Below are 112,005 nucleotides of genomic sequence, written 5' to 3' on the forward strand. Positions count from 1 at the left end.
CCTGCGGCGGCGCTGCCCAGCATCCGCTCGAGGGTCCGGCGCACGAGAGGCCCTTCGTCGTGCGCCGGGACGACGACGCTCATGATCGCCGTCACGCGACCTCCGCAGCGAGTCGGCGGGCGGCGGGCGGACTCGCGGTGAGCAGCCACGCGCCGATCGCGAGAAGCATGCAGAACACGAAGAAGGCCTGGTAGAAGCCGAAGGCGTCGTAGAAGAACAGTGCGGCGACGTAGCCGCTGCAGGCCACGGCGACGGCGAACGCGAAGAACGCGTAGCGCGCATCGGATCGCGACGTCGTGAACGCCCACCGCAGCAGCAGGATCGGCGGCACCAGGACGAGGGCGGCGAGCCCGATGACCCCGACGGCCCCGGCCTCCAGGAGCGTGCCGAGCACCTGATTGTCGAGGATGAACGCGTTCCTGTTCTCGCCGATGACGATTCGGCTGCCGACCCCGGTTCCGAAGAACGGGTGTGCGGCCGCCTGCGCGAACGCGGGCCCGAGATCGGCGATGCGGCCGGCGCCGCCCCATCCGGCCGACGTCTGCTGCGACGCGATGAGCGAGTCGAGGTCGAGGAACGAGCCGAGCAGGGTCTCGAAGACCTTGGGCGCGACGACGGCGCCGACGAGGAGCGCCGGCGCCGCGAGCCCGACGAGCGCGAACCCGAGACGCGGACGCAGGACCAGGGTCATGACGAGCATGACCCCGAGGACGACGACGGCCGTGCGTGAGACGGCGGTGAGCACGCCCAGCAGGAGCACGCCCGTCGCCGCGCCGTAGACGATGCGGCGCGTCCATCCGTTCGAGGGGCGTCGTGCGTACGCGGCGAGGTAGATCGCGAGGGGGATGAGCATGCACAGCACGACGGAGAGGGCGATCGGATGCTGCGCCGAGCCGTACGAGCGATACCCTCCCGCGCGGAAGGCGGCGCCTTCGTCGGCGATGACGTCGAGCGGCAGGACGGTCGCAAGCCGCCAGAAGACGTTGACGCGCGTGACGCGCTCGAAGACGGCGAACACCGCGACGACGACGCCGCACCACACGAGTCCCGTCGCGAGCCCCATGACGATGCGCTCCGTCGTCAAGAGCTGTCGCACGATGTAGAACGTCGAGAGCATCAGGAGCGAGTTGACGAGAGCGCCCACGGCCGTCGAGGCGAGCGCGTCCTCCACGAGCGATGTGCCGTTGGCGATGATCGAGACCACGAGCGTCGCGACGAAGATGCCGATCGGCCATCCGAAGGCGACGGGCTGCCACCGTCGCGCCCGGTCGAGCAGGAGCGCCGCCGCGACCGCGACCAGGAGCAGCACGAGCACGAGCCGGTACGGCTCCAGCTGGAAGGGAAGAGGGATCGGCAGGGCGTACCGCCGCACGGGGACGAACATGATCACCGCGACGAGGATCGCGAGACCCCCGACCCACGAGAGGACGAGTGCCCGCGCGAGATACAGCACCGAGACGGCCAGCAGCACGGCTCCCGCCACCACGGGGGGCAGGAGCACCACCGACGCGAGGGCCACCGCCGCAAGGACGAGTCCGGCGACGAGCTGCGTCGCCGGACTCTGGGCCCTGACCGCGGCAGGCGGAGCGGGCTCCGCCCCGGCGGCCTCCCGAGGGGGGAGCGTCTCGGTCTCCACGAGGGTCAGCCGACGTAGGCGGGCTCGGGCTGGGGCTCGGGGGCGACGGGCTCATCCTCCGGTGCGGGCGTGCGCCGCCGTGACCGGTGCGCTCGGGGACGGTCGCCCGAGTCGCCCGAATCGCTCGAGTCGCTCGAGTCGCTCGACTCGGCGGCCGCCCCGTCCGGCTCGTCGCTCGAGTCGGCTGTCGTCGTGGCAGCGCGACGACGACGCGACGACCGCGCGCCCGCGATCACGTAGGCGGCGGCGACGAAGAGGAGGAACACCCCCAGGAATGTGATCACGAGAGGGATCGCGGGGTTGCTCCCGTCGACCTCCTCCGCCGCTCCCGCGTCGATCGTGGTCACGACGACGCGATCGGCCGACGCGAGCTGCGCGGCATCCTGCTCCGCGAGGACCTGCGCCTCGAAGAGCGAGGCCGCCGTCCGTGAGATCTCCTCGGCCCTGTCGGGATCGAGCGACGTGCCGACGACCGACACGATCGGCAGCGAGTAGCGCCCGGGGAACTCCTCGTTGCCGCTGGGCTGCGTCGTCCGCTGCACGGCGGTGAGCCCGTCGGTGTCGAGCAGCTCGCCGACCTCGGCCTCGACATCCTTGCGCAGCTCGTCGCCGCTGATCACGTAGGCGTACAGGATCGCCTTCGTAGTGAGGTCGAGCTGCTGCGGCTGGGTCTGGCCCTCGACGAGCGTCTGACCCGGCATGACCGCCTGATACGGCCCCGCGCTCGGACTCGAGACGAGCAGCGTCGTCTGGGCCGTGTACTCCTGCTCGGCCCGCGGCTCGAGCTCGCCGTCGACGAAGGTGAACCCTGCGAAGAAGGCGGCGACCGCCGCGACGACAGCTCCTGCGACCAGGAGCCACTTGCTGCTCCACAGGACCTGAAGGTACTTCGGTGTGTCCATGATGCTCTCCCTGCCGCGCCCCGACCGGGGCGAGTCGAACACGCTGCCGCCGGTGGCGAGACGGGAAGAGCGGATGACGCATCCCGCTTCCCTGCTCTCATCCTGAGACGCCGCGGACGCTCTCACGTTGCCGGAGTGTTAAGAGCTCGCGACATTTCGGTGAGAGAGCCCGCCGCCGCTTGCACGGCGGCTCGCGGCCCGCGCACAGTGTCTTTCAGGCGATGGGGCGGGGAGTCGCCTCGCCTCTCTGGCCAGTCGGGGGGTCGGATGCGAGTGCTCCACACTTTTCCGCACGCTCTCGGCGCGCCAGGCATCGGCTGGACCGCCTGGAACCAGGTCGACTCGCTCGTCCGCGCCGGCCATGAGGTCCACGTCGTCGCCGCGAGCATCGCACGACCCGTCATCGGCGCCGCCTCCGTCACGACGTCGCTGTCGCAAGGCGCGCTGCGCGTGCCGCACCGTGCGATCGGCCGTGATCGCGCCTTCGCGTGGCACGACGCGGTCGCCAGGCATCGCCTCGACCGCACGCCCGTCGACGTCGTGCACCTGTGGCCGCTCGCGCCCGGCCTCACGGCCCGCGCGGCGAGGGATGCCGGCATCCCGGCCCTGCGCGAAGCGCCGAACACCCACACGGAGCGCGCGTGGCGCGCTGTCGCGCACGAGGTCGGCTCGCTCGGCATCCGCCCCGATCGCACGGCGCACTCCCCTGACGCCGCGCACCTGCGGATGGAGCAGGAGGAGTGGGATGCCGCGACCGGCATCCTGGCCCCCTCAGCCGCCGTCGCGGACTCGTTCGTCGCGGAGGGGTTCGCGCCGGAGCGCGTCTTCCGCCACCGCTACGGCTACCGGCCGAGCGGCCGCCGCGCCCGCGTCCGCAGCGACCGGCCGGGGCCGCTGCGCGCCGTGTACGTCGGCCTCGGCGAGCCGCGCAAGGGGCTGCATCACGCGCTCGCGGCGTGGCGCGCATCGAGCGCGAGCACCGACGGCTCGTTCACGATCGTCGGCCGGCTGCTGCCCGCGTATTCCGCCGCGATCGCCGACCTGCTCGACCATCCGAGCGTCCGCGTCGTCGGGTTCAGCCGCGAGGTCGAGGCGGCGCTCGCGGCGGCGGACGTCGTCCTGCTGCCGACCGTCGAGGAGGGCAGCGCGCTTGTGACCTACGAGGCGCAGGCCATGGGATGCGTCCCCCTCGTGTCGACGGCCGCGGGAGCCGTCGTCGACGACGGGGTGCACGGGCTCCTGCACGAGCCGGGAGACGTCGCGACGCTCACGAGCCAGCTCGACCTCCTCGCGACCGATCGCGGCGAGCTCGCCCGTCTCAGTGCCGCGGCGCTCGCGCACGCCCCCGAGCTCACGTGGGACGCCGCCGCCGAGCAGCTCGTCGCCGCGTACCGCGCCGCGATCGAGACGGAGGGGGTGCGACATGCCGACCCCCGCTGACGTGACGGTCGTCGTCTGCTCCCGCAACAGGGAGGACATGCTGCGCGCGGCGATCTCGGCGATCGAGTCCGCGACCCCGCCCGAGACCGACGTGCTCGTGGTCGACAGCGCGAGCGACGGCGACGGCACGCGCCGGGTAGCCGCGGAGGCGGGCGTGGCGTGCGTGCGGTCGGGGCGCGGACTGAGCGTCGCCCGCAACGTCGGCATCACGACGGCGTCGCGATCTCTCGTCGTCTTCACCGACGACGACTGCCGCCCGAAGGCCGGCTGGATCGAGCGGCTCTGCGACCGGTTCGACGATCCCGCGGTCCTCGCGGTGACCGGTCGCATGCTCGACCACACGACCGGGCTCGATGCGCCCTATTCGCGCCCCGAGCGATACGAGAGGCCCATCAGCGGCCTCGATGCAGGCCACGGCGCCGTCATGGCGTTCCGCCGCGAGGTCCTGCTGCGCCTGGGCGGCTTCGACGACGTGCTCGGAGCGGGGCAGCGCCACGCCGGCGCGGAGGACCTCGACATCTTCATCCGCGTTCTGCGCGCGGGCGGGGTCGTGGAGCACGAGGGCGACGCCGTCGTGCTCCACGCCAACACGCGCGTCGGCGACGCCTACGTCGAGCTGTATCGCGGATACGGCAGGGGCCTGGGCGCGCTCGTCGGGAAGTGGATGCGGCTCGACCCGTGGCTCGGCATCCGTCTCGGCTGGATCCTCGTGGGCAGGACCACCCGAAGGATCCTCGGCTCCCGCCGCGACTCGTCGCACGATCGGGCCCTGCTCGCCGGGCTCGCCGAGGGCGCGTGGGACACGCGCCGCATCCCGCTGTTCGCCGAGCGCTTCGTTCCCCCGTGGGAGCCGACGCGCATGCCCGTCCTGCTCGCGGAAGGAGCCGTCGCATGAGCACTCCCGTCCACCTCGATCTCGTCCGCACGCTGGACGAGCAGAACATCAGCACGAGCATCGCGTACGAGGCCGCCCATACCGGTGCCGTGCTCGTGCTCGACGGCGAGCCGTTCCGTCTCCCCGACGGACGCCTCGACCGTGCACGACTGCTCGCCCAGGTTCGCACGTCGCTCGCGCGCGTGCCCGAGTTCTCCCTGAGGCTCATGATGTCGCCGCTGGGGATCACGACCCCCGCGTGGGTCCCCGTGGCGGGATTCGACCCCGCGCTGCAGGTGACCTTCGACGACGAGGATGCCGAGCTCACGGACGACACGCTGCGATCGCTCGCCGGCTTCGGCGGGCCCGTGCTGCCGATCGACCGGCCGCTGTGGGACATCCGGTTCACATCTCTGTCCAGCGGCGAGATCGCCCTCGGCTCGCGCATGCACCACGTCGTGGGAGACGGGCAGTGGGGTTTCAGCGTCATCCAGCGCGTCACGAGCGCCGAGCCGTCCGCGCCCGATCCGTCGGTCGGATTCGACGTGCCGGGGCGCGCTCCGCGCACGTCGCTCGCCGTGCCGGTGCACGCTCTGCGCGCGTTCCTGCGCGCCCACCCGATCGGTGCCGATGCGTGGCGGGAGTACTGGCGCAAGCCGTTCCTCAAACGGGTCAAGCGGCTCGCGGGCCGCAACGCGCGGTTCGCGAGGGAGTACTGGATCCGCCGCAGGGGCCTGCGTGCCGTCTTCCTCCCGCCGACACACCTGTCGGTGTTCGAGGTGCCCGCCTCGCCCGCGGCGCGCCAGGCGGCGCGCCTGCGCGGCTCGCTCAACGACCTGCTCGTCGCCGCGGCGATGAGCGCAGTGGACGACGACGATCGCGGCGTCGACGTGCTCGTGCCCGTGTCGCATCGGCGGGGCGGCGCGGGCGGCGACGTCCGCAACCACGTCTCGATGGTCCGCGCGCACGGCGAGCCGGGAGCCGACCTCGCGGCCCGCGTCGCCTCGGTGCGCGCCATCGTGCGCGCCGTCGTGAAGGGCGAGGAGGTGCAGGCGGCGGCCGGGCGTCTCGTCGGATACGCGACGCTCATGCCGCTGGCGGAGCACCCCGTGTGGTTCGGCGACGCGCTCGTCCGGCACGTCGCGATCATTCCCGCGGGCGATCCGCGCAGCGAGATCTCGGTCTTCGCGACGGTCTACGCCGAGACGCTGTCGGTCACGGTCATCAGCCGACTCGAGCTCGACGTCGACCGGATGGCGGCCGCCGTCGCGGCAGGACTGACGGGCGCAGCCCGCACCGCCGGCGAGCGGTCGCAGACGGCGGAGGAGGCCGCGGCATGAAGAAGGCGCTCAAGGCCGCGCTGTCGGTGCTGGACCCCAGGGTGTACCTGCACGGTCTGCGCATCCTGCACTTCTACGGGTACGCGCACGTGCGCCAGGTGCGTCGGCTCACGCGGGGCTCGGCCGTCTCGTTCGCGCCCAACGTCTCGTTCCGCAACGCGGAGCGCATCGAGATCGGCGCGGGCACGCACATCGGCGAGTACTCGATCGTGTGGGCGGGCAACACGAGCGGCCGCATCATCCTGGGCGAGAAGGCGCTGCTCGCGCCGCGCGTCACGCTGACCGCGTCCAACTACGGCATCGCGAGCGGCGTGCCGCCCATGGACCAGCCCAAGCGCGAGCAGGACATCGTCATCGGCGCAGGCACGTGGCTGGGAGCCGGCGTCGTCGTGCTCGCGGGCGTCACGATCGGCGACGGCGCGATCATCGCCGCCGGCGCCGTCGTGACGAAGGACGTCCCGGCCGACGCGATCGCGGGCGGCGTGCCGGCGCGGATCATCGGCTGGCGGCCGGGCGCCACGCCTGCGGCGCTCGCGCGGTCCGCCGGGGAGGCGGCATGACGACGCTCGACGTCGTGATCGTCAACTACAACACGCGCGAACGCACGCTCGAATGCCTCGCCTCGCTGGAGCGGATCGGGATGCCGGGGCTGGGCGTCGTGCTCGTCGACAACGGCTCGACCGACGGCAGCGTCGACGCGATCCGTGCGCGGCATCCCGAGGCGACCGTCGTGGCTGCGGGTGAGAACCTGGGCTTCGCACGCGGCGTCAACCGCGGCGTCGCGAGCTCGGACGCCGAGTGGGTCCTGCTCCTCAACCCCGACGCGTCGGTCTTCCCCGGCTCGATCGAGGCGCTCCTCGCGTTCGCGCAGGCGCACCCCGGGCACGGGCTGTACGGCGGGCGGACCGTGCGCGAGGACGGCAGCGTCGACCCGTCGTCGTGCTGGGGCGCGCCGAGCGTGTGGTCGCTGCTCTGCTTCGCGACGGGTCTGTCGACGGCGTTCCGCCGCTCGCGCGTGTTCGACCCCGAGTCGCTCGGCCGCTGGGAGCGCGACACCGTGCGGGAGGTGCCCGTCGTGACGGGATGCCTCCTGCTCGCGCGCCGCGCCGACTGGGACCGCATCGGGGGTCTCGACGAGACGTTCTTCCTCTACGGCGAGGATGCCGAGTTCTCGGCCCGCGCGCGGCGGCGCGGGTACCGGCCCGTCGTCGTGCCGGACGCGGTCGTGCAGCACGACGTGGGCGGATCGACCGCGTCGAGCGGCCGCAAGATGGCGATGGTCCTCGCGGGGAAGGCGACCTATCTGCGGACCGTGTGGCGGGAGCCGCTCGCGACGGCCGGCATCCTGCTCCTGGAGGCGGGAGTCGCGCTGCGGGCCCTGCTCGAGCGCGCGACCCGCTCCGCGCGCGACACGTGGCGCGTCGCGTGGCGGCAGCGCGCCGGATGGCGGCGGGGCTATCCTGTCGCCGAGCGCGCGCTGTTCGGGCGCGTTCCGCGGCCCGCGCCGCTCGTCGTGCAGGCCGAGCCCGCGTTCCGCACCGAGAAGGCCAACCCCTACAACGGCAACCTCTATCGGGCGATCGAGAAGCGCGGTGCACACGTGAGCGACCTGAGCTACTGGCGCCTCCTCGTGGAACGCACGGACGTCGTGCACCTGCACTGGCCCGACCTGTCGTTCCTCTCCGGCTCGCGCCGCGTCATACACGCCGCGCGTCTCGCCCTCTTCTACGGCGCCCTGCGCGTCACGCGCCCCCGCGGAACGGTGCTGATCTGGACGGTGCACAACGTGTCGGGCCACGAGGAGCGGTCGACGCCCGCGCTGCGGCGGCTCGCGCAGCGCCTGCTGCTGCGCAACGTCGACGGGATCATCGGCCTGACCGAGCAGGGCGTCGCTGCCGCGCGCACGGCCTATCCGGCGCTTCGCGACGTGCCGGCCGCCGTCACGCCGCACGGCCACTACCGCGATGCGTACGACTTCGGCGTCTCGCGGCGCGATGCGCGCCGGCGGCTCGGGCTCGACCCCGAGCGGGCCGTGGTCTCGACTCTCGGGCAGATCCGCCGCTACAAGAACGTGCCGCACCTCATCCGCGTGTTCCGCTCGCTCGACACCGACGCGACCCTGGTCGTCGCGGGGCATCCGTCGCCGCCCGAGCTCGAGGACGAGATCCGCGCGGCGGCGGGCGCCGACCCGAGGATCGTGCTCGACCTGCGCTTCCTGCCCGACGCCGACGTGCCGCTCGTGCTCGCGGCGTCCGATCTCGTCGTGCTCCCGTACACGCAGATCCAGAACTCGGGCTCCGCGATCCTCGCCGCCTCCGCGGATCGGCCCGTCCTCGTGCCCGATCTCGGGGCGCTGCGAGAGCTGCGCGAGCAGCTGGGCGACGAGTGGGTGCGGCTGTACGCGGGCGAGCTGGATGCCGCGGCCCTCCGCGACGCGCTGCACTGGGCCGTCTCGGCGCCCAGGCCCGCGTCGGCGGATCTCTCGGCGCTGGACTGGGACGCGATCGCGGATCGCACCCTCAGCGCCTATCGTGACTTCCGCCGCCAGTCCCGGCGGCGGCGCGACGCGGCGCGGTCCACCGCGGGACGGCTTCCGCGCGAGGCCGCAGGAGGAGGACGAGTGAACGAACCGGCCGGCGAGGCGACGACATCGGTGGTGCAGGCATGAGGATCTCCGTGATCGGATGCGGCTACCTCGGCGCCGTCCATGCCGCGGCGATGGCCGAGCTCGGGCACGACGTGGTCGGGGTCGACATCGACGCCGCCAAGGTCTCGATGCTCGCGGCGGGCAAGGCGCCGTTCTTCGAGCCGCGGCTGCCCGAGGTGCTCGCCTCGGCCCTCGCGTCGGGGCGGCTCACGTTCTCGACCGACCTGGCCGCCGTCCACGGCGCGAGCATCCACTTCGTCGCGGTCGGAACGCCCCAGTCGAAGGACTCGTACGCCGCCGACCTCACGTACGTCGACGCCGCGATCGAGGGCCTCCTGCCCTTCCTCTCGGAGGGCGACCTCGTCGTCGGCAAGAGCACCGTCCCCGTCGGCACGGCTGAGCGGCTCTCGGCCGTGCTCGCGCAGTCGGGGACGGGTGCGAGCCTCGCCTGGAACCCCGAGTTCCTCCGCGAGGGCTTCGCCGTCAAGGACACCGTCGAGCCGGACCGGCTCGTCTACGGCGTCGGAGATGCGGCGGATGTCGCGAAGCTCGACGAGGTGTATGCGCAGGCGCTCGCCGCGGGCACGCCGCGCATCGTCACGGACTATGCGACGGCCGAGCTCGTGAAGGTCGCGGCGAACGCGTTCCTCGCGACGAAGATCTCGTTCATCAACGCGATGGCCGAGATCGCCGAGGTCACAGGCGCCGACGTCACGGCGCTCGCCGATGCGATCGGGCACGATGCCCGCATCGGACGCCGCTTCCTGAACGCCGGCGTCGGGTTCGGCGGCGGCTGCCTCCCCAAGGACATCCGCGCCTTCACCGCGCGCGCGGAGGAGCTCGGCCGAGGCGAGTCCGTCGCCTTCCTCAAGGAGGTGGACGCCATCAACATGCGCCGCAGAGACCGGGTCGCCGAGCTCGCCGTCCAGGCACTCGACGGCGCCGTGCTGGGCAAGAAGGTGGCCGTCCTCGGCGTCACCTTCAAGCCGCACTCCGACGACGTGCGCGACTCGCCCGCCCTCGACGTCGCCGTCAAGCTCAAGGGCTTGGGCGCCGACGTCGTGGTGACCGATCCGGAAGGGCTCGACAACGCACGGACGCGGCATCCTCAGCTGCTGTACACGCAGATGACGGAGGAGGCCCTGCGTCACGCCGACCTCGCGGTGCTCGTCACCGAGTGGCCCGAGTACGTCGAGCTGGACCCCGTCCACGTCGCAGAGATCGTGCGCGGACGCCACATCATCGACGCGCGCAACGTCCTCGACCCGGCGGCGTGGAAGGCCGCGGGCTGGGACTACACGGGTCTCGGCCGGGCCTGACGCGGCGCCGCTCGGTCAGCGTCCGCCGAGGCGCGCGTAGTCCGCGAGCGCCTTCGCGTCCTCGGCATGGCGTATCGCTCGCCGGGCCGCGTCGAGCGCGTCGACGGGATCCTGCGCCTGGCGCGCGATCGCGAGCTCGCGCTGCGCCGAGACGAGGCGTACGCGCGCGTCGGCGCTCGTGCGGGCGTGCGAGACGGATGCCTCGGCCTGCGCGATCGCGCCGCGTGCGGCCGCGAGCGTCCCCGGGAGGGCCGTGCGCGCGCCCCGCAGGCGCTGCTGGGCCGTCCGCGCGTCGCCGAGGGCGAGGTCGAGCCGGTCGCGCAGGCGCGCGATCGCGTCGATCGTGCGGGTCGGGCGGCGCGCGGCATCCTTCTCGAGCGCCGTCAGCTCGCTCTCGACCGCGCGGATCTCGCCGCCGAGCCGTTCGGCGTCGGCGGGCTCGAGATGCTCGCGCGTCGCGAGCGCCTGCCGCAGGGCCGAGCGCGCGGCCGCGAACTCGGTGGGAAGCGCCTGCGCGGCCTGCGACACGAGCCGGTGGGACTCTTCGAGGATGCGCGCGTCGGCCTCGGCTGCGCGCAGGGACCGCTCGGCGGCGGCGAGCTCGCCGAGCGCGTCGCGCGAGGGATCGTCGGCGTGCGCAGCGGCGAGGTCGAGCATCCGCGCGGCATCGCCTGCCTCTGCGAGGGCGGAGGTCGCCGCGCGGGACGCGGTCCGCCACTCGGCCCCGTCGTACGCGGCGGAGAGCTCGGCGACGAGGGCCGCGGGGTCTCCCATCCCCTCGCGCAGGCGTGCGAGCCTCGCGCGCGCCGCACCGACCTGCTGTGCGGCGGAGACGTGCGCGCGCATCCAGTCGCGGTGCTCAGCGCGCGCGCGGTCGATCGCGGTGAGTGCTTCGGACGCGCGCCGCTCGATCCGGCCGGCGACGCGGCTCACGTCGGCGGGAAGGAGGTCGTCGCCCGCGATCGTGCGGTACTCGTCGAAGGACCCGTCGCGCACGTGCTGCGCCGTGAGGCGCGCGCGACGGAGGGATGCCGGGGCCCCGCCGCCGTAGAGCGCGCCGGACAGCCCGACCTCCAGGTCGAGCTCGTCGACGGCGTCGTCGAGGCGCACGAGGGCGGCTCCCGCCCTGCCGCGCTCGGCGGCGGCGGCCGCTCGCGCCCTGGGCGAGCGCCGCGCGCGGCGGGCTGCCCACACCGCGACGGCGACCGCGATCGCCGCGACGCCGAATACCACGACGATGGGGACGGCCCACCCCAGGATCGCGGCGACGGCGTCAGGCATCCGGGCTCTCGCCCTCGCCTTCGGGCCGGTCGTCGACGAGGAGAAGGGCACGGAGCTCGTCGGCCGTCGAGACGACGCCGGATGCGCCGGAGGACTCGTGCGGCCAGCTGAACCCCCACGTCGCGAAGATGACGGGGACGCCCCGCGCCGCACCGCCCTCGACGTCGTGATGCCGGTCGCCGACGAGCACGGGGCGGCTCGTGTCCGCTCCGGCGGCGGTGAGACGCCGCAAGGCCTCGGCGACGATGTCCGACTTCGAGGCGAGCGTCTTCTCGTCGGGGGTCGACCCGACGGTCGCCGTGAGGAACGGCGCGAGCTCGAAGTGGTCCATGAGGGCGACGACCTGGATCTCGGGCTTGGAGCTCGCGGTCGCCTGCGGGATGCCGCATGCGGCGACGTCGGCGATCAGAGCGCCCATGCCCGGGTAGAGCTTCGCGTCTCGCGTGTACCCGTCGGCCTTGCCGAGCGCGCGGTAGAACGCGACCGCCTCTGACGCCTGCTCCGGGGTCATGCCGACGTTCACCTGGAACGACTCGTACATCGGGGGGCCGATCCAGTGCACGAGCTCGGCGCGGGTCGGGGGCGTCCGCCCGAAGTGCTCGAGCGCGACCGTGAGCCGGCGAAGGATGCCGTCGGAGGCATCCACGATCGTGCCGTCGACATCCCACAGGATGCAGGTCCATGGTGATCGACTCGGCATGCCGTCCAGCCTATGCGGCTCGCGTGCGCCATCGCACAGCGGCTCTCGACCGGGCACGCACGATGCCTTCGGCTCAGAAGAGGCGCGGGGCGCCGGACTCGATGCCCTTCATGCCCTCGTAGTCGAGGGTCACGCAGCGGATGCCGCGATCCGCGGCGAGCACCCGCGCCTGCGGCTTGATCTCCTGGGCCGCGAACACGCCCGTGACGGGAGCGAGGTGCGGGTCGCGGCCGAGCAGCTCGAGGTAGCGCGTGAGCTGCTCGACGCCGTCGATGTCGCCTCGGCGCTTGACCTCGACGGCGATCGTTCCGCCCGCCGGGTCGCGCAGGAGAAGATCGACGGGACCGATCGCGGTGGGGAACTCGCGGCGGACGAGCGTCAGGTCGTCACCGATCACCTCGACCTGCTCGGCGAGCAGGCGCTGAAGGTCGGCCTCGACGCCGTCCTTCTGCAGCCCCGGGTCGACGCCGAGCTCGTGCGACGAGTCGTGCAGCACGTCGTGGATGCGCACGAGAAGCGAGTCGCCCGTCTTCGCGTGCGTCACGCGCCAGTGCTCGAGGACTCCCGCGCGGGCGGACTCGGCATCCGGGGCCTCGACCGTGAGCGTGCAGGGAGGCGACATCCAGTTGAGGGGCTTGTACGAGCCGCCGTCGGAGTGCACGAGGAGGCTCCCGTCGCCCTTGTGCACGAGCAGGCGCACGGCCAGCGGCAGGTGCGCGTTGAGGCGTCCCGTGTAGTCCACGGAGCAGCGGGCGATGACGAGGCGCACCCGACGAGCCTACCCGCGGGGCCGTCCTCCGCCGCCCGCGCCGACGTGCGATCCCGCGATGGGCCGGGCGGCGGGCGACGCGAGGCCGGACGCGACGATGAGCGCCACGAGGATGTACAGCGTGTTGAGCAGGCCGATGTGCTCGCTGATGAGTCCGAGCAGCGGCGGGCCCGCGAGGAACGCGATGTAGCCGATCGTCGCGGCCGCGCTGACGCGCGCGGCGGCCTTCGCGGGGTCGTCGGCGGCGGCCGACATGCCGAGGGGGAATCCGAGCGAGACGCCGGCGCCCCACAGCGCCGCCCCCGCGAAGACGAGCGGCAGACTCGGTGCGAGGATGAACAGCAGCAGTCCCGCCGTCGCCGTCACGGCGAGCACGCGGAGGGTCGCGACGCGGCCGAAGCGGTCGACGAGGGGCCCTCCCAGCACGCGGACGACCGTCATGCTGACCGAGAACACGGCGAGTCCCGCAGCGCCGAACTCCTCTCCCGCGCCGTGGCCCTGCACGACGCCGAGCGCGAGCCAGTCGTTGGCGCCGCCCTCCGCGAACGCCATGCCGAGCATCACGATCCCGAGGGCGTACGTGCGCGGCTCGCGCCACGCCGAGAGCGCGAGATGGAGCCGCTCGCGCCATCCCGCCTTCGCAGGCTCGTCGACGGCGTCCATCGCCGCCTCGCGCGCAGGCACGTTCGCGATGCTGACGAACGCGACGACGAGGAGGACGACGGCGATCGCGGTCAGGTGCGTGAAGACGTCGAGGCCCCAGCCGATCGCGAGGATGCCGAGACCCGCGCCGATCACCGTGCCGAAGCTGAAGAAGGCGTGGAACAGCGGCAGGATCGTCTTCTCGACCTGCTTCTCGATCGCGGCGCCCTCGACGTTCATGATGACGTCGAGGGCCCCGTTCCCGAATCCCCACAGGACGAGCCCCGCGACGACGACGCCGGGCGAGTGCAGGAGGTCGGTGCCGACGCCGATGACCGCGATGCCGATCGCGAAGAGGATCATCATGACGAGCATCCCGCGCTTCGCGCCGAACCTCGCGAGCACGATCGAGCTGATCGACAGGCCGGTCACGGCCGCGAGGCCGCCGACGAAGAGCATGAGGCCCAGCTGGGCGCGATCCACGCCGACCCCCGAGATGATCGCGGGCACGCGGGCTGCCCAGGTCGCGACGCTCAGACCGCTCGCGAGGAAGATCGCGAAGATCGCCGTGCGCCAGCGCACGAGCTGCGACCGCGTGAGGGTCTGGTCCATGGCCGCCACTGTAGCGAGTCCGCGGCATCCTGTCGAATCGATTCGACGCCTGTCCTTCCGGGGAGGTACGATCGACACACCATGAGCACGCGCCGGGCCACGATCGCCGACGTCGCGCGCGAGGCCCGCGTCTCGCCGTCGACGGCGTCCGTCGTGTTCAGCGGCAAGACGCCCGTGTCCGATGCGACCCGCCGGCGTGTGCTCGACGCGGCGGAGGCGCTCGGCTACACGGGTCCCGACCCGCGTGCGGCATCCCTGCGCCGCGGACGATCGGGGATCGTCGGCGTCGTGTTCGAGGAGCACCTCGGCCGCACCTTCCAGGACCCCGTCAAGATCCTCATGATGGACGGCCTGACGGCCGGGGTCGCGGCGCAGGGAGCCGGCCTGCTCCTCCTGCGCGATCACACCGACGCCGACGGCGAGCCCACGCTCATGTCCGCCCCGCTCGACGCCGCCGTGCTCGTGGGGTGCAGCGGCCACCTGCGCGAGTCGCTCGCGGCCGTGCGGGGACGCGGCATCCCCGTCGTCGTCGTCGAGGGCGACGCGGGCGAGGGCGTCCCGCGCATCGACCTCGACAATCGCGAAGCACAGGCGCGGGCGCTCCGCCACCTCGCGGGCCTCGGGCACGAGCACGTCGCGATCGTGACGCTGCCGCCCCGCGCGGGCTGGCGCCGCGGATGGCTCGCCGACGACGACACGATCGACATCGACGTCACCCGAGACCGCCTCGACGGCGCCCGCGACGTGTATCCGGATGCCGCCGCCTACGCCGCCGCCGCCAGCTCGATCGACGAAGGCCTGCTCGCGGGTCGAGCCGTCCTGGCCGACTCCGCCGTGCGTCCCACCGCGATCGCGGTGCAGAGCGACCTGCTGGCCGCCGGGGTGATCCGGGCCGCCGAGGAGGCGGGTCTGCGCGTGCCCGAAGACCTCAGCGTGACCGGGTTCGACGGCATCGTCGTCGACGGACTCGCGCCCTACGAGCTCACGACGCTCGTGCAGCCGGCGGTCGACAAGGGCCGCGCGGCGGGCCTCGCGGTCGCCGCGATGCTCGCGGGCGAGGAGGCGGCATCCATCCTCTTCACGTGCGTGTTCCGCGAAGGGAATACGACGGCGCGCGCGCGCTGACGGTCGTCACGACCGCTGCGGCCCCAGGGGCAGACCGGGCTCGCCGAAGTCGGCGATCGTGTACCGGCCGCAGGAGACGAGGTCGGCGTCGTCGAGCGTCGTCGCGCCGGGCAGGTCGAAGGCGGGCGACTGCGCGTCGAGCACGAGGAAGGTGACGCGGCCGACGGAGAAGTCGTCCCGGTCGACGAGCCACGCGTAGCCGTCGAGCCGATGGTCGACCTGGACGAGCGTGCGCGGATCGGAGACGCGCGCCTTGGGGAGACGCACGGTCCAGAACTGCCCCGCTCCCGTGCGCCCCGACGCGTCGACCCAGTCGACGACGCACGCGAGGTCGGGATCGGGATGCGAGACGGCGTGCGCGAGACGCGGAACGCTCGCGAGCGCGCCGACGACCACGAGGGCCGAGGCGATCCCCGCGACGAGGGGGGCGGCGCGCACGGCGCGGCCTGCGGGCTGCGGCAGGAGCTCCGGCAGCACCGCCAGGGCGAGCACCGTCCCGAACGCGAGGGGCTGCACGTAGCGGGCCGCGTGCGTTCCGAGGGCGATCGCGCCGCCGACGACGAGCAGCGGCATCGCCCACGACACGGCCGCGACGACGAGCACGCCCGCCGCGGCACGCCGGCGAGCCAGCACGACGGTGCACGCGACGCCCAGCGAGAGGAGACCGAGCGTCAGCGCCGTCGCCGCCGGGCCGCCGGACGAGCCCCATCGCTCGGCCGCGAGCTGCCCGTAGTACGCGAGGGACTCGGCCCAGCGCGCAGGGTCTGCGTAGCCCGCGCCGGTGTTGGCGATGAGCGGGGCGAGCGGGATCCTTCCGAGGAACCCCGCGGCGCATCCGGCGGCGAGCGCGACGATCGCCCAGCCCGCCCGCGGCTCGCGCCGGCGCAGGCCGATGACGCCGAGCACGCCGACGAGGGGCACGCCCGCCCACGCGGCGAACAGCGGATTCGAGAGGACGGATGCCGCGGCCACCCCCGCGACTCCCCACAGCGGCCACGACCTGCGGGCGTCGTCGTCGAGCACGCGACGGACGAGCCCGACGGAGGCCACCGCCGCGATCACGGTCGCGCTGTAGTACGTCGTCGTCGCGACGAGCGACGCGAGCTCGAGGGCGTCGCGGCTCGGCGAGCTCTCGAGGACGGCGAGCAGGGCGAACGCGCCGAAGGCGGCCAGGGCCCCCGCGATCGGCGCGCGGGCGCGGGCGTGCGACCCGGAGACGACACGGAACGCGCCGTAGAGCGCGAGGAGGTTCAGGACGCCGTTGAGCGCGAGCGTGCCCGCGACCCCCGTCCCGAGCAGCGACAGGATGCCGAACACGGCGAGCTCCGGCAGGAACAGCACGGTCGACATGGCCCAGTCCTGGGGCTGCCCGACCGCGACCGACCGGGCGACGAGCGCCGTCAGCAGCGAGTCGCCGTCGCGGAAGAGCAGCTCCGCGCGCGCCGACCCCGCGACGAGGGAGACGACCACGAGCGACACTCCGAGCGCGACGACGGCGGCGGTCAGCTCGCGCGCCCAGCGCGGCATCCCACGGCTCTCCACCGGTTCACTCTCGCACGCGACGACCGCGCATGCTCGTCTCCGGCGCACGAGTGACCCTGCGCGGTCAGTAGACTGACCCTCGACACCCCGATCGCCCGAGCCGCGCCTTCCCGATGCCCGCCCGACGACCCCGAGGAGGCCGACGATGCTCCTCCTCCTCGGCGCGTTCGCACTCGTCCCGATCGTGCTTCCGTGGCTCGTCGGACGCATCGGCGCGCGGGCCTTCTACGTGTCGGCGCTCCTGCCGATCGCGGCGTTCACGCACGCGGCGCTGCAGGGCGCCGCCGTCATGCGCGGCGACATACCGGCCGAGGCATACGACTGGATCCCGGCCCTCGGGATCCAGCTGTCCATGCGCATGGACACCCTCGGATGGGTCATGGCGCTCATCGTCACGGGCGTCGGCGCGCTCGTCATGATCTACTGCCGGTGGTACTTCCGCGGCAAGACCGAGGGAGTCGGGCAGTTCTGCGCCGTCCTGCTGGGGTTCGCGGGCGCGATGTACGGGCTCGTGCTCACCGACGACATCGTCGTGCTCGTCATGATGTGGGAGATCACGAGTGTTCTCTCCTACCTCCTGATCGGGTTCTACAACCGCCGCGCTGCGAGCCGCCGGGCGGCTCTGCAGGCGCTCATGGTCACGACCCTGGGCGGCCTCGTCATGCTCATCGGGGTCGTGCTGCTGGTCGTCGACGCCGGAACGTCGAGCCTCTCGACGATCCTCGCCGAGGCGCCGACGGGACCCGTCGTCGACGCCGCGCTCGTCCTCATCCTCGTCGGAGCGCTCAGCAAGTCCGCGATCTTCCCGTTCCACTTCTGGCTCCCCGGCGCGATGGCGGCCCCGACGCCCGTGAGCGCCTACCTGCACGCCGCCGCGATGGTGAAGGCGGGCATCTATCTCATCGCCCGCCTCGCGCCGGTCTACGCGCTCGCCCCGACCTGGCGGCCCATCGTGCTCTCGCTCGGCGTGTTCACGATGCTCCTGGGCGGCTTCCAGGCGCTGCGCGAGCACGACCTCAAGCGCATCCTCGCGTTCGGCACAGTGAGCCAGCTCGGATTCCTCGCGGTCGTGCTCGGGTACGGCACGCGCGACGCCGCGCTCGCGGGTCTCGCGCTGCTGATCGGCCACGCCCTGTTCAAGTCGTCGCTGTTCCTGGTCGTGGGCGTCATCGACCGCCAGCTCTCGACCCGCGACATCCGCGAGCTCAGCGGCGTGGGGCGGCAGGCGCCCGTCATGGCGATCTTCTCGATCGTCGCGGTGGGCTCCATGGCGGGCGTCTTCCCGACGATCGGGTTCGTCGCGAAGGAGGCGGCGCTGACGGCGTTCATCCACGAGGCCGAGGGCGGGTCCCCGTGGGGGTTCGTCGTCCTCGCCGGAGTCGTGCTCGGGTCGGTCCTGACGGCCGCGTACGGCATCCGGTTCGTGTGGGGAGCGTTCTGGACGAAGAAGGATGCCGCGGGCCTCCCGCTGCCGAGGACGGAGTGGCCCGATCCGCCGATCGGCTTCCTCGGCGCCCCCGTGCTGCTCGCGGCCCTGACGCTCGTCGCGGGGATCGCGGCACCGATCGTCGACGCCTCCGTCACCCCGTACGCCGACACCGCCCCGGCCTCGTCGCCCGGCGTCCCGGCCCCCGAGCACGCCTATCACCTCGCGCTGTGGCACGGGTTCGAGCCCGCGCTGTGGATCTCCCTCGGCGCGATCGCGCTCGGCGCGCTCGTCTTCGTCGTCTCGCGCGATCGGCCCGCCCGTCGCGCGCTGCCGTTCACGGCGCCCGACGTGTACAACGCGGCCCTGCGCGGGATCGCGCGGCTCTCGGTCGTCACGACGAGCTTCACGCAGCGCGGATCGCTCCCGCTGTACGTCGGCACGATCTTCGTCGTGTTCGTCGCGGCGGAGGGGACGGCGCTCGTCTCCGGCCCCGTGATGCGCGCACAGCTCGACGCGTTCCAGACGCCCATGCAGCTCGTCGTCGCGCCGATCATGATCGCGGCGGGGCTCATCGCCGTGCGCGCGCGCAAGCGCTACACGGGCGTCGTGCTCGTCTCGGTGACGGGGCTCGGCATGGTGCTGCTGTTCGCGACGAGCGGCGCGCCCGATCTCGCGCTCACGCAGATCCTCGTCGAGACCGTCACCCTCGTCGCGTTCGCGCTCGTGCTGCGGCGCATCCCGGCGCGGATGGGCGAGCACAACGCCTCCGTGCAGCCCGTCGCCCGCGCGGTCCTCGCCGCCGCCGTCGGCATCACGATGGCGATCATCGCCGTGCTCGCGACCTCGGCGCGGGTCGCCGAGCCGATCTCCGAGCGGTTCCCCGACCTCGCCTACCTGCTCGGCCACGGCCGCAACGTCGTCAACGTCGCCCTCGTCGACCTGCGCGGGTGGGACACGATGGGGGAGCTGTCGGTCCTGATCCTCGCGGCGACGGGCGTGGCATCCCTCGTCTTCGTGACGCACCGCGCCGACGAGCTGTCGTCGCTCGACTCGCTCCCGGCCGCAGCCGCCCGCGCGCGGCGCCCTCTCGTCGAGACCGACGAGGGCCTGCGCCCACAGACCGCGGCGAACCGCGGCAACCGCCGCGCGTGGCTCGTCGGAGGCCAGCGCGTGCTGCCCGAGAACCGGTCGATCATGCTCGAGGTGATCGTGCGGATCCTCTTCCACACGATCATCGTCGTGTCGCTGTACCTCCTGTTCGCGGGGCACAACCTGCCGGGCGGCGGATTCGCGGGCGGACTCGTCGCGGGCATGGCGCTCGTCATGCGGTACATCGCAGGCGGACGGTACGAGCTCGGGGCGGCGGCGCCGACCGATGCGGGGCGGCTCCTCGGCACGGGCATGGCGATCGCCGTCGCGTGCGCCATCATCCCGCTGCTGTTCGGTCTCTCCCCGCTCACGAGCGCGTTCTGGGAGGCCGAGCTGCCCGTTGTCGGCCATCTCGAGTTCGTCACGTCGACGGTGTTCGACATCGGCGTGTACCTCGTCGTGATCGGTCTCGTGCTCGACGTGCTGCGCAGCCTCGGGGCAGAGGTCGATCGCCAGACGCAGGAGCTCCGCGTCCGCTCGCGCGGACGGCGGGGGGTGAGCGCCTGATGGACGTCTCGCTCGTGCTCATCGTCGTCATGGCGGTCCTGTTCGCGTGCGGCGTGTACGCGATGCTCGAGCGCAGCCTCACGCGCGTGCTCATCGGGTTCCTGCTGCTCGGAAACGCGGCGAACCTGCTGCTGCTCATCGTCATGGGACAGCCTGGGCTCGCTCCGTTCTTCGGCGCGGCCGAGACGGATGAGATGTCCGATCCGCTGCCGCAGGCGCTGACGCTGACGGCCATCGTCATCACGTTCGCCGTCTCGGCGTTCCTGCTCGCCCTCATCTACCGCTCGTGGCAGCTCGGCCAGGCCGACACGGTGGGCGACGACGAGGCCGACGCCGAGGTGCGCGGGCGCGCCCTCGCGACCGAGGAGACGATGGACGACGACGCAGCGATCGGTCCGGACGATGCGACGACCGATTTCGTCGGCGTCGACACGTCGCCCATCATGATCCTCGGCACGCGCGACTTCGCGGGGCTCCTCGACGACGCGCCGACCGATCGTCCCGACCCGACGCGCGACAGCGGAGGCGATGAGGCATGAGCGCGCTCGTCCCCCTCCTGGTCACGCTTCCGCTCCTCGGCGCGGCGATCGCCCTCATCGCCGGCCGCCATCGGCGCACGCAGGTCGTGGTGTCGATCGCGACGCTCGCGATCGTGCTCGTCATCGCGGCCGTCCTGCTGTACGCCGTCGACACGGGCGGCCGCCCCATCGCCGTGTCGGTCGGCGGCTGGCCGGTCCCCTTCGGGATCGTGCTCTACGTCGACAGGCTCTCCGCCCTGCTCGTCGTCGTCTCGAGCATCGTGCTGCTCGCGGTCCTGCTCTTCTCGGTCGGCCAGGGCGCCGCCGACGGCGACGACGAGACGCCCGTCTCGATCTTCCACCCGTCGTACCTGATCCTGGCCGCGGGCATCTTCAACGCCTTCATCGCGGGCGATCTGTTCAATCTCTACGTCGGATTCGAGATCCTGCTCGTCGCGTCGTACGTGCTCATCACGCTCGGCAGCACGGAGTCCCGCATCCGCACGGGGGTCGTCTACATCGTCGTGTCGCTCGTGTCGTCGATCCTGTTCCTCGCGGCGATCGCGATGATCTACGGCGCGCTCGGCACCGTCAACATGGTCCAGATCGCCGAGCGCATGACCGAGCTCCCGCAGGAGACGCAGCTCGTGCTGCACCTGCTGCTGCTGCTCGCGTTCAGCATCAAGGCTGCCGTCTTCCCGCTGTCGTTCTGGCTGCCGGACTCGTATCCGACAGCCCCTGCGCCCGTCACGGCGGTCTTCGCGGGCCTGCTGACCAAGGTCGGCGTCTACGCCATGATCCGCACCGAGACGCAGCTGTTCGCCGACAGCGACGTGAACCTCCTGCTCGCGATCGTGGCGCTCGCGACGATGATCGTGGGCGTTCTCGGCGCCGTCGCGCAGGCGGAGCTCAAGCGCATCCTCTCGTTCACGCTCGTGAGCCACGTCGGGTACATGGTGTTCGGGCTCGCGATCGCGACGCCGGCCGCCATCGGCGCGACGATCTACTACATGGTCCACCACATCGTCGTGCAGACGACGCTGTTCCTCGCGGTGGGCCTCGTCGAGCGCCGTGCGGGGTCGACCTCGATCCTGCGCGTCAAGGGGCTCATGCGCGCCGCCCCGGTCATCGCGGTGCTGTACTTCATCCCGGCCGTCAACCTCGGGGGCCTCCCGCCGTTCTCCGGCTTCATCGGCAAGTTCGCGCTCTTCGACGCCGCGGCGAACGTCGGGAGCCCGATCATGATCGTGCTGATCGTCGCCGGCATCCTGACGTCGCTGCTCACGCTGTACGCGCTCATGCGGGCGTGGAATCTGTCGTTCTGGCGCGAGGAGGACGACTCGGCCGAGACGGAGGCCCGCATCTCGTACCTCGGCGCGTCGCCGGCTGCGACGGTCGAGACGGAGCAGCGCGTCATCCCGAAGATCATGACCGCCGCGACGGCGGGGATGGTCGCGGTCACGGTCGCGCTGACGGTGTTCGCGGGTCCGCTCTACGCCGCGTGCACGCGCATCGGGTCGGCGCTCCTGGAGCCCGTGAGTCTCGTCCAGCTGGAAGAGGAGGTCGGCCGATGAGCCCGGACGAACCCCTCACCCCCACGCGCAGAGTCCTGCGGATCGTGTGGCGCCAGCTGCCGTTCTTCGTGTGGCTGGTCGCGCTGTGGATGCTGCTGTGGGGCCAGCTGACGGTCGTCTCGTTCGTGACGGGCGTCATCGCGGCGGTGGCCGTGACGCGCGTGTTCCGGCTGCCCCCCGTCGAGCTGTCCGGGCGCGTCAACCTGTGGTGGGGCCTCGTCTTCGTGCTCGAGTTCCTCGTGGCCCTCGTGCACGGATCGCTCACGGTCACGTGGCAGGTGCTCGACTGGCGCCGCCAGCCCGGCGCGGCGATCATCGCCGTGCATCTGCGCACCGACGACGACCTCATCATGACCCATACGGCGGTCACGGCATCCCTCATCCCGGGCTCGCTCATCGTCGACGCCGACCGCGACAGGCGCATCCTGTACCTCCACGTCATCGGCGTGCGATCGGATCAGGATGTCGAGCGCCAGCGCGCGAGCATCCTGCACTGGGAGGAGCGCATCGTGCGCGCGGTCGGCTCGCGCGCGCAGCTCGAGACCGTGCGGGATGCCATCGGCGCCGCGAGGGCGGGGGGTGCCGCGTGAACGTCCTGCTCGTGGTCGTCTCGATCGTCTTCGCGCTCGCCGCCGTGCTCACGCTCATCCGCATCGTGATCGGGCCGTCGATCCTCGACCGCGCCGTCGCCGCCGACGTCCTGCTGACGGAGGTCATGTGCGTGCTCGGCGCCGAGATGGCGATCAACCACCACACCCGCACGCTGCCGGTGCTGCTCATCATCGCTGCAGTCGGCGTGTTCGGATCGATCTCGATCGCGCGCTTCGTCGCGAGGAAGGACCAGTGATGGATGCCGCGCTCGACGTCGCCGCGCTCGTGCTCGTCCTGCTCGGGGCGCTCCTGTGCCTGTCGGCCGCGATCGGCCTGCTGCGCTTCCGCGACGTGCCGACGCGCCTGCACGCGGCGACCAAGCCGCAGGTGCTGGGGCTGATCGTGATCTGCCTCGCGATCGCCCTGTCGCTGCGGTCGTGGCCCGTCGTCGCGTTCCTCGTGCCGGTCGTGCTCATCCAGCTCGCGACGGCGCCGCTCTCGGCGCACATGGTGGGGCGCCAGGCGTACCGCAACGGCACGATCGCCGATCGCAACCTCTATGTCGACGAACTGGCCGAGTCCCGCCAGACGCCGCCCGCGGCCGGCGGGTGACACCTCAGGTGTCACCGGTGACACACTCCCCTCCATGGGAACGGTGAGGTCGTGCCGTTCGACGCCGGCGCGGCTCGGGCATTCGGGGGCGTGTCCGCGTCGCTGCGCACCTCGGGCCGGAAGACGTACGCACGGGCGCACGATGCCCTGATCCCCGCCACAGCGCTCTCGCTCGGTGTGCCGGTCTACACCCTGCAATCCGGCTGACTTCGACGGGATCGCGGGACTCGAGGCCGGGGTGGTGCCGGTCTCGGGTGCGGCATGATCCGGTGCCCTGTGCACGGGGCCCGGGCATCCGTCCCGGACTGTGATGTCATGAATGCGCCCGTGCCGACATCTCACTGATGACGGCGCTTCCCCGACGCAGAGGGCACATGTACGACACCGACTCCGACGGCGAGCTCATCCGGCTCGCGCAGCGCGGCGACCGCGGCGCGTTCGGCGCTCTCTACGCGCGGCATGGAAAAGCCGTCTACCTCTACGCGTGGGCGATGACGCGCGACGATCGGGATGCCGAGGACGTGACGCAGGAGGTGTTCATCGTCGCGTGGCGCAAGCTCCGCGGCATCCGGATCGTGGAGCGCTCGGCGCTGCCGTGGTTGCTCGTGACGTGCCGCAACCTCTCGCGCAATGCGCTGCGCGCCCGCCGCGACGCGCTCGAGCTCGACGAATCGCTGCTGCCGGGCGACCGAACGCGGCACGAGCGCATCGAGGAGCTCAGTTGGGTGCGGCAGGCGGTCGAGCGGCTGGGCGGCCTGGACCAGCGGGTCATCCACCTGTGCCTCGTCGAGGGGTACTCGTACGCCGTGGCCGCCGACCACCTCGGCCTGTCGACCTCGGCCGTCGCGAAGCGCGTCGAGCGCGCCCGCGCGGCCGTGCGCCTCGCGGTGAGGGGGGAGTCGTGAGCGAGCGGATGCTGCGCCCCGGCGCACCCGAACGCCCCAAGGAGGGCGTCTACCTCGCGGCGACGCTCGCGGTCATGGGAGAGCAGCTCGACGAGCGGATCGACGAGCTCGCGCGCCGGCGGCGGCTGCGGGCGCGGGTCGGGGTGACGGCGCTTGCCGTGTGCGCGGTGGCCAGCGGCGGTGTCGCGGCGGTCGCGCTCTCGGCGGCCGCTCCCGAGCTCCCCGCGCCGGCTGCGCTGACTGCCGAGCACGAGCTCCGCTGCGTCGACGGCGACGCCGTGGGCGACGACGCGTACTTCACGGTGCGCTACCGCCTGGGCGAGGACGAGCCGCCGGCTGAGGCCGTGCGGCTGTGCGCGCTTGCACGGTCGGCCGTCGAAGCGCGCTTCGACGAGTTCGGGTCGGCGACGCCCGCACAGCTGATCGAGATCGCGGAAGATCTCGTAGCGCAGGCGCTGACCAGGACGGGGACGGATGCCGTGCCCGCCGTCGCCGTGGACGACGCCGCCTTCCGGCCACTCGCGCATCCCGACCCGGCGACGCCGATCGTGTGCGAGCGGGAGGGCTCGACGGTCGTGCTGGCGGTGCCCGGCGGCGCAGCGAGCGCCGTCGGGCGATCGCTCCTGTGTGCGCGAGCCGGTTCGTGAACCGCCCGCGCGGCGCGGTTGGCGCGCCTGTGTCTCCGGGAAGAGCAGCCGAATGACCGATCACACTGCTCCGCGCCGTCGCGGAGAGCGACGCGGGCGACTGCCCGGGCCCGTCCGGCGGCTGTTCCGTCAGCCGCTGCGCGTGGGTGCCGTCGGCCTGCTCGCGCTGACCGCCCTCGCCGCGTCGGGGGTGCAGTCCGCCGCCGCGATCGCCCTGCAGTCGACGCTCGACGAGAACTGGCGGGGACTGTACGACATCCTGGTGACTCCTGCGGGAGCCATGCACCCCGTCGACGGCATGCTGCCGCCCAACGGCCTCGCGTCGGGCGAGGAGGGACTGTCGCTCGACGATCTCGCCCACGTGCGCGGCGTCGACGGCGTGCAGATCGCGGCACCCGTCGGAGAGATCGTCGTGCCCGGGCTGAGGTTCAGCTCCCCGCAGGTCGTCATCCCACCCCGGTTCGTGGGCGGGTCGGGCGAGGCGCCTCAGGCGTTCCGCGTGACTGCGACCTACACGACGAACGACGGGCTCGGCGACCGCATGGTCGCGCGCCTCGAGTTCACGATCATCGTCGACGAGACGTCCGGATCGCGGGCGGACGAGTGCACGCCCACGGCTCTCACGTTCTCCGGCCGCAACGGCGAGTACCTGGCCGATCCCTCGCTGTACCCGCATCTCGTGGGCGGTTCGTGCATGGTGTCACAGGTCGGCGACGGCGTGACCATGCTCCACGATTCCGGGTACATGGCATGGGCCACCGACCCGGCGGGCGCGCTCACCTTCAACCTGCCGAGCGCGCCGCAGACGATGACCCGCATCACCCTCATCGACCCGGTGGCCGAGCGGGCGCTGCTCGGCGACGCGGGTGCGTTCCTCGACCCGCTCGTCGGAGTGAAGCCGAGCGGCGAGCTCACGACGGACGACGTCACGGAGTGGGCACAGGCTCAGGCCACGCCGGACGACTTCGTGCGCCGCATCCGCGACGACGCCGCGGCGCGCGCGGAGGCGAGCGCCCCGGACGAGGCATGGCTCGCCGAGGTGCGGGCGCTCTACGCCGCGCACGGCGACGACTACGACACATGGGTCGCGCAGGAGCAGGCCAGGCTCGCGTACCAGCCTGCGATCCCGCTGCTCGCGACGGCGGAGTCCGCGGCCCAGCTGTCGGTGAAGCTCGACGTCACGGCCCTCGGCGCGGCATCCGTCGCCGCAGGGGTCGCGGGGAGCGCCGGCCTCGGCGAGTACGTGCTGCCCACCGCGACCGCAGGCGTCGCCGCCGGCAGCACGGTGACCGACGTGTCCGACCTGCTCAACCCGTTCGCCGCTCGCGCCCCCGGCGTCGTCTGGCCGGGCGCCGACCTCGGCATCGCCGACCAGGCGCCCGACTGGACGACGCTCGACATCGGCAGGCTCTTCGCGCCCGGGGCAGCGGTGTTCCGCGAACGTGGTGGCGACGGCATCTCGCTCGGCGCGAACGGCTTCACCGCGCCGCAGCGCGAGTGGAGCGACGTCGTCGGCGCATCCGCGTCGCAGCTGCTGGCCGCCGATCCCGCGGTCGTCGGCGCCGAGTCGGCGTACGCAGGCCTCCGCGACCAGTGGCAGGGAGCCATGGACGGTTCCTCGATCACGGCCGTTCCCGTCGGCGCGTTCGACCCCGACACCCTCGATCTCGACGCCGAGGCGGCGAACTACGTGCCGCTGGGCGCCTACGCGCCCGTCGGTTCGACGCTCGCCGACGGCCCGCACGCGGGTGCGAGAGTGCAGCCGAGCCTGTCGGGGCTCGGGCTCGTCTCGCCGCGGACCGTCGCGATCGGATCCATCGAGTCCGCCCCGATCTGGGGCGCCGAGACCCCGATCGGCGCCATCCGAGTGCGTGTCGGCGGCATCGACGGCTACGGCCCCGACGCCCAGCGCCGTGTCATCGAGGTCGCACAGGCGATCGAGGACCTCGGGTTCGCGGCATCCATCGTCGCCGGCTCGTCGCCGGTCGACGCCGGCGTGCACGTCGACGGCTACGCGTTCGGCACGACCGACCCCGACGGCAGCCAGTCCGTCGGGGAGCTCGGCACGATCACGCAGCGCTGGTCGGAGCTCGGCGCCGCGGCCCGCGTCGAGCTCTCGGTCTCCGCGGCGACGCTCTCGATCCTGGGCATCGCGCTCGCCGCGGGAGTCCTGCTCCTCGGCGCCGTGCAGCTCGCGGGCGTGCCCGCCCGACGCCGGCAGGCCGTCGTCATGCGCGAGGTCGGATTCACGCGGGTCCGCATCGCGCGCTGGTTCGCGCTCGAGGAGCTCCCCGGCCTTGCGATCGTCGCCGCCGTCGGAGCGGCAGCGTGGTGGATCTCGGGCGGCACCGGCATCACCGCGATCGCCGGGGCGTCGGCCGCGGGAGCGACACTCGTCGTGGCCGTCGGCGCCGTCATCGCCTCATCCCGCGTGATGGGACCGCGGATGCCGCGAGACGTCCGCTCCCGCCGGCTCGGCGCCCGCTCGGTCGCCGCGTTCGGCAGCCGGCAGGCGCTCGTTCATCCGCTCTCGAGCGTCATCCACGTCGTCGCGATCGCCATCGTGGGAGTCGCCGCGGCGGCCCTGGCGTCGGCCGTGCTCGCGGGACGCGACGCGGCCGGCCAGTCGAGCCTGGCCCTGCTCGTGACGGGACGCCAGCTGCTGCCGCAGCTCGCGCTCGGCAGCGCGGGAGCCGCGGGCGGCATCCTGCTCGCCGTGCTCACGCGCCGCATCGGTCTCGCCGATCGAGCCGACCAGTGGTCGGCCCTTCGTGCCGCGGGCTGGACCCGCAGGCAGCTCGCCCTCGCTCAGCGCACCGAGGGCGTCGCGATCGGGGTTCCCGGGCTGCTCGTCTCGGCAGCCGCAGTGTGGTTGGGCGCCGCGCGCGTCGGGCTCGGCCACCCGATCCTGCTCACCGCGATCGCGGTGCTGGGCGGCCTCGTCACAGTCGGCTTCGCGTTCTCCACCCGCAGAGAGGGCACCTCATGACCAGCATCTCCGTCGACCCCGCGGCCGCGGGCCCTGCCGGCCTCGGCGGCGCCGCCGTCGAGCTCCGCGGCGTCACGATCCAGTACGAGCGCCCCGGGAGCGAGCCGCTGCGCATCACCTCGGACTACGACCTCACGCTCGAGCGCGGGCGCATGCACTGCCTCGCGGGGCGCAGCGGCTCGGGCAAGACGTCGATCCTCCGCGTCGCGGCAGGACTCGTCCCCCCGGCATCCGGGCACGTGCTGTGGGAGGGCCTGGAGATCACGGGGCTCGCCGACGACGTCGTCACGACCCGGCGACGGACGCACGTGGGATACCTCGATCAGCGCGGCAGCCTCGTCTCGGGGCTCACGGCGCTCGAGAACGTGCTGCTGCCCGCCGTGCCCGATCGACGCACCCGCGAGCTGTCACGTCCGGCCCGCGACATCCTGCATCGTCTCGGGGTCGGGCCGCGCGCGACCCACTATCCCGACCGGCTCTCGGGCGGTGAGCGGCAGCGCGTCGCGTTCGCCCGCGCCCTGCTGCTCGGACCCGCCGTCGTCATGGCCGACGAGCCCACCGCGAGTCTCGACCGCGCGACGGCGGATCAGCTCATCGAGCTGCTGCGCGACCTGGCGGCAGACGGCATCGCCGTGCTCGTCGCGTCGCACGACGAGCACCTCATCGCCGCCGCCGACTCGCGCACGACGCTCGCGTGACGGCGTCGCGGGATGCCGGGCACCATGCGCTCCCTCAGCCTGCCGGCGTCAGCACCAGCGTGTTCGTCGTCGCCGCGTCGACGGCCCTCTTCGAGAAGGGCCACGGCGTGAGCTCGACCCTCTGCCAGGCCCCGGTCTGGTCGATGTAGTTCGGATGGAACGCGTGGCCGCTCGCGCCGGTCAGGTGGTTCCACCGCGAGGCGTCGAGGTCGGACAGGTCGACGATCATGCGCATCGACGGAACCGTGATCGTGTCGAAGCCGCCCGATCCGAGATCCCAGCCGGTCGCGTCGACGACGGACGACCCGCCGCCCACGGCGAACGGCCCACGGTTGAAGAGCCACTCGATGGGCGCGATGCCCGACGACCCGAACGTGTCGCTCGTGAGGGTGATGGCGTGCAGCTCGCCCCAGCTCCAGCGGGCGGGGTTCTCGCCCTGGATCGCGGCGAGGCGGGCATAGGCATCCTTCGCCGACTTCTCGAGCATCTCGTGACGGCTGTCGATGCCGAGCTCGCGGTTCGTCCACCACGGCGACTCGGGCTCGCCGAGGAGCTCGTCGACCACGAGGAAGAGCCGGCCCTGACCCGTCAGGGGAGCCGGGTGCTCGCGCCCGCGCACGAAGAGGTTCTGGACGAGCTCGTCCCACACGACGTTCGCGTAGGCGGCCGCGGCCGACTCGGCGTCGTTCCTGGCGTCCCACTGCGCGAGCAGGTCGAGGGCGCGCTTCTCGCCGCCCGTCGCGTCGAGGCCGGCGACCGCCGCGATGAGGCGCTTGCCGAACCAGAACTCCGTGTCGGCCTGGATGTCGCGCAGGTCGGAGGCGGTCAGCTTGCCGGCGGCGGACTTGCGCTGGATGAGATCCGTGATGCGCGCCGCGCGCCATCCGTAGTCCCAGTCGTCCGTGAGGAGGTACGGATACGACGTGTCGACGATCGCGTTGTTGGCGGTCACGATGTAGCCCTCGGGCGGGTTGTACGAGACGGGCAGCTCGTCGAAGGGGATGTAGCCGCGCCAGTCGTAGGCCGAGTCCCATCCCGGCTGCGGCAGCGAGCCGTCGCCCGCACCGCGGATCGGGAGCCTGCCGGGCGCCTGGTAGCCGATGTTGCCCGCCACGTCGGCGTAGACGAGGTTCTGCGCGGGCACGTCGAACTTCCTCGCGGCCTCGCGGAAGCCCGCGAAGTCCTGTGCGACGTTGAGCGCGAAGATCGCCGAGGGCGTCGTGCCGGGCGCGAGCGCGGTCCACTGCAGGCTCACGGCGTACTCGCCCTCGAGCGCGTCGGAAGGGGGTGCCGAGACGCCGCGCGACCCCGCGTACGGGTCGTCCGCGATCGCCGTGAAGTCGTCTGTCAGGCCGGAGATGATGGGCCCGTGCACGGTCGAGCGGATCTCGAGTGCGACGTCTTCGCCTCCTGCGACCTCGATCGTCTCGGTGCGCTGCTCGAGGGGGACGAGCGAGCCGTCGCGCCAGTACGCGTCGCCGTCGACCTTCTCGAGGTACAGGTCGGTCACGTCCGTCGTGAGGTTCGTGAGACCCCACGCGATGCTCGCGTTGTGGCCGATCACGACGCCGGGGACGCCGGAGAAGCCGAAGCCCGCCACGTCGAACGGGCACGTCTCCGAGACGACTCGGCAGTGCAGGCCGATCTGGTGCCACACGCTCGGCAGAGAGGCGCCGAGGTGCGGATCGTTCGCGAGCAGAGGGAGGCCCGTGTCGGTGAGGTCGCCCGAGACGACCCACGAGTTCGAGCCGATGCCCTCGCCCGCGTCGCCCACGAGCGCGCTCACGGCCTCGATGACGCCGTCGACCTGCGTCCACTCGACGGCGGCCGTCTCGACGCCCTGCTCGGCGCCGGAAGCCGCGCCGGCGGGCTGGACCGCCGTGATCTTCGGCACGATGACAGGATTGCGGTCGAACGGGTACGAGGGATAGAGCTCCGCGAGCTGCGCGGCCGTGTAGTCGGGCGCGAGCAGGGCGCGCTCCGTCTCGCTCTCGACGTTGGAGCGGAGGTCCCACGCCATCGCCTTGAGCCACGCGACCGAGTCGGCGGGCGTCCACTTCTCGATCTCGTAGTCGCTGTTCTGCAGACCGAGCACCGCGTACTCGAGCGAGACGGCCGCGCCGTCGTGGTCGGAGAGGTAGGCGTTGACCCCGTCCGTGTATGCGTCGTAGTACGACCGCTCGGTCTCGCCGAGCGCCTCGACCTCCTGCGCGGCGATCTCGTGCCAGCCGAGCGTCCGCAGGAACATGTCGGTGCCCAGCTGCGACTGGCCGAACAGCTCCGAGACGCGGCCGCTGGTCACGTGACGGCGGAAGTCCATCTCCCAGAACCGGTCCTGCGCGTGCACGTACCCCTGCGCATAGAAGAGGTCGTGCGTCGTGTCGGCCGTGATGCTCGGGATGCCGAGCACGTCTCGCTGCACGGTCACCGTGTCGTCGAGGCCGGCCGCCGTCACCTCGCCGTCGAGCTGCGGGAAGGAGCGCTGCACGGTCCACACGAGCACGCCCGCCGCGACGAGGGCCATCACGGTGACGCCGGCGACGAGGCTGAACAGCCCGATGCCGATGATCCGGCCGACGGACGGCCGTCGGCGCTGCTCGAGATCGACCGGACCGGTCGGGGGCTTCGACATTGAGAGCTCTCTCTGGCTGAGGAGGCGGACCCGGTGCCGCGCACGCCGGGTCCGAGTGCCGGACGTCGGGTCGCCCGGCACGTCCTGGAATGCTAGCGCCGAGTCGCGGCGGATCCCGAATCACGCCGCCGTGCGCGTCAGCCGATGAGGCTCGGCTGCAGGTCGCGCAGCGTGCGGCGGTGCGTCATGCGCGTCACGCCGACCATGGACGCGACGAGCGCGAGGCCCGTCCACAGTGCCAGGGTCAGGATGTCGACGCCTGCCCGCGCGAGATCTCCGCCGTACATGAGCTGGCGCATGGCGTCGACGACGTACCCCATCGGCAGCACGTGGTGCAGTGCCGCCAGCGGAGCGGGAAGCGTCTGCCAGGGGAACGTGCCGCCGGCCGTCACGAGCTGCAGCACCATGAGCACGAGGCCGAGGAACTGGCCGACGGATCCGAGCCACACGTTCAGGGCAAGGATGATCGCGGCGTACGTGAACGACGCGAGCACCATGACGCCGAGCGTGCCGAGGGGGTTCGCGAAGCCGAAGCCGAGGGCGAGCGAGAGGACGCCGAACAGCGCGATCATGCCGACTCCGCCGAGGATCGCCGGGGTGAGCCAGCCGGCCAGCGTGATCCGCACGGGCGAGTGCAGAGCCGTGACGGCGCGGCGAGAGACGGGCTTGACGATGAGGAACAGGGCGTAGATGCCGATCCACCCCGCGAGCGATGCGAAGAAGGGCGCGAGGCCCGCACCGTAGTCCTGCGCCGAGGTGAGCGCGCCGGACTCGACCGAGACGGGGTCGGCGATCGTCGCGGCCTGCCGCGCCCGTTCGTCGGCCGTCGAGTCGGGGATCGCCGCGACGCCCGAGGCGAGGCCGTCGCGCAGCTGTGCCGTGCCGTCGCTCAGCGTGCCGAGGCCCGATGCGAGGGCCGCCGCGCCGTCGTGGAGCGCTCCGGCGCCGGAGGATGCGGCATCCGCCCCCGTCGCGACCTGCCCCGCACCCGCCGCGACGTCCGCGGCTCCTGCGGCGAGCCTGTCGACCTCGCCGACGGCCTCCTGGACGCGGTCTCCGCCGCTGCGCACGGCGTCGGCGAGCGGATCGAGGCGTGCGAGCACCTCGTCGATGCGGGCCTGGTCGAGGCCCTGCTCGGCGAGGGCCGCCGCGAGGTCGGACCGTGCACGCGGGAGCAGCTCGACGGCCGAGCTCACGGCCGAGCCGGCGCGGTCGGCGTAGCCCGCGAGCGTCTTCGTGCCGTCGGCGACCTGGGCGGCGCCGTCGGCGACCTGATGCGCGCCGGACGCGAGAGACGCCGCTCCGGCTGCGAGATCGGACGATCCCGCCGTCAGCTGCTGCGCCCCCGACGACGCCTGGGCGGCGCCGTCGGCGAGCTGCGCGGCGCCGTCGGCCGCCGTCGAGAGCTCGGAGCGGATGTCGGAGATCGCGGTCAGCATGCGCGACGCGGCCTCGCGGCCGACGAGCTCGGCGACCGAGCGGCGGATCTTCTCGACCGCCTGCGCGCCGATCGTCGAGGCGAGGTAGTTGTTCGCGTCGTTCGTCTCGAGCTCGATGCGGGCTCGGCGGGGCTCGGGGTCCGCCGCGCTCGTGAGCGCCGCGGAGAAGTCGGCGGGAAGCGTCACGGTGAAGTCGACGTCGCCGTCGTGCAGCGCGCGCTTCGCCTGCGCCGCCGTCATGGGGCGCCAGTCGAACGCGCCGCCGTCGAGCAGCTCCTGGGTCACGTCGTCGCCGTACGCGACCGCCGCGTCGTCGCCGGATGCCGCGACCCCCGCGTCGTCGTTGACGAGCGCGACCGGCACGTCGCCGAACTTCGCGTACGGGTCCTGGTTCGCCCACAGGTAGAGCCCGCCGTACAGGACGGGCACGATCATGAGGGCGGCGAGGGCGACGACGGACATCCGGGTCGCGGTAAGCCGGCGCAGCTCGGCGGCGATCATGGCGGGGATCTTCATCGGCGTGCTCCGCGGGCGAGGGGCGCTCCTGCGCGCAGCCGCAGGCGGTCGGGGCGCGGTCTCGAGGTCTTCGGGGTGGCGGCGAGCAGCGCGGCCGACGCCTCGCCGGAGATGACCAGCACGGCGAGGCCGCGTGCGGCGAACTCTCCCGCGAGCGCCCACCACGATCGGGGGTCGCCGCCGTGCCGGTCGGGCGAGACGAGCACGATCGCGTCGACGCCGGGCCGCAGGACCGCGAGCTCGAGGAGGAGCCGCAGGCGGACGGCGGGCACGACGTCGGCGATGGGAACGCGAGAGAGCCCGCGGACGCCGTGCTGGTGCAGCCAGCGTCGCGCCGAGATCGGGTCGGAGCGCAGTCCTGCGAACATGAGCTCCTCCGCGATGACGCCCGCGAGCGCGACGTTCGGCGCGGGGTCTGAGACGTCGGGGGCGTCGATGAGCGCGACGCGGCGGCGGAGGGCCCCGGCATCCGCCTCTCCGTCGATCGTGACGGACCCCGAGTCGGGGCGCATGCGCCCGGACGCGATGAGGCCGAGCACCGTGGGGCGCTGCTCCGTCTCGGCGACGACGAGCGATGCGCGTCCCGATGCGAAGGCGGCCGTCGTCTCGGGGAGGGCCACGCCGCGGCGGCCCTTCGACACCCCCGACAGCTCGACCCTCATCGGTGCTCCTCGAGGAGCTCGGGATGCCGGGCGAGGAGGGCGACGGCTTCGCGCCACGACAGGCCCGCGATGCTCAGCACGGCACGGACGGCGAGCGAGCGGGCCTCGGGGGAGGACGCGTCCATGCGCGTGATGACGGCACGGGCCGCCTCTTCGACGAGGCGCGCGAGCGTCGGGGCGGCGACATCCGTCCGCAGCACGTCGGCGTCCTGCCCGCGGCGCACGATCGCGACGACGGTGCGGCGCAGGGGCGCGAGCGCGTCGGCCGTCTCGAGCACGTGCGCGTCGTCGAGGGCGATGGATGCCGCGACCTGCACGTGCGAGGCTTCGGTCCACAGCTGCGACGCGAGGCGGGCGAGGGCGATGCGCGGATCGTCGTCGTGGATGCTCAGGGCGATCGCGTTGAAGCGCTGGGCCCCCGCTGCGACGACCTCGCGGATGAGGGCGTCGCGGTCTTCGAAGTGACCGTAGAGCGCGCGCCGCGTGAGGCCCGCAGACCGCGCGATCGTGTCGATCGAGGCGTGCGGGTCGTGCGCGATCGTCGCCGTCGCGGCGGCGAGGATGCCTGCGCGGTTCTCGAGGGCGTCGCGGCGGGGGCGTCGCGCAGCAGGGGTGTCGGTCACCCGTTAATTGTACTAACTTGCACAATATTGTGCAAGTTATGTCACGCTGATCGGGATCAGTCGGCTCCGAAGTCGAACGACGCCGACTCGGACGCCTCGTCGACGGCTTCGGCGAGCTCTTCGCGGGCGGTGTCGTACGGCACGGCGTGCTCGGTGATCCCGTCCGCCGCGCCCTGCTCGAGGCGCCCCACGAGCGCGCCCGTCGGGCCCCCGATGAGCCCGAGCACCGCGTACTGCTCCAGGCGCGTGCGCGAGTCGGCGATGTCGAGATTGCGCATCGTGAGCTGTCCGATGCGGTCGGTCGGGCCGAAGGCGGCATCGCCCACGCGCTCCATGGAGAGCTTCTCGGGGCCGTACGACATGTGCGGCGCGGTCGTGTCGAGGATCGTGTAGTCCTCGCCGCGGCGCAGGCGCAGCGCGACCTCCCCCGTGATCGTCGAGCCGACCCACTTCTGGATCGACTCGCGCAGCATGAGCGACTGCGGCTCGAGCCAGCGTCCCTCGTACATGAGCCGCCCGAGGCGGCGGCCCTGCTCGTGGTACGTCGCGAGGGTGTCTTCGTTCAGGATGCTGTTGACGAGGCGCTCGTACGCGATGAACAGCAGTGCCATGCCCGGGGCCTCGTAGATGCCGCGCGACTTCGCCTCGATGATGCGGTTCTCGATCTGGTCGCTCATGCCCAGGCCGTGCCGGCCGCCGATGCGGTTCGCTTCGAGGACGAGCTCGACAGGGTCGTCGAACCAGGCGCCGTTGAGCGCGACGGGCCGTCCGCGCTCGAACGAGACCGTGACGTCCTCCGTCTCGATCTCGACCGCCGGGTCCCAGAACCGCACGCCCATGATCGGCTCGACCGTCTCGAGCGACACGTCGAGGTGCTCGAGCGTCTTGGCCTCGTGCGTCGCCCCCCAGATGTTCGCGTCGGTCGAGTACGCCTTCTCGGCCGAGTCGCGATACGGGAAGCCGTGCTCCACGAGCCACTGGCTCATCTCGGCACGGCCGCCCAGCTGCGTCACGAACTCGGCGTCCAGCCACGGCTTGTAGATGCGCAGCGCGGGGTTGGCGAGCAGTCCGTAGCGGTAGAACCGCTCGATGTCGTTGCCCTTGTAGGTCGAGCCGTCGCCCCAGATGTCGACGCCGTCCTCCTTCATCGCGCGCACGAGGAGCGTGCCCGTCACGGCGCGCCCGAGCGGCGTCGTGTTGAAGTACGTGCGTCCGCCCGAGCGGATGTGGAAGGCGCCGCAGGAGAGGGCGACGAACCCCTCCTCGACGAGCGCCGTCCTGCAGTCGACCAGGCGCGACACCTCGGCGCCGTACTCGAGCGCGCGGCCGGGGATCGCCTCGATGTCGTCCTCGTCGGGCTGACCGAGATCCGCCGTGTACGTGCAGGGCACAGCCCCGGAGTCGCGCATCCAGGCGACCGCGACGGAGGTGTCGAGACCTCCGGAGAATGCGATGCCGACGCGCTCGCCGACGGGCAGGGACTGGAGGACGTTCGACATGCCTCAAGTCTAGTTGCGGGCCCCTCAGCGACTTGCGAGCCGGACGCCGCTGTGCCGACAGACTTGGAAAAGACGTAGCGCGCACGGCTCCGAGCCGATAGATTCGGCCCGATTGAGCCGTTCAGACGATTCAGCCGAGTGCGAGTAGGGAGTGGCCGTGCCACGAGACCGCCGTTCGCGTCGTCAGCCCCGGCGCATCAGTGCTCTGCTCGCGATCGGACTGCTCGCGGCGGCCCTCACGGCGCTTCCGCAGACCGCGCCGCAGGCGGAGGCCGCCCTTCCGGCTCAGTGCGGCCCTCCCGTGGCCGCCGGCATCGCGTGCGTGCAGATCTATGCGGGCGACTACCGCAGCGGCGCGACGAGCATCGCCCCTCTGGCGGGCGCCCGGTTCGGCCTGTTCGTGCAGAACCCTGAGGCCTCGATCGACGCCTTCGACGGCTTCGTCCATCCCGATGTCGCCGCGGCGGCCGGGAACCCCGCGCTGTTCATCTGCACGTCCGACCCTCAAGGCGACTGCGTGTTCACGGTTCCCATCCGGCCGGGCGCGACCGACAGCACGGGCGTGCCGCAGACCACCCGGCTGTGGACGGCTCCGCTGAGCCCGCTCGACGCGAGCTTCGAGTACTTCGCGAACCCGTTCTGGCAGACCGGCCCGCTCACGCCGTCGGCCACGGCCACGCTCGAGGTCAGGCACGTCTTCCAGACGCCTCCGCTCTACGGGCAGGGTCCCGGCCGCACAGGGCTCTACCTCGCCGGTCAGCAGTGGATCACCGACCCCGGACTGCAGACGAACCCGACGAACAACGGCATGACGGGTACGGTCTCCGAGTTCCAGCGGCGCATCGCGTCCGGCGGCGTCTGGCCGATGTCGCGGTTCAACCTGGACATGCCCACCCAGTGCGGTCTCAACGTCGCGTTCATCGTCGACGTGTCGAGCTCCGTCGCGTCGCCGCAGGACTTCAGAGTGGGCCTCGTCAACGCGATGAACGTCTTCGTCGACGCCCTGCGGGGCACGCCGTCGCAGGTCGCGCTGTTCACGTTCGGCACGGACTCGCCGGGGAACGATCCCTCCGGGACACGGAACTTCGCCAACACGGGCCTGCTGCCGGTGGGCACCCAGACGGAGGCGACGACCTTCAAGAACCGCTATGCGAACTGGCCGACGGGATCGTGGCCGACCAACTACACTAACTGGGACCGCGGTCTGGCGGCCGCGGCGGCCGTGAACGCCGACCTCCTCGACCCGACGCAGTTCGACCTCGCGGTGTTCCTCACGGACGGCAACCCGACCGTCTACGGGCCCGGCGCGACAGGTGCCAGCCCGAGCGGCTTCACGCGGTTCCGCGAGATCGGCAACGGCGTCGCGTCGTCCAACCTCCTGAAGCTGCAGGGGACCCGCGTCCTCAGCGTCGGCGTCGGCGCGGGCGTCTCGTTCCCCGGCGCCGAGTTCAACCTGCGCAGCGTCTCGGGTCGCGACGAGTACACGGGGGGAAACATCCTCGAGGCCGACTACCTCATCGCGGACGACTACGCGGAGGCGGGCGCCGCCCTGCGCAACCTCGTGCTCTCGAGCTGCGCACCCTCCGTCTCGGTGATCAAGCGCATCCTGCCGTTCGGCTCGGTCGATCCCGCTCAGGCGACGATCCCGAGCTCGCAATGGCAGTTCACGCCGTCGAACCTCACGGCGGGAACCGTGACGCCCAATCCCGGCCTCACCGACCTCCAGACCGGCGGCGTCGCGTTCGACCTCTCGTTCACGGTGGATGAGGGCGCCGTGGGCCTCACGATCAGCGAGACCGACCAGCCCGGCTTCACTCCCGTTCCCGACCTCATACGCTGTCGCAACATCACGGCAGACGGCCCGGAGTTCGTGCCGGCGCACGACGAGGACACGAACACGTTCGACGTCACGGGGATCGGCCTGCAGGACGCCATCTCCTGCGTCGTCTACAACCAGGGCCCGCCCGACGTCGTCGACGCGTCGGTGCAGGTCCACAAGCAGTGGGACGTCGAAGGCGTCGTCTACCAGAACGGCACGCAGCCGGACGGGCTGAGCGCTCAGCTCCTGCTCTCGGGGCCCCAGTCGATCACGCTGTCGAACCAGCCGTGGTCCCAGGTCCGCAGCGGGTACAACGTCGGCGCGGGCGCAAGCCCCGCATCCGCCAATGTGACGATCGCGGAGAACATCGCGGTCGGGCAGCAGTTCCCCGGCATCGACTGCTCGCTCGCGGAGCGGCGCATCCGCCCCGGACCTGTCAACCTCACAGACACCGGCGCCACGGCCCCTGCGACGGGAAACCTCCTCACCGGCGCACCCCTCGCAGCGGGGACGAACGAGTGGACCGTCACGAATGTCGTGGACTGCACGACCACGCTCACGCTCATGAAGAGCGTCGCGAACGGGCCGCTCGTCGGCAGCCCTCAGTTCTGGCAGCTCGACGCCACACCATCCCCCGCCGACGGCGCGCTCGCGGGCCCGACAGGCCCGAGCGGCGCCACGGCCGAGGTGACGCCTCGGACGGTCTATCAGCTCGTGGAGAGCATCCCCTCTCCGGCACCCGACGACCGGATGTTCCACTACGTGCAGACCGACATCCGAGATCCGCTCCTGCGCGACTTCCCCGGCGCCAGCGGGTCGTGGAACTGTCACCCGGTGGCGGGCCTGCGCGGAAACGACATCTCGATCGGCGGCAGCGGGGCGGTCGTCGTCCCGCCCGGCGAGCACTACGAGTGCACCGCCGTGAACGCGACGTCTCTGCTCACCGTCGACAAGACGGTGCTGCCCGAGGGCGCCGCGGAGCCGGGATCCTTCGAGTTCGAGTTGACCGCGATCCCGCCGATCGTCGTCGACGATCCCAACGAGCTCCGGTTCCCCGCGGGCCAGGAGCAGACCGTCGTGCCCAACCAGCAGTACAGCCTGGCCGAGATCGCGCAGCCCGACTTCCAGCTCACTCAGCTCGAGTGCGTGTCCGACGCGGGCGACGCCGTGCCCATCGCGGACCTGGTGCTCGCGCCGGGCGACACGGCGACCTGCGCCGCCGTCAATCAGCTCGGCAGCTGGACCGCGGTGAAGTCGAGCGATCCGCCCTCGGGCACGAGCGTCGCGCCGGGCGACGTCATCCGGTACACCGTCACGGCGATCCAGCTGTTCGAGGGAGGCGTCTCGACCGACGTCGTCATCACCGACGACCTCGTCGACGTGCTCGACGACGCGACGGTCGTGGAAGGATCCGTCTCCGCCACGTCGGGCACGGTCGAACAGGTCGGCGACACCCGCGTCTGGACGATCCCCTCGCTCACCGGCACGGAGGAGCTGACGTTCGAGGTGCGCGTGAACGACGACGCATGGGACGCGACCCTCGACAACGTCGTGACCATCGCCGGCGACGGCGGGGTCGACTGCGCAGACGCCTCCTTCGAGGAGGATTGCGACGAGACGCACCATACGACGCCGGATCCCCCACCGACGCCGACGCCGACGCCGACGCCGCCCGTCCCGTCGCTGCCGGCGACGGGAGCGAACTCGCCCGACGCGCTGCTCCTGAGCGCTCTGGCGGCGCTGCTGATCGGTGCGGCCCTGCTCCGCGTCAGCCGGCGGGAGCGAGCGCGGAGGTCTCGGGCGCAGACCTGACGCGGCGGACCCCGCGCCACCGTCCGACCCACACGACGATCGCCGCGATCGCCGCGATCGCCAGCGCGATGCCGACGACATACGCCGCGACGCCGAGATAGTCCAGCACGAAGCGGTGTGGATCGAGGAAGGGATACGGGTACCACCACGCCTCGCCCGTCACGGGGTTCGTGATGCGCGGCGCGCGGGCGAGCGTGTAGACGACCCACGCGACCGGGAAGACGAGGACGCCCCACAGCGCCGCCCACGGCAGCGCCCGCCGCTTCGGCCCGAGCAGCAGATCCGCGAGCATGAAGGCGGGTCCGACGACGTGCAGCACCTCGTTCGACCACGGCACGGTCGCGCCGGGCTCGAGCGGGATGCCGCGCAGCAGCGCGTTGTAGACGACGCCCGTCACGAGCATGTACGTCGTCACGCAGACGAGTGCGAACGCCAGAAGGCGAGGCTCGGATGCCGATCCCCGCCCGCGGGTCCAGAACCACACGGCTGCCCACACCAGCACGAGGGCCATGAGGATGTTCGACTCGATCGTGAAGAAGCTCACGAAGTTCGCCGCGACGGTCGCGGCATCCCGGCCCCTCGCCGCCGCGCCGCCGATCGTCTCGGCCGCCTGCGCGACGACAGCGGCTCCCGCCGCGCCGGCCATCGCGACGCGCAGAAAGCTCCAGACGTGCCCCCACCACCGCGTCCGGGTCATGGCGAAACCCTATCCGCGCGCTGCGCGGCTGCACAGGAGGGCTGCGTGCGGCGCCCCCGATAGGATGGAGTCGTCCGTCGGCCACCACAGGGGGAGCGCCCATGCCAGGCATCGTGATCGTGGGAGTCCAGTGGGGCGACGAGGGCAAGGGCAAGGCCACCGACCTGCTCGGCGACCGCACCGATTGGGTCGTCAAGTTCAACGGCGGCAACAACGCGGGTCACACGGTCGTGATCGGCGACGAGAAGTACGCGCTGCACCTGCTGCCGAGCGGCATCCTCTCTCCCGGGGTCAACCCCGTCATCGGAAACGGCGTCGTGGTCGACCTCGAGGTGCTCTTCGCCGAGCTCGAGGCGCTCCACGCGCGGGGCGTCGACGCGTCTCGGCTGCGTGTCAGCGCCAACGCCCACATCATCACGCAGTACCACCGCACGCTCGACAAGGTCACCGAGCGCTTCCTCGGCAAGCGCATGATCGGCACGACGGGCCGTGGCATCGGCCCCGCCTACGCCGACAAGATCAACCGCGTCGGCATCCGCGTGCAGGACCTCTTCGACGAGAACATCCTCCGCCAGAAGGTCGAGGGCGCGCTCGACCAGAAGAACCACCTGCTGCTCAAGGTCTACAACCGCCGCGCGATCGCCGTCGAGGAGATCGTCGACGATCTGCTCTCGTACGTCGAGAGGCTCCGGCCCATGGTCGCCGACACGGGGCTGCTGCTCAATCAGGCGCTCGACCGCGGCGACGTCGTCGTGTTCGAGGGCGGTCAGGCCACGATGCTCGACGTCGATCACGGCACGTATCCCTTCGTGACGTCGTCGTCGGCGACGGCGGGCGGCGCATCCACCGGCTCGGGCGTCGGCCCGAATCGCCTGGACCGCATCGTCGGCATCGTGAAGGCCTACACGACGCGCGTCGGCTCGGGTCCCTTCCCGACCGAGCTGCACGACGAGCAGGGGGAGTGGCTGCGCTCGCGCGGGTTCGAGTTCGGCACGACGACGGGCCGTCCGCGGCGCGTCGGCTGGTACGACGCGCCCATCACGCGGTACGCGACGCGCATCAACGGCATCACCGACCTCGTCCTTACCAAGCTCGACATCCTGACGGGGCTCGACGAGATCCCGGTGTGCGTCGCCTACGAGGTCGACGGCGAGCGGGTCGAGGAGATCCCCGTGAGCCAGTCGGACTTCCACCACGCGATCCCGATCCTCGAGTACTTCCCCGGCTGGAAGGAAGACATCTCGGCGGCCCGCACGTTCGACGACCTGCCGGCCGCGGCGCAGGACTACGTCCTCGCGCTCGAGGCGATGAGCGGCACGCGCATCTCGGTGATCGGCGTCGGCGCCGCGCGCGACGCCGTCATCGTGCGCACCGATCTCGTCGACTGATGCCTTCGACACGGCGGCTCGCGGCATGAGGTTCCTCCTCGGCGCCTACACGGCTGACATGGGGGGCGCCGCGACCGGCATCGGCGTGCTCCTCGCGGGGGCGGTCGACGACGCCCTCGCCGGGGGATCGCTCGGCTTCGCGGGGGATGCCGTCGCGACGGCCGGGTCGCCGTCGTGGATCGCGCGGCATCCGACGCTCGACGTGATGTACGCGGCGCTGGAGAGCTCCGGCACCGTGCAGGCATTCCGTCGCACGGGCGAGGCGTCCTACGCGAGGCTCGGCAGCCCCGTCGAGGCGGGCGAGGCCGTCTGCCACGTCGCGGTCGCGCCCGACGGCGGGTCGCTCGTCGCGTCGTGCTGGGGCGACGGGCGGGTCGTGCGGATGGCGCTGGATGCCGCGGGCCGGCCGTCATCGCCCGTCGTCGCGCCCGCGGCCGTCGACCCCTACGGGCCGGACGCCGAGCCCGCCGAGCTCGACGGGATCGATCTCGCCGCCGCCGCGCGGGCGCTTCGCGCCGCCGCGGGGGACGAGTACGCGCACCTCGTGCCCGGCCACGACGAGCCGCTGCCGCCGACTCCGGATGCCGCTGCCCGCCCCTCGCGTGCGCACGAGGCCGTGTTCCTTCCCGGCGGCCTCGTCGCGACGACCGACCTGGGACTCGACCTCGTGCGGTTCTGGCGCGCGACCGAGCGGGGCCTGCGGCCCGTGCAGCAGGTCGCCCTGCCTGCGGGGAGCGGTCCGCGGCACATGGTGCGGCATCCGAGCGGACATCTCTACGTCGTGACGGAGCTCACGTGCGAGGTCTTCGCACTCGCACCGGATGCCGCGGGCACCTGGCGCCTCGTCGCGGGAGCCCGGCTCTCGCCCGCCACGACGGCAGGAGTCGACGTCGCGGCCGAGCTCGCGGCATCCCGCGACGGCACGGTCCTGTACGCGGGCATCCGCGGCAGCAACGCGATCGCCGCGCTGAGGGTGCGCGGCGACGGCGCGACGATCGAGCCGCTCGCCCTCGTCGACGCGGGCGTGGACTGGCCGCGCCACCACATCGTCGAGCGGGACACCCTCCTGGTCGCCGGTCAGCGCTCCGACGAGGTCGCGTCGCTGGGCCTGGACCTGCGCACGGGAGTCCCGGGACGCGTGCGGCACCGCACGGCGGCGCCGTCGCCGACGTGCCTGCTGCGGGATCGCTGACATGGCCGGGTACCGGCGGCCCGGGATCGCCTCCGTCACGCCCCTCGATGCGGGCGGGCATCCGATCCCCTACGGCGATCGCTGGGGTCAGGACGGCCCGCCCGAGGAGTCCTACTCGCGGACCTCCAACCTCGACCGCTTCGCCCCCCCGCACACCGTCGCCGACGCGCTCATCGCATGGCTGGCGGACGAGTTCGTCGTCACCGTGACCCGCGACGCACGCCTGGGCGCCGATCTCATGCGCGCGCGCGACGACATCGTCGACGCGGTCCGGATCGTGCCGGACGCGCAGGATGCCGCATCTCTCACGGTCGTCTTCACCTCGTTCCCCTCGGTGATCGTGCACGCGGGAGTGCTGCACGACTTCCTCTTCCCCGTGTGCGGCTGCGACGCGTGCGACGAGACGTGGGATCGCCGCGCCGACGAGCTGGAGTGGACGGTCCGGACGGTCGCGTCGGGAGGCTACTCCGAGTGGATCCGCCACGACCGCGAACTGGGCGCCGGCTTCCGCCTCGACGAGCCCGGTGTCGGCGGTCGGTCGGGGGAGGGTCGTGTCGTGGACATCTCGCTCGAGCGGCTCTCTGCCGCGGAGCCGAAGCTCGCCGCTCTGGCGGGCGCGTGGAGGGCGTGGCCGCGCCGCGCGACCGATGGGTGAGCCCGCGCGGCGGCCGAGCTAGACCTTGGCGTCCTGCCGCGGGATCACGACCTGCTTGATGATGAGCAGGATCGAGGCCGTGACCGGGATCGCGACGAGGGCGCCGAGAAGACCGAGGAGCGTGCCGCCGACGAGCGCGCCGATCACGACGAGGGCTCCGGGCACCGAGATCGTGCGGTTCATCACGCGGGGCGTGAGCACGTATGCCTCCAGCTGCATGTAGATCAGATAGAGGATCGCGAAGATGAGCGCCGACAGCGGGTTGGCGAACAGCGCGACGACGCTCGCGACGATCCAGAACAGCACCGAGCCGACCAGGGGGATGAGCGTGAGGCTGAATGCCACGACCGCCATGAGAGGCGGGAACGGCAGCCGCAGCGCGAGGAAGAGGATGAGGGTGACGATCGAGTTGCAGAACGCCAGGATCACCATCCCCATGAGATACCCGCCGATCGAGTCGGTGATCTGATCGGTCATCCCGGCGACCTTGGCACGAGTGCGGGCGGGCGCGAGGCGGTTGAACGACTGCTTCATGATCGGCAGCGAGGCGAGGAAGTACAGGCTCAGGACCAGGATGATGATGAGCCCTGAGATGGTCGTCGCGATCGTGGCCCCGACCTGGAGGAACCCTCCGCCGATCGCCGCGATGTTGGCGGGGTTGCTGAAGAACTGCTGGATCTCGTGCAGCAGCAGCTCGATCGGATCGCCGAGCATGCCCTCGAGCCACCCGTAGAACGCCGTCTGCTCGAAGTCCGCGATCATCTGCGGAAGATCCGTGATGAACTGCGCGATCTGTCGCACGACGGTCGGGATGATGAGCCACAGCACCGCCACGAGCACGACGGCGAACGCCGTGTACACGATGACGATGCCCCACGCCCTCTTGACGCCGCGGGCCTCGAGCCACCGCACGACGGGGTCGAGCCCGAGGGCCGCGAACAGGGCGAAGACGATGTAGATGACGACCGTCGAGAGGTTCGTGAACGCGACGCCGAGGGCGAACGCGACGAGCCCTCCGAGCGTGAGGAACAGCCCCAGGGCGAACGGGTGGTTGACGTTGGCCCACATCGTGTGCGACGCAGGCGCTTCGCCGGCGGGTGCGGCGACCTCGTCGGGGGCGGGGTCGACGTGCCACGCGTCACCGGTCGCGGCATCCGTCCCCGCGGTCGCATCCGCCGCGAGCGCGGCGCGTGCGTCGCGGCGCAGCGGGTCTGGACTCTCGTTCGAGGTCGTCATGTGGCCACTCTAGGGTTCGCGCCGGTTCGGCGGCAGGAGCCGACCTCCGCGGATGACTCCCCGCGATAGGGTCGAGGTCGAGGAGGAGCCCATGAGCGACGACGACCCGACCCGCAGCCTGGCGCGGCTGCGAGGCAGCATCGACAACATCGACGCGGCGCTCATCCACCTGCTCGCCGAGCGCTTCAAGGCCACGCAGCAGGTGGGCGTGCTCAAGGCGGAGCACGGGATGCCCGCGTCGGATCCCGCGCGCGAGGATCAGCAGATCGCGCGCCTGCGCCGTCTCGCGGAAGAGGCCGACCTCGACCCCGAGTTCGCGGAGAAGTGGTTCAACTTCGTCGTGGCCGAGGTCATCCGCCACCACACCGCGGCAGCCGACGCGCGCTGACGCGCGAGCCCGCGTTCACTGCTGCACGCCCGACTGGCTGTCGAGCGGGTGCAGCTTGAGGCGGAGACACGAGATGCGGCCGGGGATGACCGCGGCCGTCCCATCGCTCATGACGCAGGTGGTGAAGGCGTCGGGGACGACGCCGGGCGGGAGGTCCGTGGCCAGCGGGTCGTGGGACGGATCCAGGGCGCCGGATGCCCACACATCGGCGCAGGTCTGCTGAGCGTTGTCGATCGCTTCGGCTGCGTTGCCATCGCTCATAGCGACGGCGACGCCCTCGTAGGTGCCGTCGGCGTGGATGGCGGCCTGTGCGAAGCAGTGCACGACCATCGGCTGGGTGACCGGCTCGTCGCTGAGCCAGATCGTGCCCGCGACGGCGAGTCCGCCGACGGCGAAGACGGACGTGACGATGGCGACGCGGCCCCAGACTGTGTGCCACCACCTGGGTCGGGTGAGGTCTGCGCGCATCCGGCTGAGGACGGCATGTTCGATCTCGACGCTGTGGGGCATTGCGCGCTGCTCGCTCACGATGACACCTCCGCGATCAGATGCTGGTGGGGGCCGAGGCGGTCACGCAGTTTCGCCTTCGCGCGGGACAGACGGGACTTCACCGTCCCCTCGGGGATGCCGAGAACGGCCGCGGCGTCTCGGATGCTCATCTCTTCCACGATGCAGAGCACGATGACGCTGGCGTCCTGCGCGGACGCTTCCGCGAGCGCCTTCCTCACAGCCTGCGTGATGGCCTTGCCGTCGACGACGCGGGCGACTTCGTCGGCGTGGTCGGGGAAGGCGTCGGCGCTCGGGATGTGGTTCAGGAGCCTCTTGTATCGGCGCTGCCCGCGGAGCTTGTTCTTGGCCGCGTATGCGACGACGGTGAGAAGCCACGGCAGGACCGACTGGTCGACGATCCGCACGTGCTCGCGTCTGCGCCACAGCTCGAGGAAGGCAGCGCCGACGACCTCCTCCGCGTCCCAGCTGGTCTGCGTCATCCGCAGTGCTGCGGCGTAGAGCCGCCGCTCGTGCCGGGCGATGAGCTGCCGCAGCGCCGACTCGTCGCCGTGAACGACGCGGAAGAGCAGGTCTGAGTCCGGGATCGGGTGTGGGTGTGGCTCGTGCACGGCGACCTATCGACAGCGGCTGCTCTCACGCGTGTGGAGCGACCTGAACACGATATGTGCTCGGGATGCGGGGCAGACGCGCCCTGTGGAGAGCTGCCCCGGGTCTACGGGGTCGCGCGACGCAGCGTGAGGTACGACACCCCCGCCAGCACGACGCCGAGCACGAGGCCCCATCCGGCGAGGCCCACAGCGCCCGCCGTCGCGAACCACGTTCCCAGCTGCGCCCAGGCGTTCGTCCGGATGACGAGCCACAGGAGCCCGACGAGCGCGAGCCCGATGCCCACGAGCGTGACGACGAGCCGCAGCGTGCCGAAACGCTTGTAGATCGTCGCCGCCCAGAAGCCGAAGACGAAGAAGAGCATCGCGATGACGAAGTAGAAGAAGGCGGCCGCGAGGGGTCCTCCTTCCCACACCCAGGCGAGGTAGAAGAAGTACCCGTTGACGCCCCATCCGGTTGTCGCCTGCTCGATCAGCCCGCCGACGACGAAGACGATTGCGAGGAGCACCGCCGTCATGCCGGCCGTCAGCAGCGTGCCGAGGAAGAACTCCCGGCGCGTGACGCTCATCGCCTGCGAGAACGGGAACGTGAATGTCAGCGCCTGGATGCCGATCGCGAGGAAGTACCACAGCGGCGCCTGCGACCCGCCGCTCCATTTGACGCCGTCGTACGGGATCATCGACCAGATCACGATCGAGAGCAGGAGCGACCCCGAAAGGATGATGAGCGGGATCCAGACGAACGTCTGACGGTTGACGAGCTGCATGCGCACGACGTTGACCGTGCGCGGCCACAGCGAGTCGCGGGTCTGCGCGGGGGTGATGGCGGTCACCGGTGGACTCCTTCGTCGATGGCATCGGGGAGATCGGCGGATGCCTCACTCCCCGTCGTGTGCTGGGTGAGTCGGACGATCAGCTGCTGCAGCGAGACGGGCCCGACCTCGAGCCCCGCGGCGGCGAGGCGTCGGCGCTCGTCCGGAGTGAGGCCGCCGAGCACCGTGACGGAGGTCACGCGCCCGAGGCTCTCGCGGTGGAGCACCTCGCGGCCGGCGACGAACGCCTCGACGGCGGCGGTGTCGCCGACGATCGACGCGGCGCGGTCGCGCACGGCATCCGTCTCCTCGTCGAGGATGATCCGCCCGCGGTCGATCACGAGCACACGCTCGAGAAGGTTCGCGACCTCGTCGATGAGGTGGCTCGACAGGATGACCGTGCGCGGATGCTCCGCGTAGTCCTCGAGGAGCCGGTCGTAGAAGATCTGGCGCGCGACGGCGTCCAGGCCGAGGTACGGCTCGTCGAAGAACGTGATCTCGGCGCGCGACGCGATGCCGATGATGACGCCGACCGCGGACAGCTGGCCGCGGGAGAGCTTCTTGATGGTCTTGCTCATGGGAAGCTGGAACTCGTCGACGAGCCTGTCGGCGAGCTCCTGGTTCCAGTGGGGGAAGAAGAGCCGCGCCGTGCGGAACGCGTGGCGGGGCTTCGCATCCTCCGGGTACTTCTGGCTCTCGCGCACGAAGCACATGCGGCTGAGCACGCGCGCGTTCTCGTACGGATGCTCTCCGAAGACCTTGACGTCGCCGCCCGTGGCGAAGTTCTGCGCCGTCAGGATCGACATGACTGTCGTCTTGCCGGCTCCGTTGCGTCCGAGCAGCCCGTAGATGCGGTCCTTCTCGATCGCGAAGCTCACGTCGTCGACGGCGACCGTCTCGCGGTAGCGCTTGGTGAGGTGCTGAACCTCGACGACAGCGGTCATCGTGGGGTCCTCTCGATGGTGGCGGATGCCGAGCCTTCTGCGCGTGCGCGCACGAGGTCGACGAGGTCGGCGGGCCCGAGCCCCAGCTTGCGGGCTTCGGCGAGGAGCGGGTCGACGTAGCGGTCCGCGAACGCCGCGAGCCGTTCGGTGCGCAGCAGGTCCCGCGCGCCGGGCGAGACGAACATCCCGATCCCGCGGCGCTTGTACAGCACGCCCTTGTCGGCGAGCATCGCGATCCCCTTCGCTGCCGTCGCGGGATTGACGCGATAGAAGACGGCGAGCTCGTTCGTCGATGGGGCCTGTCCCTCTGCGGGAAGGCTCCCGTCGATGATCGAGTCCTCGACGCTCTCCGCGATCTGGAGGAAGAGCGCCCGTCCTTCTTCGATCACGTGTGCTCCGCTTGCTCGGTTACTTACTTGACTAACTAACCATGCAACAAGTCCGCACGACTGTCAACCCTCGGCGGATGCCGTTGACCGCGGTCACGGGCGGCAATAGGTTCGCACCATGTCCGCGCCCGCCGTCATCCCTCACGCGGAGGACCCCGTCGTGACGATGCGCCCGGACGACGTGCGCGCGCTCGGTTCGGCCCACCGCGCCGGCTTCGACGTCGAGACGATGCCCGACGTCGTCCAGCTCGACAAGCCGTACCCGGGCGGCCAGGAGATCATCGACTCCGGCGCCGTGTTCGACGCCCTCCGCGACCGCGCGGATGCCGCTCGCATCCGCCTCGGGGCCTTGCCGGCGGAGTTCCTGCGCGAGTTCCTGCTCAGGCCCGTCGCGACCGCCGTGCTGCACGAGGCCTGCGCGGACCGGCCGCCGCTCGGCGAAGACCACACCGATGCGATCGCGCGTGCCTGCCGCACGTCGTGGGATCTCCCCTGCCACGCATGATCTCCTCACCCGTCGCGTTCGTCCTGGGGGGCGGCGGCGTCCGGGGCGCCGTCGAGGTCGGGATGCTGCACGCCCTGCTCGAGCGCGGCATCCGTCCCCAGCTCGTCGTGGGCACCTCGATCGGCGCGATCAACGGCGCACAGGTCGCGGCCGATCCGAGCCTCGCGGTGATCGACAGGCTCATCGACTCATGGGCATCGCCCGAGGCGGCCGCCGTATACGGCGACGGCTTCCTCACGCAGACGCGGCGGCTCGTGAGGACGCGCACGCACCTCAACTCGCCGCAGCCCCTGCGGGAGCTGCTCGAGCGAAGGCTCGGGGCCGACGCGACGTTCGAGGGCCTCGCCGTGCCGCTCAAGGTCGTCGCGGCGTCGATCGAGCGCGCGGCCGAGCGCGTGTTCGAGTCGGGTCCGCTCATCGACGCGATCATGGCGTCCGCGGCCGTGCCAGGTCTGTTCCCCGCCGCGGTGATCGACGGCGAGCACTTCATCGACGGCGGGGTCGTGAACTCCATCCCGATCGGCCCAGCCGTCGCGGCGGGGGCACGGACGATCTTCGTGCTGCAGGTGGGGCGCGTCGAAGAGCCGCTGGAGCCTCCGCGCACGGCCATGGAGACGGCGCGGGTCGCCTTCGAGATCGCGCGCCGGCACCGCTACGCGTGGGACGTGTCGCACCTGCCCGCCGACGTGCGGCTGCACGTCCTGCCCAGCGGAGGGTCGCTCGACGGCGACGACTCGCTCATGGCGTACCGGCGCACCTCGACCGTCCGCGCCCGCATCGACCGCGCCTACGCGGCGGCCCATGCGTATCTCGAGGAGATCGCATGAGGATCCCGCCGCGGTGGCTGCGGCGCGTCGTCTTCGCGCCGCTCCTCGTGGTCGCGACGGCGTTCGTGATCGGCCTCGAGCCGCTCTGGCTCATCGTCGCGCTCGCCCTGACCTCGCTCGTTCCCGGGCGCTTCCGGCTTCCGCGCGTCGTCCTCCTCGCGACGGTCTACCTCCTGTGGGACACGGCGCTCGTCGTCGTGCTCTTCGTGCTGTGGATCGCCTCGGGCTTCGGCTGGAAGCTGCGCTCGCCGGCGTTCCTGCGCGCGCACTATCGCGTGGGCGCGTGGGCGCTGCGGGCGCTGTTCTGGGTGTTCGGCGGAGTTCTGCGGCTCGACATCGTCACGACGGGATCGGATGATCCGGATGCCGCCGCCGCCCACGCCGACTTCCAGGCGCTCCTCTCGCCCGGCGCGCCGCTCGTCCTCGCCGCCCGGCACGGCGGTCCGGGCGACTCGTTCATCCTCGTCCACACGCTCCTGAACGCGGTCGACCGCGAGCCGCGCATCGTCCTCAAGGACACGCTGCAGTGGGACCCCGGCATCGACATCCTGCTCAATCGCCTGCCGACACGGTTCATCACCCCCTCGGGGTTCGGCGCGAAGCGCGCGGGCGGCGGCGTGGGAGTCGAGGAGCGCATCGCCGACCTCGCGACAGGCCTCGACGACGACGACGCGCTCGTGATCTTCCCCGAGGGCGGCCAGGTGTCGGCGAAGCGCAGGCGCAGCCGCATCGAACGGCTGCGCACTTCGGGGCGCATCGAGCTCGCCCAGCGCGCGCGGGCCCTTCGCCACGTCATGCCGCCGCAGCCGGGTGGAGTGCATGCGGCGCTGGATGCCGCGCCCGACGCCGACATGGTCTTCATCGGCCACACGGGCCTCGATCGGCTCCTCACCCTCGGCGACATCTGGCGCGAGCTGCCGATGGACAAGCGCATCACGATGCACGCGTGGCGCGTGCCGCACGCGGAGATCCCGCAGGGCCGCGACGCACAGGCCGAGTGGCTGTTCGCGTGGTTCGAGCGCATCGACGCGTGGATCGAGGAGCACAATCCCCTCGACGCATGAGCGCGAGGCTCCGGGCGGGCGGGGTCAGCCGGCCGCGGGCGGGCTGTCGCGGCGCGGTGCGCGCGACGGCACGGGCCACGGCCCCGCGGGGTCGGGTCGCGGCGTCGGAGCCGGGGAGGCCGCGGCATCCGCCTGTCCCGCCTCGGGGTCCTGCGCCGCCTCGGCGTCGTGCGCCGCCTCGGGCGCCTGCGCGACCGAGCCCGTCGTGAGCTCGAGCGCGACCTTCTCCTCGAGCACGACGATCGCCTCGTCCGAGAGCGAGATGAGCCCGTCGAGCTCCTGCCGCACGCGCCGATACGCGAGCTGGCGCTCGGCCGGCGTCGCGGCCTTGTCGATCGCGACGGTGAGCAGCTGCTTGGCGGTGTCGAGGCGCTTGCGCTCGACCTCCGAGAACGACGAGTCCTTGATGCGGCGCGCGTCGCGCTCGGCGAGATCGAACGCGACCTCGTAGTCGGTCACGGCCGTGCGGTACTCCGCGAGCTGCTCGCTCGTGAGCTTCGCCTTGACGGAGGCCGGGCGCAGTCCGTCGGCGACGCGCTTCGCGCGCAGGAACGATGCCGTGAGCGGCTGGCGTCCGTCGCTCATGGCGGGGAACGCGATGAGCTTCGCGACGTCGAGCTCGTAGTCGAGCCAGCGCGCCGTCACGGCGTCGTGGGCCTTGAACAGGCGCTCGAGCTGGCTGCGCTGCGGGTCGGGGGCGGGCTCGGCGGCGGGGATCGCAGCAGTCGGGAACCCGGCCGAGGCGGGGAGCGGTGCGCGCCCGCGCGCGGCCGCCTCTGCCGCCTTCAGCTCGGCCTTCGCGTGCAGGACCTCGAGGCGCTGCTTGTGCCTGCGGCGCGACCGGCGCTCCCAGGCGCTGCCGACCGACGCCATCACGCCGAACAGCGGAAAGGCGAGCCACCAGAAGTTGCCGAGGAACTCGAAGACCGGACCCACCCTGTCATGGTAGCCGCGCGTTCGACGCGGCGGCCGGGCTCAAGGCGAGCCCGAAGGCTTCGACGTGCGCGAGGGGACGGGCCACACCCCCTCCGCGGGGCGCTCGGACGGGCTCGGTGCTGCCGTGGGAGGCGGGGCCGAGCCGAGCACCTCGCGCCAGCGGATCGTGCGGAGCCGGTCGGTCGCCGCTTCGCTGAACGCGACGGCGGCCTCGACGAACGCCGAGCCGGTCGTCCGCGCAGGCTCGGGCAGCTCGCCGCGCGCCGCCGCGATCGCCGCGCGCTCGGCCGCGTCGAACGCGAGCTCGGCCGCCCGCACGGCGGCGCTGTAGCGCGCGAACTCGACGGGCATCACACGGGTCTGCTCCGCCGCAGGCCGAAGGCGGCGCGCCTCGCGGTGCGCACGGAGGAAGGCGAGGGTCGCGGGATGCCGCGCGTCGAGCAGCTGCGGGAACGCGAGCGCACGCGCGGCATCCGTCTCGTACTCCATCCACCGCGCCGTGACGGCGTCGTCGGCGGCCATGAGGCGCTGCAGGGGAAGAGGATCAGCCTTCGACGCCGAGTGGTATCGCTGCAGCGCGGCCTTCGTGCGGGCATGGGTCGCGCGCACCAGCAGCGACGCGGCCCGCTGCGCGTCCTTCGCGGCCTGGTGCGCGCGGCGTGCGGCTGCCGCGTCCGGCGCCCCCGCGACGGGAGGATACGTCTGCGCGCGCGCGGCGAGCACCTCGGCCTGTGCCGAGCGCGTCTGTGCCCGCGCTGCGACGAGGGCCGCTCGGGCCGCGCGCTCATGGTGCCGTGCCGCGTCGACCTCGAGTCTGCGTGCACGGCGCCGGCTCGTCGTGAGGGCGCCGTAACTCACGGCTCCGGCACCCACGACCGCCGGAGCGATCCACCACCAGTCGGCGGCAACCGCGAGGATCTGCTCCACGCTGTCATGCTAACCGGCAGCCCGCCCGCCATGGTCGGGTTCGGGGCGGATGCACACCGTGACGCCCGCACGGCCGCTGTTCGCCCGATGTCAGCCGAAGAGCAGGGCGAAGACCGTCGCGCCGCCGCCGACGAGGATGAGCGAGACGATCACGACCCACGCGACGATCTTGGTGCGGCGCCCGCGGACGTCTGCGAAGCCGGCGTACTCGTCGTCGTTCTCAGGCATGGGTCCAGTTTAGGGTGCGGGCTCGGACACCGTCGGGCCGAAGACGCCGGGAAGCGTCGACGTCGACAGGTCGCGCAGCTCGGCGAGCGGCACCGTGAACAGGCCCTGCACCTCGAGCGCGGCGGGGTCGCCGTCGGCCGCGGAGTCGGTCACGCCGATCCGCAGCACGGGGTAGCCGCGGCCCTCGCAGAGCCCGCGGAACTTGACGTCGTCTTCGCGGGGCACCGTCACGATGACGCGGCCCGTCGACTCCGAGAACAGCGCGGTCGCGGCATCCACCCCGTCGCGCTCCATGATCTCGGAGAGCCACACACGCGCGCCCACGCCGAAGCGCATGACGGCCTCGGCGAGCGCCTGCGCGAGACCCCCGGACGAGAGGTCGTGCGCCGAGGAGACGAGCGACTGCTGGGATGCCGCGTGCAGCAGCTCCGCGAGCCGCTTCTCGTGCGCCAGATCGACGGCCGGCGGGCGGCCGCCGAGGTGGTCGTGGATCGTTCCGGCCCACTGCGAGCCGCTCAGCTCGGTCGCCGTGACGCCGAGGAGGTAGACGTTCTCGCCCTGGTCCTGCCATCCCGACGGGATGCGCCGCGCGACGTCGTCGATGATGCCGAGCACGCCGACGACGGGTGTCGGGAAGATCGGGACGTCGCCTGTCTGGTTGTAGAACGACACGTTTCCGCCCGTGACGGGGATGCCGAGCTCGAGGCATCCGTCCGACAGACCGTCGACGGCCTGCGAGAACTGCCACATGACCTCGGGGTTCTCGGGGCTGCCGAAGTTGAGGCAGTCGGTGACCGCCGTGGGCTCGGCGCCCGTCACCGCGACGTTGCGATACGCCTCGGCGAGCGCGAGCTTGGCACCCTGGTACGGGTCGAGCTGGCAGTAGCGGCCGTTGCAGTCCGTCGCGATCGCGAAGCCGAGACCCGAGTGCTCGTCGACGCGCACCATGCCGGCGTCGTCGGGGAACGACAGGGCGGTGTTGCCCATGACGTAGTAGTCGTACTGGTTCGTGATCCAGGAGGTGTCGGCGAGGTTGGGGCTCGCGACGAGCCGCGTGAACTGGTCGCGCAGCGTCTGGGGGTCGTCGGTGCGGGGGAGGGCCGATGCCGAGTCGTCCTGCAGCGCGTCGATCCACGCCGGGTAGGCCACGGGGCGCTCGTAGACGGGGCCGTCGACGGCGACGGTCGACGGATCGACGTTCACGATCTCCTCGCCGTGCCAGAAGATCTGGAGGCGCCCGTCGCCCGTGACCTCGCCGAGGACGCTCGTCTCGACATCCCACTTCGTCGTCACGGCGAGGAACGCGTCGAGCTTCTCGGGTGCGACGATGGCCATCATGCGCTCCTGGCTCTCGCTCATGAGGATCTCCTCGGGCGTGAGCGTCGGGTCGCGCAGCAGCACCTTCTCGAGGTCGACGCGCATGCCCGACCCGCCGTTCGCGGCGAGCTCGCTGGTCGCGCACGAGATGCCGGCGGCGCCCAGGTCCTGGATCGCCTCGACGAGGTCGCCCTTGTACAGCTCGAGGCAGCACTCGATGAGCACCTTCTCGGCGAAGGGGTCGCCGACCTGCACGGCGGGGCGCTTCGTGGGGCCGCCGGAGGCGAACGTGTCGGACGCGAGGATGGATGCCCCGCCGATGCCGTCGCCGCCCGTGCGGGCGCCGAAGAGCACGACCTGGTTTCCGGCGCCGCTCGCGTTGGCGAGCTTCAGATCTTCGTGGCGGAGGACGCCCACCGCGAGGGCGTTGACCAGCGGATTGCCCTGATACACGGCGTCGAACACGGTCTCGCCGCCGATGTTGGGCAGGCCCAGGCAGTTGCCGTAGAACGAGATTCCGCTGACGACGCCGTGCACGACGCGCGCCGTGTCGGGGTCGTCGATCGCGCCGAAGCGCAGCTGGTCCATGACGGCGACGGGCCGCGCGCCCATCGAGATGATGTCGCGGACGATGCCTCCGACGCCGGTCGCGGCGCCCTGGAACGGCTCGATGTAGCTCGGGTGGTTGTGCGACTCGACCTTGAAGGTCACGGCCCAGCCCTCGCCGATGTCGACGACGCCGGCATTCTGGCCCATGCCCACCATGAGACGCTCGCGCATCTCGTCCGAGACCTTCTCGCCGAACTTGCGCAGGTAGATCTTGCTCGACTTGTACGAGCAGTGCTCGCTCCACATGACGGAGTACATCGCGAGCTCTCCGCTCGTGGGACGCCGGCCGAGGATCTCGCGGATCTGCGCGTACTCGTCGGGCTTGAGGCCGAGCGCCGCGAAGGGCTGCTCGCGCTCGGGCGTGGCGATCGCGTTGTCGACGGTGTCTGCGACGGCGGTCTTGAGGGAGGGGGTGGTCACGCGGCTCAACTCCAGGAATCGGGGATGCCGGACGGTCCAAGTCTAGTCGGGGGTGTCAGGGGGACCGGCCCTGAGCTGCTCAGGACGCCTGCCCGCCGAAGACGTCGACGGCGTAGCCCCCGGATGCGGTGGCCAGCCGTGAGTCGTTCGTCCAGAGGGCCGTGCAGCCGCCGAGCTCGGCGGCCGCGAGGTGGAGTGCGTCGATCGTCTTGAGGCTCGGACTCGCGGCCCGGAGCTCGGTCGCGCGAAGACAGCCGGAAAGGCTGAGGTCGACGAGTTCCAACTCGGCGAACAGGGTGCCGAAGCCGTGGAGCAGCGTCTCATCGCTCCTGCGGAGCGGGCCGACGAGCGCTTCGGTCATCACGAGAGGGCTGATCGCGAACCGCTCGTCGTCTCCGCGCAGGAGGGCGCGGGCTGCCTCCCCGAGCGCTCCCGGATCCTCGACGGCGTAGATCAGGAAGCATGTGTCGAGGTAGATCACTCACGAGCCTCGCGCAGCTCACGGATGTCGGCTTCGACCTCCTCGGACGTACGGCCTCCGAGCGGTACCGGATGCGCAGCGAACCACTCCGCAAGCCTCCGTCCGGAGCCCAGCGGAGGTCGCTCCGGCGCCTCAGGCTCCGCCGGCACGATCCTGGCGACGGGCTTGCCCCTCCGCATGATCGTGACCTCTGCGCCCGACTCGACGGCGGCGATGAGGCGGGACAGGTTGTTGCGCGCCTCGAGGATGTTGTACGCGGCCATGAGTCCATTCTAGCCAGGGTCCTGGCCAGGTCTTCGGACTCCGGCAGGATTAGGCTGGCGGATCATGCTGAACCTCGGCTTTCCGCGCGATCTCGTCATGACCGGCGCGATCTTCGGGCTGGCCGCCTTCGTGTGGGCGGGGTGGGCGCAGGAGAAGCCGCCGATGCACTGGGCGTGGCGGGTCGTGCTCGGCATCCTGTCTCTCGCGGGCATCGCGCTCGCGGCGCTGAGCATCCCGACGGCGATCCGCAGCTGGAGCACGCCGACCGTGATCGACCCGAAGTCTGCGGCGTTCGTCGTCTACATCGTCGTGTTCTGGATCGAGGTCGCAGCCTGCATCGCGCTCGCGATCTGGGCGACGCGTTCCGGCCGGCCGGATCTCATCGCGCCGCTCATCCTGGCCGTCGTCGGCATCCACTTCCTCCCCCTCGCGGCGGTGTTCGGGCAGCCGATCATGGCGGTCGCGGGGGTGCTGCTCACGGCGATCGCCGTCGTCGCGGCCTTCGTTCCGGCGGATCACGTTGCGCGCAGCTTCTGGTGCGGTGTCTTCGGCGCTCCCGTGCTCCTCGCCGTCGGCGCGTGGTGCGCGGTCGCGGGGACGCAGGCGCTGCGCTCGGGCTGAGTGCGCCGCACGCGCCCGCCGGGCCGCAGAGACCATGGACCGGCAAGCACGCACAGCAGCGACCGACGCGTGGGCGGGGCGCCTACCCCTACGGATCAGCGAGCTTCTCGCGGGCGAGCAGCGCATCCCGCAGGGCCGCGCGAGACGTGATGCCCAGTTTGGGGAACACCCGATACAGGTGTGCGGAGACGGTTCGGGGCGACATGAGCAGCTGCGAAGCGATCTGACGGTTGGTCAAGCCGGTTGCGGCGAGCATGGCGACCTCCCGTTCGTGAGGGGTGAGCGAGAGGGCGTACGTCTCCTTCGACGAATGCCGATGCGCGGAAGTGGCTGCCAACTCTGTCTCCGCGCGCCGCATCCATCCTTCCGCGCCGAGTGACTCGAAGGTGTCGCGGGCCGTCTCCAGCATCTTCCTGGCGTCTCGCGATCGACGAATCCGGCGGAGACGTTCTCCGTATGCGAGCTGCACCCGGGCGACATCGAACGGCCATTGCTGTATCCCAGGGTGCGCGAGTGCGGTGTCGAACTTCGCTGCCGCCGTCGCGTCATCCGCAACCAGCGCGGTCGCCGCATCGGCGACGAGCGCGTACCGTGCGGAGAGTCGCGCAATGTCCGCCGACTGCAGCGCCTCGGCGTGGGCATTCGCCTCGGACACTCTCCCAGAACGATACGCCGCGTCCATGAGGTCGAACGCGGACCACAGTGCCTGTGGCTTATGGGGGAGCAGCGTGCCTGGCGGGGTGATCGCCGATGCGTGCGCGTAAGCCTCCTCGAACTCTCCCGATCCGAGCGTCGCGCGCGCGAGAGCATGATTCGCCCACTCCGTGAAGATGCCGAGTTGACGCGGCACAGCCCACTCGAGAATGCAGTCGCACTCCCTGCGGCAGGCCTCGACGTCACCGCGGTTGGCGGCGATGAGCGCCAACGTATAGTGCGACCCCATGCCGTAGAGGCGGAATCCGCGGTCGTCCCACAAGGTCTTCGCCTCGGCGGCATATCGGGCTGCTTCGTCCCACCGGCCCGCGTTGACCTCCTCGTGCGCGATGATGTTCATCGCCATCATCGCCGACCCGACCGCGCCACCGCCCCGACCATCGTCGATGATTCGGAGCAGCGGCTCGCGGCACTGCGTCAGCCGGTCGACGTAGAAGGCGGCGATCGCGACCCGGACGATGACGCCGTCGTCCTCGCTCGACTCGAGCTGGTGAACTTGCTCATCGAGCACTCGCAAGGTCTCTGCAGAGGCCCGGACAGGATCGACCAATGTCTCCGCGAGCAGCCGCACATGCATCGGAGCCGCCGGGCCGAGGCGACTCATCGCGCCGTGATACGCCGGCCAATAGTCGTCACGTGCGGCGTAGTGGCAGAGCAGCGTCAGCGTGTAGAGGCCTTCTGCAAGACCCTCCAGGTCTGGATCGGACTCGTCCAGAGCAGACTCGATGGCATCCACCAGGAGGTGATACGCCGTTCCCGCATCTCCTTCAGTGTTGAGAAGCAAGTACGCGGTAGCGGCCGCGGCATGAAGTGTCGAGTCGAAGCCCGGATCGCCTCGGCGGGCGTCGCGAAGCAGCTCAACGGCCCTGTCCAGCTGTCCGGCCGAGTGAGCGCCGATGAAGGCCGCGTCCGCGAGTCGCCTTCCCCGGGCCTCCCGGTCGGGGCTGAGCTCCGCAGCCCGAATGAGCTTGGACACTGCGCCCACGACATCTCCGCGCTCGAGCGTCAGATGGGCGGCGGCCTCGATGGCAGCCGCCACGCCCGCATCCGGCGCGTGGGTGGCTTGCGCGAGATGGTGGCCGCGCAGTTCCGGCTGGTCGATCAGCACGTCCGCGAGGCGCCGGTGTGCGACGCTTCGCTCCTCGAGCGTCGAGCTCTCCACGAGCGCGGACTTGATCATGGGATGCCGGAACTCGAGTGCGGAGGTCCTGTCGTCCAGTGCGATGAGGTGGTCCGCCTCCGCGGGTCCGAGATCGTGGAGGCTCGTGGTCGCAGCTGCCGCAGTGAGCAGCCGAAGGTCTCCCGATCCCTCCAGCGCCGCAAGCAGCAGCAGACGCCTGGTCGATACCGGGAGTCTTCGATCCTCTCGAGGTAGAGCGCACGCACTTCCCGGCTCGTGCCGCTGGTCACGGCTGGTTGCCTTCGGGAGGTCGGAGGACGCGATGCCGCCGCCGCGAACTCCAGCAGCGCCAGGGGATTTCCTTGTGCGTCATCGACTATCTGACGGGCAACCCGTGACGAGAGGTGGACGAAGGTCCGTTTCAGCAGGTCGAGCGCTGCCTCTTCGGACAGTGGTCGGACATCCATCTGCGGCATCCCCGCGCGCTCGAAGAAGCTGGACAGGCCTGCTCTTGTCGCACCGAGCATTCCGATCCGACTTCCTCTCAGTCGCCGGCCGATGAAGCCGACCACGGCACCGCTGGCGCGATCGAGCCAATGGAGGTCGTCGATGACGATCAGCAGCGGTGATGCGCTCGCGGCTTGCCGCAGAAGGGCGAGCGTGGCGTTGAGCAGAGTGAGTCGTTCTGGAGGTGGCCCGGGCCCTCTTCCCACCGCGACCTCGATAGCGATTCGGCTTGCCCGCGGCAGGTTCCGCAGTTCCTCGGCTATCGGATCGACGATCTGATGCAGGCCGGCGAAGCTGACGTCGGACTCGTACTCGATTCCCGCACCCGAGACGACCCGGAACCCTCCATCGAGAGCCAGCATCTCTGCAGCCGAGAGAAGGGCGGTCTTCCCGACGCCGGGATCGCCCGTCACCACCAGCGGCGAGCCGTCGACCGCGGCGCCGTCCAGGAAGGTGGAGATCGTCTCCAGTTCAGCGGCGCGGCCGACGAGCGCGACGGGCGCAGAATCAAAATGGGTCATCGGTCGCTCCCCTGCTCCGATGCTGTTCGACCTTCGGGTGCCGTTGCCACGACCCTAACCCTCAGACGAATCCGGCGCAGTCGCAGCCGTCGAGCAACGCAGTCATTTGACCGACGCTGTCGAACCCAGTCAGCCGCGAGAGTGGGCCGCACGTTGTCGAACATCGCACAAGGAGCCGCCCCGATGCGAACAACCATCATCCTCGTCCATGGCGCATTCGCTGAATCGTCCAGCTGGTCGGCGGTCGCACGGAAGCTCACCGACGCCGGCCACCACGTCATCGCCTACGCCAATCCCCTCCGCTCGATCGCCGAAGACGCGGCGGGGCTCACGGACCTCGTCAGAACGATCGACGGTCCGATCGTGCTCGCGGGTCACTCCTACGGCGGCGCGGTCCTCACCAACGTCCCGGGCGATGCGGGTGACATCACGGCGCTCGTCTACGTCGCAGCGTTCGCGTTGCAGGCCGGGGAGGCTCCCGGCCAGGCCGCGGGACTCGTTCCCGGCGGAACACTAGGGGAGACGCTCGAGCGCGTGCCGCTCACCAGCGGCGGAGCAGACCTCTACATCGCACAGGACAAGTACCACGTGCAGTTCTGCGCCGACCTGCCCGCGGAGGAGGCCGCGCTCCTGGCCGTCACACAACGGCCGGTCACGGAGAGCGCCCTCGGTGAGCCGTCGGGCGCCACGCCCCTCTGGACGAGCGTTCCGAGCTGGTTCATCTTCGGAGACCAGGACAAGAACATCCCCGTGGGAGCGCACCGCATCATGGCCGAACGGGCTGAGGCGAGGGAGGTCGTCGAAGTCGAGGGCGCGTCCCACGTGGTGGGAAACTCGCATCCGTCCGAGACCGCTGAAGTCATCCTTCGCGCGGTGTCAGGCGCAGCGTGAGAACACGAGACGGCTGACTTCGAGATGGAAACGCCCTCTTCCCGCTTGTCGGCGCTCGGCATCGACCTGCCGGCGGTCGCACCGACGGTTGCCGTGTACATCCCCGCTGTCGTCAGCGGATCCGTGGTCTACACCGCCAGTCAGCTGCCCTTCGTGCGCGGTTCGATCCCGACCACGGGCAAGCTCGGCGCCTCGGAGTTGCTCGGTGCGATCTTCGGCGAGGCGGGCAGGCATGCGCGCAGTGCCGTGGGAGTCGCCGTCCTGCCGTTGGACGCGCCCGTGGAAGTCGAACTCGTCTTCGAGACCGCGCATTCCGGTCCGGCAACACGCTGAGGGAGCAACAGTCATGATCTACGGCGCGATCGTCAAGAGCAGGATTCGACAGAGCTTCGACCAGGTCAACGGTCACCGCTGGGACGAGTTGATGGGCTCGATCGCTCCCGACGTCCACCATCGATTCCTCGGAGACCATGCGATCGGCGGGCAGCGTCATGACAGTGCGACCCTGCGCAGATGGTTCGAGCGCCTCGCACGTGTACTGCCGAACCTGCAGCTCACGATCAACGACATCTGGGTGAAAGGCCCTCCGTGGAACACCACCGTCGTCGTGCAGTGGGACGGTGCGGCCACACGCATCGACGGCGGGGCGTACATCCAGCACGCCGTGCACCTGATCACGCTGCGATGGGGAAAGATCGTCGCGCTCGACGTGTTCGAGGACTCCCAGGCAGTCGCCCGCGCTCTCCGAGCGCAGGCCGATGCCGGACTCGAGGAAGCCATTGCCCCGCCCATCGAGAGCTGAGCCAACTGACGCGCCGTCGATGCCGGCAGGGCAGAAATCCAGGTGCAGACCGCATTCGACGGCTGAGGTGAGAGATGGACGGAACACACTCGCACTCCGACGAACACTCCCACACGATGGGGGCGAGTCGCGCGGCCGCCAGCGCCACCCTGCATTGCCTCACGGGATGCGCAATCGGCGAGGTGCTCGGCTTCATCATCGGGGCTGCGGTCGGGCTGAGTTCCGGATGGACGATCGCGCTGGCGGTCGGCCTTGCGTTCCTGTTCGGCTACACCCTCAGCATCCTTCCCCTGCTTCGGGGTGGACTCGCCGCGGGCACCGCCCTCCGCGTTGTGCTCGCGGCCGACACGCTGTCGATCGCCACCATGGAGGTCGTCGACAACGGCGTGATGCTGCTCATCCCGGGCGCGATGGAGGCGGGGCTGGCGAACCCTCTGTTCTGGGCGTCCATGACATTCGCCCTCGCGGTCGCATATCTCGTCGCGTACCCCGTGAACAGGTTCCTTCTTCTGCGCGGCAAGGGCCACGCGCTCGTCCACCGGTTCCACCATGGTCCCGGTGCGCACCCCGAGGGCTGGCGACGTCGGATCCCCGATGTGCGATCAGCGACGCTCGCGGCACTCATCTTCGCGTTCATGCTGGGGGGCTTCGCCTCCGCCGTCGGCGGAGTCCTCGAAGACGGCGCGGAGGAAGGGAACCACGCGGAGGCGACCCTGCGCGGCCCCGGGCCGGGCGCGGTGCAACAGTCACATGACCGACGCCGTCCACCGGACCTTGCCGCACTGTGACATTGAAGGCATTGACTTTGAAGGCATTTCACCGCCGGCCAGGGAACCTCGGAAAGGAACGATCATGCCAAGGATCACGACGAGCGACGGCACCAGGATCTACTACAAGGACTGGGGCACAGGTCAACCCCTCGTCTTCCACCACGGATGGCCTCTCAGCTCGGACGACTGGGACGCGCAGCTCTTGTTCTTCGTCACCAACGGCTACCGGGTGGTCGCGCACGATCGGCGCGGCCACGGCAGATCCACACAGACATCCGGCGGTCACGACATGGACACCTACGCCTCCGACGTCGCGGCGGTCGCCGAACACCTCGATCTGCGCGACGCCATCCACATCGGCCACTCGACCGGCGGCGGCGAAGTCACCCGTTACGTCGCGCGGCACGGCGAAGGCCGCGTCGCGAAAGCAGTGCTCATCGGCGCCGTCCCCCCGATCATGGTTCAGACTCCCGCAAACCCGGGCGGACTCCCACTCGACGTGTTCGACGGCTTCCGCGCCAGCCTCGCCGCCAACCGCGCACAGTTCTACCTCGACCTCGCCTCAGGCCCGTTCTACGGATACAACCGGCCCGGCGCGAAGGCCTCTCCAGGAGTCATCTCCAACTGGTGGCGGCAAGGCATGGCCGGGGGCGCCAAGGCCCACTACGAAGGGATCAAGGCATTCTCCGAGACGGACTTCACCGAGGACCTCACCTCGATCACTGTGCCGACCCATGTCATGCATGGCGACGACGACCAGATCGTGCCGATCGCCGACTCCGCAGAACTGTCCATCAAGCTGCTGCAGAACGGCACCCTGAAGGTCTACCCGGGGTTCTCCCACGGCATGTGCACTGTCAACGCCGAGGTCATCAACAGAGAACTGCTCGACTTCATCCGGTCTTGACGACCATCCGCCGTGAGCGCGAACTCCCTGACGGTCACTTGCAGCTGACCGCCAGGAGGAATCGGAGACAGATATGAACATCACAAGAGTGACCGCTGCCGGAGCCGGCACAATGGGCTCGCAGGTGGCCTGGCAGATGGCGTACCACGGCACGCAGGTCACGGTGTACGACCCCGTGCCCGAAGGACTGGAGCGCGGAAAGGCGCTCCACCGGCAGTACGCCGAGACCTTCCTTCGCGAACGCGGCACCGACCCCCACCAGATCGATGCGACGCTCGCCCGCCTCACCTACACGACCGACCTGGCGGCAGCTGTCAGCGAAGCACAATTGATCACGGAGTCGGTGCCGGAGTCACCGTCGATCAAAGAAGCGTTCTGGCGCGCCGCATCCGAGCATGCGCCCGACGATGCGATCTTCACGACGAACACCTCGACACTGACACCGAGCGCGCTCGCTGCAGTCGTCACGCACCCGGCGAGATTCCTTGCGTTGCACTTCGCGATCGGAGTGTGGGACGCCAACATCGGCGAAGTGATGGGGCATGCCGGCACGGACCCACAGGTGTTCGATCTCGTGGTCGAGTTCGCCCGCGAGATCGGCCTGGTCCCCATCCCGATCCACAAGGAGCAGAGCGGCTACATCATCAACAGCCTGCTCGTCCCCTGGTGCACCGCCGCGCTCGAGTTGCTGGTGCGGGGCGTGAGCGACTTCGAGAGCATTGACAGGACGTGGATGATCACGCTCGGAACGGACCTGGGTCCGTTCGGAATGATCGACCGGATGGGCCTCGGGGTCGTTGAGCACGTCGCACAACTCGTCGGCGAAGCGGGCGACGAGACGGCCCTGGCGTCCGCACGCTTTCTCGATACGGAGTTCCTCAAGAAGGGGAATCTCGGGGTCTCGACAGGGCGAGGCTTCTATTCGTACCCGGACCCCGCGTTCACGCAGCCTGGATTCGTGTGAGCAGATCTTGCACGAATGCGCCGAGTCGTCATCGTCGACGCATCGCATGGGAAGGACCGCTGCTAAGCGGCCGCCAGCAGTGCCGAGACCCGCTCGAGCGCCTCCGGGACGAGCCGGTAATACGCCCATGTCCCGCGCTTGGAACGACTCAGGAACCCGGCCTCGGTGAGCACCTTGAGGTGGTGGGACACGGTCGGCTGGGACAGCCCGATCGGGTCGATGAGGTCGCACACACACGCCTCCTGGTCCTCGCTGGACGCGACGATCGAAATCAGCCGCAACCGCGCAGGGTCCGCGAGAGCCTTGAGCGTCGCGGCCAACTGCTCGGCGTCGGCCTGCCCGAGCGGCTCGCGCACCAGGGGCGCGCAGCACGCCGCACCGGGGGTGACGTCGGTGAGCTCGAGCATCGTGACCATGCATCGACGATAGTCGATATTGACAGCTTTCGATACGTGTGCTCATACTGAGCATCGACGTTCGTCAATATCCTTCAGGAGGCGCTCTCATGACCCTGCTCGACCTCACCCCGCGCGTCGCGACGAGTGACCGGTTGGCGACCCTGCCGGTGCTGATCATCGGCGCCGGCCCGATCGGACTGGCAGCGGCGGCGAACCTGGCTGAGCGGGGCATCGAGTTCGTCCTGCTCGAGGCCGGGGACGAGGTCGCGTCCTCGATCCGGCTCTGGGGCCACACCCGGTTGTTCTCGCCGTGGCGGCATGTGATCGACCCCGCCTCCCGCCGCCTGCTCGCGGCCGCCGGCTGGACCGCCCCGGCGGATGAGGGCAGCGCGCCGACCGGGCGCGAGCTCGTCGACGACTACCTCGCCCCGCTGGCCGCGCTCCCGGAGATCGGGTCGCGGATCCGGTTCGGCACCCGCGTGGTCGCGGTGACCCGGGAGGGCATGGACCGCACCCGCACCGCCGGCCGCGAGAAGACCCCGTTCCTGCTCCGCGTCCAGACCTCTTACGGGCAGATCGAGGAGCTGACCGGGCGGGCGGTGATCGACGCGTCCGGCACCTACACCAGCCCCAACCCGCTCGCCTCGACGGGGCTGGACCCGATCGGCGCCGCTGACGTCGACGGCCTCGTGCTGCACGCCCTCCCCGACGTACTCGGCGCCGACCGCGCCACGTTCGCTGGCAGGCACACCACCGTGGTCGGTGCCGGGCACTCGGCGGCGAACACGCTGATCGCCCTCGCCGAGCTGGCCGAGCAGGAGCCGGGGACTCGGGTGACCTGGCTGATCCGCAACCCCTCCGCGATCCGCGTCTCCTCATCCCCGGACGACGAGCTCGCCGACCGCGCCAAGCTCGGCTCCCGGGTCGATCAGCTCGTCCGCACCGGCCAGATCACCCTGGTCGACTCGTTCGAGATATCCCGCCTGCAGCCCAACGGCGACGGGGTTCGTCTGGTCGGGCGTCGTCGTGGTGATGACGCGTTCCTGGATGCCGATCTCGTGGTGAACGCGACCGGGTTCCGCCCCGACCTCGGGATGCTGCGCGAGGTCCGCCTCGAGCTGGACGACATCGTCGAGGCCCCGCGCCGGCTGGCGCCGTTGATCGACCCGAATGTGCACTCCTGCGGCACCGTCTCCCCGCACGGCTTCGCCGAGCTGCGCCACCCCGAGCCCGGCTTCTTCCTGGCCGGGATGAAGTCCTACGGCCGCGCGCCGACCTTCCTGCTGGCCACCGGCTACGAGCAGGTCCGCTCCATCACCGCGTGGCTCGACGACGACATGCCCGCCGCCACCGAAGTCCAGCTCACCCTCCCCGCCACAGGCGTCTGCTCCACAGACCTCGCGAGCGGAGGCTCCTGCTGCTCGTGACAACGGTTCGCGCGATGACGGCGGCGGACTGGCCGCAGGTCGAGGCGATCTTCGCCGCCGGCATCGAAGGCGGGGAGGCCACCTTCGAGACGACCACGCCGTCCTGGGACCAGTTCGACGCCGGCAGGATCGCCGACGCCCGGCTGGTCGCCGTCGACGGAACCGGGACCGTGATCGGCTGGGCCGCCGCGTCCCCGGTGTCGTCGCGAGAGGTCTATCGGGGGGTGATCGAGCACTCCGTCTACGTCCACCCCGACCACCACGGCCACGGCATCGGGCGACAGCTGCTCGAGGCGTTCATCGCCGCGGCCGAGGACGCCGGCTACTGGATGATCCAGTCCAGCATCTTCCCGGAGAACACAGCCAGCCTGCGCCTGCACGAGCGAGCCGGCTTCAGGATCGTCGGCCGCCGCGAGCGGATCGCCCGCTCGCGACTCGGCCCGCACGCAGGGGCTTGGCGGGACACCGTGTTGGTTGAACGACGATCCAGCCGCAACGGCACCGGCTGAGACGGTACGACCAGGGCGAGCAGTCGCGATGCGAGTCGCGCTGCGCGCCGCGCGAGGTCGGCGAACGCGGCCTCGATCCAGGGTCAACGCGTCGGCGCTCCCGGGCGCGCATCAGCCCCGTTCGTCCGGCTCATACCACGACTCATCCCGAACAGACATCCCGCGGTCGCCATGGCATAGGAGCGATCGACCCACGGAGCGCCGGCACGGTGAGCCGCCCGGTCCCCGCCAGCCCGCATGAGATAGACTCGCGTCTATGGATCAGGTGATGGAGTCTCCCGCACTGACGGTGCTCGCCGACCCCACGCGCGCACGGATCGTGCAGCTGATCCGCGACGCCGAGGACGGGCGGGCACTGGTGGGCAGGCTTGCCGACGAGCTCGGACTGCGCCAGCCCACGGTCAGCCATCACATGGGCGCCCTTCATGCCGAAGGGATCGTGGTGCGCGAGCCCGAGGGGCGCCGGGTCTGGTACTCGATCAACCCCGACCACGAGGACCGCGTCACCGCCCTGCTCGGCGGTCTGCCGACGGGAGCGTCGGGGAGCGAACCCGACCTCGAGCGGGTCGTCGACGACCTCGCCGCCCGCTACCGCGGCATGCTCGGACGCGAGACCGTGCAGCAGTACGTCCACGACTCCTACCGGCTGCTGGCCGCCAGGGAGCGCACGCCGCTGCTCGCGTCCCGCACCGCAGCGTTCGCGACCGCGCGACTCGACGACCTCGCCCGTGAGGGGGCGAAAGCGGAGACGGGAATGCCCACGGTGCTGTTCGTCTGCGTGCAGAACGCCGGTCGGTCTCAGCTGGCCGCCGGCATCCTTCGCCATCTGGCGGGCGATCGCGTGACCGTGCGCACCGCGGGATCGTCGCCGGCCGACGACGTGCGCTCGTCGATCGTGTCCGCTCTCGACGAGATCGGCGTGCCTCTCGGCGGGGAGTTCCCCAAGCCGCTCACCGACGACGCCGTGCAGGCGGCGGACTACGTCATCACGATGGGCTGCGGCGATGCCTGCCCGGTCTACCCCGGCCGCCGGTACCTGGATTGGGATCTCGAAGACCCCGTCGGCAAGCCCCTGGCGACCGTGCGTCGCATCCGCGACGACATCGACCGGCGGGTGCGCGCCCTTCTCGCCGAGATACTTCCCGCACCATTGCTCTGACGAATCAATAGATTGCGGTCTATGCTTTCCCTGAGAGGAAGCGAGACCACCATGACCGAGAACCCCACCGTCCTTTTCGTCTGCGTGCACAACGCCGGTCGATCCCAGATGGCAGCCGGATACCTGCGTGCCCTTGCCGGAGACCGGATCGAGGTCCTATCGGCCGGATCGGCGCCGAAGGATCAGATCAACCCCGTCGCGGTGCAGGCGATGGCCGAGGAGGGCATCGACATCGCCGGGAACACCCCGAAGATCCTCACTGTCGACGCAGTGCGCGAATCCGACGTCGTCATCACGATGGGATGCGGCGACGCCTGCCCCATCTTCCCGGGCAAGCGCTACGAGGACTGGGGGCTCGACGACCCTGCGGGCCAGGGTATCGAGGCCGTCCGGCCCATCCGTGACGAGATCCGCTCCCGCGTCGAGACCCTGATCGACGAGCTCATCCCCGCCAGGAGATCGGCATGAACGAGCGCCGCGGACAGGACGCCCTGCTCACGCCCGACTCCGTGCTGCACCGCGCCGCTGAACGACTCTCGCAGCAGTTCACCGGCATGGTCAGCGAGGAGACCGTGGAGCGTGTCGTCTTCGAGTCCTACGCTGCCCTCGCCCGCACCGCCACGGTCACGACGCACCTGCCGAGCCTCGCGGAGAAGTTCGCTCGCGACCGGCTCACCGCCCTGGCACAATCCCGCGGGCTCATCGGCAAGCCGGTTCCCGAGATCCTGTACGTGTGCGTGCAGAACTCCGGCCGCTCGCAGATGGCCGCCGCCCTCACCCGGCACCTGGGCGGTGATCGCATTCACGTCCGATCCGCCGGATCGCAGCCCGCCGCGGGCCTGCTGCCCGGGGTCGTGACGGTGCTCGAGGAACTCGGCATCGACGTGCGCGAGGAGTTCCCCAAGCCGCTCACCGACGATGTGGTCCGCGCCGCCGATGCCGTGGTCACGATGGGATGCGGCGACGCGTGCCCGATCTATCCCGGCAAGCGCTACCTCGACTGGCAGCTCGGCGACCCCGCCGAGCTCGACCTCGACGGCATCCGCGTCGTTCGAGACGACATCCGCGAGCACGTCGAGCTCCTGCTTGCGGACCTCATTCCGGACCTGACGGCAGCCGGACGGTGAGCGACGCCACCCGCCCCGCGCACGCGAGAGTCACAGGCATCGCACTGGCCCGCCGTGCCGGGGCCGAGCTTCTGGGCACCGGGATGCTGGTCACCGTCGTGGTCGGCTCCGGGATCGCCGCGCAGCGCCTCACCACCGATCCGGGGTTGCGTCTGCTCGAGAACTCGATCGCGACCGCCCTCGGTCTGGGGGTGTTGATCCTGCTCCTCGGCCCGGTCTCCGGCGCCCACTTCAACCCGCTCGTCTCCGCCGCCGACACCCTGCTCGGCCGCCGCCACCGCACCGGCCTGCCGCTCCCGATCCTGGCCGTCTACATCGCGGCGCAGATCCTCGGGGGCATCGGCGGTGCGGCGCTCGCCAACCTCATGTTCGCCGTCCCCACGACCCTGTCCTCGACCGACCGGGCCACGCCGGGCACGGTACTCGGCGAGGTCGTGGCCACCGCCGGGCTGGTGCTGCTGATCGCAGGGCTCGCCCGCGCCGGCAGGTCTGTCCCGGTGGTCGCGGCCGCGGTCGGCGCCTACATCGGCGCGGCCTACTGGTTCACCAGCTCCACATCGCTCGCCAACCCGGCGGTGACGATCGGCCGGGTCTTCACCGACACCTTCGCCGGCATCGCCCCTGCCTCCGTGCTCCCGTTCCTCGCCGCCCAGCTCGTCGGTGCAGGCATCGGGGTCGCGCTGACGATCCTGCTGTTCCCGCACGCCACCACCGAGACCGGCGACCTGGTCGCCGAACCCGTCCTGACCGAGACGAGAGAGACCCCCTGATGACTCATATCGCCGTGATCGGCGGCGGCGACGCCGGGATCTCCGCCGCGCTGCGCGCCCGCGAGCTCGACCCCATCGCCGATGTCACCGTGATCGTGGCGGACGCCTACCCGAACTACTCCATCAGCGGCATCGCGGTCTGGTTGAGCGTGTCGCGTCGGGCTCGGTTTGCTTGTGGATGTCGTGCTTGGCGCTGCGCTCGACGCGCGAGGCTGACGTTCTCTGCCGCGGCTGGGGGGAGTGGAGTCGCGCTGCGAGCCGATCGAGGCGCAGCCCTGGCAGCGTCTCGAGCGTGTGGGCCAGCACTGCGGCGAGTGCTCCGCTGCGCTCGACTGTGTGGGTGACGGCGGTCCTCGTCGCCGAGACCTCCGAGAGGTGCCACGCGGCCGTCTCGCTGAGCAGCGGAACACGCCAAGAGAACGCGATGGTCCGATCTTCGATCTGCGTGTACGTCAGCGTGCCGCGATGCCCGCGGATGGCCTCGAGCGCATATTCGGCGCCGGGCGTTGCGGGGTCGTCGCCAGCCACGCGGATGAATGCCGGGTTCCAGTCCGGGAGGCTGGTGGCGGAGAGCAGGATGTCGCGGACTGCCTCGATCGGCGCGCCGATCAAGCTGGTCCCGGTGGCGGTGTTCATTGTGGATCCTTCCCTCTCAGGTGGAGTCGTCGCCGTTCGATCGCCTGCCCGGCCGGGGTGCCGTGAACGAGCGATTCCAGCGCGGAGATGAGCGTGACGAGGTCGCGCGGGCCCAGTTCCCGGGCCATGCCGTGATGGAAGCGGATCTCTGCCTGTCGCACGCGAGTCGCGAGGTCGTGGCCGTGCGGAGTGAGTTCGAGCAGAACCTGCCGTGCATCATGGGTGACGCTGCTTCGGGCGATGAGACCCTTGTCGACCAGTCGGGCCACGAGCCGGCTGGGATTCGCTCCCGACTCGCACACGAGCAGCTCACCGAGCCCTGTGAGGCTGAGCGGCCCGTAGTCGTCGAGCAGACGAAGGACTTCGGCCTGTGAGGGGGTGAGCCCGAGCGGGGTGAGCTGTGCCGCAAGAGCACGGCTCCCCTCGCGCTGCGTCGCCAAGATCAGGAACCTCAGACGCTCGATGTCCGCGGCGTTCTCTGTCGTCACAGTTAGATGCTACGACATACATGTCGTGTCATAGAACCTCGGCTCGCCCGCGGTGCACAGCTCGACGCCTCTCAGGTCCGCGCGGCACCGACGAGTCAGTCCGCGGTACCGCGGGGCACGATCCACTGGGAGCGGAACCCGGGTTCGACGGCGGCGACATGGTCGAAGTCGGCGTTGTAGTGCACGACGATCACGGGCCGCGCAAGGCTCGAATGGTACACAGCCGTCGCGGCGATCTGCAGGTCGCTGACGCCGACCGCCCGCCCGATTCCCGCCGCGAACAGCGCCGCCTGGATGCGCAACGCCACCCCGGCGACCCCTGAATGAGGAGGAAGAATCACCTTCGCGCGGGTTTCCAGGTCGATCAGGCGCTCGTAGTCGAGCGCAGAGCGCGCCGAATAGCCTGCTTCGAGCAGCGTCGGAAGGCACGTCGCGATCTCGCCGGTCTCGCGCAGATGGTCCCAGGCGTCGCGAACCCTCGGCTTGGCCAGTCGTTGGATGACCGAGTTGTCGACGAGGAACAGCGTCACCGCTGAGCCGACCGGACCACCTCGGGATCGGAGAGGTCATCGACGGCGCCGGAGGTGACGAACTCGGCGTAGTTGTCGACCTCGAGGCGACGGACCACTCCTTCCAGTGCGGCGGCGACGACGCCCTTCTTCGTGGCGATGCCCGAGAGGGCCTGAGCACGCGCGAGCACCGTGTCATCGATGTCGATCAGAGTCTTGCCCATGCGGCCACCCCTCCCTCCGATATATCCAAGTCCAGCCCAGAGTAAATACCGTGACGTGTCCCACTGCCGAGCCTCGCGTCACCTCACAGGAAGCCCAGGGTACGAGGTCCTTACATCACGCAATTGAACTCATTAGCGTTTCTTGCATCATGCACGTCGCGGAGGAAGGGAGACCGAGATGAATGCGACCCAGCGTCCGCCCACCGTGCGGCCGGAGACCTAGGGTGGGCCGGATCATCGTCAGCGCGAACGTCTCCATCGACACCGTGGTCGAGGACCCCACGGGCGAGGAGGGCACCGCGCACGGCGGCTGGTTCCTCCGCGTCCACGAAACGGACAGAGCGGCCCGAGCCGAGCTGCAGCTCGAAGAAGCCCGCGACGCGACAGCCCTGCTGTTCGGCCGCCGCGGGTACGAGTTCTTCGCCTCACGGTGGCCGCAGCGCGACGGAGCACTCGCGGATCGACTCACCGACATGCCCAAGTACGTCATCTCCCGCACGCTCCGGAACCCTGCATGGAACCGCACCACAGTCCTCACCGGCGATGCCGCCGCGGAGGTGTCGGCGCTCCGAGACCGGACGGCCGGAGACATCCTCGTCTATGCGAGCTTCCAACTGGTCGACGAGCTGATCCTGCGACGCCTCGTCGACGAGGTCCGCCTGCTCGTCCACCCGGTCGCGCTCGGAACCGGCCGGCGTCTGTTCGAGCCACCCGCCGACATCCCCCTGCTGCGCGCCGGCGTCCGCCAGATCGGCACCAACCTCGTGCTCCTCAGTTACACACCAGAAGGGCCGGCGAGAGGATGACCACCGCCATGAGCACGCAACAGGCACCAGATCCGCGCCCCGACACCACTTCTCTCGCCACCGCAGACCGACGACTCGGGTCGCTGCGCGAGGTGTCCGGGAAGAAGCTCTCGACTTCCGAGCGCGACCGCATCATCGACACCATGCCAGAGCGCTCGACAGCCAGGACGGTCGACGAGGCCCGATGACGACGCCGACTCACTCCAGATGTGGCCGCAGGTAGGTCGCCAAAGCACATCGTACGGGTGAGGTGGTGCCGGACAGCCTTGGATGCGCATGGCAGCGTCTGGCCGATCGAAGCCCAGTCCCGCTCGCCCGGGCCAAGGCGAGCGACCGCGAACTCCTGGCGAACCGAATGTCGGTATCGGAGCGAGGTGACACTAGGTGTCACGTTCATGGGCATGCTTTGGGCGATCCGGACCGTTGTTGTCGTGACACTTTCCTGACCGTGGGCGCTGGCACCGCGCTTCCAGCTCACGCTGCCAGCGTGGTGGCCCAGAGAGCACGCGCATCCGACCCAAACATCGCCGCGTCGTCGGAAACGACGCGCACGTGGTGGGATGGCTCGATTCCCGGAAACACGGCTGCTGTCGGTGCCGCGACGTACACTTGGTGCATGACGCCCACCGCAGCCGAAGTGCTGGAAAGCGCGAAGACGCTCTCCCCGGCAGAGCGCGCGGAGATCGCCGAGGAACTGGTGCTCACGATGCACGCCGACGATGTCGACGATGCCGTCCGGCTCGCGGCGTTGCGCGCAGCGATCGATGTCGCTGTGAGGAGCGCCGACGTAGGCGAGGCTATCCGCGTCCCGGCCGGGGGCACGCGCGAGTTCGTCCGCGAACTGGGGCGAGAAGCCACCCGGCTCGTCGACTCCCGCACGGCGTGACCCGCCCCTACGAGGTCACCCCGCACGCGCGAGCGGACATCGTCGGGATCCTCATCACCTCGTACGACAAGTTCGGCTGGCGCATCCGGGACGGTTACGAGGAACTCATCGCCACGGCGATCGACGCCATCGTCGAGGACCCCAGCCAGGCCGGTGTGCAAGAGCGCCCCGACCTTGGCCGGGGCATCTGCGCGTGGCACCTTCGGCTGAGCAGGGACAGCGTCCCCGAGGACGTTCGGCGAATCATCACGCCCCGACACATCGTGTTCTTCCGCGAAGCAGGAGATGACGTACAGATCCTCCGGGTGCTACACGAGGCGATGAACCTCATCGAGCAGCGCTACCTGTGAGTGGCACCCTGAACCGGTCGTTCGGGCGACTTCACCCCGGAGACGGGCCGTGGATCGGGCTCTTGACACTGTTGTTCGCGGCCCGAGAAGCGCACGCACGACTACTTCCGGCACGACACCACGAGCCTGTTCGCGGCGATGAACGTCGAAGACGGCACCGTGATCGCCTCCACCCATCGCCGGCACCGGGCGACAGAGTTCAAGAAGTCCCTGGCCAAGATCGACCAGCAGGTGCCCGAGAGCCTCGACGTCCACGTGGTCTGCGACAACTACGGCACCCACAAGCACCCGACCGTGAAGACCTTGCTGGGAAAGCACCCCCGGTTCCACATGCACTTCACGCCGACATACTCTTCGTGGATCAACGAGGTCAAACGGCTCTTCGCCGAGGTCACCCGCGACCTCCTGCAACGCTCCGATCACCGCAGCGTCCAGGCGCTCGAGAAGGACCTGGGTCAAGGCATGGAACGAGAACCCGAAGCCCTTCATCTGGACCAAGACCGCCGACCAGATCCTCGAATCCCTCGGACGACTATTGCAACGAACTAACGGCGCGGGACACTAGTGACGCGACAACGACGTGTCGGAACGCGGGACCTCTCTATGACCGCGGAACCTGAAGCGCAGGGAGTCCAGGATCATCAAGCTCGAAGGACAGAAGCCCTTCTGCGGCCGCATCTGTGCAGACCACCGCATCAATGCGACGGACGCACGCTAGGTCGAGGAGGTAGACAGCATCCTCCTCCGTGTAGGAAGTGAGTGAGCCCGCCCCGGGATGCTCCTGAAGGGCAGAAATCCAGGTTGCTGCATCGACACAGGCGTCAAGCGTCGAGAGGATCGCCGTATCGCTCGTCGTCGCTTCTCTCTCAGCGTCGACCATGGCGTCTGCGCATGCTTGCGGGGTCGTTGATGACTCGGGAATCGCTGCTGAATAAGAAACAGTTGGCGATGCAGAGCATGCGCTCAGACAGCCACCCAATGCCAAGAGTGAGACCGAGAGCGCCACTGCGTGCACCACGTCGCCAGACTTCACACTGCTCAGTATGGGGGCGATCCGGGATCGTGCTTGACACCTGTGGATCGCTGTGATCGAGCCCGTGCACGCGGGGGCATTCGCCGGCAGGGCGCTTCATGGGGCGGCATGACGGTGGGGTTCAGCATCGGCGCAAGTGGCCTGTCCCTGTACACCTGTCCCTCTACGTCGCTGGGAGCGGTCATGGTGCAACATCGAACGCTTGGGGGCAGCAACGCGGCATCTGCCGAGCGAAGCAACTCCTCGACAGGCGGCTCTCGTGGATCATCTGCTGATCCCATCGAGCAAGCCCGGGTAGTGCTTGGCGGAGCCTACACATATGAGACGGTCGAATCAGTCACGACGGCGGCGCTCGCGGCAACGGGGACTACGGTCTCAAACGAGAACTTCTCTCGCGCGTGGAGTGCCGTCCTCAAGGTAACGGACGGCGTGCAAGGCGTCGCCCCGATGGACGTCATGTCATGCGTTGCGAACACCATGTCAGACAGTGGTTTCGACTTCCCCGAGGCGGCGGCACTGTGCGCGACCATGCTCCACTCAGGTGGGTAGGTCGCTCCTCATAGGTCGGGATTGTTCCGCGTGTCGGGGGCGCCCCTGATCTGCTTTGCGATGTCGACCGGCCGCACTTCGGCGCCTCCCCTCGGCACGCAGCCCTGCGCGCGCCCGCTGCTGATGTTGCTGGTGCAAGAGCTCGTCGACAGGACCCGCCTCGGCCTTTCATTGCATCTGGTGCAGCGACAAATCTCGCCAGTGCAACGTAAGGCCCGATAGTGCAACGGGAACGCAATCCCGACAGGAAGGGGGTTGACGACGGCACTCGCACGGTCTAACGTACAACCAAATGGTTGTAGAAAATGGACTCACTGATGATGCGACGGACCGGCTCTTCCACGCGCTGGCCGCGACGACGCGCCGCGACATCCTGCGCCGGACGATCGAGCGCGAGCAGTCGGTGTCGGCCCTCGCGGCCGAGTACGACATGTCGTTCGCCGCGGTGCAGAAGCACGTCGCCGTGCTGGAGGCGGCCCGGCTCATCGTCAAGCGCGCGGAGGGCCGCGAGCGGCTCGTACGCGCGGATCCGATCATGATCGCGCGCGCCCGGGCGCTCCTGGCCCGCTACGAAGACCTCTGGCGAGCACGCATCGACCGGCTCGATGCGCTGCTGGCGGAGCCCCCGAGCACGACCCCTGGCACGACCACCGGCACGACCCCGACAGAAGGAGAGTGACATGCCCGTCACCGCCGTCACGACCGACCCCGAGAACCTCACTCTGACGCTTGTCGCGGACTTCGCGGCTCCCGTCGAGCGCGTGTGGAAGGCCTTCACCGACCCGCGCCAGCTCGAGCGCTTCTGGGGACCCCCCGGATGGCCCGCGATCTTCACCGACTTCGAGTTCACGCCCGGCGGCAGCGCCAAGTACCACATGACCAGCCCCAAGGGCGAGTCGTCGCGGGGCGGGTGGGAGTTCCTCGAGATCGACCCCCCGCGCGGCTTCTCCGTGCTCGACACGTTCCTCGACGAGGACGGCGCGCCGCTCGACGGCTTCCCGTCGATGCGGATGGTGTTCGGCTTCGAGTCCGCCGACGGCGGCTCGCGGCTGACGAACACGACCTATTTCACGTCGGCTGAGGCCCTTGAGCAGACGGTCGCGATGGGCGCCGTCGAGGGCTCGACGCTCGCGATCAACCAGCTCGACGCGGTGCTTCAGGATCTGCGCGACTACGCGCTCGGCAAGGGCACCCGCACCGAGCTCCTGGACGACACGCACGTGCGCATCACGCGGCTCATCGAGGGTCCGCGCGATCTCGTCTGGCGCGCGCACCACGAGCCGGAGCTGCTCAAGAAGTGGATGCTCGGACCCGACGGCTGGCAGCTGACGGTCGCCGAGGTCGACGCGAGGCCCGGCGGGACCTACCGCTATCACTGGGAGCACGACGGCGGCGGACGCGAGGGCTTCGGCTTCGAGGGCGAGTCCCTGCTCGTCGACGCTCCTCGGCGGAGCGTCACGACAGAGCGGATGTCGGGCACCGACGGACCGAGCACGCTCAACGACCTCAGCCTGTACGAAGAGGACGGCGCGACCCTCATCACGCTCCTGATCGAGTACCCCGACAAGGAGACGCGCGACATGATCCTCGCGACCGGCATGGCCGACGGCATGGAGGCCAGCTACGCGCGGCTCGAGTCCGCGGTCATCTCCGTCTGAGCGGCATCCCGACAGATCCCGCGCGTCGCGTGCGCGGGGTCTGTCGCCGTCTCACGACCGGATGCCGCACTCGGCGCACAGCCCGATGAGCGTCGACTGCTCCGGCTCCAGCCGGAACCCGGTCGAGCGCTCGATGTGCAGAACGGGCGGAGCCAGCGCGGTCTGCGGGATCGCGACGATCGTGCCGCACTCGCGGCACCGGGCATGCAGATGAGGGATGCCCATGGGCGTCGCGGCGAGGTGATACACGACCGGTCCGCCCGCCGTGTGCATGGGGGTCACGATGCCGCGCCGGGCGAGCAGCTCCAGGGCGCGGTACACGGTCGCCCGGTGAACGGGGCGCGGGGCGTCGTGAAGGGCCGCGGCGACCTCGTCGGCGCTGAGATGACCGAGGTGGCGCGCGAGGACGTCGAGCACGGCCCTGCGGGTCTCGGTCACCCGCTCGCCTGCCGCCCGGAGCGCCGCGAGCGCGGCGGTCACGGCGTCGGCCTCGCGTCCGTGGTGCAGCGTCAGGTGGCCCGTGTCGTGGGTGTGCTCGTTCGCCACGACACCATGGTCGCACACTGGCCTTCTGCGACGGTGTCGCAGTAGAGTACGGCGTATTGCGACGGCATCGCATGACGTCGCCATAGCTCCCGCATCACCCCGCACCGCCCGCGCCCCCGCCACGGATCGGAGTCGTCATGCACGTGCCCGACGGGTTCCTCGATGTGCCCACGTCGATCGCGACGGGTGCCGTCGCCGTCGCCGCGATCGCCGTCGCGTTGCCGCGCTCGCGTCGCGAGGTCGCCGACGACCGCGGAGCGCCTCTCGTGGGCATCGTGGCGACCGTCATCTTCGCGGCGCAGATGATCAACTTCCCTGTCGGTGCCGGGACCAGCGGTCACCTCATCGGAGGCACCCTCGCCGCCGTGCTCGTGGGTCCCGCGACGGGACTCCTCTGTCTCAGCGTCGTGCTCATCGTCCAGGCGTTCCTCTTCGCGGACGGCGGCGTCACGGCGCTCGGCACCAACATCACGCTGATGGGGATGGTCACGGTCCTCGTCGGGTGGGGCGTCTTCCGCGGCGTGATCGCTGCGCTTCCGCGCGGGCGGTCGTCGCTGGTCGCGGCATCCGCCGTGGGCGCGTTCGTCTCGGTGCCCGCGGCCGCCGCGGTCTTCGTCCTGCTCTTCGCCCTGGGCGGCGAGGTGCCCGTCCCGCTCGACGCGATGCTCGCGGCCATGGTGGGCTGGCACAGCCTCATCGGCATCGGCGAGGCCGTCATCACGGCCCTCATCGTGTCGGCCGTGCTCGCGACCCGACCCGACCTCGTCCACGGCGCGCGATTCGAGCGGGCAAGGCGCACTCCGAGGATGCGCGAGGCGGCCGCCGCATGAAGGCCGACGACGAGCGCCGCCCGGGGAACCGACCCGCCCGCACGCCTCGCGTGTCGACCCGCGCCTTCACCGTGGGCGCCCTCGCGTTCGCGCTGACCGTGGCGTGCGGTCTGAGCCTCTTCGCCTCGAGCCACCCCGACGGGCTCGAGTCCGTCGCCGCAGCAGCCGGATTCCTCGACAGCGCTCGCGACAGCTCCGCAGCGGGCGGTCTGCTCTCCGGCTACGGGGTGGCCTTCATCGACGATCCCTCGCTGTCGGTCGCGATCGCGGGGGCGATCGGATGCCTCGTCACGTTCGCGCTGGCGTCGCTCGGGCAGCTCGCCGCACGGCGTCGGCGAAGGAAGGGCTGACGGCGTGGCGCCGACCGGTCCGACCGGGCTGCTGCACCGGGTCTCACCGCGGGCGAAGCTCGTCGCCCTCATCGTGTTCACGATCATCGTGGTGGCCACGCCTCGCGACTGGCTCGCCGCCTTCGCGATCTACGCGGCGCTGCTCGCTGCGGCGATCGTGGTCGCGCGCATCCCGCCGATCGCCGTGATCCGCCGCATGTCGATCGAGATCCCGTTCGTCGTCTTCGCGGGTCTCCTGCCGTTCATCGCGCTCGGCCCCCGCGTCGAGGTGCTGGGCGTTCCGCTCGCGGTCGAGGGGCTGTGGGGAGCGTGGGCGCTGCTCGCGAAGGCGACGCTCGCGCTGCTCGCCGCGACTGTCCTCATCTCGACCACCGAGCCCCGCCACATCGTGCTCGCCCTCGACGGGCTGGGACTGCCCCGGCAGCTCGCCTCGATCGCGGCGTTCATGCTCCGCTACCTCGACGTCATCGTCGACGAGTCCCGCCGCATGCGGATCGCCCGCGACGCTCGGGGCTTCACGCCTCGCGGTCCGCGCGGGTGGCGCGTGCTGGCGAGGTCGATCGCCGCCCTGTTCGTGCGTTCGCATGCCCGTGGCGAGCGCGTGCACCTCGCGATGCTCGCACGCGGCTACGGCGACGCCCTCGCGGGCGGCGACGAGGTCGACGGGGACGCCGGGTCGGATGCCGCGTCCCCCGCGACGGTCGCGTCGTGAGCGGTGTCGGCGGCCCCGGCCGGGCGACGGCACCGGCGGGCGCCGCCGTGTCGATCCGCGACGTGCGCTTCCGCTATCCGGGCGCGGGCGCGCCCCTCGTGCTCGACGGTGCGTCGGTCGAGATCCGGGCCGGGGAGCGGATCGCCGTACTGGGACCGAACGGAGCCGGCAAGACGACGCTCATGCTGCACCTGAACGGCATCCTGCGGGCCGAGTCCGGGTCGGTCGAGATCGGTGGCGTCGCCGTGGCCCGCGCGACCGTGCGCGACATCCGGCGCCGAGTCGGCGTCGTGTTCCAGGACCCCGACGACCAGCTGTTCATGCCGACGGTCGGCGAGGACGTCGCGTTCGGGCCCGCGAACTACGGCGTGAGGGGCGCAGAGCTCGAGGCGCGCACGGCGTGGGCCCTCGGGCGCGTGGGATTGCCGGATGCCGGGGCCCTGCCCCCGCAGCACCTGTCGCTGGGTCAGCGCCGCCGTGCGGCCATCGCGACGATCCTCGCGATGGACCCGGACGTGGTCGTGCTGGACGAGCCCACCTCCAACCTCGACCCCTCGTCCCGCCGCGAGCTGTCCGCCACGCTGGCGGCGCTGCCGGCCACGATCGTCGTCGTCACGCACGACCTGCCGTACGCCCTGGAGCTCTGCCCGCGATCCGTGATCCTGTCGGAGGGGCGCGTCGTCGCAGACGGCCCGACGAGGGACCTCCTCGCCGACGCCGACCTGCTGCGGACGCACCGCCTCGAGCTGCCGTGGGGGTTCGATCCGCTCACGGCGCCCCGACGCTGAAGGCGGGTTCAGCAGCACGCGCAGCGGCATCCCCACCGGCGCCTCCCGCGGCATCCGACCAGGCGCTCCACACCCCGTCGAGGGGCGAGGCGTGCGTGTGCGCGCCGAGGTGGCGGGCCAGCGCCCCGGGCTGCGCGAGGACGAGGTCTCCGGGCCGCGTCGGCGGACGGAAGCCGACGGCGACGACCGTGTCGGCGACGCGGCATCCGCCGAGCACGCCGGGCTCGGGTGCGCAGCCGTGGAGTTCCAGCCGTTCGGCGAGGATGGGCCCTTCCGCATCGCTCACCGTCGACTCCGAGACGAGGCGACCGCCCCTCTCGCCGTGCCGGCCGAGCACGAGGGTCTCGCGGATCACGGCACGGGCGCCCCGTTCGAGCACGATCGCGGTCCGTCGCTCGACGTCGGCATCGTCGGCGACGACGAACGGCAGCCCGCGCCACAGCAGCACGGCGTTCGCGCCCAGTGTGGCCTCGACCGTCCAGGTGGAGGGCGTTCCCCGCGACGGGTAGGCGACCGTCCCTCCGATGTCCTCGATCTCGAGGAGGCACCCCGCGCCGACGTCGATGTCGACGTGCACGCGATCGCCGCCGAGGAGGACCATGCCCGCCGCCGCCAGCGCCACGTGCGCCGATGCGGGCCCGCGTCCGACCAGGCGCGGCGCGAGGGCGCCCACCGCGAGATCGACATGAGCGCGGGGGATGCCGGCCTCGACGGCGATGCGGGTCGAGGTCACTCGTGCTCGTGCGCGTGCGCGTGCACGTACCCGCCGTCGGGGTGCGACTCGTCGGCGTGGAAGTGCGGTGCCATGGGCCCGGGGTCCTGAGGCACGTGCGTGCCCCGCCGGTGACCCTCGAGCACCTCGAGCACCCAGGTGCGCAGCGCACGCACGGAGGGCTCGTCCGTGCGGGAGAGCGCGAGCACGGCGCGTCCGTCGCGGGCGGCCGAGGCATCCGCCACCATCTCGTCGACGTCGACGCCGACGTACGGGGCGAGGTCGGTCTTGTTGACGACGAGCAGATCCGCGCGACCGATGCCGGGGCCGCCCTTGCGTGCGACATCGCCGCCGCCGGCGACGTCGAGCACGAAGATCTGCGCATCGACGAGCGCGGGCGAGAAGGTCGCCGTGAGGTTGTCGCCGCCGGATTCGATGAGGACGACGTCGAGCGGTGCGAAGTCCCGCTCGAGCTCTTCGACCGCCAGCAGGTTCACCGTGACGTCGTCGCGGATGGCCGTGTGCGGGCACGCGCCGGTCTCGACGGCGCGGATCCGCTCCGGCTCGAGGACACCCGCCGACCGCAGGAAGCGCGCGTCCTCGTCGGTGTAGATGTCGTTCGTGATGACGCCGAGGCGCAGCTCGTCAGCGAGCGCTCGGCAGACCGTCGCGATGAGCGACGACTTGCCGGTGCCGACGGGCCCCGCGACGCCGAGGCGGAGGGAGCGAGGGGTTGAGGGGTCAGGCACGGAAGAGCCTCCTGTTCGTGAGGGCGTGGCTCTCGGCCCACGCCTCGGCTTGCGGCGCGCCGGCCGCGGGGATCTGATCGGGAGAGGTGAGCGCGGCGAGGCCGGGGATGCGCTCCTCGACGGCTCCGCACGCGGAGAGCACGAGCGCGACGCCGTCGGCCGGGTCGCCCGGCTCGAGCTTGAGCAGGGCCGCGACGGCGCACGCGACGTCGTCGTACACCGCGAGCCGCACGAGGGTCTCGGCGTCGAGACCCGCGGCGGCGGCGACGGCGCCGAGCACGAGCGGGCGGGGCGGCGCGGCCGAGGATGCGGCGGCCGCGATCGCGGGGGAGTCCGGCCACAGGCGGCGGGCCAGGCGCAGCAGGCCCCGCCCGAGATCGCACGCGGCCTCCCGCATCGCCCTGCTCGGCGTGCGCGCCGCCCACGCGCGCTCGACCGGGGCAGAGGGCAGGCCCGCGTGTGCCGCGTGCCGCGCCACGACCGCGGTCCCGGCATCCACGAGCGTCGTCGTCCGCGCGCGGGCGTGGAGGAACGCCGCAGCATCGGCGGGATCCATGCCGCTCAGCAGCGCGGGCTCCAGCCCGGACGAATGCGCGTGACCCCCCGCCGGCAGGCGCGCATCGGCCAGCAGGAGCGCGATCGTGGGTGCGGCGGGATGCATGGGAGCCGGCCGCGTCAGAACAGGTTGTAGAGCTGTGCGAGCGGAAGGGATGCCGCGGGAGCGGGAGTCACGGGGTCGCCGTCGATGGAGATCTCGAACGTGTCGGGACGGATGCGGATGTCGGGCAGGGCGTCGTTGTTCCTCATGTCGGCCTTGCCGATGTGCCGTGTGGGCTCGACGGCGGCCAGGCGCCTGTGCAGCCCCAGCGTCTCGGCGAGGCCGTCGGCCAGGGCCGCGGGGGAGACGTACGTGACCGACAGGTCGGCGCCGACGGTGTCGCCGAACGTAGGGCGCTGCAGTACCGGCTGCGGAGTGGGGATCGAGGCGTTCGGGTCGCCGAGCGAGGCCCACGCGATGCCGCCGCCCTTGATGACGACGGCGGGCCGCACGCCGAAGAACTTCGGCTCCCACACCACGAGGTCGGCCAGACGCCCGACCTCGACCGAGCCGACGTCGTAGGCGATGCCGTGCGCGATGGCGGGGTTGATCGTGTACTTCGCGACGTATCGGCGCGCCCGCTCGTTGTCGGCGGGCAGGCTCGTGCCGAGCGATCCCCTGCGGGCCTTCATGACGTGGGCGACCTGCCATGTGCGCGTCACGACCTCGCCGATGCGGCCCATCGCCTGCGCGTCGGACGACGTGATCGACAGCGCGCCGACGTCGTGCAGGATGTCTTCCGCCGCGATCGTCGTCGCCCGGATGCGGGACTCGGCGAACGCCAGATCCTCGGGCACGGCGGGGTTGAGGTGGTGGCACACCATCAGCATGTCGAGGTGCTCGGCCACCGTGTTCACGGTGTGGGGGAGGGTCGGGTTCGTCGACGCGGGGATGACGTGGGGCAGCCCCGCGAGAGTCAGGATGTCGGGGGCATGACCCCCTCCCGCGCCCTCGACGTGGAACGCGTGGATCGATCGGCCGCCGATCGCCGCGATGGTCGACTCGACGAAGCCCGCCTCGTTGAGCGAGTCGGAGTGCAGCGCCACCTGCAGCCCCCACTCGTCCGCCGCCCGCAGCGCCGCATCGATCGCGGCGGGTGTCGACCCCCAGTCCTCGTGGACCTTGTAGCCCGCCGCGCCCGCGAGGGCCTGCTCGCGCAGCGCCTCCTGCGAGACCGTGTTGCCCTTGCCGAGGAGGAGCACGTTGACCGGAAGCGGATCGAGCGCGCGGTGCATCATCCTCAGGTGCCACGCCCCGGGCGTCACGGTCGTCGCCTTCGAGCCCTCCGACGGGCCGGTGCCGCCGCCGACGATCGTCGTGATGCCCGTCGCGAGGGCCTCGTGCACCTGCGACGGCGACAGCAGGTGCACGTGCGAGTCGATGGCGCCCGCCGTGACGATGCGCCCCTCGCCCGAGATGACGTCCGTCGAGGGCCCGATCACCATGCCCTCGTCGATTCCGTCGCTCACGTCGGGGTTGCCGGCGTGGCCGATCCCCGCGATCCGGCCGTTCCGGATGCCGATGTCGGCGCGCACGATCCCCCACCAGTCGAGGATGATCGCGTTCGTGATGACGGTGTCCAGAGCGCCGTCGGCCCGGCTCGTGGTCGCCTGCGCCATCGACTCGCGGATGGACTTGCCTCCGCCGAAGACCGCCTCCTCGCCGCCGACCGTGAGGTCGCGCTCGATCTCGATCCACAGGTCGGTGTCGCCGAGGCGCACCTGGTCTCCGGCTGTGGGGCCGTAGATCGCGGCGTACCGCTCGCGGTCAATCCTCGCCATCGAGCACACCCTCCGTCTCGTCCTTGAGCTGCAGACCGGGAACGACCCGCCGGCCCCGGAGGGCGACGGCGTCCAGCTCGCGCGACGCCCCCGGCTCGAAGCGCTGCGACGTGCCTGCGGGGATGTCGAGCCGGAACCCGTGGGCCCGCGCGCGGTCGAAGGCGAGCGCGGCGTTCGCGTCGGGCAGGTGCAGGTGGGAGCCGATCTGGATGGGCCGGTCGCCCGTGTTGACGAAGACGAGACGAAGGCGCTCGGCATCCGTCCGGTCGGCGTTGAGCTCGATCGTGCCGGCCGCGATGCGGAAGGCCCCGGGGCCCTCGCTGGAGACGTGTGCCAATGTCGCTCCTCAGTCGATCGGATGGTGGACGGTCACGAGCTTGCGCCCGTCGGGGAACGTCGCCTCGACCTGCACGTCCGAGATCATCTCGGGCACGCCGGGCATCACCTGGTCGCGGGTGAGCACGCGCCGCCCCGCGTCCATCAGCTCGGCGACGCCGCGGCCCTCGCGGGCGCCCTCGAGCACCCACGACGACAGCAGCGCGATCGCCTCCGGGTGATTGAGCCGGATGCCGCGGCCCAGCCGGTCGCGCGCGACCATCGCGGCGACGGCGAGAAGCAGCTTCTCGGTCTCGGCGGGTGTGAAGTGCATCGCGACCCTTCTCACGTGGATCGCGCGGCGGGGGCGCGCCGCGCACCGGCCTAGGCCGATGTCAAGAGTGTGCCACGCGGTGAGAGAGCCCCATAGGCCCGCGGATCGCGGATTCGCCGGCGCCTCGCAGCCATTCCGCGGAATTCCGGGGTTCTGCACCGATCGAGCTGGGCACAGTTAACAGAAACGGAACAATCGAGAAATGTCAGAGTAATGACACAGGGCCATTCTGACATCACCTGCAGCAGTCGGCCGCACCTTGCCGGCGACACGGGGCGAGTCGTTCGGGAGGCCGACGGCTCGTCTCAGGACAGCCCCACCCGCACCATCCCCCCGCGCCGCGAGTCCGCGCGCCCATTGTGCGAGACCGGGCCGGGGCGGCGTCCCGCACCCACCAGGAACGGAGTTCCCCCATGTCCACCATCAGCAAGCGGCTGCGAACGCTTGTGGCCACAGGCGCCCTCGTGACCACTGCGGCCCTCGTGCTCGCCGGCTGCGGCGCCCGCGCAGGCGACGCCGCCCCCGAAGCGGAGCCCGCCGATGCGGGCAGCTGCATCGACACCTCCGGCGACACCATCAAGCTCGGCTTCCTCAACTCCCTCACAGGGGGGATGGCGATCTCCGAGAAGACCGTCTCGAACGTGCTGCACATGGCGGCGGACGAGATCAACGCCTCGGGCGGCATCCTCGGGAAGCAGATCGAGTACATCCAGGAGGACGGCGCCACCGACTGGCCCACCTTCGCGGAGAAGACCGAGAAGCTGCTCACGCAGGACTGCGTCGGCGCGATCTTCGGCGGCTGGACCTCGTCCTCCCGCAAGGCCGTCAAGCCCGTCGTCGAGGAGCACAACGGCCTGTTCTTCTATCCGGTGCAGTACGAGGGCCTCGAGGCGTCGCCCAACATCTACTACACGGGCGCGACGACGAACCAGCAGATCATCCCGGCGATGGACTTCCTCGCTGCGCAGGGGGTGAAGACGCTGTTCCTCGCGGGCTCCGACTACGTCTTCCCGCGGACCGCGAACGCGATCATCAAGCTGTATGCGGCCGAGCTCGGCATCGAGATCGTCGGCGAGGAGTACGTGCCGCTCGACAAGGACGACTGGACGACGCAGGTCGCGAAGATCGTGGCGGCCAAGCCGGACTTCATCTTCAACACCATCAACGGCTCGTCGAACGTCGGCTTCGTCAAGGCCTACTACGACGCGGGGCTCTCGCCCGAGACGACGCCGATCATCTCGGTGTCGATCGCCGAGGAGGAGGCGCCGGCCATGGGGCACGAGGTCACGGGCAACTACGCGTCGTGGAACTACTTCCAGTCGCTGGACACCCCGAACAACCCGAAGTTCATCGCGGACTGGCAGGCCTACCCCGGCAGCAGCGGAGTGACCTCCGACCCGATGGAGGCCGCGTACATCTCGCTCTACCTCTACAAGGCCCTGGTCGAGAAGGCCGGCTCCTTCGAGGTCGACGCGGTGAACGCCGCGGCTGCGGCCGGCGGCATCACCTTCGACGCACCCGAGGGCACCGTCACGCTGGACGGCGAGAACCACCACATCTCCAAGCCCGGTCACATCGGCAAGATCAACGCCGACAACCAGTTCGAGATCGTCTGGGAGTCCGACGGGTTCATCGAGCCCGACCCGTACCTCTACGGGTACGACTGGTTCCCCGCCGACGTCCGCGACTCGCTCGTGGCCTCTGCGGGCTGATCATCCCCACGGGATGCGGGGCTGCGTGCCGGAGCCGGCCCGGAGCCCCGCATCCAGAACACCCTCTCGGAACCCGCACCCGCACCCGCACAGAGAGCGACTGCACGTGGACGCATTGATCCCGCCGCTGCTGAACGGCACCGCACAGGGTGCGCTGCTGCTGCTCGCAGCGCTCGGCCTGTCTCTGACCTTCGGCCAGATGGGGGTGATCAACATGGCGCACGGCGAGTTCCTCATGGCGGGCGCCTTCGTCGCCTATCTGACCCAGCTCATCATCCCCTCGAGCGACATCTCGATCCCGGTGGCGCTGCCGCTCGCGTTCGTGGTCGCGGGCATGCTCGGCCTCCTGCTCGAGATCAGCGTCATCCAGTGGATGTATCGACGGCCCCTCGACACCCTCCTCGCGACGGTCGGCGTGAGCCTCATCCTGCAGCAGGTCGCGCTGCAGATCTTCCCCGCCCAGGGCGTCCCGGTCGAGAAGCCCGGCTGGCTCGACGGGCAGCTGGGCGTCCTCGGCTACGAGTGGCCTCTCCGCCAGGTGTTCACCATCGTGCTCGCGGCGGTCTGCGTGGCGGCTCTGGCCGCGTGGCTCAAGTACACGTCCTTCGGTCGCCGCATCCGCTCGACCGTCGAGAACCGCGACCTCGCGGAGACCGCCGGCATCCCCACCCGATCCGTCGACCGGATCACCTTCTTCGTCGGATCGGGCTTCGCCGGGGTCGCCGGAGTCGCCGCGTCCCTCATCGGAGGCACGAACTCCCAGATGGGCGCGCAGTACATCATCCCCGCCTTCCTCGTCGTGGTGGCCGGCGGGATCGGTCAGCTCAAGGGCACCGTCATCGCCGCGTGGGTCGTGGGCGTCGCCTTGGCCTACTTCGCCGACTGGACGACCGGGAGCCTTGCGCAGGTCCTGGCCTTCGTCCTCGTGGTGGTCTTCCTGCAGATCCGGCCCCAGGGGCTGTTCACCGTGCGCACAAGGAGGCTGGCGTGACGAAGCTCAAGCCGTGGCTGTCTCTCATCGGCATCGGGGTGTTCGCCGTGCTCCTCCTGGCGGTCGCGCCCTCGCTGCTCTCGATGCACTGGATCAACAACCTCGGGAAGTACTGCTGCTGGGCGATCGTCGCGGTGGGCATCGGCCTGGCCTGGGGCCGGGGCGGGATGCTCGTGATGGGCCAGGGCGTCTTCTTCGGCCTGGGCGCCTACTCGATGGCGATGCACCTCACACTGGAGACGGCCGGGCCCGACAAGGTCCCGACGTTCATGGTGCTGTACGACCCGCTGGCGCCGCTTCCCGTGTTCTGGGAGCCGTTCCGCAGCGAGGCGTTCACGCTGGCCGCCATCGTCCTGCTCCCCGTGATCGTGGCGTCGATCCTCGGCTTCGCGCTGTTCAAACGGAGGGTCAAGGGGGCGTACTTCGCGATCCTGACCCAGGCGCTCGCCGTCGCGCTGGCCGTCCTCGTCAGCTCGACCATTCGCGAGACGGGCGGTGACACGGGGCTCAGTGGCTTCAAGTACTTCTTCGGCTTCGTCCTGAGCGACGACGCGAACAAGGTCATGATCTACACGATCGCGGCCGCGCTGCTCATCCTGTGCCTCATGCTCGTGTGGCAGCTCTATCGCAGCCGCTTCGGCGAGCTCCTGCTCGCCACGCGCGACGCCGAGGAGCGCGTGAGGTTCCTCGGCTACGACCCGGCCAACGTCAAGCTGGTCGCCTTCGTGATCGCGGCGGTGATGGCCAGCATCGGCGGCGCGATGTTCGTGCCCATCGTCGGCATCATCACGCCGGCGGAGATCGGAGCCTCCGCCTCGATCCTGATGATCGCGGGAGTGGCGCTGGGCGGACGCGCCTCGCTCTTCGGCCCGGCCCTGGGCGCCATGGCGATCGGGTGGGGGCAGTCGACCCTCGCGTCCAGCTGGCCCGGCGGGTGGACGTACCTCCTCGGCCTGCTCTTCATCCTCGTGACCCTCTTCCTCCCGATGGGGCTCTCGTCGCTCGTCGGCAGGGTGAGGGGTCTGATCCGGCGCTCGGGCGGCACGCCGGCCCCGGCGGCCGTCTCCCCGGCGCCCGAGCTCGAGGAGGTGACGAGGTGACGGTGCTCGAGACCGGCGCCGTCGCCGAGACCGCGTCGCTCGTCGTCACCGATCTGCGCGTCGAGTTCGACGGGTTCGTCGCCGTGGGCGGCGTCTCGTTCGACGCCCACGCGGGCGAAGTGCGCTTCCTCATCGGGCCGAACGGTGCGGGCAAGACGACCTGCATCGACGCGATCACCGGCCTGTCGAAGGGCACAGGCTCGGTGCTGCTGGGCACGACCGAGATTCTCGGCAAGCCCGTGCACAAGGTCACCCGCCTGGGCATCGGCCGCACCTTCCAGACGGCGAGCGTCTTCGACCAGCTCTCGGTGCTGCAGAACCTCGACATCGCGGCGGGCATCCATCGCTCGTCGTGGTCACTCGCGAGGGCGCGCCGGGGCGTTCCGGATGCCGTCGAGTCGGCGCTGGCCGAGGTCGGCCTCGAGGAGCAGCGCTCCACTCCCGCCGGCATCCTGTCGCACGGGCAGAAGCAGTGGCTCGAGATCGGGATGCTGCTCGTGCAGGATCCGCGCGCGCTGCTGCTGGACGAGCCCGTCGCGGGAATGAGCCACGACGAGCGCACCGCGACGGGAGAGCTGCTTCAGCGCATCGCGAAGCGACGCATCGTGCTGGTCGTCGAGCACGACATGGACTTCATGCGGCGCTTCGCCTCGCGGGTGACCGTCCTGCACCAGGGAAAGGTGCTCAGCGAGGGATCCGTCGGCCAGGTGCAGGCCGATCGGCGTGTGCAGGAGGTCTACCTGGGGACCACCGCGACACCGCCCGGCGCCCCGCTCCGTGAGCTCCACGAGGAAGGGACGTGACGTGCTCGAGCTGAGCCATATCGACGCGGGGTACGGCAGGACCCGCGTCCTGCACGACGTGAGCGTGCCCGGATCCGACAACGTGGTCGCCGTGCTCGGCCTCAACGGCGCCGGCAAGACGACGCTCTTGCGCGTCGCGATCGGCCTCATCCGGCCCGTCCGCGGGGTCGTGCTGCTCGACGGCGAGGATGTCACGTCGCTGTCGCCGCACAAGCGGGTCGCCCGCGGCATGGCCTACGTGCCGCAGGGCCAGCAGTCGTTCACGCAGCTGACGACGCGGGAGAACCTCCAGCTCGTCGCCGACGGGCGCCGCAACGGCAGGAGGATGCTCGAGGAGGTGCTGGAGCGCTTTCCCGCGCTCGCACAGTTCTCCTCGCGCAAGGCGGGCCTCCTGTCGGGCGGCCAGCGCCAGCAGCTGGCGATCGCGCGCGCGCTCATCACCGAGCCCCGGCTGCTCATCCTCGACGAGCCGACCGAGGGCATCCAGCCCTCGATCGTGGCCGAGATCGAGGCGACGATCGTGCAGCTCGCGACCGAGGGCATCAGCGTCCTGCTCGTGGAGCAGCACATCGGGTTCGCGCTGGAGGCCGCCGACAAGTACGTCGTGCTCGCGTCGGGCGTCGTCACGAGCACGGGAGAGGGCGGCGTCGCGGCGCAGCGCGGTGTGCGGGAGGCCATGACGATCTGATCCGCGGGCACCCCCGCCGCCGTTCGACCCCGCAACGCATCCGTAACACGGAAGCGCCACAATGAGCGCACGCGGTGGGGCGTGCGGAGCGCGGGGAGTTGCGGCGGTGACGAGAGCAGACGGCGCACGGGCGGCGGCCGAGGACAGCCTCGAAGACTACGCCTTCCGCTATGTGCCGCGCAGCTTCCGCCGCTGGAGCGCAGGCTCGGTCGGCATCATGGCGCTCGGCTCGATCGCCTTCCTCGCCGACTTCTCGATCGGGGCGAGCATCGGGCTCGAGCACGGCACCGGCAACGCGCTGCTCGGCATCCTGCTCGCCTCCGTCATCATCTTCGTCGTCGGAGCGCCGATCGCCTACTACGCCGCCCGCTACAACATCGACCTCGACCTGATCGCCCGAGGATCCGGGTTCGGCTACTACGGTTCGGCGATCACGACCGTGGTCTTCGCCCTCTTCACCTGCATCTTCTTCGCACTCGAGGGCGCGATCATGGCGCAGGGGCTCCAGGTCGCCGTCGGCCTCCCGCTGCCGGTCGGGTACCTCGTCTCGACGGTCGTCGTGATCCCGATCGTCATCTACGGCATGCGCGCGCTCGAGCGGCTGCAGTTCTGGACCACGCCGCTGTGGCTCGTGCTCGCGCTGCTGCCGCTGCTGTGGATCGTCGTCTCGGACCCCGAGGCCGTGCGGGCGTTCGTGATGTTCACGGGCGACTCCGACGGCGAGTTCGACTTCGGCGCCGTCGTCGCCAGCGCCGCGGTCTGCTTCGCGCTCATGCCGCAGCTGGCGGAGCAGATCGACTACATCCGCGCCATGCCGCCTCGCACGCGGCGCAACGGCCGCACCTGGTGGGTCTCTCTCCTGTTCTCGGGACCCGGATGGGTGATCTTCAGCGGCACGAAGCAGGTGATCGGGGTCTTCCTCGCGGTGTACCTCGTGACCAGGATCGATCCCTCGCTGGGTCGGCGCGCGACCGAGCCCGTCATCCAGATCCTCGGGCTCTACGAGTCGCTCATGCCGGAGTGGCTCGCCATCGCGCTCGCGCTCGTGCTCATCGTGATCGCACAGGTGAAGATCAACGTCACGAACGCCTACTCGGGGTCGCTGGCGTGGTCGAACGTCTACACGCGCGTCACCAAGACCTATCCGGGACGGTCCGTCTTCATCTTCTTCAATCTCGCGATCGCCCTCGCCCTGATGCTCATGGACGTCTTCAGCCTGATCGGGTTCGTCCTGAGCCTCTACGCGAACGTCGTCATGTCGTGGCTCGTCACGATCGCCGCCGACATCGTGATCAACAAGTACGTGCTGCGGCTCTCTCCCCGCATCCCCGAGTTCCGCCGGGGGATGCTGCACGACTGGAATCCCGTCGGCCTCGTCTCGGTCGGCCTCGCCTCGCTGCTGTCGCTCGCCGCCTTCGCGGGACTGTTCGGAGAGGAGGTCCGACCCTACTCGGTTCTGATCGCGATCTGCGTCGCGGTCGTCACGACACCCCTGATGGCGATCGCGACGCGCGGGCGCTTCTATCTCCGCCGCAGGTCCGACGGCATCGCCCTGCCGCTGCTCGACGACGACGGCAACCCGTCGGGAGTGCGCCTGCGGTGCCACGTCACTGGCTACACCTTCGAGCGGCCGGATATGCTGGCCTCGGCCGAGAACGGACCGGGCGGGGAGGTGCAGTACGTCTCGTCACTCGCTCTCACGCTCGACGGCTCCGACCGGTTCGTGCTGCCGCCCGAGCCGTCCATCACGGCCCGGACGACGAGGCCCCCGCCGCGTGCGTGGATGAGGCGGCGCGCGCAGAAGGGGAGGGCCTGATGGTGGAACCTGCAGACACTCCCACCGCGATCCTGGCGTGCGCCGCGGACCTGCTGCGCGAGAACATGTTCGACGACATCTCCTACGGGGCGCTCGGCGACGCCGTGGGGGTCTCGGAGCGCACCGTGTACCGGCACTACCCGACGCGGTCGCATCTGCTCGAGGCCCTCGCCAGACGCATCGAGGAGCGGGAGTTCCCGCTGCGGCCGTTCGTGTCGATCCCTCAGTTCGAGGCGGCCGTCCGCGCACGCTTCCACGACTACGACTCCTCCCCGGCATTCGCCTTCGTGTGCGCCCGCGCGGCGACCATCTCCCCGACGATCGACGCGGAGCCGGCGTTCCTCTCCCGCGCGATCGAGGCCCTGCTGGCCATCCATGCGCCGACCCTGAACATGCGCGACCTGCGACGGCTCACCGCGACGTTCCAGTACTTCGCGTCCGCGCAGTTCTGGGCGCGGATGCGCACGGGCTTCGACATGAGCGCGGACGAAATCGCCGACGTCTTCGACCGGACCGCCCGCACCGCGCTCGACGCGGCGAGCGCGGGGCGTCCGAGCCGCGCACCGAGCGGGGATGCCTCTCGCACGAACCGCCGGGACGCCCCGTGAGCGGCCCGCCGTACGCAGGCGAGTCAGAGCTCGAGCAGGAGATGAGCCGGACGCAGGAGGCGATCGTGACGGCCTACGCCGACCTGATCGAGGAGCTGGGAACCGACGACGTCTCGTTCCGCCTCATCGCGCGGCGCGCGGGCGTGAGCGAGCGGACGGTCTTCCGCAGCTACGGCACCCGGACCGACCTCCTGCTCGCGACGGCGGCGTGGATCGAGCGCCGGATCTTCACACGAGAGCACTCTCCCTCGGTGTTCGACGCTCCGCTGGCCATCCGCAGCGCGATGCACGCGTACGCCGAGCGTCCCGAGCTCGCGCACGTCGTCGCGGAGGCCACGATGCGCGGCGTCGCCGGGGCGACGCCCACGCCGCGCCGCGCCGAGCTCGATCAGCTCCTCGCACAGGAGGCGCCCTCCGTCGACGAGGCCGAGCGGCGCGCCGTGAGCGCTGCGCTCTCGCACATCGACTCCGCGGCCATGTGGGTGTCGCTGCGCCGCGAGCTGGGCATGGACGCCCGCGACATCGCGGATGCCGCGGCCTGGGCGGCCGAGGCCGTGCTCGACCCGATCAGGGATCGCGTCGGCTGAGCACGCGTCTCACTCCTCGAGCACCAGGCGGTAGCCCATGCCCTGCTCGGTCACGAGGTGCCGGGGGCGGGCGGGATCGGGCTCGAGCTTCTTGCGCAGCTGAGAGATGTAGAGCCGCAGATAGCCCGAGTCCGCGACCTGCTCCGTGCCCCAGATGTCCTTCAGCAGCGTCTCCCTCGCGACGAGGGCGCCCGGCGTGCGTGCGAGGAACTCCAGCATCCGCCACTCCGTCGGCGTGAGGTGCACGGGCGCGTCGGCTCTGCGCACCTCCTTCGCCGCGAGATCGACGGTCACGTCCCCGAACCGCACGACGGGCTCGGACGGGTGCGGCGTCGCCCTCCGGCCGAGCGCCCGCACGCGCGCGAGAAGCTCGTCGATCTGGAAGGGCTTCGTGACGTAGTCGTCGGCTCCGGCATCCAGCGCCTCGACCTTGTCGGCGGAGCCGATGCGTCCCGACACCACGATGATCGGCGCGTCGGTCCAGCTGCGCAGCGCCGCGATGACCCGCACGCCGTCGAGCCGCGGCATCCCGAGGTCCAGCAGCACGAGATCGGGACGCGTGTGCGCCGCGAGGGCGATCGCGGCGGTGCCGTCGGGCGCGGCCACGACCTCGTGCCCGTGGGCTGCGAGCGTGATCCGCAGCGCGCGGACGAGCTGCGGGTCGTCGTCGGCGATGAGGATCCTCACGACGCGTCCGCCGCGACGACGGGAGAGGATGCCGCCACCGGCAGCGCGACGACCATCGTGAGGCCGCCGCCCGGGGTGTCCTCCGGGACGAGCGTCCCGCCCATCCCCTCGGTGAACCCCTTCGAGAGGGCCAGGCCCAGGCCCAGCCCCGTCGTGTTGTCGGTATCGCCCATCCGCTGGAACGGCGCGAACATCTCGTCCTGCCGGTACGGAGGGACGCCGGGGCCGTGGTCCGCGATGCGCAGCTCGGTCGTGTCTGCGACCCGGCGCGTCGACACGACGACCCGTGCGCCGGCCGGGCTGTGGCGATGCGCGTTGGCCAGCAGGTTCACGGCGACGCGCTGGAGGAGGACGGCGTCGGCTCGGACGAGCGGAAGCGCAGGATCGAGGGCGAGCTCGACGTCGGCCGGTCCGAGCGAGAGCTCGTCGAGGGCTGCGAGCAGCACGCCCGCGGCATCGACGGGCGCGAGCGAGACCCCGAGCACGCCGGCCTGCACGCGGCTCACGTCCAGGAGGTCGGTCACGAGCGCCGTCAGCGTCGCGAGACTCTCGTCGGCCGTGTCGACGAGCTCGCGGCGGTCCTCGGCCGACAGCGGCGGACCGTCTGCGCGAAGGCCGCCCACGGCGGCCACCGCCGCGGCGAGCGGCCGGCGCAGATCGTGGCTGACCGCCGACAGCAGGGCGCTGCGCACGAGATCGGTCTCGGCGAGCGCGCCGGCCTCGCGCGCCGCCTCGGCGAGATCGCTGTGCTCGAGCGCGGCGGCGAGCTGTGCGACGATCGCGTCGAGCAGTCGCCGTTGCGAGGCGTCCACATCCGCCCCGTTCAGCTCCAGGACGGCGCGCACGGCATCCGGCGCTCCCGCGTCGCCGACGGGGATGCGGGTCGTCGTGCCGTCGGGCGCGGGCTCCCCGGCCGCGGCGACGACGGTCCCGTCTCGGCGCACGAGCCGGACCTGCGACATCCGGAACGCCTCTCGCGTGCTCCCGACGAGAGCGGGGACGGCGCTCTCGCCGCGCAGGACGCTGCCCGCGACCGTCGCGAGCAGTTCGGACTCGGCTGCCGCGCGCTGCGCGGCGCGCGTGCGGCGGGCCGCCTGGTCGACGACCCAGCTCACGAGCACGGCGATCACGATGTAGAGCAGGAGCGACACCGCGTGAGAGGGATCGGCGATCGCGATGTCGTTCAGCGGTGCGACGAGGAGGAAGTCGAGCGTGAGACCCGACAGGACGGCGGCGAACAGCGCCGGCCAGATGCCGCCGATGAGGGCGACCACCACGACGAGGAGCTGGTAGGCCAGCACGTCGGCCGTAATCGTGTCGTCGCGTCTCACGCTGAACAGGAGCCACGACAGCAGCGGCCCGCCCAGGATCGCGACGGCGAAGCCCAGGACGCGGCGCCGGACGCTCAGCGCCCCGCCGCGCACGCGCAGCATCTCGAACGCCGTGCCGACGCCGGGTGCCCCCACGCGCCGCTCCCGCTTTGCCACTGCGCCCCCGGCCGGCTCAGGCCCGCGAGAGCGCGTCCTCGAACGCGACCCATGCGAGCATCGCGCACTTCACCCGGGCGGTGTACTTCGACACCCCCGACAGGGCGGCGGCATCCCCGAACTCGTCCTCGTCGAGCAGGACGGTGCCGCGAGAGCGCAGCGCCTCGCGGAAGTGGTTGACGAGGACGGATGCCTCGCCCCGCGGCAGCTCGCGGACGACGCCGTCCGGGTCCTTCGCGACGAGCTCGGCGAGCATCGACGCCGACGCCTGCGAGATCGAGCATCCCGCGCCCTCCCACGTCACATCGCGCACGACGTCGCCGTCGACGCGGACGCGCACCTCGATCTCGTCGCCGCAGATGGGATTGCGCTGGTGCGAGCTGGCCGTCGCGCCCTCCTCGGGGGCGAGGCCGAACCCCACGCGGCGCTTCGCGTGGTCGAGGATGAGCTCCTGATACAGCGCGTCGAGGCTCATCGCGCGACTCCGAAGAACGAGCGGATGCCCGACACGGCGTCGAGGAAGGCGTCGACGTCGGACGCGGAGTTGTAGAGCGCGGCGCTCGCGCGCACCGATGCCGTCATGCCGAAGCGGCGGTGCAGCGGCTGTGCGCAGTGGTGGCCGACGCGCACCGCGATGCCCCGCGCGTCGAGGAACTGCCCGGCATCGTGCGCGTGCACCCCGTCGACCTCGAACGCGCACAGCGCGACCCGCTCGGCGCCGTCGGCGTCGCCGAGGAGGCGGATGCCGGGGATCTCGCGCAGACCCGCACGCATGCGCTGCTCGAGCGCCGTCTCGTGCGCGTGGACGGCGTCCATCCCGATGCCGTCGAGGTAGCGGACGGCCGCGGCGAGCCCGATGGCCTGCGAGACGGGCTGCGTGCCCGCCTCGAACCGCTGCGGCGGCGGAAGGTACTCGGCCTCGTCGAGCGTGACGGTCGTGATCATCGACCCGCCCGTGAGGAACGGAGGAAGCGCCTCCAGCACGTCGCCGCGCCCGTAGAGGCCCCCGATGGCGTACGGCCCGAGCATCTTGTGACCCGAGAACACGGCGAGGTCGACGTCGAGCGCAGGCAGGTCGAGGGGGACGTGCGGCGCGGACTGGCACGCGTCGAGCACCGTGAGGGCTCCGGCATCCCTCGCGAGCGCGACGAGGGCCGCGACCGGGTTGACGATCCCGAGAACGTTCGACACGTGCGGGAACGCGACGACGCGTGTGCGGGCGCCGATGATCTCGGCGGCGCCGTCGAGATCGAGGGTGCCGTCGTCGCGGACGGGGATGTGCCGCAGCACGGCGCCCGTGCGGGCGGCGAGCTCCTGCCACGGGATGAGGTTCGCGTGGTGCTCGGTCTCGGTCACGACGAGCTCGTCGCCCGGCCTCAGGGCGAACCGGGCGCTGGCGGGAGCGCCGCGCCCGAGCGACGCGTTGCCGAGGGAGTACGCGACGAGATTGAGGCCCGCCGTCGCGCCGCTCGTCCACACGAGCTGCTCGGGGGCCGCCCGGACGAACCCGGCGACGGTCTCGCGGGCCTCTTCGAACAGGACGGTCGCCTCGGCGGCGAGCGTGTGCGCGCCGCGGTGCACGGCCGCGTTGGCGGAGGTGAGGAATCCGACCTCGGCGTCGATGACGGCCTGCGGCTTCTGGCTCGTCGCGGCGGAGTCGAGATAGACGAGCCCGTCGTGGGAGGCCAGGAGCGGGAAGTCCGCCTTGAGGGCCGTCGCGTCGAGGGTCGTGGAGCTCATCCATCCAGGCTACGCGGGATGCCGCGCCCCCGGGCCGGCGGACCTCCGTCGCATGTCACGGCCCTTCGAGGCTCGACCTCTCCGTGATCGAGACCGGGCCGGTCGCGGGCTCGAACGGCTGACCCGCCCGCTCCTGTCCGGGAAGCGGCCGCGACCGGCGTCCGTAGATGAGCTCGGACGAGTCGAGCAGCCACGGCACGAGCGTGATCGTGACGCCGTGGATCAGCATGAGCTGCTGCGCGATGCGCCGTGCGCGCCGGTTGTGCAGGAGCGTCTCCCACCAGTGGCCGACGATGTACTGGGGCAGGTACACGGTCACGACCGACGCGCCGTGCTTCTCGCGGTACTGCGTGATGAACTCGGCGATGGGCTGCGCGTAGTACCGGTACGGAGAGTCGATGATCGCGAGGGGGACCGGCATCCCGTGCTCCTTCCACTCCCGCTGCAGCGCGTCGGTGTCGGACTTCGTGACGCTGACGTGGATCGCGAGCGTCTTGTCGTGCTTCGCCGCGAGGGCGTAGTCGATCGCCTTCGCGACGGGCTTCTGCAGGCGATTGACGAGGATGAGCGCGAGATCGCCCGTCGAGCCGAAGCGGGTCCGGTCGTCCATCGCGATCTCGTGCTCGACATCCCGGTAGTACCGGTTCACGCCGATCATGAGCGTCGCGATGATCGGGATGGCGAGGAAGACGAGCCATGCGCCGTGCGTGAACTTCGTGATCGTGACGATGACGAGCACGAGGACGGTCAGCGTCGCGCCGATCGAGTTGATGACGAGACCCTTGCGCAGGGCGAAGGTCTCGGCCCGCACGGCCTCCTCGGCCCTGGCCGCCTTCGAGAACCCGCGGATCTGGCCGAGCCCGCGCAGCCAGTGCCGGATCATGCCGATCTGCCCGAGCGAGAACGAGACGAAGACGCCGATGATGTATAGCTGGATGAGGTTCGTGAGGTTGGCCTGGTAGACGACCAGCACGGCGATCGCGACGATGCCCAGGATGATCATGCCGTTCGAGTACACGAGGCGGTCGCCCCGCGTGTTGAGCGCCTTCGGGGCGTAGCCGTCCCGCGCGAGCACCGAGCCCAGCAGCGGGAACCCGTTGAACGCCGTGTTCGCGGCCAGGAGCAGGACGCACGCCGTCGCCGCCTGCACGATGAAGAACGGGATCGAGCCTGCGCCGAACGTCGCGGCCGCGACCTGCGCCATGAGACTCGGCTGCACGAGGCTCTCGCAGTCGAAGCCGACGAGGTGGCAGGGGTTCTCGGCGTAGTGCACGCCCGAGACGAGCGCGATCGTCGTCAGCCCCGCGAACAGCAGGATCGCGATCGTCCCCATGAGGGTCAGCGTGGTCTGGGCGTTGCGGATCTTGGGCCTGCGGAACGCCTGGATGCCGTTCGAGACCGCCTCGACTCCCGTGAGGGCGGAGCATCCGCTCGAGAAGGCCCGGAGCACGAGGAGGATGACCGCGACCTGTGTGAGGTCGTCCGCCTGCACGGCGAACCCGGCGCTCGAGGCGACGGGCGGATCGCCCAGGGCCCACCGGACCAGCCCGACGACGATCATGACGCCGACCGAGCCGATGAACACGTACGTCGGGATCGCGAAGGCGCGGGACGCCTCGCGCACTCCCCGCAGGTTCACGATGACGACCAGGACGACGAACCCCACGGCGAGCTCGACCCGGACGGGGTCCAGCGACGGGATCGCCGAGATGATGTTGTCGACTCCCGAGGCGACCGACACCGCGACGGTGAGGACGTAGTCGACCAGGAGTGCGGCGGCGACCACGACGCCGGGCACCTCGCCGAGGTTCGTGCGGGCGACCTCGTAGTCTCCGCCGCCGGACGGGTACGCCTTGACGAGCTGCCGGTAGCTCAGCACCACGACGACGAGGAGGACGATGACGGCGGCTGCGACCCATGGGCTGAACGCGAGGAACGCCGTGCCGCCCACGAGCAGGATCATGAGCAGCTCCTGCGGAGCGTACGCGACGGAGGAGAGCGCGTCCGACGCGAAGATCGGCAGTGCCATGCGCTTCTGCAGCAGGTGCTCGTCGGCGTGCTCGGAGGAGAGAGGATCGCCGATCAGGAGGCGTTTCGCGATCGGTGTCTCGGTGATCGGCGCGTCTGTTGCCTGGTCGCGGCTGTCGTTCGTCACGGCGGGCGATGTTACCTGTGGGGATTCTATGGGGCCGGGTCCGGACGGGGATCCTCACGAAATCCTTACGGCCGCCGCCCTCCCGGCGCTCGCCGCGACGCGTTCAGGCGAGGAACTCGCGAGCCGCGACGACCAGAGCATCGACCCCGCGCTCGATCGTCGGGTGGAGGACGGGCGCGAAGTACGGCGAGTGGTTGGTGGGGATGTCGGACGCGATGCGGTCCGCCGCGAGGGCGGCCGCGTAGACGGCCGGGTCGACGCCGCCCCAGAACCAGAACACGAGCGGCACTCCCGCCTCCCGGGCGAACCACGAGACGTCCTCCGATCCCGTGAACATGCCGGGGTCGACGACGGTTCCCTCGCCGAAGGCCCTGTCGAACGCGAGGGTCAGTCGCGCGGTCGCATGGACGTCGTTGATCGTCGGGGGGAGCGTGTGGTCGACGTCGATGACCGGCGGCTCGTCGGCACCGGATGCCGCGGCCTCCGCCCGCACGACGCGCTCGACCTTCGCGAGCACGCGCTCACGCGCCGCGTCGTCGGGGTACCGAAGGCTCAGCTCGAGCCGGGCCTCGGCGGGGATGATGTTGTGCTTGAGTCCCGCGTGGATGGAGCCGACCGTCACGACCGCGACGTCCCGGGGGTCGACCTCGCGCGACACGATCGTCTGCAGCCGCATGACGGTCGCCGCCGCCATGACGACGGGGTCGATCGTCGCGTGCGGGCGTGAGCCGTGCCCGCCGCGGCCGAGGAGCGTCACGGTCAGGGCGTCGGATGCGGCCATCTGGGTTCCCGAGCGCACGCCGATCGTGCCGGCGGGCAGCGGGGTGACGTGCTGGCCGAGCACGATGTCGGGCCTGGGGAAGCGGTCGAGCACGCCGTCGGCGATCATCGCCCGCGCACCCGCGCCGTGCTCCTCGGCGGGCTGGAAGACGGCCACGACCGTGCCCGACCACGTGTCCGTCGCGCTCGCGAGTCGTTCGAGGGCTCCCAGCAGCGCCGTCACGTGCAGGTCGTGGCCGCATGCGTGCATGACGGGGACGTCGTTGCCCGCGGGATCCGTGCCCCGTGCCGTCGATGCGTACTCGAGGCCCGTGAGCTCTCGCACGGGCAGCCCGTCCATGTCGGCGCGCAGCCATACGACGGGCCCCTCGCCGTTGCGGACGACCGCCGCGATCCCGGTCCTGCCGATGCCCTCCTCGAACTCGATGCCGAGCTCGGCGAGGTGCCGCGCGACGACCCCCGCCGTGCGGGTCTCCTGGAAGGACAGCTCGGGATGCCGGTGCAGGTCGACGTACAGGGCTTCGAGGTCGATCGTCATGCGGAGAGCCTACGCGGGCCGCGGCATCCGTCCTCTCCTTGGCCGGTCCGCCCGCGTCAGGAAGCCAGGCGAGCCGTCGAGCCGCGCACGATGAGCTCGAACGGCAGAGGCCCCGGCGGGACGGGCGCGGACCCGGCGTCCTTCGCCTCGAGCTCGGCGAGGATCGCGTCGGCGGCGCGCTCGCCCTGGCCCAGGGGGAACTGGTCGACCGTCGTGAGACGGAAGAAGTCCCCGAGCTCATGGCCGTCGATGCCGACGATCGAGAGGTCCTCCGGCACGCGGTACCCGAGGTCGCGCGCGGCGAGGAGGGCCCCGATCGCCATCTCGTCCGACGCGGCGAAGATCGCGGTGGGGCGCTCGCCGGGGCGTCCGAGCAGCTGCTTGGCCGCGCGGAAGCCGCCGGCGACCGTGAAGTCGGCGGGCTCGTAGAGGGCCGAGCGGTCGGGGATGCCGGCATCCGCGAGCGCGTGCTCGAAGCCCTGGCGGCGATGCGTCGGGATGTGGAAGTCGATGTCGAACTCGGGGCTCGCGCCGATGTGCGCGATCTCGCGGTGCCCGAGGGCGAGCAGATGCTCCGTCGCGAGGCGCGCGACGGCGAGGTCGTCGACCGTGAGGGTCGTGAGCCGGGCGTTCGGCCCGCCGATGGCGATGACGGGAAGCCCCAGCTCGAGAAGCCGGTCGGTCTCCTGCTCGCCCAGCTCGATCGAGATCGCGATGACGCCGTCCACGCGCTGGCGGCGCAGGAACGTCTCGAAGATGCTGCGCCGCGCGTCGCGATCGGCCGTCAGGTTGTAGAGCGTGATGTCGTAGCCGCGGCGCGTGAGGGCCGACGCGACGCCGCTCAGGACCGTCGAGAAGAACCAGCGGTCGAGGTACGGCACGAGCACGCCGATGTTGCGCGTCCGCCCCGATGCGAGGCTCGACGCGGACGACGACACGACGTAGCCGAGGGCTTTCGCGGCGCTCTCCACCCGCGCACGCGTGACATCGGACACGTGTCCGCGACCGCTGAGGGCCCGCGAGACGGTCGCCGTCGAGACGCCCGCGTGACGGGCGACGTCATCGATGCTGACCACGACTGCCGCCTTCCGGCTCGGGTTGTTCAGTCCAGGACGAACCATACCGTCGTGTCGGGGGCGACGATCGAGCCCTCGACGGCGGCGCTCGCCGCGACGACGCGCGCCGCGCCGCCCGCGATCGACAGGTCGAACGGGTCCTCGCCCAGGTTCGCGACGACGTGGAGGCGCTCGCCGCGGCGCAGCGCCACGACGTCGTCGCCCCACTCGAGCCACTCCAGCCGCACGTCCTCGTCGCCCAGGTCCTCCGTGCGGCGCACAGCGAGGAGGTGCTCGTACAGCGAGAGCGTCGATCCGGGCGCATCGCGCTGCACGTCGCGCGCGTGCTCGGCCCACTCGGCGGGCTGAGGCAGCCACGAGGCACCCGTCGGGCTGAAGCCGTAGGCGGGCGCGGCGGCGTCCCACGGCAGCGGGACGCGGCATCCGTCGCGCCCGTAGCGCTCGCCCGCCGTGCGGAACCACGTCGGGTCCTGACGCGCGTCGTCGGGGATGTCGATGACCTCGGGGAGCCCGAGCTCCTCGCCCTGGTACAGGTACGCCGAGCCCGGGAGCGCGAGCATGAGCGCCGTCGCGGCCCGTGCGCGCCGCAGTCCCAGCTCGGCGATCGGCTTGCCGGGGGAGTCCGGGCCGATCCCGTGTCCCTGAGGGTTCTCGGCGGTCAGCGCGAGCCGCGACGCGTGCCGGACGACGTCGTGGTTCGAGAGCACCCACGTGCTGGGCGCGCCGACGGCGGAGTACGCGCGCAGCGACTCGGCGATGACGGCGCGGAGCTGGGCGGCATCCCATTCCGTCTCGAGGTACTCGAAGTTGAAGGCCTGATGCATCTCGTCGTGACGCACCCACAGGGCCGTCTGCTCGATCGTCGGCAGCCACGCCTCGGCGCACAGCGCGCGGTCGCCGTCGTACTCGGCGAGCACGGCACGCCAGTCGCGGTAGACCTCGTGGACGCCCGGCTGACCCCAGTACGGGACGGACGCGTCGTCTCCGCCCATCGAGCCGGAGGCGGGGTCGGGCGTGTAGTCGGGGAGGCCGTCCTCCTTGACCAGGCCGTGCGCGACGTCGACGCGGAACCCGTCGACTCCGCGATCGAGCCAGAAGCGCAGGATGCGGCGGAACTCCGCCCACACCTCGGGGTTCGACCAGTCGAAGTCGGGCTGCGACGAGTCGAACAGGTGCAGGTACCACTGCCCCGGCGTGCCGTCCGCCTCCGTGACGCGCGTCCACGCGGGGCCGCCGAACACGGACTCCCAGTTGTTGGGCGGCAGCCGGCCTTCGTCGCCCTTGCCGTCGCGGAACATGTAGCGACCGCGCTCGGGCGAGCCGGGAGCGGCCGCGAGCGCCTGCTGGAACCACGCGTGCTGGTCGGACGAGTGGTTGGGCACGAGATCCACGATGACCCGGATGCCGCGCCCGTGCGCCTGCGCGAGCATCTCGTCGAAGTCGGCCAGCGTGCCGAAGAGCGGATCGACGTCGCAGTAGTCGGAGACGTCGTAGCCGGCATCCCTCTGCGGCGACCGCATGAACGGCGAGAGCCAGATCGCGTCGATGCCGAGCCGCTGCAGGTCGTCGAGGTGCGCCGTCACCCCGGGGAGGTCGCCGATGCCGTCTCCCGAGCTGTCGGCGAACGAGCGCGGGTAGATCTGGTAGATGACGGCGGTGCGCCACCACTCGCGAGAAGCCATGCGGAACAGGCTACATGCAAGCGCTTGCAGGTCGCGTCCCCGCGTAGTCTGGGCCCGTGCAGACACCCGAGCTCGCCCGCGCCGAATCGCTCATCAGGACGATCCCCGACTACCCCGAGCCCGGTGTCCTCTTCCGCGACATCACGCCGCTGCTCGCGGATGCCGAAGCGCTCCGCGCGACGATCGACGCCATGATCGAGCCGTTCGCGGGGCAGTTCGACGTCGTCGCGGGCATCGAGGCGCGGGGGTTCCTGCTCGCGGGCGCCGTCGCGATGGCGGCGGGCGTGGGACTCGTTCCGATCCGCAAGGCGGGCAGGCTGCCGCGGCCCGCGGCATCCGTCTCGTACGCCCTCGAGTACGGCACGGCCACGATCGAGGCGCACGACGACATCGCGGACGGCACGCGCGTGCTGCTCGTCGACGACGTGCTCGCGACGGGCGGCACGATCCAGGCCGCCCATGCTCTCGTGCCCGCGCTCGGGGGAGTCGTCGTCGCGACGAGCGTGCTCATGGAGCTCGTGGCCCTCGGCGGCCGCGCGATCGTGCCGGACGTGCACGCGCTGTTCGCGGCCTGAACCGGCGCCGTCACCCGGCCCGCACGCGCCGCCCTCGCACGTGGACGGCGGCGACGGATGCCTCGCGCATGCCGAGCAGCAGCGTGAACAGGTGCGACTTCGGCCCCTGCTCGGCTGCGAACGCGAGGGTCTGCGCGAACCCCTCCTGCCGTGACGGGTCGATCACGACGAAGTCGGCCTCCTTGCCGACGTCGAAATTGCCGAAGACGTCCTCCTGATCGAGCGCCCGCGCACCTGCGAGCGTGCCGAGGAACAGCAGCTGCGCGGGATCGAGCGCCTTCGCGAGCAGCCCCTCCTCGCTCATGTGCGCCTTGTACGCGTCGTTGAGGACGCGCGGGATGAGCCACTCGTCGCCTGCGCCGACGTCGGTGCCCATCGAGACCGTGACCCCCGCGCGCACGGTGCGCCGCCACGGCATCGTGCCGCTGCCGAGGAAGAACTGCGACGTCGGGCAGTGCGCGATCGACGATCCCGTCTCGGCGAGCCGCGCGAGCTCGCGGTCCTGCGTGTGCACCGCATGGGCCAGGATGCTGCGCCGCCCCAGCAGCGTCTCTCCGCCGCGCTCGGAGCCGGGGAGGAAGCGGCCGTCGTACGTGTCGAGGTAGTCCCGCACGCCGAACAGGTCGCGCACGACCGCGATCTCGCCGTCGCCGGGCCGGTTGTTCTCGTTGAGATGCGAGTGGAAGTACACGCCGGCCTCGCGCGCCGAGCCGTAGAGGTCGCCGAGGCGGCGCAGCGTCTCGGTCGTGACCGAGAGGCTGAACCGCGGCACGACGGCGACCTGCGCGAGCGCGCGCCGCGCGTCGAGCACCCGTCCGGTCGCCTCGACGCCGTGCCAGCGGGCGATCTCGTCGGCCGTGAGCTCGATCGCGGCATCCTCGCTCGTCATGAGGGCCGCCGCCGACGGCGGGCCTGCGGTCTGGATGCCGCGTCCGCTCACGATGCGCAGCCCCGCCTCGAGGGTTCGCGAGAACAGCGCGTCCTGCGCCGCGGGGAACGCCGATCCGAAGACGAGCGCCGCCGTCGTGCCGACCGCGATGCGGCGCCCGACGAAGGCGCGCGCGACGAGGTCGGCGTAGACGGGATCGGCCAGGCGCGTCTCGGCGGGGAAGACGCACCGCTCGAGCCACTCGAGCAGCTCGCCGCCGCCGTAGGCGGCGGTCGTGAACGTCTGCGGGAAGTGCAGGTGCGTGTCGACGAAGCCCGGGACGAGGCATCCGCCCGTCTCCACCACGGTGTCGGCCGTGAGGGATGCCGGCACGTCGGCCCACGCTCCCGCGTACGCCACGCGTCCGTGCGCGTCGACGACGAGCGCGCCGTCGGGCACCGAGACGAGCGCCTTGCGCGACCGCTGCAGCGACGGCGCTCCCGCGATGTGGACGACGTGCCCTCGATAGATCGTCACGGCGCACCGTCCTTTCCTCTCCCCAGACTGGAGGGGCCGGATTGCGGGGAGGTTTCCGCCGGTAAATCCCTCGTTGCGGATGCCGGGGGCATCTCCCGCGCGGTCGCCTCGGGCGCGTACCTTCGTGCCACGGCGACGGGGCGTGGCCGCGCATCATGCCCCGTCACCAGGGGACCGCCCGACCGGAGGGATCGTGATGGCCACGACGGAGCAGGACGTCATGCCCGACACGAAGGCGGCCCGCCGCGCGGCCCGCACGTCCGACAACTCCGTCGACGGCATCCCCCCGCTCGCGCGGCTGTTCCCGCTGGGACTCCAGCACGTGCTCGCGCTCTATGCGGGCGCCGTCGCCGTGCCGCTCATCGTCGGCGGGGCCCTCGGCTACTCGTCGGCCGACCTCGCCTTCCTCATCAGCGCCGACCTCTTCATCGCGGGCATCGCGACGATCGTCCAGTCGATCGGGTTCTGGCGCTTCGGCGTGCGGCTGCCGCTCATGCAGGGCGTCACGTTCGCCGCCGTCGGGCCCATGATCGCGATCGGCCAGCAGCACGGCATCACGACGATCTTCGGATCGGTCATCGCGTGCGGCCTGTTCATGGTCCTCATCGCGCCGTTCTTCGCGCAGCTGCTGCGCTTCTTCCCGCCGATCGTCACGGGCACGGTCATCCTCATCATCGGCCTGTCGCTGATGCGCGTCGCAGCGGGCTGGATCACGACCGGCTCGACGCCGGAGAACCCGGGCGCACCGCCGATCAACGTCGCCTTCGCGTTCGGAACGCTCCTGTTCATCGTGCTCGTCGAGCGGTTCGCGCCTGCAGCCTTCGCCCGCCTCTCGGTGCTCCTCGGCCTCGTCGTGGGAACCGTCGTCGCGCTGCTCGTGCCCGGCATGGTCGACTGGTCGGGGGTCGCGGACGCCGGATGGTTCGCGCTCGTGACGCCGTTCCACTTCGGGCTGCCGGCGTTCGAGCTCGCATCGATCGTCTCGATGATCGTCGTCGGCGTCGTCATCATGACCGAGACGACGGGCGACATGATCGCCGTCGGCGAGATCGTCGAGAAGCCCGTCACGCGCAGACAGCTGGCCGACGGCCTGCGCGCGGACGGCCTCGGCACGGTGCTCGGCGGGATCTTCAACACGTTCCCCTACACGGCATTCGCGCAGAACGTCGGGCTCGTCTCCCTGACGGGGGTCAGATCGCGCTACGTCGCGACGATGGCGGGCGCGATCCTCGTCGTCCTCGGCCTCATCCCCAAGGTCTCCGCCGTCGTCGAAGGGGTTCCGCGCGCCGTCCTGGGCGGGGCCGGCATCGCGCTGTTCGGCATGGTGGCGGCATCCGGGATCCGCACGCTCGCGAAGGTCAGGTTCAACAACAAGAACGTCCTGATCGTCGCCCTCTCGGTCGGCGTCGCGCTGCTGCCGACCGTGACCCCCACGATCTACGACGAGTTCCCCTCGTGGTTCCAGCTCATCTTCGACTCCGGCATCTCGGCGGGCGCGATCGTCGCGATCCTTCTCAACCTCCTGCTCAACACGAGCGAGCTGCGCGCCGAGCACGCGGACGACCCCAGGATCGGCGCCTTCGACGGCGTGCGCGGACCCGCCGCCGCAGCGCTCGTGCACCCCGAGGCGGAGGGCACGGGTCTCATCGACACCGTCGTTCTCGACGAAGACCGGGAAGTGGCCGACCCGAGAGCCTAGGAAGGACTCGGCGCGGGGGTCAGAGCGCCCCCGCGCCGAGGTTGACGGGACTGCCCTCGATGTTGCCGACGATGCCGCGGATGATCCCCGCGCCGTCGGAGCCGCGCAGGCTGTCGTACCAGGCCCTCGTCACGTCGGGGTCGTAGCCGTGCGTCTCGTCGCCGCGGCGCCGCGCGCGCAGCACGAGGTCGCCCGCGCGCTCCGTGCGGGCCCGCTCGTAGCGCGCGAGGGTGTCTTCGACGCTCACCGTGTTGGTGGCGAACACGATGCCGAGCACGAAGGCGTCCTCGAGGGCCGAGCACGCGCCCTGGCCGATGTCGGGCGCCGTGTTGTGCGCGGCGTCGCCGAGGATCGCGACGCGGCCGCGCACCCACGTGTGGAACGGATCGATGTCCCAGATCTCGACGCGGTTGAGCGAGACGGCCGGATCGATCGCGGCCAGGAGCGCCTGCACGCCGGGCGCCCATCCGCCGAAGGCCTCGAGGAGGGGAGCCTTGCCGTCGGAGCGGTCGTACGGGAGCCCCGCAGGCTGCGGGATGTCGAACCAGAAGTAGAAGCGGTCGTCCGCGACGGGCATGACGGCGGCGCGCCTGCCCTCCGCGACGTACGTCGTCCAGTGGTCGGCCGGGCCGATCGCGGAGTCGACGGGGACGAGGCCGTTGAAGTTCGTGTACCCCGAGTAGGTGCGCTCGATCCTCGGCTCGGCCTGCGTGACGTAGTCCCGTGTGATCGACCGCGCTCCGTCGGCGCCGAGAAGCAGATCGGCGGTGTCGGTAGAGCCGTCGGCGAACGTCGCCGTGACTCGGCCGTCCTGTTCGTCCAGCGAGACCATCCGGCGGCCCAGACGGATGTCGTCGAGCCCGAAGCGCTCCATGAGCAGCGCCTGCAGATCTGCGCGGGCGACGGGATAGGGCCGCTGTCCCGTCTGCGTCGTGACCGGCGCGAGGCTGAACCGGGTGAGCAGCTCGCCGGTGTGCCCGTCGAGATACGCCATGTGGTCCATGCGACCGCCGAGGGCCGCGACCTCGTCGCCGAGCCCGAGCCAGTTGAGCACCTTGACGCCGTTGGACCACAGCGAGAGCGCCGCTCCTACGGGCCTGTTCTCGCGCATCTGGTCGTAGATCACGACGTCGTGTCCGAGACGCTTGAGCGCGATCCCGGCGCTCGTCCCGCCGATTCCCGCGCCGATGATGATGATCCTCATGACGGCACGCTACGGATGCCGTGTCACGGCGTCGTTTCGCGTCGGTGAAGACGCCGTGGCGGCGGTCAGCTCCCGCGGTAGGTCGAGTAGGCGAACGGGCTGAGCAGCAGCGGAACGTGGTAGTGCCGGCTCGACCCGTCGTCGGCGACCTCGACCGCGAACGTCACCGCGACGAACGGATAGAACGCGGCCGTGCCCTGCTCGGCGAAGTACTCGCGCGTGAGGAACGTGATCGTGTAGTCGCCGGCCGTCAGCTGCTCGGGCCCCAGCGACGCGCGGCCGTCGGGGTCGGTCACCGCCTGCGCGACGATCGTGCCGGAGGTCGCTGCGACGCCGTCGCCGGACGCCGTGGCCAGCACGACCCGGATTCCCGCGGCGGGGCGGCCGGCGGAAGCGTCGAGCACGTGGGTCGTGACATGGCTGGTCATGACGGGATCCTCTCGTCGGCGATCGTCGATCGCAGTCGCAGCAGCGCGATCTCGGCGAGCTGCCCGATCGCCTCGCGTGTCTCGTCAGCAGGATCGCTGCCGAGGCGCCGGTCGAGCGCGGCGAGGATCTCTTCCGGTGCACGCCCTGCCGCGCGGATGAGGAACACCCGTCCGAATCGGTCCTCGTAGGCGGCGTTGCCGGCGGAGATGCGCGCCGCGATGTCGTCGCCGGCGGTCGCCATGGCGGCCTGCTCGCTGCGGGATGCCGCGGCCTCGGCATCGTCGCCGCGCGGCCGCTCGCCGATGCGCGGATGGTGTGCGAGGGCTGCGTCGAGGTCGGCGCGGGTCCACGCGGATGCCGCATCCGCCGCCTTCTGCGCGAGGTCGCCGGCTGTTGGATACGGCCGCCCGGCCACGACGGCATCGACCCACGCAGGGATGGCGGCCCACACCGAGACGACGCGGGTCGCCTCGGCCGCCGGCAGAGCGTTGAACTCGGCGAGATGCATGCGGCTCACGGTAGCGCGGTCGCGTTTCCCCAGGATTGCGGCGTGACTCTCCTCGTGCGAAGCCTCGGGCGCGCGGTCAGCGCTCCGCGTGCACGATGAGCCACTGTGCGACGGCGTCCTCGTCGCCGGCGTTGTGGATGCGGTGCGGCCGAGAGCAGGGGAAGCTGATGGCGTCGCCGGGGCGGAGTACGACCTTCTCCTCCTCGAAGTCGATCGTCAGCTCGCCTGAGCTGACCCGTCCGATCTCGTAGCCGTCGTGGCGGAACAGCTCGGCCTCGGCGTGGGCGCTGCTGCCGGGAGGGTACGTCGACTCGAAGTAGTCGACGCCGGGCGTGCGACCGGGCGAGAGCCGGCGGAACAGCACGCCGCTGCCGAGCGTGACGACCGACGAGTGACCCGCGCGCTCGAGCGCGAAGCCTCCGATCGTCGCCTCGATCTCGGCGATCACGTCGGCCTTCGCGTCGAAGACGGAAGCCAGCGGAACCCCCAGCGCGTCTGTGATCGCGATGAGCCGCGACACGCTCGGCTGCAGCACGCCCCGCTCGATCTGCGACACGGCGCTCGGCGAGATGCCGAGCGACTCGGCGAGCTGGCGGGCAGACATCCCCTGCTCCCGGCGCAGCGCGCGCAGGCGGCTGCCGACGTCGGGCGGCGAGTCGCCGAGGTCGGGCGCGTCTGCGCCCGCGGGCACGGCGCCGACGGCGTCCGGGTGTGGGTGCGTGCTCGCCATGCGAAGCATCCTAACCATCGTCCTGGGCCAAGGCTGTGAAGGCGTGACTTCACACACCCGTTACACGACCGAAATCAGCGAGAGAACGTGAAGCAATAGCTTCACTCACAAGAACCACCCGGCCGCGGACTCCACGTCGTGGTCATTCCCCTCAATGACCCGGGCGCGCTGCGCCCCATTCCCCTGGGAGGTCCCATGGCAGAGTCACCCGCGGCATCCGACGCCGCACCGTTCACGAAGCCGCACGACATCGTCGAGGCCGCAGGCCTCCCGATCGGTGCGGGAAACATGAAGCCGGAGTACGACCTGCGACTCGCGAACGAAGACCTCGCGCCGCTGCGCAAGCAGACGTGGTCGTCGTACAACATCTTCGCGTTCTGGATGTCCGACGTGCACTCCGTGGGAGGCTACGTCACCGCGGGCTCGCTGTTCGCCCTCGGCATCGCGAGCTGGCAGGTGCTGCTCGCTCTCCTGATCGGCATCGTCATCGTGCAGGTGTTCGTCAATCTCGTCGCCAAGCCCAGCCAGAGGACGGGGGTGCCCTTCCCCGTCGTCAACCGGGCGATCTTCGGCATCCGCGGCGCGAACATCCCCGCCATCATCCGCGGGCTCATCGCGATCGCCTGGTACGGAGTGCAGACGTTCCTGGCCGCCGAGTCGCTGAACATCGTGTTCCTGAAGTTCATCCCCGCCAGCGCCGAGCTGCTCGAGCACAGCTTCCTCGGCCTCTCGGCGCTCGGCTGGATCTCCTACGCGATCCTGTGGGTCGCGCAGGCGGCGCTGTTCTGGCGTGGGATGGAGGTCATCCGCCGCTTCATCGACTTCGCGGGCCCCGCCGTCTACGTCGTCATGATCGTGCTCGCCGTCTATCTCGTCTCGCAGGCGGGATGGCAGAACATCGGCCTGGACCTGTCGGTCGGCGAGCCGCTGGACTTCTGGGCGTCGATCCCGGTCATGCTCACGGCGATCGCGATCGTCGTGTCGTACTTCTCCGGACCGATGCTCAACTTCGGCGACTTCGCGCGGTACGGAAGGTCGTTCGCGGCGGTCAAGCGGGGCAACCTCCTGGGTCTGCCGATCAACTTCCTGTTCTTCTCCCTGCTCACCGTCATCACCGCCTCCGCGACGGTGCCGGTGTTCGGGCGCCTCATCACCGACCCCATCCAGACGGTGCAGGAGATCGACACCGTCTTCGCGGTGCTTCTCGGCGGCCTCACGTTCGTCATCGCGACGGTCGGCATCAACATCGTCGCGAACTTCATCTCTCCCGCGTTCGACTTCTCGAACGTCGCGCCCCGCAAGATCTCGTGGCGCATGGGAGGCATGATCGCCGCCGTCGGGTCGGTCCTGCTGACACCGTGGAACTGGTACTCGAACGACACCGCGATCCACTACACGCTCGGCCTGCTGGGAGCCCTCATCGGTCCGCTGTTCGGCATCCTCATCGCGGGCTACTACGTCGCCGCGCACCAGCGGATCAAGGTCGACGCGATGTACACGATGGACCAGGCCGGGCCGTACTGGTACCGCAGGGGCTACAACCCCAACGCCGTGAAGGCGATCCTCGCGGCGGGCATCCCGACCGTCATCCTGGGCGTCTTCCCGAAGCTGTTCGCAGACATGGGGCTGTTCGACATCTCGTGGATCGGCAACTACACGTGGTTCATCGGCTGCGGGCTCGGCTACGCCCTGTTCATCCTGTTCGAGCGCCTCGACCCGAAGGTGCCGACGTTCGAGGGCGAGGAGGGCGTGTCCGACGGCACCGTCGACGGCGCGGCGGCGACGGCACAGTCCGAGCCGCCCGCGATCTCGGCCGAGATCCCGGTACATGAGGCGACCCGGTGAGGATCACCCTCATCAACCCCAACACCTCCCTGGCGATGACCGCGAAGATCGCGGCCGCCGCCGGGGAGGTCGCGGGGCCCGGAGTCGAGATCGCCGCGGTCTGCCCCGACGACGGGCCCGCGGCGATCGAGAGCCACGTCGACGAGGCCCGCGCCGCCGTCGCGGTCGTCGAGCTCGTCGAGCGCGACGTGCGGGCGGGCGGCAGCGACGCGTACGTCGTCGCGTGCTTCGGCGACCCCGGCCTCGACGCCGCGCGCGAGCTCGTCGACGTGCCCGTCATCGGCATCGCCGAGGCCGCGATGCATCTCGCCGCGATCTCCGGCCGCTCCTTCGCGATCGTGACGACGCTCAGCCGCACCCTGGGGCGCGCGCAGGACCTCCTCGCCCGGTACGGCATGACGGACGCCTGCGTCTGGATGTCGGGCACCGGCATCCCCGTCCTCGACCTCGAGGAGGCGACGGGCGAGGCGTTCGAGACGATCGCCCGCCACTGCCGCGAAGCCGTGGCGCAGGGAGCGGATGCCGTCGTGCTCGGCTGCGCCGGGATGACCGACCTCTGCCACCGCCTCGCCGACCGAGTGGGCGTGCCCGTCGTCGACGGCGTCTCCGCCGCAGTCGGGCTGGCCGCGGCCATGGTGCGAGCGGGAGTGGGCACGAGCAAGCGCGACGAGTACGCGGCCCCGCCGCGCCGGCCCGTGCCCGTGCCGTGAGCGGCGACGGGGTAACACGGGCGAAACCCGCGGCCCCTACGGTGGCCTCATGAGCGACGCCCTGACATCGATCGCGGCACGCCGAGTCTTCATCGATGGCGCGTTCGTCGCGGCGACGCTGGTGCACACGGACGGGTTCACCACGCGAGTGGGTCCCTTCGACGCATCGGCCGACACGGTCCTCGACGACGACCTCGTGCTGCTGCCAGGGCTCGTCGACTCGCACGTCCACCTCGACGAGCCGGGGCGCACCGAGTGGGAGGGGTTCGCGACCGGCACGGCCGCAGCAGCGGCGGGAGGCGTGACGACAGTCGTCGACATGCCGCTGAACTCCGTGCCCGTCACGACGACGCCGCTCGCGCTCGCCGCGAAGCGCACGGCCGCGCTCGACCGGCGCGACGGCGAAGGCAAGCTCGCCGTCGACGTCGCGTACTGGGGCGGCGCCGTGCCCGGCAACCTCGGCCACCTCGCCGACCTCGCCGCCGCGGGGGTCGTCGGGTTCAAGTGCTTCCTCTCGCCGTCGGGCATCGACGAGTTCGGTCACC

116 protein-coding genes and 1 pseudogene (2 of these 117 cut by a window edge) are annotated in these 112,005 nt (G+C 71.0%); 63 read left to right on the forward strand and 54 right to left on the reverse strand.

What is annotated here, in order from left to right; all coding sequences use genetic code 11:
* The 3 genes in view from FHS08_RS06535 to FHS08_RS06545 are tightly spaced (at most 5 nt apart) and all read right to left on the reverse strand, a layout consistent with a single transcriptional unit that may run on beyond the window.
* Positions 1-95, reverse strand: the start of a protein-coding gene (locus FHS08_RS06535) for a glycosyltransferase (protein ID WP_167036896.1). 757 nt of this gene lie to the left of the window's left edge; 95 of the gene's 852 nt are visible here — the first part of the coding sequence; the start codon lies at positions 93-95; the stop codon falls past the left edge of the window.
* Positions 92-1,636, reverse strand: a complete 1,545-nt coding sequence (locus FHS08_RS06540) for an O-antigen ligase family protein (protein WP_167036899.1) — start codon at positions 1,634-1,636, stop codon at positions 92-94. The genes FHS08_RS06535 and FHS08_RS06540 overlap by 4 nt, the downstream gene beginning before the upstream one ends.
* Positions 1,637-1,641: 5 nt before the next feature.
* Positions 1,642-2,538, reverse strand: coding sequence for a hypothetical protein (locus FHS08_RS06545; protein ID WP_167036902.1), 897 nt, complete (start codon positions 2,536-2,538; stop codon positions 1,642-1,644).
* A gap of 267 nt (positions 2,539-2,805) precedes the next feature.
* Here FHS08_RS06545 and FHS08_RS06550 point away from each other — a divergent pair, with 267 nt between their 5' ends.
* The 6 genes from FHS08_RS06550 to FHS08_RS06575 are packed head-to-tail and all read left to right on the forward strand — an operon-like array spanning position 2,806 to position 10,158.
* Positions 2,806-3,978, forward strand: a complete 1,173-nt coding sequence (locus FHS08_RS06550; RefSeq protein ID WP_167036905.1) for a glycosyltransferase family 4 protein — start codon at positions 2,806-2,808, stop codon at positions 3,976-3,978.
* Positions 3,962-4,873 carry a glycosyltransferase family 2 protein gene (locus FHS08_RS06555; protein ID WP_167036908.1) on the forward strand — a complete coding sequence of 304 codons (912 nt, stop codon included), beginning with the start codon at positions 3,962-3,964 and terminating at the stop codon, positions 4,871-4,873. Before FHS08_RS06550 ends, FHS08_RS06555 begins: the two co-directional genes overlap by 17 nt.
* Entirely contained in the window at positions 4,870-6,192 is a 1,323-nt protein-coding gene (locus tag FHS08_RS06560) for a wax ester/triacylglycerol synthase domain-containing protein (RefSeq protein ID WP_167036911.1), read from the forward strand. Before FHS08_RS06555 ends, FHS08_RS06560 begins: the two co-directional genes overlap by 4 nt.
* On the forward strand, positions 6,189-6,752 hold the full coding sequence (locus FHS08_RS06565; RefSeq protein ID WP_167036914.1) for an acyltransferase: 564 nt from the start codon (positions 6,189-6,191) through the stop codon (positions 6,750-6,752). Before FHS08_RS06560 ends, FHS08_RS06565 begins: the two co-directional genes overlap by 4 nt.
* Entirely contained in the window at positions 6,749-8,860 is a 2,112-nt protein-coding gene (locus FHS08_RS06570; protein ID WP_167036918.1) for a glycosyltransferase, read from the forward strand. Before FHS08_RS06565 ends, FHS08_RS06570 begins: the two co-directional genes overlap by 4 nt.
* Positions 8,857-10,158, forward strand: a complete 1,302-nt coding sequence (locus FHS08_RS06575) for a UDP-glucose dehydrogenase family protein (RefSeq protein ID WP_167036921.1) — start codon at positions 8,857-8,859, stop codon at positions 10,156-10,158. The genes FHS08_RS06570 and FHS08_RS06575 overlap by 4 nt, the downstream gene beginning before the upstream one ends.
* 15 nt (positions 10,159-10,173) lie before the next feature.
* Here FHS08_RS06575 and FHS08_RS06580 read toward each other — a convergent pair whose 3' ends face one another.
* The 4 genes from FHS08_RS06580 to FHS08_RS06595 all read right to left on the reverse strand — a co-directional run bounded on the left by FHS08_RS06580 (position 10,174) and on the right by FHS08_RS06595 (position 14,162).
* Entirely contained in the window at positions 10,174-11,439 is a 1,266-nt protein-coding gene (locus FHS08_RS06580) for a hypothetical protein (RefSeq protein WP_167036924.1), read from the reverse strand.
* Complete coding sequence (locus FHS08_RS06585; protein ID WP_167036927.1) at positions 11,432-12,139, reverse strand: HAD hydrolase-like protein; 708 nt, start codon at positions 12,137-12,139, stop codon at positions 11,432-11,434. The genes FHS08_RS06580 and FHS08_RS06585 overlap by 8 nt, the downstream gene beginning before the upstream one ends.
* Positions 12,140-12,212: 73 nt before the next feature.
* Positions 12,213-12,908, reverse strand: a complete 696-nt coding sequence (nucS, locus tag FHS08_RS06590; RefSeq protein ID WP_167036930.1) for an endonuclease NucS — start codon at positions 12,906-12,908, stop codon at positions 12,213-12,215.
* A 9-nt stretch (positions 12,909-12,917) separates the two neighbouring features.
* Positions 12,918-14,162, reverse strand: coding sequence for an MFS transporter (locus FHS08_RS06595; protein ID WP_167036932.1), 1,245 nt, complete (start codon positions 14,160-14,162; stop codon positions 12,918-12,920).
* Positions 14,163-14,243: 81 nt separating this feature from the next.
* On the opposite strand from FHS08_RS06595, the gene FHS08_RS06600 reads away from it, so the two are divergent.
* Positions 14,244-15,287, forward strand: a complete 1,044-nt coding sequence (locus tag FHS08_RS06600; RefSeq protein ID WP_167036937.1) for a LacI family DNA-binding transcriptional regulator — start codon at positions 14,244-14,246, stop codon at positions 15,285-15,287.
* A 6-nt stretch (positions 15,288-15,293) separates the two neighbouring features.
* Here the strand turns inward: FHS08_RS06600 and FHS08_RS06605 are convergent, their stop codons facing one another.
* Positions 15,294-16,829, reverse strand: a complete 1,536-nt coding sequence (locus FHS08_RS06605) for a hypothetical protein (RefSeq protein ID WP_341800334.1) — start codon at positions 16,827-16,829, stop codon at positions 15,294-15,296.
* Between the two features lie 145 nt (positions 16,830-16,974).
* Here FHS08_RS06605 and FHS08_RS06610 point away from each other — a divergent pair, with 145 nt between their 5' ends.
* From FHS08_RS06610 to FHS08_RS06660, 11 genes are all read left to right on the forward strand, one after another.
* Positions 16,975-19,914 carry a Na+/H+ antiporter subunit A gene (locus FHS08_RS06610; RefSeq protein ID WP_167036940.1) on the forward strand — a complete coding sequence of 980 codons (2,940 nt, stop codon included), beginning with the start codon at positions 16,975-16,977 and terminating at the stop codon, positions 19,912-19,914.
* Positions 19,914-20,453, forward strand: coding sequence for a Na(+)/H(+) antiporter subunit C (locus FHS08_RS06615; protein WP_167036943.1), 540 nt, complete (start codon positions 19,914-19,916; stop codon positions 20,451-20,453). Before FHS08_RS06610 ends, FHS08_RS06615 begins: the two co-directional genes overlap by 1 nt.
* The gene (locus FHS08_RS06620; protein ID WP_167036945.1) at positions 20,450-22,006 is read left to right on the forward strand and encodes a Na+/H+ antiporter subunit D; all 1,557 of its coding nucleotides are present in this window, start codon (positions 20,450-20,452) and stop codon (positions 22,004-22,006) included. Before FHS08_RS06615 ends, FHS08_RS06620 begins: the two co-directional genes overlap by 4 nt.
* On the forward strand, positions 22,003-22,596 hold the full coding sequence (locus FHS08_RS06625; protein ID WP_167036947.1) for a Na+/H+ antiporter subunit E: 594 nt from the start codon (positions 22,003-22,005) through the stop codon (positions 22,594-22,596). Before FHS08_RS06620 ends, FHS08_RS06625 begins: the two co-directional genes overlap by 4 nt.
* A complete protein-coding gene (locus FHS08_RS06630) occupies positions 22,593-22,853 on the forward strand; it encodes a monovalent cation/H+ antiporter complex subunit F (RefSeq protein WP_167036950.1) in 261 nt (86 codons plus the stop codon). The genes FHS08_RS06625 and FHS08_RS06630 overlap by 4 nt, the downstream gene beginning before the upstream one ends.
* Entirely contained in the window at positions 22,853-23,209 is a 357-nt protein-coding gene (mnhG, locus tag FHS08_RS06635) for a monovalent cation/H(+) antiporter subunit G (protein ID WP_167036953.1), read from the forward strand. Before FHS08_RS06630 ends, mnhG begins: the two co-directional genes overlap by 1 nt.
* Positions 23,210-23,260: 51 nt before the next feature.
* A complete protein-coding gene (locus tag FHS08_RS06640; RefSeq protein WP_167036956.1) occupies positions 23,261-23,416 on the forward strand; it encodes a type II toxin-antitoxin system VapC family toxin in 156 nt (51 codons plus the stop codon).
* Between the two features lie 167 nt (positions 23,417-23,583).
* Positions 23,584-24,114 carry an RNA polymerase sigma factor gene (locus FHS08_RS06645; RefSeq protein WP_167036959.1) on the forward strand — a complete coding sequence of 177 codons (531 nt, stop codon included), beginning with the start codon at positions 23,584-23,586 and terminating at the stop codon, positions 24,112-24,114.
* The gene (locus FHS08_RS06650; RefSeq protein WP_167036962.1) at positions 24,111-24,761 is read left to right on the forward strand and encodes a hypothetical protein; all 651 of its coding nucleotides are present in this window, start codon (positions 24,111-24,113) and stop codon (positions 24,759-24,761) included. Before FHS08_RS06645 ends, FHS08_RS06650 begins: the two co-directional genes overlap by 4 nt.
* A gap of 52 nt (positions 24,762-24,813) precedes the next feature.
* Complete coding sequence (locus FHS08_RS06655) at positions 24,814-27,750, forward strand: hypothetical protein (protein WP_167036965.1); 2,937 nt, start codon at positions 24,814-24,816, stop codon at positions 27,748-27,750.
* Positions 27,747-28,448, forward strand: coding sequence for an ABC transporter ATP-binding protein (locus FHS08_RS06660; protein ID WP_167036968.1), 702 nt, complete (start codon positions 27,747-27,749; stop codon positions 28,446-28,448). The genes FHS08_RS06655 and FHS08_RS06660 overlap by 4 nt, the downstream gene beginning before the upstream one ends.
* Before the next feature lie 34 nt (positions 28,449-28,482).
* Here FHS08_RS06660 and FHS08_RS06665 read toward each other — a convergent pair whose 3' ends face one another.
* The 5 genes from FHS08_RS06665 to argG all read right to left on the reverse strand — a co-directional run bounded on the left by FHS08_RS06665 (position 28,483) and on the right by argG (position 35,819).
* The gene (locus tag FHS08_RS06665) at positions 28,483-31,080 is read right to left on the reverse strand and encodes a penicillin acylase family protein (RefSeq protein WP_167036971.1); all 2,598 of its coding nucleotides are present in this window, start codon (positions 31,078-31,080) and stop codon (positions 28,483-28,485) included.
* Positions 31,081-31,217: 137 nt separating this feature from the next.
* Entirely contained in the window at positions 31,218-33,035 is a 1,818-nt protein-coding gene (locus FHS08_RS06670) for a YhgE/Pip family protein (RefSeq protein WP_167036973.1), read from the reverse strand.
* Positions 33,032-33,697, reverse strand: coding sequence for a P-loop NTPase family protein (locus FHS08_RS06675; protein ID WP_167036975.1), 666 nt, complete (start codon positions 33,695-33,697; stop codon positions 33,032-33,034). Before FHS08_RS06675 ends, FHS08_RS06670 begins: the two co-directional genes overlap by 4 nt.
* A complete protein-coding gene (locus FHS08_RS06680) occupies positions 33,694-34,320 on the reverse strand; it encodes a TetR family transcriptional regulator (RefSeq protein ID WP_167036978.1) in 627 nt (208 codons plus the stop codon). The genes FHS08_RS06675 and FHS08_RS06680 overlap by 4 nt, the downstream gene beginning before the upstream one ends.
* A 56-nt stretch (positions 34,321-34,376) precedes the next feature.
* Positions 34,377-35,819 carry an argininosuccinate synthase gene (argG, locus tag FHS08_RS06685; protein ID WP_167036981.1) on the reverse strand — a complete coding sequence of 481 codons (1,443 nt, stop codon included), beginning with the start codon at positions 35,817-35,819 and terminating at the stop codon, positions 34,377-34,379.
* Positions 35,820-35,976: 157 nt separating this feature from the next.
* Here argG and FHS08_RS17240 point away from each other — a divergent pair, with 157 nt between their 5' ends.
* Complete coding sequence (locus FHS08_RS17240; RefSeq protein ID WP_167036984.1) at positions 35,977-39,450, forward strand: DUF7927 domain-containing protein; 3,474 nt, start codon at positions 35,977-35,979, stop codon at positions 39,448-39,450.
* Here the strand turns inward: FHS08_RS17240 and FHS08_RS06695 are convergent.
* Positions 39,407-40,147 carry a Pr6Pr family membrane protein gene (locus tag FHS08_RS06695; protein WP_167036986.1) on the reverse strand — a complete coding sequence of 247 codons (741 nt, stop codon included), beginning with the start codon at positions 40,145-40,147 and terminating at the stop codon, positions 39,407-39,409. The two genes, FHS08_RS17240 and FHS08_RS06695, sit on opposite strands and share 44 nt — an antisense overlap.
* A 101-nt stretch (positions 40,148-40,248) precedes the next feature.
* Here FHS08_RS06695 and FHS08_RS06700 point away from each other — a divergent pair, with 101 nt between their 5' ends.
* From FHS08_RS06700 to FHS08_RS06710, 3 genes are read left to right on the forward strand one after another with little or no spacing between them, the layout of a single operon-like run.
* Positions 40,249-41,535: an adenylosuccinate synthase gene (locus FHS08_RS06700; protein WP_167036989.1), complete on the forward strand. Its 1,287-nt coding sequence runs from the start codon at positions 40,249-40,251 to the stop codon at positions 41,533-41,535.
* A gap of 25 nt (positions 41,536-41,560) precedes the next feature.
* Positions 41,561-42,727 carry a lactonase family protein gene (locus FHS08_RS06705; protein WP_167036992.1) on the forward strand — a complete coding sequence of 389 codons (1,167 nt, stop codon included), beginning with the start codon at positions 41,561-41,563 and terminating at the stop codon, positions 42,725-42,727.
* A gap of 1 nt (position 42,728) precedes the next feature.
* Positions 42,729-43,382: a DUF6226 family protein gene (locus FHS08_RS06710; RefSeq protein ID WP_167036995.1), complete on the forward strand. Its 654-nt coding sequence runs from the start codon at positions 42,729-42,731 to the stop codon at positions 43,380-43,382.
* 18 nt (positions 43,383-43,400) lie between these two features.
* Here the strand turns inward: FHS08_RS06710 and FHS08_RS06715 are convergent, their stop codons facing one another.
* Complete coding sequence (locus FHS08_RS06715; protein ID WP_167036998.1) at positions 43,401-44,618, reverse strand: AI-2E family transporter; 1,218 nt, start codon at positions 44,616-44,618, stop codon at positions 43,401-43,403.
* A 91-nt stretch (positions 44,619-44,709) separates the two neighbouring features.
* Here FHS08_RS06715 and FHS08_RS06720 point away from each other — a divergent pair, with 91 nt between their 5' ends.
* Positions 44,710-45,006: a chorismate mutase gene (locus tag FHS08_RS06720; protein ID WP_167037001.1), complete on the forward strand. Its 297-nt coding sequence runs from the start codon at positions 44,710-44,712 to the stop codon at positions 45,004-45,006.
* Between the two features lie 15 nt (positions 45,007-45,021).
* Here FHS08_RS06720 and FHS08_RS06725 read toward each other — a convergent pair whose 3' ends face one another.
* The 5 genes from FHS08_RS06725 to FHS08_RS06745 form a co-directional block, all read right to left on the reverse strand.
* Entirely contained in the window at positions 45,022-45,516 is a 495-nt protein-coding gene (locus FHS08_RS06725) for a hypothetical protein (protein ID WP_167037004.1), read from the reverse strand.
* Between the two features lie 14 nt (positions 45,517-45,530).
* Positions 45,531-46,124: a sigma-70 family RNA polymerase sigma factor gene (locus tag FHS08_RS06730; RefSeq protein ID WP_167037007.1), complete on the reverse strand. Its 594-nt coding sequence runs from the start codon at positions 46,122-46,124 to the stop codon at positions 45,531-45,533.
* Positions 46,125-46,228: 104 nt separating this feature from the next.
* Positions 46,229-46,888: a hypothetical protein gene (locus FHS08_RS06735; RefSeq protein WP_167039699.1), complete on the reverse strand. Its 660-nt coding sequence runs from the start codon at positions 46,886-46,888 to the stop codon at positions 46,229-46,231.
* A 62-nt stretch (positions 46,889-46,950) separates the two neighbouring features.
* Positions 46,951-47,877, reverse strand: a complete 927-nt coding sequence (locus FHS08_RS06740; RefSeq protein WP_167037010.1) for an ABC transporter ATP-binding protein — start codon at positions 47,875-47,877, stop codon at positions 46,951-46,953.
* Positions 47,874-48,266, reverse strand: a complete 393-nt coding sequence (locus FHS08_RS06745) for a GntR family transcriptional regulator (RefSeq protein ID WP_167037013.1) — start codon at positions 48,264-48,266, stop codon at positions 47,874-47,876. The genes FHS08_RS06740 and FHS08_RS06745 overlap by 4 nt, the downstream gene beginning before the upstream one ends.
* Before the next feature lie 118 nt (positions 48,267-48,384).
* Between FHS08_RS06745 and FHS08_RS06750 the strand changes: the two genes are divergently transcribed.
* From FHS08_RS06750 to FHS08_RS06760, 3 genes are read left to right on the forward strand one after another with little or no spacing between them, the layout of a single operon-like run.
* Positions 48,385-48,771: a hypothetical protein gene (locus FHS08_RS06750; protein ID WP_167037016.1), complete on the forward strand. Its 387-nt coding sequence runs from the start codon at positions 48,385-48,387 to the stop codon at positions 48,769-48,771.
* A complete protein-coding gene (locus FHS08_RS06755; protein ID WP_167037019.1) occupies positions 48,768-49,598 on the forward strand; it encodes a patatin-like phospholipase family protein in 831 nt (276 codons plus the stop codon). The genes FHS08_RS06750 and FHS08_RS06755 overlap by 4 nt, the downstream gene beginning before the upstream one ends.
* Positions 49,595-50,662 (forward strand): 1-acyl-sn-glycerol-3-phosphate acyltransferase, encoded by a 1,068-nt coding sequence (locus tag FHS08_RS06760; RefSeq protein ID WP_167037022.1) that lies wholly within the window; start codon positions 49,595-49,597, stop codon positions 50,660-50,662. Before FHS08_RS06755 ends, FHS08_RS06760 begins: the two co-directional genes overlap by 4 nt.
* A 24-nt stretch (positions 50,663-50,686) precedes the next feature.
* On the opposite strand, the gene FHS08_RS06765 is transcribed toward FHS08_RS06760, so the two are convergent.
* The 6 genes from FHS08_RS06765 to FHS08_RS06790 form a co-directional block, all read right to left on the reverse strand.
* Positions 50,687-51,598 (reverse strand): hypothetical protein, encoded by a 912-nt coding sequence (locus FHS08_RS06765; RefSeq protein ID WP_167037025.1) that lies wholly within the window; start codon positions 51,596-51,598, stop codon positions 50,687-50,689.
* Positions 51,599-51,637: 39 nt separating this feature from the next.
* Positions 51,638-52,525: a hypothetical protein gene (locus FHS08_RS06770; RefSeq protein ID WP_167037028.1), complete on the reverse strand. Its 888-nt coding sequence runs from the start codon at positions 52,523-52,525 to the stop codon at positions 51,638-51,640.
* Between the two features lie 90 nt (positions 52,526-52,615).
* On the reverse strand, positions 52,616-52,753 hold the full coding sequence (locus FHS08_RS06775) for a hypothetical protein (RefSeq protein WP_167037031.1): 138 nt from the start codon (positions 52,751-52,753) through the stop codon (positions 52,616-52,618).
* Positions 52,754-52,762: 9 nt separating this feature from the next.
* On the reverse strand, positions 52,763-55,099 hold the full coding sequence (gene purL, locus FHS08_RS06780) for a phosphoribosylformylglycinamidine synthase subunit PurL (RefSeq protein WP_167037034.1): 2,337 nt from the start codon (positions 55,097-55,099) through the stop codon (positions 52,763-52,765).
* 79 nt (positions 55,100-55,178) lie between these two features.
* The gene (locus FHS08_RS06785; RefSeq protein ID WP_167037036.1) at positions 55,179-55,580 is read right to left on the reverse strand and encodes a PIN domain-containing protein; all 402 of its coding nucleotides are present in this window, start codon (positions 55,578-55,580) and stop codon (positions 55,179-55,181) included.
* Positions 55,577-55,843 carry a type II toxin-antitoxin system Phd/YefM family antitoxin gene (locus FHS08_RS06790; protein WP_167037039.1) on the reverse strand — a complete coding sequence of 89 codons (267 nt, stop codon included), beginning with the start codon at positions 55,841-55,843 and terminating at the stop codon, positions 55,577-55,579. Before FHS08_RS06790 ends, FHS08_RS06785 begins: the two co-directional genes overlap by 4 nt.
* Before the next feature lie 64 nt (positions 55,844-55,907).
* Between FHS08_RS06790 and FHS08_RS06795 the strand changes: the two genes are divergently transcribed.
* Positions 55,908-56,465, forward strand: coding sequence for a hypothetical protein (locus tag FHS08_RS06795; RefSeq protein WP_167037042.1), 558 nt, complete (start codon positions 55,908-55,910; stop codon positions 56,463-56,465).
* A gap of 88 nt (positions 56,466-56,553) precedes the next feature.
* Here FHS08_RS06795 and FHS08_RS06800 read toward each other — a convergent pair whose 3' ends face one another.
* Together FHS08_RS06800 and FHS08_RS06805 are read right to left on the reverse strand one after the other, a co-directional pair.
* Positions 56,554-58,359, reverse strand: a complete 1,806-nt coding sequence (locus FHS08_RS06800) for a helix-turn-helix transcriptional regulator (protein ID WP_167037045.1) — start codon at positions 58,357-58,359, stop codon at positions 56,554-56,556.
* Positions 58,356-59,327, reverse strand: a complete 972-nt coding sequence (locus FHS08_RS06805; RefSeq protein WP_167037048.1) for an AAA family ATPase — start codon at positions 59,325-59,327, stop codon at positions 58,356-58,358. The genes FHS08_RS06800 and FHS08_RS06805 overlap by 4 nt, the downstream gene beginning before the upstream one ends.
* 183 nt (positions 59,328-59,510) lie before the next feature.
* Here FHS08_RS06805 and FHS08_RS06810 point away from each other — a divergent pair, with 183 nt between their 5' ends.
* The 6 genes from FHS08_RS06810 to FHS08_RS06835 all read left to right on the forward strand — a co-directional run bounded on the left by FHS08_RS06810 (position 59,511) and on the right by FHS08_RS06835 (position 63,661).
* Positions 59,511-60,218 carry an alpha/beta fold hydrolase gene (locus tag FHS08_RS06810; RefSeq protein WP_167037051.1) on the forward strand — a complete coding sequence of 236 codons (708 nt, stop codon included), beginning with the start codon at positions 59,511-59,513 and terminating at the stop codon, positions 60,216-60,218.
* Between the two features lie 24 nt (positions 60,219-60,242).
* On the forward strand, positions 60,243-60,551 hold the full coding sequence (locus tag FHS08_RS06815; RefSeq protein WP_167037054.1) for a RidA family protein: 309 nt from the start codon (positions 60,243-60,245) through the stop codon (positions 60,549-60,551).
* Positions 60,552-60,564: 13 nt separating this feature from the next.
* On the forward strand, positions 60,565-61,020 hold the full coding sequence (locus tag FHS08_RS06820) for a nuclear transport factor 2 family protein (protein WP_167037057.1): 456 nt from the start codon (positions 60,565-60,567) through the stop codon (positions 61,018-61,020).
* A 116-nt stretch (positions 61,021-61,136) separates the two neighbouring features.
* Positions 61,137-61,808, forward strand: a complete 672-nt coding sequence (locus FHS08_RS06825) for a DUF4396 domain-containing protein (RefSeq protein WP_167037060.1) — start codon at positions 61,137-61,139, stop codon at positions 61,806-61,808.
* A gap of 64 nt (positions 61,809-61,872) precedes the next feature.
* A complete protein-coding gene (locus FHS08_RS06830) occupies positions 61,873-62,697 on the forward strand; it encodes an alpha/beta fold hydrolase (protein WP_167039701.1) in 825 nt (274 codons plus the stop codon).
* Between the two features lie 73 nt (positions 62,698-62,770).
* Entirely contained in the window at positions 62,771-63,661 is an 891-nt protein-coding gene (locus FHS08_RS06835; RefSeq protein ID WP_167037062.1) for a 3-hydroxyacyl-CoA dehydrogenase, read from the forward strand.
* Positions 63,662-63,723: 62 nt separating this feature from the next.
* On the opposite strand, the gene FHS08_RS06840 is transcribed toward FHS08_RS06835, so the two are convergent.
* Positions 63,724-64,077 carry an ArsR/SmtB family transcription factor gene (locus FHS08_RS06840; RefSeq protein WP_167037065.1) on the reverse strand — a complete coding sequence of 118 codons (354 nt, stop codon included), beginning with the start codon at positions 64,075-64,077 and terminating at the stop codon, positions 63,724-63,726.
* Positions 64,078-64,166: 89 nt separating this feature from the next.
* On the opposite strand from FHS08_RS06840, the gene FHS08_RS06845 reads away from it, so the two are divergent.
* From FHS08_RS06845 to FHS08_RS06870, 6 genes are all read left to right on the forward strand, one after another.
* Positions 64,167-65,486: an FAD-dependent oxidoreductase gene (locus FHS08_RS06845; RefSeq protein WP_167037068.1), complete on the forward strand. Its 1,320-nt coding sequence runs from the start codon at positions 64,167-64,169 to the stop codon at positions 65,484-65,486.
* Positions 65,487-65,500: 14 nt separating this feature from the next.
* The gene (locus tag FHS08_RS06850) at positions 65,501-65,995 is read left to right on the forward strand and encodes a GNAT family N-acetyltransferase (protein WP_170283281.1); all 495 of its coding nucleotides are present in this window, start codon (positions 65,501-65,503) and stop codon (positions 65,993-65,995) included.
* 256 nt (positions 65,996-66,251) lie between these two features.
* Positions 66,252-67,154, forward strand: a complete 903-nt coding sequence (locus FHS08_RS06855; RefSeq protein WP_208382225.1) for a metalloregulator ArsR/SmtB family transcription factor — start codon at positions 66,252-66,254, stop codon at positions 67,152-67,154.
* A gap of 51 nt (positions 67,155-67,205) precedes the next feature.
* Positions 67,206-67,622, forward strand: coding sequence for an arsenate reductase ArsC (locus tag FHS08_RS06860; RefSeq protein ID WP_167037071.1), 417 nt, complete (start codon positions 67,206-67,208; stop codon positions 67,620-67,622).
* A complete protein-coding gene (locus FHS08_RS06865) occupies positions 67,619-68,281 on the forward strand; it encodes an arsenate reductase ArsC (RefSeq protein ID WP_208382226.1) in 663 nt (220 codons plus the stop codon). The genes FHS08_RS06860 and FHS08_RS06865 overlap by 4 nt, the downstream gene beginning before the upstream one ends.
* On the forward strand, positions 68,278-69,051 hold the full coding sequence (locus FHS08_RS06870) for an aquaporin (RefSeq protein ID WP_424960789.1): 774 nt from the start codon (positions 68,278-68,280) through the stop codon (positions 69,049-69,051). Before FHS08_RS06865 ends, FHS08_RS06870 begins: the two co-directional genes overlap by 4 nt.
* A gap of 123 nt (positions 69,052-69,174) precedes the next feature.
* Here the strand turns inward: FHS08_RS06870 and FHS08_RS06875 are convergent, their stop codons facing one another.
* From FHS08_RS06875 to FHS08_RS06890, 4 genes are all read right to left on the reverse strand, one after another.
* Positions 69,175-69,687, reverse strand: a complete 513-nt coding sequence (locus tag FHS08_RS06875) for an SRPBCC family protein (RefSeq protein ID WP_167037078.1) — start codon at positions 69,685-69,687, stop codon at positions 69,175-69,177.
* Positions 69,684-70,175: a MarR family transcriptional regulator gene (locus FHS08_RS06880; RefSeq protein WP_167037082.1), complete on the reverse strand. Its 492-nt coding sequence runs from the start codon at positions 70,173-70,175 to the stop codon at positions 69,684-69,686. The genes FHS08_RS06875 and FHS08_RS06880 overlap by 4 nt, the downstream gene beginning before the upstream one ends.
* A 95-nt stretch (positions 70,176-70,270) precedes the next feature.
* Positions 70,271-70,705: a PIN domain-containing protein gene (locus FHS08_RS06885; protein WP_167037085.1), complete on the reverse strand. Its 435-nt coding sequence runs from the start codon at positions 70,703-70,705 to the stop codon at positions 70,271-70,273.
* Positions 70,702-70,908, reverse strand: a complete 207-nt coding sequence (locus FHS08_RS06890; protein WP_167037088.1) for a type II toxin-antitoxin system VapB family antitoxin — start codon at positions 70,906-70,908, stop codon at positions 70,702-70,704. The genes FHS08_RS06885 and FHS08_RS06890 overlap by 4 nt, the downstream gene beginning before the upstream one ends.
* A 224-nt stretch (positions 70,909-71,132) precedes the next feature.
* On the opposite strand from FHS08_RS06890, the gene FHS08_RS06895 reads away from it, so the two are divergent.
* The 5 genes from FHS08_RS06895 to FHS08_RS06915 all read left to right on the forward strand — a co-directional run bounded on the left by FHS08_RS06895 (position 71,133) and on the right by FHS08_RS06915 (position 73,499).
* Complete coding sequence (locus tag FHS08_RS06895; RefSeq protein ID WP_167037091.1) at positions 71,133-71,714, forward strand: dihydrofolate reductase family protein; 582 nt, start codon at positions 71,133-71,135, stop codon at positions 71,712-71,714.
* Entirely contained in the window at positions 71,711-71,902 is a 192-nt protein-coding gene (locus FHS08_RS06900) for a hypothetical protein (RefSeq protein WP_167037094.1), read from the forward strand. The genes FHS08_RS06895 and FHS08_RS06900 overlap by 4 nt, the downstream gene beginning before the upstream one ends.
* Positions 71,903-72,330: 428 nt before the next feature.
* Positions 72,331-72,600 (forward strand): hypothetical protein, encoded by a 270-nt coding sequence (locus FHS08_RS06905; protein WP_167037097.1) that lies wholly within the window; start codon positions 72,331-72,333, stop codon positions 72,598-72,600.
* Complete coding sequence (locus FHS08_RS06910; protein WP_167037100.1) at positions 72,597-72,950, forward strand: type II toxin-antitoxin system RelE/ParE family toxin; 354 nt, start codon at positions 72,597-72,599, stop codon at positions 72,948-72,950. The genes FHS08_RS06905 and FHS08_RS06910 overlap by 4 nt, the downstream gene beginning before the upstream one ends.
* Before the next feature lie 138 nt (positions 72,951-73,088).
* Positions 73,089-73,499: a transposase gene (locus FHS08_RS06915; RefSeq protein WP_243847244.1), complete on the forward strand. Its 411-nt coding sequence runs from the start codon at positions 73,089-73,091 to the stop codon at positions 73,497-73,499.
* A 52-nt stretch (positions 73,500-73,551) separates the two neighbouring features.
* On the opposite strand, the gene FHS08_RS06920 is transcribed toward FHS08_RS06915, so the two are convergent.
* Entirely contained in the window at positions 73,552-73,830 is a 279-nt protein-coding gene (locus FHS08_RS06920) for a hypothetical protein (protein WP_167037103.1), read from the reverse strand.
* Positions 73,831-74,824: 994 nt separating this feature from the next.
* Between FHS08_RS06920 and FHS08_RS06925 the strand changes: the two genes are divergently transcribed.
* Positions 74,825-75,211, forward strand: a complete 387-nt coding sequence (locus tag FHS08_RS06925; protein WP_167037106.1) for an ArsR/SmtB family transcription factor — start codon at positions 74,825-74,827, stop codon at positions 75,209-75,211.
* A 1-nt stretch (position 75,212) separates the two neighbouring features.
* The gene (locus FHS08_RS06930; RefSeq protein WP_167037108.1) at positions 75,213-76,190 is read left to right on the forward strand and encodes an SRPBCC family protein; all 978 of its coding nucleotides are present in this window, start codon (positions 75,213-75,215) and stop codon (positions 76,188-76,190) included.
* Positions 76,191-76,241: 51 nt separating this feature from the next.
* On the opposite strand, the gene FHS08_RS06935 is transcribed toward FHS08_RS06930, so the two are convergent.
* A complete protein-coding gene (locus FHS08_RS06935; protein ID WP_167037110.1) occupies positions 76,242-76,736 on the reverse strand; it encodes a transcriptional repressor in 495 nt (164 codons plus the stop codon).
* Between the two features lie 137 nt (positions 76,737-76,873).
* On the opposite strand from FHS08_RS06935, the gene FHS08_RS06940 reads away from it, so the two are divergent.
* The 4 genes from FHS08_RS06940 to FHS08_RS06955 are packed head-to-tail and all read left to right on the forward strand — an operon-like array spanning position 76,874 to position 79,416.
* A complete protein-coding gene (locus FHS08_RS06940; RefSeq protein WP_167037113.1) occupies positions 76,874-77,566 on the forward strand; it encodes an energy-coupling factor ABC transporter permease in 693 nt (230 codons plus the stop codon).
* Positions 77,563-77,916, forward strand: a complete 354-nt coding sequence (locus FHS08_RS06945) for a PDGLE domain-containing protein (protein WP_167037116.1) — start codon at positions 77,563-77,565, stop codon at positions 77,914-77,916. The genes FHS08_RS06940 and FHS08_RS06945 overlap by 4 nt, the downstream gene beginning before the upstream one ends.
* A 4-nt stretch (positions 77,917-77,920) precedes the next feature.
* Entirely contained in the window at positions 77,921-78,628 is a 708-nt protein-coding gene (gene cbiQ, locus FHS08_RS06950) for a cobalt ECF transporter T component CbiQ (protein ID WP_167037120.1), read from the forward strand.
* A complete protein-coding gene (locus tag FHS08_RS06955) occupies positions 78,625-79,416 on the forward strand; it encodes an energy-coupling factor ABC transporter ATP-binding protein (RefSeq protein ID WP_341800337.1) in 792 nt (263 codons plus the stop codon). The genes cbiQ and FHS08_RS06955 overlap by 4 nt, the downstream gene beginning before the upstream one ends.
* On the opposite strand, the gene FHS08_RS06960 is transcribed toward FHS08_RS06955, so the two are convergent.
* Genes FHS08_RS06960 through FHS08_RS06985 form a run of 6 tightly spaced genes read right to left on the reverse strand, consistent with a single transcriptional unit; the run spans position 79,397 to position 83,905 of the window.
* Positions 79,397-80,149, reverse strand: coding sequence for an urease accessory protein UreD (locus FHS08_RS06960; protein ID WP_341800338.1), 753 nt, complete (start codon positions 80,147-80,149; stop codon positions 79,397-79,399). The two genes, FHS08_RS06955 and FHS08_RS06960, sit on opposite strands and share 20 nt — an antisense overlap.
* Complete coding sequence (gene ureG, locus FHS08_RS06965) at positions 80,146-80,877, reverse strand: urease accessory protein UreG (protein ID WP_167037123.1); 732 nt, start codon at positions 80,875-80,877, stop codon at positions 80,146-80,148. Before ureG ends, FHS08_RS06960 begins: the two co-directional genes overlap by 4 nt.
* A complete protein-coding gene (locus FHS08_RS06970; protein WP_167037126.1) occupies positions 80,870-81,538 on the reverse strand; it encodes an urease accessory UreF family protein in 669 nt (222 codons plus the stop codon). Before FHS08_RS06970 ends, ureG begins: the two co-directional genes overlap by 8 nt.
* A gap of 14 nt (positions 81,539-81,552) precedes the next feature.
* Positions 81,553-83,256, reverse strand: a complete 1,704-nt coding sequence (locus FHS08_RS06975) for an urease subunit alpha (protein WP_167037129.1) — start codon at positions 83,254-83,256, stop codon at positions 81,553-81,555.
* Positions 83,243-83,593 carry an urease subunit beta gene (gene ureB, locus FHS08_RS06980; RefSeq protein ID WP_167037132.1) on the reverse strand — a complete coding sequence of 117 codons (351 nt, stop codon included), beginning with the start codon at positions 83,591-83,593 and terminating at the stop codon, positions 83,243-83,245. The genes FHS08_RS06975 and ureB overlap by 14 nt, the downstream gene beginning before the upstream one ends.
* Positions 83,594-83,602: 9 nt before the next feature.
* Entirely contained in the window at positions 83,603-83,905 is a 303-nt protein-coding gene (locus FHS08_RS06985; RefSeq protein ID WP_167037135.1) for an urease subunit gamma, read from the reverse strand.
* 413 nt (positions 83,906-84,318) lie between these two features.
* On the opposite strand from FHS08_RS06985, the gene urtA reads away from it, so the two are divergent.
* From urtA to FHS08_RS07025, 8 genes are all read left to right on the forward strand, one after another.
* A complete protein-coding gene (gene urtA / locus FHS08_RS06990) occupies positions 84,319-85,617 on the forward strand; it encodes an urea ABC transporter substrate-binding protein (protein ID WP_167037138.1) in 1,299 nt (432 codons plus the stop codon).
* A 106-nt stretch (positions 85,618-85,723) separates the two neighbouring features.
* Entirely contained in the window at positions 85,724-86,608 is an 885-nt protein-coding gene (gene urtB, locus FHS08_RS06995) for an urea ABC transporter permease subunit UrtB (protein ID WP_167037141.1), read from the forward strand.
* Positions 86,605-87,708: an urea ABC transporter permease subunit UrtC gene (gene urtC / locus FHS08_RS07000; RefSeq protein WP_167037144.1), complete on the forward strand. Its 1,104-nt coding sequence runs from the start codon at positions 86,605-86,607 to the stop codon at positions 87,706-87,708. The genes urtB and urtC overlap by 4 nt, the downstream gene beginning before the upstream one ends.
* Positions 87,705-88,511 (forward strand): urea ABC transporter ATP-binding protein UrtD, encoded by an 807-nt coding sequence (urtD, locus tag FHS08_RS07005; RefSeq protein WP_341800340.1) that lies wholly within the window; start codon positions 87,705-87,707, stop codon positions 88,509-88,511. The genes urtC and urtD overlap by 4 nt, the downstream gene beginning before the upstream one ends.
* Position 88,512: 1 nt before the next feature.
* Positions 88,513-89,199, forward strand: a complete 687-nt coding sequence (locus FHS08_RS07010) for an ATP-binding cassette domain-containing protein (protein ID WP_167037147.1) — start codon at positions 88,513-88,515, stop codon at positions 89,197-89,199.
* A 61-nt stretch (positions 89,200-89,260) separates the two neighbouring features.
* Positions 89,261-91,015: a purine-cytosine permease family protein gene (locus FHS08_RS07015; protein ID WP_243847245.1), complete on the forward strand. Its 1,755-nt coding sequence runs from the start codon at positions 89,261-89,263 to the stop codon at positions 91,013-91,015.
* Positions 91,015-91,623, forward strand: coding sequence for a TetR/AcrR family transcriptional regulator (locus FHS08_RS07020; protein ID WP_167037150.1), 609 nt, complete (start codon positions 91,015-91,017; stop codon positions 91,621-91,623). Before FHS08_RS07015 ends, FHS08_RS07020 begins: the two co-directional genes overlap by 1 nt.
* Entirely contained in the window at positions 91,620-92,210 is a 591-nt protein-coding gene (locus FHS08_RS07025) for a TetR/AcrR family transcriptional regulator (protein WP_341800342.1), read from the forward strand. Before FHS08_RS07020 ends, FHS08_RS07025 begins: the two co-directional genes overlap by 4 nt.
* Before the next feature lie 9 nt (positions 92,211-92,219).
* Here FHS08_RS07025 and FHS08_RS07030 read toward each other — a convergent pair whose 3' ends face one another.
* The 8 genes and pseudogenes from FHS08_RS07030 to FHS08_RS07065 form a co-directional block, all read right to left on the reverse strand.
* Positions 92,220-92,897, reverse strand: a complete 678-nt coding sequence (locus FHS08_RS07030; RefSeq protein ID WP_167037153.1) for a response regulator — start codon at positions 92,895-92,897, stop codon at positions 92,220-92,222.
* Positions 92,894-94,429, reverse strand: a pseudogene (locus tag FHS08_RS07035) (sensor histidine kinase); the annotation flags it as partial. The gene FHS08_RS07030 and the pseudogene FHS08_RS07035, both read right to left, overlap by 4 nt.
* Complete coding sequence (gene sufU, locus FHS08_RS07040; RefSeq protein ID WP_167037156.1) at positions 94,401-94,859, reverse strand: Fe-S cluster assembly sulfur transfer protein SufU; 459 nt, start codon at positions 94,857-94,859, stop codon at positions 94,401-94,403. The gene sufU and the pseudogene FHS08_RS07035, both read right to left, overlap by 29 nt.
* Positions 94,856-96,124 (reverse strand): SufS family cysteine desulfurase, encoded by a 1,269-nt coding sequence (locus FHS08_RS07045; RefSeq protein WP_167037159.1) that lies wholly within the window; start codon positions 96,122-96,124, stop codon positions 94,856-94,858. The genes sufU and FHS08_RS07045 overlap by 4 nt, the downstream gene beginning before the upstream one ends.
* Positions 96,125-96,179: 55 nt before the next feature.
* Positions 96,180-98,279, reverse strand: a complete 2,100-nt coding sequence (locus tag FHS08_RS07050; RefSeq protein WP_341800343.1) for an APC family permease — start codon at positions 98,277-98,279, stop codon at positions 96,180-96,182.
* 103 nt (positions 98,280-98,382) lie between these two features.
* The gene (locus FHS08_RS07055; protein ID WP_167037162.1) at positions 98,383-99,597 is read right to left on the reverse strand and encodes an amidohydrolase; all 1,215 of its coding nucleotides are present in this window, start codon (positions 99,595-99,597) and stop codon (positions 98,383-98,385) included.
* A 56-nt stretch (positions 99,598-99,653) separates the two neighbouring features.
* Entirely contained in the window at positions 99,654-100,673 is a 1,020-nt protein-coding gene (locus FHS08_RS07060; RefSeq protein ID WP_167037165.1) for a substrate-binding domain-containing protein, read from the reverse strand.
* Positions 100,674-100,699: 26 nt separating this feature from the next.
* On the reverse strand, positions 100,700-102,355 hold the full coding sequence (locus FHS08_RS07065; protein WP_167037168.1) for a glycoside hydrolase family 13 protein: 1,656 nt from the start codon (positions 102,353-102,355) through the stop codon (positions 100,700-100,702).
* A gap of 56 nt (positions 102,356-102,411) precedes the next feature.
* On the opposite strand from FHS08_RS07065, the gene FHS08_RS07070 reads away from it, so the two are divergent.
* Entirely contained in the window at positions 102,412-102,930 is a 519-nt protein-coding gene (locus FHS08_RS07070; protein ID WP_167037171.1) for an adenine phosphoribosyltransferase, read from the forward strand.
* Positions 102,931-102,940: 10 nt separating this feature from the next.
* Here the strand turns inward: FHS08_RS07070 and FHS08_RS07075 are convergent, their stop codons facing one another.
* Entirely contained in the window at positions 102,941-104,335 is a 1,395-nt protein-coding gene (locus FHS08_RS07075; protein WP_167037174.1) for a guanine deaminase, read from the reverse strand.
* A 196-nt stretch (positions 104,336-104,531) separates the two neighbouring features.
* On the opposite strand from FHS08_RS07075, the gene FHS08_RS07080 reads away from it, so the two are divergent.
* Complete coding sequence (locus FHS08_RS07080) at positions 104,532-106,034, forward strand: nucleobase:cation symporter-2 family protein (RefSeq protein ID WP_243847246.1); 1,503 nt, start codon at positions 104,532-104,534, stop codon at positions 106,032-106,034.
* A gap of 19 nt (positions 106,035-106,053) precedes the next feature.
* On the opposite strand, the gene hpxO is transcribed toward FHS08_RS07080, so the two are convergent.
* The 4 genes from hpxO to FHS08_RS07100 all read right to left on the reverse strand — a co-directional run bounded on the left by hpxO (position 106,054) and on the right by FHS08_RS07100 (position 108,905).
* Positions 106,054-107,238 (reverse strand): FAD-dependent urate hydroxylase HpxO, encoded by a 1,185-nt coding sequence (gene hpxO / locus FHS08_RS07085; protein ID WP_167037179.1) that lies wholly within the window; start codon positions 107,236-107,238, stop codon positions 106,054-106,056.
* A gap of 65 nt (positions 107,239-107,303) precedes the next feature.
* The gene (uraH, locus tag FHS08_RS07090; RefSeq protein WP_167037182.1) at positions 107,304-107,666 is read right to left on the reverse strand and encodes a hydroxyisourate hydrolase; all 363 of its coding nucleotides are present in this window, start codon (positions 107,664-107,666) and stop codon (positions 107,304-107,306) included.
* Positions 107,663-108,175 carry a 2-oxo-4-hydroxy-4-carboxy-5-ureidoimidazoline decarboxylase gene (gene uraD, locus FHS08_RS07095; protein ID WP_167037185.1) on the reverse strand — a complete coding sequence of 171 codons (513 nt, stop codon included), beginning with the start codon at positions 108,173-108,175 and terminating at the stop codon, positions 107,663-107,665. Before uraD ends, uraH begins: the two co-directional genes overlap by 4 nt.
* A 76-nt stretch (positions 108,176-108,251) precedes the next feature.
* A complete protein-coding gene (locus tag FHS08_RS07100) occupies positions 108,252-108,905 on the reverse strand; it encodes a helix-turn-helix domain-containing protein (RefSeq protein ID WP_167037188.1) in 654 nt (217 codons plus the stop codon).
* 195 nt (positions 108,906-109,100) lie between these two features.
* On the opposite strand from FHS08_RS07100, the gene FHS08_RS07105 reads away from it, so the two are divergent.
* The 3 genes in view from FHS08_RS07105 to allB are tightly spaced (at most 49 nt apart) and all read left to right on the forward strand, a layout consistent with a single transcriptional unit that may run on beyond the window.
* Positions 109,101-110,750, forward strand: coding sequence for an NCS1 family nucleobase:cation symporter-1 (locus tag FHS08_RS07105; RefSeq protein ID WP_167037191.1), 1,650 nt, complete (start codon positions 109,101-109,103; stop codon positions 110,748-110,750).
* Positions 110,747-111,460 (forward strand): aspartate/glutamate racemase family protein, encoded by a 714-nt coding sequence (locus FHS08_RS07110; protein ID WP_341800344.1) that lies wholly within the window; start codon positions 110,747-110,749, stop codon positions 111,458-111,460. The genes FHS08_RS07105 and FHS08_RS07110 overlap by 4 nt, the downstream gene beginning before the upstream one ends.
* A gap of 49 nt (positions 111,461-111,509) precedes the next feature.
* On the forward strand, positions 111,510-112,005 hold the 5' end (the start) of the coding sequence (allB, locus tag FHS08_RS07115; protein WP_167037194.1) for an allantoinase AllB. Its footprint extends 920 nt past the window's final position; the window shows 496 of its 1,416 coding nt (coding positions 1-496); the start codon lies at positions 111,510-111,512; the stop codon falls past the right edge of the window.

The sequence above is a fragment of the Microbacterium ulmi genome, from assembly GCF_011759705.1.
Lineage (GTDB): Bacteria > Actinomycetota > Actinomycetes > Actinomycetales > Microbacteriaceae > Microbacterium > Microbacterium ulmi.

Bases quoted from the DNA above. Each gene is read 5' to 3' on its own strand.
- FHS08_RS07055 (WP_167037162.1), bottom strand. From the start codon at position 99,597: ATGACGATCGACCTCGAAGCCCTGTACGTCGACCTGCACCGGCATCCC.
- FHS08_RS06830 (WP_167039701.1), top strand. From the start codon at position 61,873: ATGCCAAGGATCACGACGAGCGACGGCACCAGGATCTACTACAAGGAC.
- FHS08_RS06975 (WP_167037129.1), bottom strand. From the start codon at position 83,256: ATGGCGAGGATTGACCGCGAGCGGTACGCCGCGATCTACGGCCCCACA.
- FHS08_RS06865 (WP_208382226.1), top strand. From the start codon at position 67,619: ATGAACGAGCGCCGCGGACAGGACGCCCTGCTCACGCCCGACTCCGTG.
- FHS08_RS06585 (WP_167036927.1), bottom strand. From the start codon at position 12,139: ATGCCGAGTCGATCACCATGGACCTGCATCCTGTGGGATGTCGACGGC.
- FHS08_RS07105 (WP_167037191.1), top strand. From the start codon at position 109,101: ATGGCAGAGTCACCCGCGGCATCCGACGCCGCACCGTTCACGAAGCCG.
- FHS08_RS07080 (WP_243847246.1), top strand. From the start codon at position 104,532: ATGGCCACGACGGAGCAGGACGTCATGCCCGACACGAAGGCGGCCCGC.
- FHS08_RS06610 (WP_167036940.1), top strand. From the start codon at position 16,975: ATGCTCCTCCTCCTCGGCGCGTTCGCACTCGTCCCGATCGTGCTTCCG.
- FHS08_RS06665 (WP_167036971.1), bottom strand. From the start codon at position 31,080: ATGTCGAAGCCCCCGACCGGTCCGGTCGATCTCGAGCAGCGCCGACGG.
- argG (WP_167036981.1), bottom strand. From the start codon at position 35,819: ATGTCGAACGTCCTCCAGTCCCTGCCCGTCGGCGAGCGCGTCGGCATC.
- sufU (WP_167037156.1), bottom strand. From the start codon at position 94,859: ATGAGCCTCGACGCGCTGTATCAGGAGCTCATCCTCGACCACGCGAAG.
- FHS08_RS06565 (WP_167036914.1), top strand. From the start codon at position 6,189: ATGAAGAAGGCGCTCAAGGCCGCGCTGTCGGTGCTGGACCCCAGGGTG.
- FHS08_RS06755 (WP_167037019.1), top strand. From the start codon at position 48,768: ATGATCTCCTCACCCGTCGCGTTCGTCCTGGGGGGCGGCGGCGTCCGG.
- FHS08_RS06580 (WP_167036924.1), bottom strand. From the start codon at position 11,439: ATGCCTGACGCCGTCGCCGCGATCCTGGGGTGGGCCGTCCCCATCGTC.
- FHS08_RS06705 (WP_167036992.1), top strand. From the start codon at position 41,561: ATGAGGTTCCTCCTCGGCGCCTACACGGCTGACATGGGGGGCGCCGCG.
- FHS08_RS06900 (WP_167037094.1), top strand. From the start codon at position 71,711: ATGACCACCGCCATGAGCACGCAACAGGCACCAGATCCGCGCCCCGAC.
- FHS08_RS07065 (WP_167037168.1), bottom strand. From the start codon at position 102,355: ATGGCTTCTCGCGAGTGGTGGCGCACCGCCGTCATCTACCAGATCTAC.
- FHS08_RS06985 (WP_167037135.1), bottom strand. From the start codon at position 83,905: ATGCACTTCACACCCGCCGAGACCGAGAAGCTGCTTCTCGCCGTCGCC.
- FHS08_RS06805 (WP_167037048.1), bottom strand. From the start codon at position 59,327: ATGACCCATTTTGATTCTGCGCCCGTCGCGCTCGTCGGCCGCGCCGCT.
- mnhG (WP_167036953.1), top strand. From the start codon at position 22,853: ATGGATGCCGCGCTCGACGTCGCCGCGCTCGTGCTCGTCCTGCTCGGG.
- FHS08_RS06560 (WP_167036911.1), top strand. From the start codon at position 4,870: ATGAGCACTCCCGTCCACCTCGATCTCGTCCGCACGCTGGACGAGCAG.
- FHS08_RS06740 (WP_167037010.1), bottom strand. From the start codon at position 47,877: ATGACCGCTGTCGTCGAGGTTCAGCACCTCACCAAGCGCTACCGCGAG.
- FHS08_RS06615 (WP_167036943.1), top strand. From the start codon at position 19,914: ATGGACGTCTCGCTCGTGCTCATCGTCGTCATGGCGGTCCTGTTCGCG.
- uraD (WP_167037185.1), bottom strand. From the start codon at position 108,175: ATGCATCTCGCCGAGTTCAACGCTCTGCCGGCGGCCGAGGCGACCCGC.
- FHS08_RS06700 (WP_167036989.1), top strand. From the start codon at position 40,249: ATGCCAGGCATCGTGATCGTGGGAGTCCAGTGGGGCGACGAGGGCAAG.
- FHS08_RS06760 (WP_167037022.1), top strand. From the start codon at position 49,595: ATGAGGATCCCGCCGCGGTGGCTGCGGCGCGTCGTCTTCGCGCCGCTC.
- FHS08_RS06915 (WP_243847244.1), top strand. From the start codon at position 73,089: ATGAACGTCGAAGACGGCACCGTGATCGCCTCCACCCATCGCCGGCAC.
- FHS08_RS06905 (WP_167037097.1), top strand. From the start codon at position 72,331: ATGACGCCCACCGCAGCCGAAGTGCTGGAAAGCGCGAAGACGCTCTCC.
- FHS08_RS06920 (WP_167037103.1), bottom strand. From the start codon at position 73,830: ATGGTCGACGCTGAGAGAGAAGCGACGACGAGCGATACGGCGATCCTC.
- FHS08_RS06720 (WP_167037001.1), top strand. From the start codon at position 44,710: ATGAGCGACGACGACCCGACCCGCAGCCTGGCGCGGCTGCGAGGCAGC.
- FHS08_RS06750 (WP_167037016.1), top strand. From the start codon at position 48,385: ATGTCCGCGCCCGCCGTCATCCCTCACGCGGAGGACCCCGTCGTGACG.
- FHS08_RS06575 (WP_167036921.1), top strand. From the start codon at position 8,857: ATGAGGATCTCCGTGATCGGATGCGGCTACCTCGGCGCCGTCCATGCC.
- FHS08_RS06715 (WP_167036998.1), bottom strand. From the start codon at position 44,618: ATGACGACCTCGAACGAGAGTCCAGACCCGCTGCGCCGCGACGCACGC.
- FHS08_RS06645 (WP_167036959.1), top strand. From the start codon at position 23,584: ATGTACGACACCGACTCCGACGGCGAGCTCATCCGGCTCGCGCAGCGC.
- FHS08_RS06940 (WP_167037113.1), top strand. From the start codon at position 76,874: ATGCACGTGCCCGACGGGTTCCTCGATGTGCCCACGTCGATCGCGACG.
- urtA (WP_167037138.1), top strand. From the start codon at position 84,319: ATGTCCACCATCAGCAAGCGGCTGCGAACGCTTGTGGCCACAGGCGCC.
- FHS08_RS06725 (WP_167037004.1), bottom strand. From the start codon at position 45,516: ATGCCCCACAGCGTCGAGATCGAACATGCCGTCCTCAGCCGGATGCGC.
- FHS08_RS07020 (WP_167037150.1), top strand. From the start codon at position 91,015: ATGGTGGAACCTGCAGACACTCCCACCGCGATCCTGGCGTGCGCCGCG.
- FHS08_RS07100 (WP_167037188.1), bottom strand. From the start codon at position 108,905: ATGGCGAGCACGCACCCACACCCGGACGCCGTCGGCGCCGTGCCCGCG.
- FHS08_RS06625 (WP_167036947.1), top strand. From the start codon at position 22,003: ATGAGCCCGGACGAACCCCTCACCCCCACGCGCAGAGTCCTGCGGATC.
- FHS08_RS06660 (WP_167036968.1), top strand. From the start codon at position 27,747: ATGACCAGCATCTCCGTCGACCCCGCGGCCGCGGGCCCTGCCGGCCTC.
- FHS08_RS06840 (WP_167037065.1), bottom strand. From the start codon at position 64,077: ATGGTCACGATGCTCGAGCTCACCGACGTCACCCCCGGTGCGGCGTGC.
- FHS08_RS06695 (WP_167036986.1), bottom strand. From the start codon at position 40,147: ATGACCCGGACGCGGTGGTGGGGGCACGTCTGGAGCTTTCTGCGCGTC.
- FHS08_RS06655 (WP_167036965.1), top strand. From the start codon at position 24,814: ATGACCGATCACACTGCTCCGCGCCGTCGCGGAGAGCGACGCGGGCGA.
- FHS08_RS06925 (WP_167037106.1), top strand. From the start codon at position 74,825: ATGGTTGTAGAAAATGGACTCACTGATGATGCGACGGACCGGCTCTTC.
- FHS08_RS06555 (WP_167036908.1), top strand. From the start codon at position 3,962: ATGCCGACCCCCGCTGACGTGACGGTCGTCGTCTGCTCCCGCAACAGG.
- FHS08_RS06790 (WP_167037039.1), bottom strand. From the start codon at position 55,843: ATGGCCGCGTACAACATCCTCGAGGCGCGCAACAACCTGTCCCGCCTC.
- FHS08_RS06855 (WP_208382225.1), top strand. From the start codon at position 66,252: ATGGATCAGGTGATGGAGTCTCCCGCACTGACGGTGCTCGCCGACCCC.
- FHS08_RS06800 (WP_167037045.1), bottom strand. From the start codon at position 58,359: ATGATCAAGTCCGCGCTCGTGGAGAGCTCGACGCTCGAGGAGCGAAGC.
- FHS08_RS07015 (WP_243847245.1), top strand. From the start codon at position 89,261: ATGAGCGCACGCGGTGGGGCGTGCGGAGCGCGGGGAGTTGCGGCGGTG.
- FHS08_RS06735 (WP_167039699.1), bottom strand. From the start codon at position 46,888: ATGCAGCTCGTCAACCGTCAGACGTTCGTCTGGATCCCGCTCATCATC.
- FHS08_RS06670 (WP_167036973.1), bottom strand. From the start codon at position 33,035: ATGAAGATCCCCGCCATGATCGCCGCCGAGCTGCGCCGGCTTACCGCG.
- FHS08_RS06595 (WP_167036932.1), bottom strand. From the start codon at position 14,162: ATGGACCAGACCCTCACGCGGTCGCAGCTCGTGCGCTGGCGCACGGCG.
- FHS08_RS06825 (WP_167037060.1), top strand. From the start codon at position 61,137: ATGGGGGCGAGTCGCGCGGCCGCCAGCGCCACCCTGCATTGCCTCACG.
- FHS08_RS06820 (WP_167037057.1), top strand. From the start codon at position 60,565: ATGATCTACGGCGCGATCGTCAAGAGCAGGATTCGACAGAGCTTCGAC.
- uraH (WP_167037182.1), bottom strand. From the start codon at position 107,666: ATGACCAGCCATGTCACGACCCACGTGCTCGACGCTTCCGCCGGCCGC.
- FHS08_RS06945 (WP_167037116.1), top strand. From the start codon at position 77,563: ATGAAGGCCGACGACGAGCGCCGCCCGGGGAACCGACCCGCCCGCACG.
- FHS08_RS06860 (WP_167037071.1), top strand. From the start codon at position 67,206: ATGACCGAGAACCCCACCGTCCTTTTCGTCTGCGTGCACAACGCCGGT.
- FHS08_RS06835 (WP_167037062.1), top strand. From the start codon at position 62,771: ATGAACATCACAAGAGTGACCGCTGCCGGAGCCGGCACAATGGGCTCG.
- FHS08_RS07045 (WP_167037159.1), bottom strand. From the start codon at position 96,124: ATGAGCTCCACGACCCTCGACGCGACGGCCCTCAAGGCGGACTTCCCG.
- FHS08_RS06570 (WP_167036918.1), top strand. From the start codon at position 6,749: ATGACGACGCTCGACGTCGTGATCGTCAACTACAACACGCGCGAACGC.
- FHS08_RS06545 (WP_167036902.1), bottom strand. From the start codon at position 2,538: ATGGACACACCGAAGTACCTTCAGGTCCTGTGGAGCAGCAAGTGGCTC.
- FHS08_RS06850 (WP_170283281.1), top strand. From the start codon at position 65,501: ATGACGGCGGCGGACTGGCCGCAGGTCGAGGCGATCTTCGCCGCCGGC.
- FHS08_RS06775 (WP_167037031.1), bottom strand. From the start codon at position 52,753: ATGCCTGAGAACGACGACGAGTACGCCGGCTTCGCAGACGTCCGCGGG.
- FHS08_RS06845 (WP_167037068.1), top strand. From the start codon at position 64,167: ATGACCCTGCTCGACCTCACCCCGCGCGTCGCGACGAGTGACCGGTTG.
- FHS08_RS06815 (WP_167037054.1), top strand. From the start codon at position 60,243: ATGGAAACGCCCTCTTCCCGCTTGTCGGCGCTCGGCATCGACCTGCCG.
- FHS08_RS06675 (WP_167036975.1), bottom strand. From the start codon at position 33,697: ATGAGGGTCGAGCTGTCGGGGGTGTCGAAGGGCCGCCGCGGCGTGGCC.
- FHS08_RS06620 (WP_167036945.1), top strand. From the start codon at position 20,450: ATGAGCGCGCTCGTCCCCCTCCTGGTCACGCTTCCGCTCCTCGGCGCG.
- hpxO (WP_167037179.1), bottom strand. From the start codon at position 107,238: ATGAGGATCATCATCATCGGCGCGGGAATCGGCGGGACGAGCGCCGGG.
- FHS08_RS06550 (WP_167036905.1), top strand. From the start codon at position 2,806: ATGCGAGTGCTCCACACTTTTCCGCACGCTCTCGGCGCGCCAGGCATC.
- FHS08_RS06795 (WP_167037042.1), top strand. From the start codon at position 55,908: ATGCTGAACCTCGGCTTTCCGCGCGATCTCGTCATGACCGGCGCGATC.
- FHS08_RS06970 (WP_167037126.1), bottom strand. From the start codon at position 81,538: ATGCATCCCGCCGCACCCACGATCGCGCTCCTGCTGGCCGATGCGCGC.
- FHS08_RS06600 (WP_167036937.1), top strand. From the start codon at position 14,244: ATGAGCACGCGCCGGGCCACGATCGCCGACGTCGCGCGCGAGGCCCGC.
- FHS08_RS06810 (WP_167037051.1), top strand. From the start codon at position 59,511: ATGCGAACAACCATCATCCTCGTCCATGGCGCATTCGCTGAATCGTCC.
- FHS08_RS06890 (WP_167037088.1), bottom strand. From the start codon at position 70,908: ATGGGCAAGACTCTGATCGACATCGATGACACGGTGCTCGCGCGTGCT.
- FHS08_RS06710 (WP_167036995.1), top strand. From the start codon at position 42,729: ATGGCCGGGTACCGGCGGCCCGGGATCGCCTCCGTCACGCCCCTCGAT.
- FHS08_RS06875 (WP_167037078.1), bottom strand. From the start codon at position 69,687: ATGAACACCGCCACCGGGACCAGCTTGATCGGCGCGCCGATCGAGGCA.
- FHS08_RS06930 (WP_167037108.1), top strand. From the start codon at position 75,213: ATGCCCGTCACCGCCGTCACGACCGACCCCGAGAACCTCACTCTGACG.